Genomic DNA, 115343 nt, shown 5'->3' with positions numbered 1-115343 from the left:
ATCGGGATGGTTCACCGCGTCTTCTTCGGAATTCCATCAATTCGTTGTTTACATCCTTTCCGAACTTAGGCGGCTCATCGGATATGAGAAGGGCGGGGGAGAGGAGCCTCTGTATCGTGGCTGCCGCCAATCGCCCCGGCTCATCATTATCCAGGTGCAGAACAAGTCGATTTACTTGGGGAAAGCACTGCAAGTAATGCGTTAGGGCAGACGGGGGAGTAGAGTCCTCCCCATTTGTCCTGGGCCTGTATATTCCGGCCAGCGACAGCTTATGCGCCTGCCGCCAATCCCGGCCGGCGAGATGTTTCAGCGTACAGTAGGATAAGAGATCAATGGCGCTCTCAAACAGATGCAGTTCCGTACTGTTTTCCGAGGCCGGAATGGAAAATGAATACCGCTTGTCGCTGCCGGCAACTTCTCCCATATAACGGGTGCTTGTCGTACCGCGTATCGCCGCATAGCGCGGCGTCCCATCTTGGTCAAAACCGACGAATACCGCGTTGTGGTAGCGGCGGCTTTCATACAACCTTCCCGTTTCCAGACAGTAGTCGATCACCGAGCGGTGGATGCCCCGTTTGCTCAAATAAGCCATGACGCGATGAGAGTTTTCATACGGTTCTGGAAGCTCCAACCGCGCCGTAGATGTGCGTTGTTGGCACGATTGCGAAACCGTAAGCATGTTGCCGGGATGAACGCCTTCCATTTGCAGCACCGCATCGAGAAAAGGCATGCCGCGCACTTTGATCAGGTAATCCAGCGCCGAGCGCCCGCCAATCCCCCTTGACCACCAGTACCATTTGCCGTTGGAAATTTTCAAGCTGTCATGTGTTCGGGTGGTGTAGACATTGCGGGAGCAGCGTACCAGTTCCGCAGGCTCGTACATTTGCAAATACGTGAGCAAATCCAGTCTTTTGGCGCGTTCGATCTGTTCCTTGTTTACGTAGCTCATTGCCGCAGCTCCATTTGGAAATCCAGACAGCGTCCGATGGGTATATTGTTCATCGTGCCTTACCCCTCTTTTTGGGGTACGTATAAGCTCTGCCTTCCTTCAACTTCGTAACGCCTTTCTTTTTCATGAATGCGTCTAAATCGCCTTCATGAACTTGACTGGTCACCCCGTTTGAGTCGCGGATGTAATAATACGTGTCGCCAAATCCGTTTTTCTCTTTGGATATCAACTCCAACGATGGCACGGTTTCTCCCTCCTCGATCAAGCCGGTTCCGTAACCAAAAGGCGGCAAAATCGGACAAAAGCATCCGCCGCTTGGGACGGCATACAACATGTTCATTCCTCCGGAAATAAGAAAAGGACCCCGAAGCTGGAGTCCAATTCATCATGTGATTTTACCTTTAACGGACGGGCATATCTTCGATCTGTGAAATGCTCGCACCGATACCATGTTCTTTTCCGTAATGGTCAGCAAGAAGTTCCCTTTCAGGGGTAGGAACGACGGTGTCAGACCGTTATCGCTCACGGCCCACCACCCGCCGTTCCGGCGCTTCCGGTTCATCGTCAGGCACGCTGTCCACGGCTTCGTTTTCCCGTTTGTCCATGTTGAGCAGCGCATTCAATTCCGCAAGCCGCGCCGCTTTCGTTTGCAGTTCCTGCTCCTTCTCAAATGGAGCCGCGATTTGTTCCTTCGCCGTTTCCATTTGCTGCCGCAAGGTGGCAAGCTGCTCACGGGCATGCTCCAGCTTTACAGGCAAGTCGGACAAGGCATTGTTGATGCGGCTTATGTTGCCGCCTGCATCCGCTCCGAGCGTCACCGTATGACCCAGGGCGCCGCGCAGCGTGACCTTGTACTCCTTATGGAAGCTGTCAAAGGACAGCCACAAGGAAAAGCCAAGATAGCTTCCCGCTGCTTGCGGATCGGGCGACGTCATGCCCTTGCATGCGTCGAGCAAAGCCGCGCCCGCCGCCGCCCTCTCCGAATAGGTGTAATCCTTGACCGTCATGCCGGGGAATTTATCTGCCCCATCCGCCTCGGATGCCAGAGAACGTGTATACAAAGCAACGTCCTGTTCATAGCCGGCAATTCGTTCCTCCGTGGACTTGATTTGCTGCGGCAGCACTTTGAGCAGCCGGTCCTCCAGCGCATAGCGCTGGCTCAAGTGGTTGGCTTTGAGCAGCTTCAATTTGGATACCTGAATGTCCAGGTCCATTTTCTCTTTGATGTACGGGTTGCCGGTCGCCAGCGCCTTCACCTCGGCATAGGAGAGAGCCGTCTCGTCAATATCCTCGGCGGAACGGACAGGCGATTTGCTGGTCATGATCTGCGAAATGAAGCGCTGCTTGTTTTCGAGTGTCTGGTACAAATACGCGTCGAACGTGTTCTCCGTCACATAGCGAAAAATATGCACCTCGCTGTTCTGATTGCCTTGCCGGATAATGCGCCCGCTGCGCTGCTCCAGGTCGCGCGGACGCCAAGGGCAGTCGAGGTCGTGAAGGGCAATCAGCTTCGTTTGTACATTCGTTCCCGCGCCCATTTTGAATGTCGATCCAAGCAGTATCCGAACCTGTCCGCTGCGTACTTTGGCGAACAATTCCTTTTTCTTGATCTCGGTATTAGCGTCGTGAATAAAGGCGATTTCGTCAGCCGGGACACCTTTCTCCATCAGCTTGCGCCGCAGCTCGTCGTACACATTGAAGGTACCATCCTGTTTCGGAATGGACAAATCGCAAAACACCAACTGGGTCAACCGCGTCTCCTGATGTTCCTCCCAATACCGGAAGACATTGTCCGCGCAGGCGCTGACTTTGCTGCCTTCGTCGTCGGGAAGCAGGGGATTAGCCAGCCGCTGATCGAGCGCCAGTTTGCGTCCGTCATTGGTGATCGTCAGCATATTGTCCTCATGCGGCTCTACTTCCTTCGCCCGCACCCGCTCGGCGCGGCGGGCAAGATCCGCGACCATATCGCGCTGAAAGTCGCTCGGCGGCACGGCCACATTATGGAAGTGGGCTTTCGGCACGGGAAGCTGGAGCATGTCAGCCGTCTGGATATCGGCCACTTCTTTGAACATATTCATCAGTTCCGGCAAATTGTAAAAACGGGCAAACCGGGTTTTCGCCCGATAGCCCGTTCCTTCCGGAGCCAATTCGATGGCGGTGACGGTTTCCCCGAACGTGGACGCCCAGGCGTCGAAATGCTGCAATCCTTGCCGCTTGAGCCGCTCGTATTGCAAATAGCGCTGCATCGTATACATCTCAGTGATGGAGTTGGAGATCGGCGTACCCGTCGCAAAGATGATACCCCGGCCTCCGGTCAGTTCGTCCAGATAGCGGCATTTGGCAAACATGTCCGACGACTTCTGCGCTTCGGTTTGCGACAGTCCGGCCACATTGCGCATTTTCGTGTAAAGAAACAGGTTTTTGTACGAATCGGCTTCGTCCACGAATAGCCGGTCTACGCCCAGTTCCTCAAAGGTGACGACATCATCCTTCCGGCTGGTGTCGTTCAGCTTCTCCAGCTTGGTTTGTAGCGTCTTTTTCGTTTTTTCAAGCTGCTTGATCGCATAGCGTTCGCCTCTGGCTTCCTTGAGTTCCCGGATGCCGCTTGTAATCTCCGAAATCTGTTCGTACAGTTGCTGCCGCTGCCGCTCCGTCGAAATCGGAATTTTCTCAAACTGCGAATGGCCAATGATGATGGCATCATAATCGCCGGTGGCAATCCGCGCGCAAAACGTTTTGCGGTTTTTCGTTTCAAAGTCCTTCTTGGTCGCCACCAGAATATTCGCCGACGGATATAGCTGCAAAAACTCCGCCGCCCACTGTTCGGTCAGATGGTTCGGAACGACCAGCATGCTCTTGTTGCACAGCCCCAAATGCTTGCTCTCCATCGCCGCGGCGGTCATCGCGAAGGTTTTACCTGCACCGACACAATGCGCGAAAAGGGAGTTGCCGCCGTACAGCGCCCGGGCAACCGCATTGACCTGGTGCTGGCGGAGCCGGATTTCCGGGTTCATCCCGGTGAATCGGATATGACTGCCGTCGTACTCGCGAGGACGGATGGCATTGAACCGGTCATTGTACAGCCTTGTCAGCCGTTCACGCCGCTGCGGATCTCGCCATATCCAGTCGCGGAACGCTTCTTTCATCATCTCCTGCTTTTGCTGAGCGATGGCCGTTTCCTGCTTGTTCAGCACACGCTTTTCCACGCCGTCCTCATACACAGTGTCAAATACGCGCACGTCCCGCAAATTCAGCGTATCTTCAAGAATTTTATACGCATTAACGCGGTTGGTGCCGTACGTGACGTTCGCCTTGATATTGTTGCTGCGGTCATCGCTTTTGCCTTTGACGTTCCAGGCAGCCGTATATTCGGAATACATGACATTGATGTAGGTCTGGTACATCGGCGGCGTGTCCACCAGTTCAAACAGAAATTGCCGAATGTCTTCCGGCGGGAGCCAGGTTGCGCCCAAGCGGACATCGATTTCGGCGGCGTCCAGGTCTTTCGGCTGCACCGCTTCAAGCGCTTTGACGTTTTCGCCGTAACGTTCGGCATCGTATGCGGCAAACTGTCTGGCCACCCGCAGCTTCTCCCGCACATTGCCGGACAAGTACGCATCCGCCGTTTCGTAGATCGGCTTCCCTTCCTCATCCAAATTTTCGGGATTGGGAAAGATGACGCCGCGCAGCTCTTTTATCAATTGTTCTTCCGTCCAGCCGGTTAGCTCCGCCATATACGGCAGATCGACACGGGCTTTTGCGCCGATGGAAACGGCCAGCGCCTCCGAAGCGGTATCCACCTGTTCCACGCGGATGCGCTGCCGGATGGTGCGTTTGGTGAACATATCCGCCTTGCGCAGCAACCGCCCTTCCTCGTCGATGATTTCCAGCGAGCAAAGAAGAAAGTAAGAACTGTCGTCCGAAAAAGCAAGGCTGTTGGCGCGGCTGTTGATCAGGCCGTATTGCGCCGTAAACCGATCATACTGCGTATTCAGCTTGCGCTGTTGCTGCTCTATCATCTCATCGCTGTAGTCTTCGGTTTGATACTCGATCAGCTCGCGCACGGTGTCCCGCAGCAGAATCATTCCCTTGATGCGGCCTGACGCCGTAGCCGAAGTGTCCACGCGCCGCATCCGGCTGTTCTCCCGATAGTAGATTTGTCCATCCACCAACGCAAAGCTGAAATTGCGCACAGTCGGATCAGCAGGGAGAGAAGGGTCTTCTTCCTCCGGCTGGTCTTCCCGTTCCAGCTCCACCCATTCGGCATGGATGCCCGACAACGCTTCGCGCAGCAGCTCATCCAGATTGGCGTCCGGGAATGGCTTGCAGGACGTTTCCTGCCGGTTGCCGTACATCCGGTCGTCAAAAACCATGGTGCCGAGCACCATATCGGGATGTTCTGCGAAATAGCGATTCACCGGAACACCGTCCGCTGTCTCGGAAAGGGATAGCCATGCTTCGGTTTGCTCGCTGACGGCGACCATGCGATCCCGTTTCTGCAAAAAGATAATGTCGGCGGTTACTTCGGTTCCGGCATTGGCCAGAAACGCATTGCTCGGCAGACGCACCGCTCCGAGCAATTCGGCGCGTTCCGCAATATATTTGCGAACCGCCGGGTTCTGCTTGTCCATCGTGCCTTTGGACGTAATAAAGGCGATGATGCCGCCCGGACGCACTTTGTCCAGTGTCTTAGCGAAAAAGTAATCATGGATGAGAAACTTGTGTTTGTCGTAACGTTTATCCGCCACGCCATAACCGCCGAACGGCACGTTCCCGATGGCGAGATCAAAGAAGCTGTCCGGCAAATTCGTCTGTTCATAGCCGCTGACCGCAATCGACGCCTGCGGGTATAGCTGCCGGGCAATACGGCCGGTAATGCTGTCCAGTTCCACGCCAAACAGCCGCGAGCCTTGGAACGACTCCGGCACCAGTCCGAAGAAATTGCCGATGCCGCAGGACGGCTCCAAAATATTGCCGCTGCGAAAGCCCATCGATTCTAGACAGTCGTACATCGCCTTGATGACGGACGCAGACGTATAATGGGCATTCAGCGTTGACGCGCGAGCGGATGCATATTCCTCCGGCTCCAGCACATTTTTCAGTTCCGCATATTCGGCTGCCCATTGCGTGTTCGCTTCGTCAAATGCCTGCGGAATGCCGCCCCATCCGACATAGCGAGCCAGCACCGCCTGCTCTTCCGCTGTCGCTTGCCGCTGCTCCTGCTCCAGCTTGTTCAGCAGCCGAATCGCTTCCATGTTCCATTTGAACTTCGTTTTTGCGCCGCCATGCCCCAGCTCATCATCCGTAATCCGGTAGTTGACAGCCGGGACAGACGGACGGGCTGGCGCGGTGCGGCCGGCCGCACCATCAGAGGAAAGGGAAGTGTCTGGCTGCGATACGGTTTCTGGCCCCTCCGTCACCGGCTCTTCCGGTAAAACCGCATCTTCCGCCGTTTCCCATGCCGTTTCGCCAATCCATTCCGGCTCCTGCTCTCCGGTAATCAGATGATCGTTCAGCGGGTTTTCGCGCAGCATCCGCTCAAAATCCCGGCGATTTACCTCTTTGATGAAGAGCGGGAACTGCCGGTCTTGCAGCACCACCGTTCGCTGCGCCAGTTCAACAATTTCATATTCGTCCGCACCAATCCAGACCATACTGCCAGTATCAAAACCGTAGCGCGCTCGTTCCCGGTTCACCGGCGTTTGTTCCGGTTCCACCTGTGCGTCTCGTGGGGAAAGCCCCGACGATGCATCCGACTGAGGCACATCGTTCCTGGCCATTTCCGCCGCCTGCTGTCTCCGCTTTTCCTCCTGTTCCTCTGCAAAAGCGGGCAATCGCTCGGCTTCCTGCCGGTTCAAGTAACGACCCGCTGCCAGCAGTTCGCCGATACGTTTCTGCACGTTCATCCACGGCAGCACCACCTGCGTATCCGGGTTCATGATGGAGCCGCGGGTCAGCGTGATGCCTTTGCTGTCATAATTCATGTGAATATCCGTGCCGATCAGCGCGGGAAGACGCCCGCCGGTTCCGTATTCCCGTTTCAGGAAATCGGCGTTCTCCTGTGCGGACAGCGACTGCTGGAAATGCAGCGCGATGCGATACTTGCCGTTCTCAAAACCGCTGCCGTTTTGCAAAATGGCGTCAATGACCGCTTGCGGCATGAAAAAAGCGGAGGCTTTTGCGTCCTCCGCTTGTTCCATCCACAGCGTCTGTTGCTCGATGGACGGTTCCAACTTTCGCGTCAAGTCAAATTCGTTCAACAGTATCATGCTGGCGATATGCCCGGCGATGACGCCCCAATCGTAAAAGCTTTGCGCCGTGCGTTCCTCCGCCGTCCCTGTCCACAGATGCAAAACGTTTCGGTACGGTTCAAATCCTGCTCGTACGCCTTCATCCAGCGTCAGTTCGGTGATGCCTGACGGAAACAAACCGCGCACATACAACATGCGCTCGCGCTCGTCTTCATGGGCAAGGAAAAATGCTGCGATGTCCGACTTGCTCTCCCGCAGCGGCGCGGCTCGGAGCATGTCATTAATGAGGGCATGGTCGTGAAAAAACGGAAGACTTCGGTCCTCCGTTTCCCGGTCGTACCATTTTAATGATAAATCAGTTCCGCGAGAATCAGTTCCTCCGCCTGCTGCTTCAGGTTGTTCATGTGTCCCGTCCAGGCCAGCGGATCGCTCGCCTTGTCCGGCGCCGGGTGAGACGCGAGCAGCTCCTGCATCGTCCGGTCGATCTGCTCCCGCGCTGTCCGGTCGACTTCCGCCAGATGTTGGTTCAACTGCCCCGACAACATCAGATGGGCGTACATGCCCTTCCGCTCGGTTTTCAGGAACGTCTTGCGCATCATCCCGTACTTCCCGATGGTCGTCTCCGCTTCGCTCAGCGTCAGGTTGGGCAGCAGATAATCCCCTTGCGGCGAGTACGTCAGTTCCATGTTCATCCTTCCTTTCTTGTCGAGTAGCTTCATTGTGCGGCAAGGAATCGGGTCTTGCAAGGGTATGAAACGATTGCCCCTCATTTGCATGTTGTGCATCCCGACGCAGTGCTCGGACGGTCGATTCCACTTCCCGTAGCATCATCTCGGACACATCGCTGATCGCTGCGCCCAAGTGGGATAATGCTGGAAGCGTATTGAAATAACCAATGGAAGACAAATCCTCGGTGCTAATGTAAAGTTCGGGATTCAACTCGCAGCGGGTTAAGGCCATATAAGCGACGGCTTTTTCAGACGCTTGTTTGAACAACAATTCCACATGCGGAACGTCCAGGTCCTCAAGCAAACTGTTCTCCCGCTCTTTCATCAACTCCGCCACATAATCGGCGCTGTTGTCATCCACCGCATTCCGCGCAGCAGCGAGCAACGCGGCAGGCAGATCCGCACGCCGTTCGCTCTCGTCCGGCGCTCCGAACGCATTTTCCAGCGTTTCGATCACATGAGCCGTGTCGCTGTCCTGCAACCGCCAAAGCGACACCTGCGGCTGGCGTCTGCTTTGGGTATCCGATACGTCAAACACATGGCGCAGGCCCAGGTGGTTGCCTCGGTCTTCAATCAGGGCAATCCCTTTTGCGCCGCGTTTCACCCAGCGATCCAGCCGCTTGTTCCAGACGTCAATCGGCGCGCAGGCCGTTGCGTCCGGACGTTGGGCGTAGATCAACAGTTGATCCTGAAACGGATATTTATAGTTCCAGGCCGCCGTCCGCAAAAAATCCGCCCACCGCTCAGGCTGATTCGTTACCGTGCGAGCCGTGCCGGCAGCCAGTTCGACGATGCGCTGCAACTTGGCTGTCACGAGAGCACCTCCCTTACCGAAACGTTATTTGATTGGTGAGGCGAATGCCTTCCTCCGAATAACGGGCCGTAATCCGAATGAGTCCAATAAGTTGCAGGCGATGCAGATTTCGGCGGACAGTGGAAGGAGAGAGACCCACCTCCAAAGCCAGCTTTTTGCCGGACAACAAGACGCAGCCGTGCCGCCCGCCCGCGCGGTCCATCAGGTAGCTGTACAATAGCTTTGCTGCAGGAGGGACCTTCGCTTTGGCCAGCAGTTGATACCGGGTAAGATCATTCATAAACTTCCTCCTCGGCAGACGCTAACGCTCCGGCGACCGTTCCGACAAACGATCCGGCCGGATGTAGCAGTACAGATAGAAATTGTAGTCTCCCGCATGCGGGAAACAACGCAGGTAGTACCGATGGCGCTCTGTTTGAAAACAAAAGCCGTATACGCCGGAATGCCACGCCCCCGATAATCGGGCCTCCGGATGCGACAGGCAAAAACGGTGCATCTGGCTGCGGCTTTGAAGAAGTCCCTGCTCCGTCAATGCCCGCACAACCGCATCCAGTTCCGCCCGGAAAGCCGGCGTTTTTAGCGCTGGCAAATGCTCGAACCAGTTTGCCCAGAATGTCTCGCCGCTGCTGCCAAAATAACCGCGCAGGTGCCCGATGCAACCCCGTTCCGTATCCTTCTTTATCGAAGCGGAATAAAAATAGGCCGCATCCTCCGACACGGCCGTTTGCAGTCTTTCCAGCATATTCTTTTCCTCCCGGCTGGTATAGAAGTGTCCTCTAATGGGTTCCCCCTGTGCCATAATCGTCGTAGCTGGACAAATCGGCATGATAAAAGACGACGTCGCCGTCCAGCAGGGAGAACGTTGCCCCGTATGGATCGACGAAGCTGCGCTGAAACCCTTCCATCCGCCACTGATTGTCCAGCGGCGCGTTTTTGTATTGCAGATGCGGATGGTTCAAGTCTTGATCGCGGATCGTTTCGATGTTGAAATTGACGATGATGTACCCATCCTTCAGAAATACGGGCGCATGGTCGTCCAGCCGGTGCGTGCGGCCGTACTCGGCCAGATTGAAGCCTTTCGGCACCACGTACGGCGCGGCGGGCAAACTGTAGTCCCCCCTCCACCGCTGAACCGAAGCGTTGGCGCGTGCCGCATCGATGCCGGAGGGCACCTGCATGCTTCCGACAAACGTCCGAAGCTGAGGCGGCAGCAGCATGATATCGTAGCCGCCCACATAGGTCGGCTTCTGCGCATCCTTTACATATTGATCAATAAACGTCTGCCTGTCTCCGGGCGAACCGTTCAGCGACCAAAGCGTTGCGGCAGTGTCGGTCAACTCCTGCTTCGGCACATTGCGCAGGCGAGCGTCGAGCGTCACATACCGTTTTTCAACATCGTCGCTGGAGCCGATACGAATAAACCGCTGACTGCCTGAATGATAGTACAGATCGACTTCCTGCCTGTTCTTCCCCTTGCTGTCCACAAAATAAAACGTCGGTGTAATGAGGATGCCGTCGCCCGAACCGAACATGTTGCCTTTCGTCATGACTTCGAATTTGACATGGTAACCCGTTTTGACCGCTACGTTTTTCTTGCCGCTCTCGGGATGACTGCCTTGCCGTACCGGCAGCACGTAAGGTGGGGTATTGCCGCGCGGTGCGCCGTCAATTCCTTTCGTGCCGACCCAATAGGCATTTCCTGTCGGCGTCGCGCTGCCCTTTTGGGTGCGGAACACCGATTCCCATGCAAAATCGGCAATGTCGGTGATGCGGAAATCATAGAGGCGGCCAATCACTTCCACTGGAACCACCTGCGTAGCCACATGGTTGGACAAGTCCAGATTGGCATTCATCTGGGACGTAAAGGAGGCCGGACTATTCTCGGCAAACGTTCGGAATAACACGTCGTAATTGCCCTCGTCCACCCAAACGGGTAAATAGAAAGTCGTCTGCAACTGACCGACCGGGATGGACACCCACGTGTCCTTGGGGACGAGCGCTGTGCGATCCGCTTTGTACACATCGAACGGAAAGCGTACCTGCTTGTCCCTCACATACTTGGCATAATCCCGATTGCCATAGCCCTTGATGTCCTTGTGCGGGCCGCTTGTCGGAATCATCACGGTAAAGGGCCGGTCCAGAATGAGCGCTGATCGCCCGGCAGTCGGCTGCGTTTTCTGGTTGTGGGCCTGATCGTCCGACACCGAGGCGTAGTTCACCACCGGCGTATGCACCGTCACCGGATTAATGCCGCCGATCGGATAGCTCTTGTTTTCTCCGCCGCCAATGCCCTTAACCAGTGTATAAAAGATGGTTCCAGTGCTCGGTTGATTCGCTTTATTCGTTTTTCCGGCATCAATGACATAGCCAGAGCCGTACAGCACATCCTGACCGATCATCGGGGGAGCCGGAATCGCTCCCGGCGTCGGTGCTTTTTCCTCAACGATTCGGTTGTCCATGATTGTATTTCCGTTAAAAATGAACGAGTCGTTTTTCACCTTGATCTTGCCGATGGCGCTTTCTGCAGTTGACCTCCAGTCCTCGTTCGGTACGGAAGGCCGGCTGGAACCGCCGGAAATCGTTTGTCCGGGAAGCGTCACATTCGAATAGACCGGATCGATGATATGCGCGTTGAGCGACGCATCATGCGCGGCGGAAACGGTTGGCGGCGCATAGCCATTCGGCTCCAGCGTCACCGTTCCCGACGGAAGCGCATAATTGGAGACAATCGCCTTCTGAATGCCGTACACTTCGAGATTTTGAATCGTCCAGAAGCTGTACTTGCGTTCAATCGAATAGTTTTTGGTGACCGTCTGTGTATCTGAACGCGGAACGGTAATGGTCGTCGGATTCCCATCTGCATCGGGCGGGCCGGATTGCGTCTCCGTCCAGGTAAGGGTATATGTTTTACTCACCTGAATCGTGTACTGCTTTGTGCCGGTCGTTTCCGTGAACGTGTTGCGATACAAGTACGATTTGGCCAAAGCGTTCACATACAGGCTCTCTGAAGTCGGTATGCCTTGCAGCACATCAAATTTTTCTGCGCCGCGCGCATCCGCCTGAATGACGGCAGAAACGTTTGGCTCCATCGCTTCGTCCTGCTGGGAATCGCCCGGTTGAGGTTCTCCGCCCCCGTCGCCTTTACGCACCGTATGGTCCGATGTCGAATCCCCCGTATTGCCGTCCACATCCTTCACGACGATGGTGATTTGCACGCTCACTTTGTCGCCGGACGTGAACGGGATTTTGATCGGAATCGTTTTACTCGTTGACGTGCCGGAGAGGTTTCCGGTTTTGTCGCCCGTTTGAACGAGCCTGGCATTTCGAATATCCGTGATTTCGTATGACTGCAAATTTTTTAACGACTTGACTTCAAAAACAAAATTCCCGTCCACTTCGGTCACGTTTTGGTCGACCGTTTCCGGCGCTTCAATCCGGGACGTGACCGTTACCGAGGAGGGAATTTTGTAAATGCCGATAAAGTTGGAGCCGCCCGATCCCACCAGAATGGAACGCTCTTTGAGTTTGGGGTCGCCTTTTTCCTGAATGAACAGCTTCTCGTCGGGTTTGTTATTGTTCGTAATGTAAGATCGGATGATCTCGTACGTTTGACCGCCATATGTGACTTGCTCTTCGAACGTATGATTCGCCTCATCCCCGGTAGCGAAAACGCCTTTGTCCATTTCCTTGAGCTTGGTGCCGTCTTCCTTCTGATATATGGCTTTCACCGGATTGTTCTCCGCATATTCGGCAACCGCGTCCGTTCCGCCCAGATGCACCGTAAAGCTTCGCGTTCGCACCTTCGGATTGGTGTCCGGGTCTTCTTGCAGCCAGTCTTTCCGCGTCGGGTCCTGCTTGGGCGACAAATAGGAACGAACGATTTTATACGTTTTCCCGTTATCCTCGATCGTTTCGGGAAATTCATGATTGATCGTTTCCCCGACTTTGAACTTGCCCTTTTGAAACGTAACTTGCGGTTGCTCAATGACTTTTCCACCTACGGTTTTCGCAATGACATCGACGGGAAATTCCGCGCTTCGATAGGGCACATGAATGCCGAAATAATCGTCCAAGTCGTCCGGATGCGCCCAAGGTTCGGCCCTCTTGATCTCATCCAGCGTATAAAATGGCCCTTTGCGCACGTTGCCGTTTCCGTCGATGGACACCATGATGGCATACAAATATAAGTCGTCGTTGTCTTTGATGTCGCCCATGCCCGCGTTCCACATGCCTTCCGTGACAAGCGCCTCGCTGACTTCGTAATAGGTCGTGACAGGCTGGCCGGGGATGGGCGGATTCGGTTCTTGGCCGACTTGCCGTACTTGCTGGTCCAAAAAAGAAGCGTGTTGGCCGCTTCTCGGATCGCCGCACTGCTTGGGCGTCGAATTCGTACATAATTGGTCACGGCGCACCGTCCAACCCACGGTTCTGTATTTAATGGACGATGTTGCAGCCGTACTGGTGATCTTAAATTTGATGGTGCCATTTTCAGTTCTGACATCGGGAGGTCCCGCGAAAACAGAGGTTGGAATGGAGAAAAACAAAAATAAGCATGCCAGCAGCATGCTCAAGAATCGTTTATGCAATTTGTTCATATCTCTACTCCATCCTTTTCATCGTATGGTTGTAGAATAAACTTGCACTCGGACTTACTTTTAGCGTGGGTCCCCAGTTGCCTCCCACATTCGTAGACATCGAGATGTCGGTGTAGCCTTCGTACCAAACTCCTTTTTCAAAAGTTTGTTGATTGGGGAACCTTTCATCGTAAATTAAGTCTTTGTTTTCCTTAAACGAAACAAATTTAATTCTGAATTTGGCACGAACATAATTATCGCCAAATCCATTCCGGTAGATCATGGAAGGCTCGGGATCAAGGTATCCTTCGATCTGAATCTTGTTTTCTTTCACCCACTCCGCATACCGCCGGATATATTTCAATTCCGCATTGGAGCTTTGCACTTTCGTGGCAAATACCGCCTGCGCCCACGTATCGTCAATCGTTTTGTAATCCACGTTCAGCCAGAGTGCACCAAACGTTTTCAGTCGGCTCATCCAAATGTCCACGTTCTTCTTATTGAATTCCGGTATGGTCGAATAGAGCACCGAAGAAACCTTGCTGTCCGTAGGATGCGAGTAGGGATAGGCCATCTCATAGGCTTCATTCGGCACATCGGCAAGTATATAAGGATAATCTTGCGCATTCTTGGGCAGGTTGGTTGTGCGAATCAGGCGGCCCCATTCATCGTACTTCGCATTGGCGTCTTCTTGTGTGGAAATGAAGACGGTCGATGTCGGGCTATCCCAATTCACTTCCGCCCCCAGCGCTTCGCTGACAAAACGCAGCGGGACAAACGTCCGGCCGCCGCTGGTGATCGCCTTCGAATCGAAGGCCACTTCTTTACCATTGACGAGCGTCTTGCTTTCGCCGATCGTAAGCACAATATGCAGGTCGTCCCGCTCAATCGGTACGGTCATGGTTTTGGGCTCCCAGCCTACGTTCGCGCCCATCTTTTCCGCGATGAATCGAACCGGCACGAGCGTCCGGTTGTTTTCATCGACAAATGCTTGCGCATCGGGAAACCAGATTTTTTGTCCGTCCATGACGACGCTGACAAAGGACGGAGGGTTGCTCGCCGCGCTTGCCGTTACGGTGAACAAGCTGCAAATCATCGCGGCGACAAGTCCTGCAATTACCCATTTTCTCACGCCATTCGCTCCTCTCTTAATATGGATCATGACAAGTTTGGAAGATTTCGACTGTTAGGTTCATCATAAAGCCGATCTGACGGCGTGTCCACTTTCCGAAATCACCGCCGTCTCGTTAAGATGGCGAGTCAGGACAGCCCAGCGGCATATAGCCTTTTTGCGCGGCCGCTTTTTCGCTGGAAAACGTCTCTTCCACCGGATAAGTAAAGTCGCATGTGCTGCGATAATACACTTTCATGCTTCCTTTCCTGGCTCCGACAATCTCCGGCTTTTTGAGCACGCGGCTTCCGCCGAGCGCATAGTTGTTGTAAAACTTGCCTCCCATCGGAATGCCTTGGATAAAGGCAAGCACCCCGACGTCATCCACGGTATTGTGCCATTCCTCCTGCGAAATGGTCGGCAGCGTGAAGGTGTAAGAAAAGCCGTATCGGGAAACCGATTCGTTGTGTTTGTTGATCCGGTAGGCGAGTTCGTCTTCAATTGCGCGGACGATGGTGCTCCGGCGCACCTGCTCAAATCGCTCCGCATCCTTTAATAGCGCAATGTTCGTCTGATGCCTAACGTCGGCCCGCAAGCCTTCGTGCCAGCTCCGGCTGTCCGCATCGTAAGCGAGGACGAAATCGTCCAGCGTGAACGAAAGGCTGTTGCCCGATGAATCGGCGTAGGCATACGGCTTCTTCGCTCCCCAAACCGGTTTCCGTTCCGTGTTCCCGTCGGCTCCCGTCCACTCCTCCTCGGCATAGACGTAGAAACCGTCGTAACCAATCACCGCAATAGCCGGGATATACCGACCCAGTACGCCTTGGGCAACGGGATCGTCGGCAATGCCGAAGCTTGCGTACAGCGTCCGATAAAAAGCGGCAATCGCTTCGTCCTTGTTCAGCGCCACCCGCTTGGCCGATTCGTATTGCGTCTCCCGCTGCTGATTCGCATTGACGGTCAACATCCGCGCTGCGTCATCCACCGCGGCATCCAGCGCGGCGTTATAGCGCAGCTCGGTCAATAGCGCCTTCCGCTGCGTTTCGACTTCAATCCGGTTCACGGTCGCAAACGGCAGGAAAATGAGCGCCCCGACAATGGCCCATTCAATCAGCCTCATTGCGCACCACCCCGCCGTAAGGAATGAAGATTTTTTCGTTCGGACTGATGGCCTGGTTCAGGAAATCGAACAGGATCGTGCCGGGAGTCCGGTTCGTATTTTTAACCGTGACCGCAAATGTATCGCCGACCCGCAGTTTGTAGCGTCTCGCCGGATCGTCTTTTGCGGCCGCGCTGTTCGGGAACAGAACGGGCAGGATCTGCGCGTTGTAAAACATGTCGTAGTGCACTTCGTAGCTGCCCCGAAACGTATCCGGCCTTGTCGGGTCGTCGTAAACCGGCACGTACTTTTTGCTTCCGTGTTCCATTTGCACATCGAAGGTGTTGCCCGTTGCCGCAATCGCCTCCATAAAGTCCGTATACATGCTCGGCGACACAAAGCCCTTGTCCCGCACTGCATCCACAAACGTTGTCGTCGCTTTCAGGACGACCAGTTCCGAAATATCGTCCTGCTGGTCGAAGGCTGCGGAAATGGGGTAGAGGTAGAGCAAAAGAACGGCAATGAGCGCCGCGAAAACTTTCGAGATACTGTTCATGGCATTCTCCTTAGCGTAAAGCGAAAATGAGACGCACCAGTTGTCCGGACGCATCTCGCTGGGCGACTGCCGTATACCGGGCATTCAGGCGAATGCCGGCGGGGACGAACTGGTCCCGATCGAGCGGCGGCACGTATCGAACGCCGTCCACCACAATTTCCGCGTCTCCCGTCTCCAGCCGGGCAATGGATTGCGCTACCTCTGCGCCGGATACGGTGCCGTCGCCGGAAAGCGGTGAAACCGTCATCTGCATGTTGCGATCCAGCGACTTTCCCGACACATAGGCGGTGGCGTTCAGCGCGGCCCCGGTTTGAAAGAGTAGCAGTCCGCTTGTTACGGCCATCAGAAAGAGAAGACAGGCCACGCTCATTTCCAGCATCGTTCTGGGGGCATGTTCCATCGGCTTCCTCCTTGGAAAAACTGGGCGTCCGTCTATACCCGAAAGGACGCCCCATCAGCGTTGTGATGTCTGTAAGGACGCTTACTGCTGCCGAAACACAATGCCGCGAATGACGTTGCTGCTGTCATGCACCAGTTGCGCCCGAAATTTGCCGCTCGGATTGACGTAGTTGATATTCGCTTCATCGAGCGCATGGCTCAGTTGCCCCGGCGCTTCACCAACCACTGAGCCGTAGGTCACGCTGTCGATCGGAACACCCGTGTTGATCACCTTGCCATACCACTGACCCGCCGGATTTTTCCCGGTGACAATCTGGATGCCGAACTGGTCCTGATCGCTGAACTTGCGCAGCGCGTTGACCACCTGACTGCCCGACAACGTCGTGTTGTCGTACACCGTAAACGCCGTTTGCGACAGCTCCGTCTGGATATTGCTGAAATTGCTTTGCGCCGCCTTGGTGGAGTCTTGCGCGGAAATAAACAATACGACGGCAAGGGTAATGAGCGCGATGGCAAGAAAAATGCCTGCCGCCATCACAAGTGCTTTTTGCGCGTTGGACATGAACCGATCTCTCCTTCAAATAAAATTCGAAATAAAAAGACACTTCCCGATTGGAAAGCGCCGCAACATGTCCGTTTACTGAATGCGTTGAATCTGTTCGTAGTAAACGGACATCTGGTGCAAGCTGACGATGACGAGCGGAATGACCAGATAACCGAAAATGAGGGCCATCATCGGCGCAAACCCGATCCATTTTCCCCAGCCCGCCTTTTGCTCGATCAATTGCTCGTACTCCTGTTTGCGCTGCTCCTGCGCGTAAGCCTGTTCCGACTCCAGGTCGTCGAACGCTTCCCGGATCGGCAAACTTTGCGCCGCCAGTTCCAGCTTTTCGACCGTGCGGACGAACGGCACAAACGGCGCATCCTCTTTCAGCTGCGCCAGCGCCTGATCCGCGCCCTGTTCGAAGTGAAGCAAGCAGGTTTGCAGCGGTTCCTTGAACACGCGGGCAAACTGTTCCATCCAGATGAGCAGATGCTCGACCGACATCCGGTCCATATCCGCCAGCATGGCGATGACGGCATGCAGTTGATCCACTTCATGCTTCATCTCCATCTGCCGCATGCGCCGCTGGAACAACCGAACGCCGACCGGCATGGCGTAGCCGCCCCATCCCGCGAGAGCGGCGAGGAGCGCTTCCCACCACTTCACATACTGATTGTCCAGCTTCGTGAGCTTGACCATAATGCGCCGAGCCGCGGCGCGAAGCTGATCGTCCTGATTCGCCGTCGGCGTTTCGCTGCGGAGCAGGGCCATCACCGTTTCTTCGGTGCGGTGCTTCACCTCCTTTACGCGATCGATGATGCGGCGATCGAGCGCCGCCGCCTCGCGCGCCTTGGCTTCCTCCTCCGGCGAAAGTTGGCCGAACAGGATGCCCGGCTTTACCGGCACATACAGGATTTGATGCCGGCTTGCGGCATGAAGCGTAATAAACATCCCGAGCACTGCCAGAAAAGCCATGCCCCCCGCCACGATGCGCTGCACATAGAGCCATTCCAGCCGAAGCGGCGACGCGGTGTCTTTAAGCAGCTTGACCATGCGGTCAGCTTCCCGGGAACCGGGGGCGGGACCGAAACGATGCACAACCCAGCGCATCCACGGCCATTCGCAAACCCGTTTCTCCCATCTTTTTCGGCCGGTTGGTTTTGGACTCGCGTCCAGCTCCTGAATGTTCCGCAGCAGGACGTAGGACAGCCATACGACCGCAATCAGGCCGATTTTCACGATCCAGCCGGTCGTGCTCGCATAAAAGGCGTCCATGGCCGGAAAGTAATGGCTGGCCCAAGCTTCGATCGGCCGGGTAAACAAGAGCGGCAACAGCGCGATGGCGGTCAGTCCTTGCAACAGGAAACTGAGGCGCTCGCGGCGCAGCAGTTCCAGATTCAGTTCTGTCGCGAGCTTCCCGAGCGCCTTCAAGTACACGGAACCGGCTGCGGTTCGTTTGTCGCCGTATTCCTTCACCAGATGCGACAGCCCGGCCAAGCCCTGCAAATAGCGGTTCGGCGCGCTCTCGATATACTGCGCCAGCCGCTGCTCGGCGTCGCTTGCCGTGAGCACTTCGTATATTTCGTGTCCGTGCAGCGCCATCTCATACGGCGCGCCGTCCGCCGCTTCATAAATGGCTTCTTCCACCATGCCATGACGATGATAATGATGACGCACATCCGAGAAAAAATGCCGGAGTTGCCGAAGCAGTCGCGTCTCCAGCCGATGGACCAGGTTGTCCGAAAAGATCCCGTGGCCAACCCAAAAGCCGATGCCAATCATGCCGAGCGCGGCCGGGTCGCGCACGCCGATCGCCAGCGGAACAGCCGCCGCGAGCAGCACGCCCCATATGAGGAGCGCCGTCTTCATCGTCTCCAGCCGCAACTTCCATTCGTCGCCAAGCTGGAGAATGGTCATTCGTTTGCGAAGTTGGTGCAAATAAGCGCGTAGAATCGGTACGCGTTCGCATAGGCGATACAACTGCTGCAACACGCTATTCAGCGCTTGCTTCTTGCGGGCTTTGCCCGGTTTGCGCAACGCTTCATACCGCCGAACGGCCTCCGCGTCCGAACCGTGGCGGGATACCCATTGAAACGCCGCCACTATCACAAGGAACAATACCGTCGCGGCGCCCAGCAAAAGGGACAGCCATTCAAGCCTCATCGCTATCCCCCCAGTGAACCGCCAAAAACGCCTCGAACGCCGCCTGGTCCGGCCCGGCGAGGCATACAGCGATTTCCTTGCGGCTTCGCTCGGACAACGGATGAACGGCGACATAGCGTCCGTCGCGGTACTCGATGACGTTCCGCGCGACGTAAAGCGGGCGGTCCGTCGAGCGGCGGAAGTATTCCAGCATCGTCTCCATGAACGCCGTCATTTTTTCCTCGGTCGTCGTTTTGTGGCGGAACGTCTCCGGGTAGGCCGTCTCCTGCTCCACCGGCACACATTCGGTAATCCGTTCGATGTAGCGATGTCCGTCCGCGTCCCGCCTGAGGTGAATGTCGAAGTTGATGACGCTGACGACCTGCTGCTCGGCCACTTTTTCGTTCGTAAACACCCTTGTCTTCAGCAGCGAATTGCGCAGCGAATAGACGAGATCGCGGAACGTTTTGGCGTGATGCGTAAACAAGGTGAACAGCGAAGCGACCTGCGCCATCTGCACCATCCAGGCGGCAACCGGGTCGGTCGCCACTTCTCCCAAAATATTGACCGAGCCGTCCGTTTTTTTCTGGATGTCCAGACCGTCCTGCCCGGAGATCGTTTCCGTTTCCCGCAGGCTTAAAATGTTGCGATCCCGGTATATTTTCCGAAGCTGCAGCTCAAAGCTCATTTCCTGCACCCGAATCGGCAAGATGGCCGGAATGTAGCGCACCATCGCCATCAAGAGCGTCGTTTTGCCGCTGCCCTGCGCACCGGTGATGGCCGTAATGCGCTCGCCCATGACGAGATATCGGATCAGCCCAATGGGCAACTCCGCATTGTCGTCCTGAATCAATTGTTCCAGCGCGGCGTTTTGCACATCGAATTTGCGCACAAAAAAAGCCCACGATTCGCTGAACCGGGGGCGCAGCACGACGACGCGGGAGCCATCGGCCATTTCGTTCACCTTAAAGCCGTTCGCCTCGGACAATTGGCCGGGAAAATTATGTTTGTACACGTTCTGGCACACGCGCCTCAGTTCTTGCTCCGAGCCGAAGGACAGGAAGCTCAAATGAATGGATTTCCCTTTATAAAACAGCCACACGCTGTCATGCGACCTTGGCACTTCGCGCAGCAGCGCTTCTTCCTCCAGGCCCCACTCGCCTTCCCACATCGAGGGCGGGATGCCGGAGACGCCGCCCGATACGCCGTCGATTTTCATGTCGCGGATTTCGTCGATGACGCTAAACCCTTTGTACTGCTGGTAGATCCGCTGCACAACGATCTGGGTTTTGTCCTCGACAGACAGCCTGCGCGCTTCCTGCTTGTAAATATCGCGAATTTCGTCGGCGGTAATCCGGTACGACTCAGTCTCTTCGTCTTCCAAGCTCCGTTTGGGGCAGTCCAGTTCATATTTGCGGATCAGTTCGTCCAGCGCTTTCAAACGATGTTGTTTTTTATAGAGATAGAGCAGGATGTCAAATTGATCTTGCGATGTGAGCGCCTGCGGGTCGTCAAACGGCAGGAGGCGATTCAGGTTATTATCGTCCAAGGTATAACGCTGTTCGAGCAAATCGGAGATGACCTGCTTCATATACGCCTTGTCCCGCAAATCTCCGGACGTGCAGCCCCGCAGCGCCTTCTTCAGTTCTGCGCGCTTGTTTTTGCGGCGGCGGTATTCTTCTTCCGACAAGCCGAAGTCAATCAGGTTGCTGCTCGTCATCTCGTGCAGCGCCTCTTTCACAAACACGGTCATCGCTTCCAGCGTATAGACCGGCTTTTCGTCCGGCTGCTCCGGCAAGCGGCGGCTCATACGCAAATAGAGCAAGACGCCGATCGCAACGAGGATGCCCGCCAGAAGCAAACCGTTCAGCGCGAACATCATCGGTTATCATCCTCCTTCCCTCCGAAAAGAGGCTTGTCCAGTCCGGCGTTGTTGATGATCGCCTGCGCCAATGTCCGCACTTGTTTCATAAAAGAAGCATTTTCATGACTGCGCGGCACCTGCCGGTTGCGAAATAAAAAACGGACGGCTTCTCCTTGTTGGGTCGCGTCCAGCCAGCCCGTATTATGGACAATCGGGTACGCTGGCTCCCGCCGATGGAACTGGCGCTTGATATTCTTAACGGTCAAAGCGGAGCGAGGATCGTATTGTCCGAATACAAGCAAATGCTTCCGGTCGGGCTGAAGCTGCGCCTCCACCAGCGGAAAGACCTGCTCCAGCTTGAGCGCGTTTTGCGGCAAACAGACGACCAGCAAATCCGCCTGACGCAGCAGCGCCTGTGTCCACGCCGACAGGTTGCCGCTTCCGCCGTCCAGCAATACCAGATCGTAAGCGCGCCTTGTCAGTTCCAAAAGAGGCGCAAGCCATTCCTGTGCGGCGGAAACAAACGATGCATCCGGCTTGTTCGATCCCGGAAGGATGTCGAGTCGGTCGGCGAGCAGCGGCAGCGTGTAATCCCGCAACCTGTTCGGTTCCAGCTTGCGGTTCTGCAAGAGCCTGAGCAGCGAGTCGATGCCCGCGTCAGGCGGGGTGTCCGCTTTGCTCATCCAGCCCCGTCTCGGGTAAAAGCTGCGTTCGATGGCCGCGTATTCACTTTGCAAATGCCCAAGCAGCAAAAGGCGCGAGGAGTATTCCAATCCGAGCAGCGCCGCGGCGGCGATCAGGTTGCTCGTCGTACCGGCCTGTCCCGAAACCGGACTCCAAAACACCACGGTAAAACCCATTCCTTCATCTCCTTTCATGCGACTTTACCGGGTTCACGCACGCTTTCGCGCACGCGCCCATGCACGCCGGGCCGTTTTGGCATCGCAATCAAACAACTGTTGCAGCATGTCCAGCACGTTCCGGCGATACGCCCCGGACAGCCGCCTGATGTCAATGCGGCCATGATGCTGGTTGTCCAGTTCGACCGACATATCCCGTTCGTCCAGCGGAAAGCGGAATATCGCTTCCTCCCAGCGTACAGCCTGCTGCGGCAGCAGCGAATCGAAATAGGTCTCAGGCATGGCGATCTGCAGAGTGGGAGCAATCAGTTTGTAAAACGTGAGCGGCTGGCCTTCCGCTTCGTGAAGGCACAGCCGCTGCATCAACTCCGCGTTTTTATGCATGCCGAGCCGGCTCCAATTGCTGCACCAAACCCGCTTGTCATAGCCCGGCAACTCTCGTCCCTTCACAAGTTCGGTGTGATCGGTGTCGAGCAGCATGACATCGTAGGCCGCTTCGCCTTCGGCTTGAAGCAGGGAGCGTTCCAATTGCGCTGGCGTGATGAGCCCGGTCGCCACATCGATGCCTTCAAACTCCCGCAGCGAATCGCCGAATTCCCCTCGCGGCAAATAGCCTTGCATGGACTGGGCAAGGGTGGAATCCACGATCAGCACCTTTCGCTCCATCGCCGTGAGCAGCTTGCCCAGCACAAGGAGCAAGTGGCTTTTGTCCGGCGCGCCGAAAAACACGACTTTTTTCATAACGGCCTCCTTCACTGATTAAAAATTTGCTCCAATTTATCCACTTTTGCAGGCTCTCCAGACGACGAAGCTGGCGCCGGTTCTGTTGAAACAGATGATGTAGACTCCGCTGACGTTTCCGGCCGATTCTCACTCGTCGTTGTCGGAACGGAAGAGGTGGGCAGCGGCTGCGCAGCTGGCGGTTCCTGATCGACCGTAGCCGTTGCGCCTGCCGGCGGCGGCGATGGGGTCGCCTCATGCATGGCATTGCCTTGCTGCGTGACAATCCGTTCGTTTTGCAGTTGCTGCTGAACCGTTACGCTGCCGCTCGTTACGCGCAGTTTGTCCGACTCGCTCATCGCCTTCAGATTGTCATCCAGTGTCGTTCGCAGTTGGCGGGCAAGCTCGGTTGTCGCTTTTTCTAGCAGGTTCGGATCATGATCCATCAAGTCGAGCACCTTCGGATTGGCGGGATAATTGACTACTGCCGATTCCTGCAAGCCCGGCTCGATGTAGGGCAGGGCATACAGCCGCGCGCCTTGCAAGTAGGCATCGATGATCGCGCTTGAAGTCCGTAATAGATCCAGCTCGTTCATTTCCAGCCAGATGACATTGCCGGACAACTCCCGCGCCTTCTTCTTCGCCAGCAAGACAAAATCCTCGCCAGTCGGGAAGTTGATTCGCACGTCGATGTACTGTCCCTTTTGCAGATTGGAGGGAAGCTGAATGACTTGAAACTCCTGCACCCGCAAATCCTTTGGGATTGGCGCGCCCTCGTACAGCATGGAAGGCATCAACGGCGTGCCTGGCTCTAATTCGATTTTGGCGCTTTTGCCAATGACCGCGTTCTGATCAGTAATCATTCCTTGCGGCACCAGATTCGCAGGCAGCGGAACAGACTTGAGGTCTTCCGCCTTCACGATGCCGCCGGCCGGAACAGCGTGCGCCACAGTCCAAACGCTTCTGCGCGATTGTTCCTCTATCGTTTTCAATTCTTCGATTTGCCTTTCATAATGTTCCTTCATTTGCTGTTGTTTCTGCTCTTGCTCTGATTGCTTAATCAGAGAATAAATGGCCGCAGCAGCCAGTAAACAAACGCTTACGGCAATCGCCGCGATGATAAGCGCCTTGCGGTGCCGATACGTCCACGACATCGCTCACGTCTCCTTTCAAACCAAAATTGAAGTGCTGTCGATTGACTTTACCGGGCTTCGTCACGTTGCTTCGGCTTTTGCTGAGTTCCAATCTGATGCTGCTCCAATTTTTCTTGCGCCCATGCAGGCATATGCTCCGGTTTTATCAGACCCATAAAATCCTCCCGATTCCAGCGAGCCTCTTCTCCGGTATACAGATTGATCACGTAGACGGCGCGACCTCGGGAATTGGCAGAGGTGCCAAAACCGCTTAGCGCCAGCACAAGCTGGTTAACAGCGGTGCGGTATTCAGGTCGCAACCGTTCCGGCCGGATGACAACAACCTGGTGGTCAATGCGCATCTCTTCGCGAATCGGCTGGCATTGGACTTGGGTAAGGGGAGAACGGGCACCTTGACACTGGCCCTTTCTTCTTTGAGATCCTCCAGTTCCCATTGCACGCGGGAAACAAAGTCATGCATGGCCTCAAGATAATCCGCGCCGGCCGCAATCGCGTAAAATTGCTCGACACCCAAAGAATTGTTTCGGGTGCAGGTACAAACCATGTACGGCCGTTCGGCATTGGTTTCGTCTACACCAAGCAGCACTTCCACCTTCCCGATGGAGATGGCCTGAACGACTTCATAGTTGTCCACCATTCGCTTTATTTCTTCCATTGTCCGTCCTCATTTCCTGGAAAATTGCTGTCATTCCTCGTTCCCCGGTTTTGCTTTGATAGGCCGACATTACGAGAGTTCTTGTTTCGCGTGCGCGGTTGTTCGATCTCATCCTCCAGAACTTCGAAGCGGTTGAAACCCGGCTTTTCTTGCATCAGGCGCTCATATTGACGACGCCTCCCTTTCGTGAAATACATCATGAATCGCCTCCCCAAAAATGGGTATAAAAAAGCTCTCCGTCTAGGGGAGAGTGCCTGCCGAACTGGATTCAGGTTAACGTTCCAGTTCCCGTTGCCGTTTTTTATACCAGCTTTCCAGCAGTTGTACGATCAGATCTTCCTTTTGCTTTTCGGTAAAGTCCCTCGGGAAGAAACGGTCGATCCGCTCGCGCCGAATGGTCATTTTTTCTTTCTGGTTCGGCTTCTCCTCCGTGAGAATCGAGAAGATGACATCCACGTTAAGCCGCCCGTCCTGGCTCAGTTTTTTCATGCGCTGCGCCTGCGCCAGCGAAGGCGTGCAGTCTTCGGACTGCATCGTTTCGTACAGGGCATGCTGTTCTTCTTCGGCCAAGTAAGAAATCTCTACGGCCGGATTGAAGGCGATTCGTTTATCATCCACCATTTCGAGAATGGAGGGGGTCAGTTCGGTAAGGCGGATATAGCGCTGGATTTGATTACGGCTTTCGCCTGCCTGATCTGCCAAAATTTCAACTGAATATTTTCCTCGTAAATCCTGCCCAACTTGGGTAGAATTTTCTTTACTCGGTCTGCCCGCCTGTCTCTTCATCGCCTCCAACTTCATCTTATAGGCAAATGCTTTCTCGCTTGGCGCAATATTTTCCCGTTGCAGGTTGCTGTCCACCATGATGATCGTCGCCTGATCGTCGTCCAGTTCGCGAACGATGCAGGGCAGCGTTTCTTTGCCTGCCAGTTCGCTCGCTTTTTTGCGCCGATGCCCGGCTACCATTTCGTAGCCGCCATCACCTTTCGGACGTACCAGTCCGGGAACGAGAACGCCGTATTGCTTCACGCTATCCGCCATTTCCAACATCGCTTCGTCCGCCTTCACCTTGAACGGATGGCCGGGAAAATCGCTGATTGCAGATAAAGGGATGTCCAACACTTTTTCCCGCTTTTCATCGGCGCGGCTCTCCTCGGTGGAGAATAAATCAGCGACTGTGGTCAGTTTGATGCTGGCGCGCATGTCGTCTTTCGCTGCCAATGCTCTGCACCTCCTTCGTAAAGGCGGCATAAGCCTCCGCAGCTTTCCCATCCGGATCATGGACGTAGATGCTTTTCCCCTTGGCGCTTGTTTCCGCCGCGCGAACGGATAAGGGAATTTCGGTGTTGAACACGCGCAGCTTGTCGCCGTAGTCGCGCCGAAGAATAAAGGAAATGTCTTTGGCAAATTTCGTCCGGCTGTCGACCATCGTGAGCAGCACGCCGTTCAAAACCAGCTTCGGATTGATTTGCCTGCGCACACGGGCAATGGTCTGCAAGAGCTGTGTCATTCCCTTGGCGGGCAAATAGTGTGCTTGAACGGGGATAATGACGCTGTCTGCTGCCGCCAACGCATTGATGGTCAACATGCCCAAACTCGGCATGCAATCGATCAGCACGTAGTCGTAATCGGCTTTAACCGAATCGATGTACGAACGCAAAATCGTTTCTCTGCTCATCGTATTGACGAGCGATACCTCAACAGCGGACAATTCAATATTGCCTGGCATCAGGTCAACGCCTTCATGGTGATGCAAAATACCTTCCCGCGCTTTATAGGATTCTTCCAGCATCGTCTTCGCCAGCAATGTCGCCAAAGATACCGACAAATTATCCGGCTCGTGGAAACCTAACGAATCCGTCAGGTTGCCTTGCGCGTCCGCATCAACCAGTAAAACCTTTTTCCCCTCGGCTGCCAAACCGATCCCCAGATTGACCGCCGTTGTGGTCTTGCCAACGCCGCCTTTCTGATTGGCGAGGGCGATCACCTTGGTCATCCTACACTTCTCCTTTCACGCAAAAAAGCCGGTTGCGCTGATATTTCAGGACAACCGGCTTTTTGAGAGTATCTATATAAAAAGAGAACGCCGTATAAAGAGCGTTCTCTTGAACTAATATCTCAATCCATATCGTTAACTTCTGTTGTTATTTTTGATTTTTTGGAGTCTGTAAAAACATCTTGGAGAGCAATTTCAAATCGGAAATAAATCGATTTTCCCTCGTTTGCTAAAGTCAATTTCTGTACTTTTACGGTTTGCTTTTCGAAGTACCATCCCAATAACTTTGCTGAATCTAATGAAATCCGGCCCTTTTAAATTTGCATAGAAAGTATACGCCATCTTAGTCTCATCGTCCCAAGCATTCCACAAATCTGCACTCAGAACCATGTTTTCTGAATATAATGGTAAAATCGTCGACAAATAAAATTTAATTCTATCAATTGAAGCATTTTTCAATTGATGGAATAGCATTTCATATATATGCTTTTCGCCTTCCAAACAACTTAATAAAATGTACGACTGATTTATTTCAGGAAAAACAGTCACAGCAAGCCGATGCATAATTCCCTTAACAGTGTGTTTAATTTTTTTTCCATCTAAATCATAATCAAGAGCTATATAAGAGTAAACAGCAAATTTAATCTGCTCAGGTATTTTAATGACGCAGGTTTCGATACCTCCATACGTTTTCGATAGTATTTGTTCATCGAAATGAGCTTTCACTGGTTCGAATTCCTTCATTTTCAATTGAAGCATTCTATAAAAGCCCACCATCGTAGGAGCTTTAAATGCAACAGGTTGTTTCACAAACATCGATCTAAAAATATCTATCGACATCCGTTGCTTGTAATACTCGAAGATAAAGGCCTTATATGCATATATGAATTTCATTTTCTCATTCGTTTCTTCAAAATCCGGCGCTCCTTTTTCTATGGCTGCGAATACAGTATTATCATGTAAATCGCAAAAACAAGTTTCAGTAGTCGCATCGTTTGCACTTGTTCTACTTACCTCAACAATTACTTCTGATTTTCCGTTCAACATTGGAACTATGAGAGGTTTCTTTTTGGAATCTAACATGTAGACATGTCGTCCTTCGCCCGCAAGCAAAGTAATAATTTTATTGTTCTGTAAAGCATGTGCACCCTTGATTCTCCCTTTGCATTGCGCTTGTTCAGGATGCATACAAATTTTTTTCATAGACTTTCTCATCAGTTCCATTAATTGAACCTCGGGCGGCTTTTGGGATTTTTTCTCAGAAGAAATCTTCTTATTTTTGCAACATAAACCGTATTTTTTGCCACTTCCACAGGGACAATTTTCATTATTCCATATTCGTATCTGTTTAAATATATTCAATGCAACCGTCCCTTCATCAACTAATTCCCTTCCATCATGCTTTATAAAATAACAACCTAATTTTAACATAAACCCAAGCCTTATTAAGAATGCCCTCCAAATTGAGTGAGCCGGACAATAGAGGTATTACTTTTGTCAACGGTTTTTCCCCAATTGAAAAATATCTATATAAAAAGAGAACATCCACTAAGGACGCTCTCTTAAACACTCAAACTTTTGAAATTATTAGCTTGGCACAACCATCTCACATGTCTACACACCCGACGTCCAAATCCAGGTCCAAAACGACCGAAACCTCGATTTTGTCTTTGAGCAACTTATTTTTGAAGTCGTTGCCGTCTGCCGTGAAAGTCATAAAACGCGCAAAGTGTTGAAAACAAAGGATTTCTACGTATCGATTCGTTGCATTCCTATTACGCACTCCACATGCACCGTATGCGGGAACATATCGACCGGTGTGACCTCGACCGTCCGGTATCCGCCGTCCTCAAGGATGCGTAGGTCGCGGGCCAGGGTCGCGGGGTTGCACGATACGTACACCACTCGCTCCGGCTTCATTTCGAGGATCGTGTCGAGGAGTCGCGGGTCGCAGCCTTTGCGGGGCGGATCGACGACGATAACGTCGGCTTCGATGCCCTGCTCCTTCCAGCGCGGGATAACATCCTCCGAGGCGCCAACCTCGAATTTCACGTTGGTCATCCCGTTCAGTAGTGCATTGCTGCGCGCATCCTCAATCGCCTCTTTGACAATCTCGACCCCGTACACCTGGTCTGCATGCTGAGCCAAAAACAGCGAAATCGTGCCGATGCCGCAATAGGCGTCAATGACCGTTTCCTTGCCGGTCAACCCGGCGTACTCCACCGTTTTGTTATACAGAACCTCCGTTTGGACCGGATTCACCTGATAAAAAGAACGCGCCGAGATGGCAAACTGTACCTTGCCAATATAGTCATAAATCACGTCTCGCCCCCAGAGGACACGCGTTTCGTCTCCGAAGATGACATTGGTCTGCTTCGTGTTCACGTTTTGGCAGATGCTGACAACCTGCGGGATTTGCTCCCGGATGAGGCCGATCCAGGTGTCGGCATGTGGGATGTCCCGCCCGTTGGTGACGAGGACCAGCATCATCTCACCCGTGCGGAACGCCTTCTTCACGACGACATGGCGCAGCAAGCCGCGCCCGGTCTCCTCGTTGTAGGCGGTGACGCCAAGCTGGCGGCCGATCGCTTTGACGCGGGAAAGGACATCGTCGTTATGTTCGTGCTGAATCAGGCACGTTTCCATATCGATGATGCGGTGACTGCCCCGCGCGTAAAAGCCGCCGACCAGGCCGCCTTCGGTGACGCCGATCGGGACCTGAGCCTTGTTGCGGTAGCGCCAAGGCTCGTTCATGCCAAGCGTCGGGCGGACGACAATACCTTGCTCCGGCACGGTGTTGCCATCGGCGCTACCAGCGGCTCCATCCGTACCGAAGCCGCTTGAAACTAAGCCTTCGGCAGCAGCCAAGCCCTCGCCAGGTGCGGCCTGCACCGCTTTGGTTGCGTCTCCGCCCGCCGCAATGGCTCTCCCGTGCATACTGCCGGCCGAATCGGCCGCCCCGGAAGGCGCGGTTACCGACTGTGCCGCTGTGGGCACCACGCCTGACTCGGCCGGCTGCGCCGCCCTCGCTACGCGCAGCCGGCCAATCCGCTCCAGCGCGTCGACGACATGCTGCCGCTTCCATGCCAGCTGCGCTTCGTAGCTCAAGTGCTGCAGCTGGCACCCGCCGCACTGGTCGTAGATCGGACAGGGCGCCGGCACGCGGTCCGGACTAGCCTGCACGACGTCAAGCAATTTGGCATAGCCGTACTGCTTTTTCGTCTTCAGCACCCTGACCCGGGCTTTCTCCCCCGGCAGCGCCCCGGCCACGAACAGCGTGTAGCCTTCGGCCCGTCCCACGCCCTCCCCGTCGTGATTCATCCCGATGATGTCGATGACGAGTTCATCGTTTTTCGCGACAGGAAGCCCGGGAAGTTCAGCTACGGCTGCGGCTTTCCGTATATGCTTCTCCCCGCTGCCAGCCGCTTGTCCCCTACTTCCAGGGGGGCGCTCGCTTCCGGAGCGCCGCCCGCCTTTCCCGGTACCTCCGCCTGCTCTACCGCCGGAACCGGCATTGAAGCTTTTTCGTTGCTTAGTCATGGAACTGCTCCTTCACCTTTTGCCAAAAATTTATTCGAAAAGCTCGAAGGCTTCTTTTACCTCGAAACTTGTTGGTTTGTCTATGCGCTCACTATCATCATCATAACCCAAGCCCGGCCAATTGTATCCAAACTTTAAGTCCATGTGCGATCCGCTCCTCCCCGTTTGGTTACGAGCCAGTAGATGCTACCCCCAAAAAAACCGGCTCAACCTAGAAATCAGCGTACGACAGCCAACTGCCTACCGCATGACCGACCACCGCTGGCCTTCAAAATAACGGCGTTTTAAGTACTTATTATCCGGAGTCCTAGCGTGTTCACCTACATTAACGACATTTTATGTACTTATTTTCCTATGAATGGTCCAGAAAACAGGCATTTTCTTGCAACGTGGGAAAATAGCGGCATAAATTGCCTCTACTTCTCTCAAATGAACGGATTTAGCCGGAATAACGTACATTTTTGTCCTTATTTTTGGGGGCTGGAGAGTTTCTGGTAGCAACCTTTTTTTGTACAGTCAATATGCAGTCAATGTGCAGTCAACCTACAGTCAATATACAGCGAGCGGGCGGTCAGTATGCATTCCCAGCGTGCGGTCAGCTTACAGTTCACGTGCAGTCAGTTATGCAGTCACTACAGCCAGTACGCAGCAAGCGTACAGTCCACATACAGCCAACGTGCAGTCAGCATACGGTTGCCTGCAACTAGCACACAAACCGTCAACTCGCGGCCAGCATACAATCAGCCCCCAGCCAGCACACAACTCGTTAACATGCCGCCAGCGTACGGCTCGTCAACATGCGCTCAGCGCACAAATCCCCCGCCATCCCGGCGGGGGAGCCTACGCCATATTAGTGCTTCTCCTAAGCACTAAGCAAATATCCGCAAATGCTGCGGCAAAACCTCGAACACGCCCGGCAGCTCGCCGCCCAGCTCCCCGTCGAGGTTAAGCTGCACGCGGGCCGGCGAGGTGACCTCCATCCGCCGCGTCTTGAAGTACAGCACGTGCGGATCGCTGAAATGATCGCCGCGCAGCGCCATCGTCACCAGGCGGATGAATTCCGCCAGGTTGCATTTCTTGAGGGCGATGACGTCCAGCAGCCCGTCGTCGATGCGCGCATCCGGCGCCAGCTTCTCGAAGCCGCCGACCGAGTTGCTGTTGGCGATCAGGAACAGCATGAATTCGCCTTCGATGACCTCGTAGCCCTCAGCATGAAAAATCAGCTCCGTCGGCGACAGGCTGGCCATCTTTTCAATGCCCTTCATATAATAAGCGAGCTGGCCGATCAGCGTCTTCAACCGGCTGGGGACCTCGTAAGTCAGTTCGGTCAGCTTCCCGCCGCCGGCGATGTTGATAAAGTGACGGCCGTTGACCTTGCCGATGTCGATCGGCCTCGTCTTATTCTCGATGACCAGGTCGCAATAATCCTCCCAGCGCCTCGGTATTCCCATGGCCCGGGCGAAATCGTTGGTCGTTCCCAGCGGAAAAATGCCGAGCGGCGGCAGATTGCTTTTCCCGGCCATGCCGTTCACGACCTCGTTCAGCGTACCGTCGCCGCCGGCCGCTATGACGATATCGTATCCGCGTTCGACCGCCTCGGCAGCTTCGCGCGTAGCGTCCCCCGCCCCTGTCGTCGCGTGGCAGGACGTTTCGATGCCGTGGCGATCCAAACGCTCCAGCACATCCGGCAAAATGCGCCGCATTTCTTCCCTTCCCGAGGTGGGATTATAAATCAACCTAGCTCTTTTCATCCCTAACGCCACCTGATTTTCATATTGTCAATGATCCCATTATATGCAAAATGTGCTGCAACATCCAGCGGGACAGGAGCGGATGCGGCAGCAGGGCGTCCCCCGAATAACGGTACGATAACCCGTTTAACCGCGAAGGAATCATCGTCTTGGTAAAATACCCGGCGCTTAAAAACAAAGGGGCCACGATGACGTCATACCCTTGCTCCTCCGACCAAAAGCCGACTTTGCGCCGCACGCTGTCCGGATTTAACAGAGCATAGTCGGCGGCCGCCAGCCCGCTGATTTGCCCTACCCGGGCGGCCAGCGAGGAAATCCCCCGCTCCCATCGTTTCAGAAATGCCTCATGGATGCTGCCATGGCCCACAAGCAGCAGCACCTCGCGATCCGGACTTTCCGACAGCTCCTTCACCTTGTCCCAGACCATCTCGGCAACCAGCGGATCATCATCTATAGGATCGCCAAAAATCACGCGCCCGGATACCCGAAACCTTTCCAGATCGGTTTCCTTTTCCGGCGTATCCTTTACGCCCAGCGCATACGCGATCTCATCGATATGCGTGCTGCCCGAAGATACAAATAAAGGAATGACAATCAAATCTGTCACTCCTTGCGCTTCCAGCTCGTTTATCCCGTCCTGAATTAGGCGGCCCTCGACGATTTCCAGGAACGCCGACACCACGGGAAGTTCCGCGGGCAAACCAGCCGCCGCTTCCGCGACAGCCTCGTCCACCAGGGCTATCCAATGATCGTCGGGAGAGCCGTGGCTGATCACCAGCACCCCCGGTTTTGATGCAGTCGAATCCCTATGCGGCGGAGCCTGAAGCGGCTGGGTCTCTGCCGGACGCCCCATGTCCGCCGTCCGAATTTTTTCCTTCATCGGCTTAGCGCCCCAAACGGTCCAGCGTCATCTTGTATCCGTCGTTGCCGTAATTCAGGCAGCGCTTGACGCGGGAGATCGTCGCTGTGCTGGCACCGGTTTCCGCCTCGATCTGGTTGTATGTGCTGCCTTTGCCAAGCATCCGCGCAACTTCCAGCCGCTGGGCCATCGATTGGATTTCATTTATCGTGCACAAATCGTCAAAAAAAACGTAGCATTCCTCAATGTCTTTTAACGTTAAAATAGCCTCAAATAATTGATCGATCGTTTTGTCATTCAACTTCTTCAGCTGCACTGAATAATCATCCCCTACCGTTACTTAACCACACCCCCATTGTACCCGAGCGGAGTCCCCCTTTTCAAGCATTAACGGTTTCACGCATTACAGAAAGAACGCCCAAAATCCGCGAACACCCACCGGAACCGGGACATTCGTCCATACGCCCCGCGCCCGGGTCTCATAAAGTATAGTATTACAAACGCCTATATCCCCAAAAAAGGGCGTTCCGATAAAATATCAAAAAAGGACAGTGATACCATGCGACATCATCATGCTTACCGGCAAAGCGCGGCGCCCACGGCATTTCCGTATACCGACTATTACCCTGGAGTAAATCCTTACGAATCGGTCCCGTCCGATTCTACGGCGCTCACGCCCTATACTCCGCCGTCCATCGAACCGTTTGATGGCGCTTCGGGCGCGGCGGCGGGCGGTTCCCCAGGATCGGCCGGCAGCCTTTCTATCCCCAATCTGGGCGATCTGAAAGGCATCGTCGACAAGCTTGGCGGCGTTGACGGGATACTGACCACTGTGGGCAAAGTGCAAAAGGTGATGGAAACCGTCCAACAATTCGCCCCGATGGCCAAAATGATTGCCAGCCTCCTTCCGTTCGGCAAAAAGAAACAAAGCGGCGGATCCGGAGGACGGATGGACGAATACCGGCCCCGCCGCCGTAAAAAAAGCCGCAGCGGCCCGCAGAGACGCCGCGGCGGGAGCCGGGGGCGCAGCGGCAAAACGGGCAAACGCCGCCGTTAATCCGGCGGTGCTTGGCTTGCGATGCTGCCCGCCATTACTTAAACCAGCCCCGCTTGCCGAACCAGAGAATCATCAACCCGCCGAGTGCCAGCATCACGGTTAAGACAGCAAAATAACCGTATTTCCAAGACAGCTCGGGCATATAGGCAAAATTCATCCCGTAGATACCGGCGATCAGCGTCAGCGGCATAAACACCGTCGTAATGACGGTCAACGTTTTCATGATCCCGTTCATCCGGTTCGAATTCAGCGAAATGTAGGAGTCGCGCAAATCGGCGGTCATTTCCCGGTCGGCCTCAATCATTTCGGACAGCTTCAGCAAATGATCGTGAATGTCCGCATAATAGGCGCGCGGCTCCTTATCGCCCTGCACATGCTGCGAATTTAAGATGCGGTACATCAGGTCGCGCATCGGCACGATCGTCCGCCGCAGCTTCAGCAGCCGGCTGCGCAGGTCGAACACCTGGTTCATCAGCAGTTCCACCGACTCGCGGCTCCCCATTTTCTCCAGTTCGTCCAGCTCGTCCTCGATCGCATACACGCAAGGGAAATACTGATCCACCAGACTGTCGACCACCATATACGCCGCGGAATAAGGCCCGTGCACCCAAACCTTCCGGTCATGGGCCCGCTTCAGCATGTTTTTCCATGCCTCGTCCATTTCCCGCAGCCTGTGCTGATGGAACGACACCAGATACCTGTCCCCAATAAACAGATTCACTTCCACCGTGCCCAAGGTGTCCGGGTCCAGAGCATGCAGCACCAGAAACTGATAATCCTCGTAATAGTCCATTTTGGGACGCTGCAATACATGCAGGCAGTCCTCAATCGCCAGCGGATGAAACCGGAAAAAAGAACCCAGCAGTTCGGCCTCCTCCGGCGACGGTTCGTTAAAATCGGCCCAGATCCATACGTACTCCTCGTCACGCGAGCGCTCCAGCGGAATGTCCGGAACGACTTTATGGTCGTGCGTCATCCCCATTACTCTGATCAAGCCGACCCTTCCCCCTTTCTTCATGCCGCTCGATATCATGATTTCAGCGTACGCGAAAACGCCGCTTCGCGCAATTATTCCCCGGCGCCTTATTTGGCTTTTTGGGCTCCGAACTTGCTGCGAATCCATGCCGTAAGGAACAGGAGCAGGCCGAAAACGAAAAACGTGAAGTCAAGAAAAATATGGCTTCCCGCCATATAGCGCTCAAAATCGATATTGCTGGGCGGGGTCCAAAAGCTCATGACCAAAATCAAAAATCCGAGCGGCAGGGCGAGCGCCCGATAATCCTTCAGTCCGATCCACTGGGCCATTCCCAAAGTCGCGCCATATTGGTAGATGGCCAATTGGATAAATGTCCCGGGAAGCCATACGGCCAACAGCAAGGCATCGATATGCTGAAAAAATTCGCCGACGGCGATGTACCGGACGACTTCGACGAACGGATAATTGAGCGAAATGGCGTGTTGCCCGAACAGAAAGACCGCAACGAGGCCGGACACCACAAGCGTCACCATCAGCAGGAACCAGGCCGCCAAGCCGTAAAGCGCCGCCTTCCGGCGGTTCGACAACAGCGGCAAATAGAGCCCTAAAACGATATACGCCCCGAACCAGGAGAACGGAACGACCGCCCCCTTCAGGGACGGAGCCAGGCCATTCCCGAGAATCGGAAACACATTCGAAACGTCCCATTCGGGAATGGTAAGCACGACGAGCAGCGCGAAAACGAGAACCGTAATCGGAAGAAACAGCTGCGCCAATCTTCCCAGCGTTTCCACTCCTGCCCTGACCGTGTAGGATATAAGAACCATGATGCCGCCTGCGGAAACGAGCGGGGGCGTGATTTCCAAAAAAACGGAGGAAATAAAGTCGCCGTAAATCCGCAAAATAACGCTGGTCAGGTAAGCCAGGTAAAATACGACGACCAATCCCGCCGCTTTGCCCAGATATTTGCCGAGCAGACGCTGGCTGTATTCAATGATTGTCTCCTCCGGAAACATGCGGCCCAGACGGAACATGGCGAGCAGGAAGAATAAGCCGGCCAGATGGGCCCAAACGGGCGACAGCCATAAATCCCGGCCCGCGGCTTCGCCCGTGACTTTCGGAATGAGCAGCAGGCCGTCATACGCCAGCAAAGAATATATAAGAAACGCTAATTGTCCCGCGGTAATCTTTCCTTTCTCTGCCATAAGACGACACCTCATCCTCCTATTAAGCCGGCAAGCGGCCGGTATAACCAGTCGATCAGCATGAGCGGTCCCGGAAGCCTCGGAAATATGACCAGCAGCAAGGCTGAAATCCAGCCGATAGCCGCTACGGCGATAAGCGCCGCACGTTCCCGGGCGCTGCCTTTGTTCAGACGCAGCCATTCGAACCTGACGATCAATACGACAGCCAGCGATATTGCCGCAATTTTTAGCCACATCATCGTTTAGGCCGCTCCTTTTCCGGTAAGCTGGCGGGGAACCTGTTCATGCCGATGCGGCGTACGCTCACATCGACCGCCACCTGAACTTCCATCCCGGGAAAGAACTGCTCCCAGTTGGCCTGAAGTTCCTTCCATGCTCGGGGGCTCTTGCGGTTGATCGCTTGTCCGAAATTAAAAATATCGGTCCGCATCCGCTGGGACTCCTTGACTGTTTGCTCCACCGTCTCCCGAATATGATCGGCCATCGCAGCTTCAATCTCGTGAATATGCTTCGGCTCCGACACGACCAGACGGGTTGTATTTTGAACAATGCTCAGTTCCGAGCTGATGCGGATTCCCATTTGCCACTCCCCTTCCTTACGGGAAGGGACCAAACGCGTATCCGAGGCGATCACCATAAGCGATATGCGCGAGGGCGACGTCCCCTCGAGTTCTATCGTTTCCACATCCCGCTTCAATTGGTTGTTCACCCATTTCGTACCCGGAAATAAGTCCCCCGTCAACGTTCCGACCATACGGCCCCGGTTAAATACCGCATAACCCTTTATATGGGTATCGCCTGTCCCGCCTCCTCCTTGTTCCGGGACATCGATGTAAGGCAGGATCGCCGTTTCCTCTTCCCCGTTTAAGCGCTGAACCAGCTTGTTTAGCGTCAACGGCTTGTTAAAGGCGCGGACGGCTTCGCCCTCCAGCAAGTCGGCTTTGGTCTGTTCGAGCAAATAGGGCGAGTTGAAAAAGTCCCGGACCTTGCCCCGGGTGATGAAAGGCAGCACCCGCAGACGGACTTCATTGTCGCGCAGCAGGTAATCCAGCTGTTCGCGAAACCCGTCTTTCGCCAGCGCTTCCCCGAAAATCAGCACCTCCAACTGCCCCCAATAAATCGTTCGCGGCAGCATCGTTTGGAGTTTATTAACCGCATCCCCCACCGTTTCCCCGGCTGCGGAGCGGATCAAGGTTTGCCCGCCGCCTTGCTGCTTTCCGCCTGAAGACTTGCCGCCGCTTTCCTCTTGCTTCGGCGCGGCGATTTCCAAGGTCAGCTCGACGGCGCCGTCTTCCGTCCGGTCAAAACCTGCGCTCGTTACGATCGCCAGTCCGTTTACTTCCTCTCCGTCCCAGCAGCCGGTTAAGGAGAGAAACGCAGCGCAGGCCGCAAAAGGCAGCAGCCGTTGAATCACCAACCCGATCGCGGATCTCCGTTTACGATTTCGCATATGGTTTCAATTTTCGCCACCTTTTCCCGGATTGGGCCGCTGTTTTGGCGCGAGGCGCGCGCGGTTGTCTTTCCCCGAAAAGCTCGGACGTGCAAGCATCTTCCACCACGGAACCCGGATCGCCGAGTCCTTGATGTCGCTGGCCACGAACGGTGCGATCGGGGACAAATAAGGAAGCCCGTAAGACCGCAATGTACACAAATGGATGGCTATGCCGATCAAGCCGTACATGACGCCAAGGATTCCGAGCATTCCCCCGGCCACAATGAGCAGAAGCCGCAGCAGGCGGACGGAGAATTCCAGCGAGTAATGAGGGGCCGTAAATCCGGCGATGCCCGTAAAGGCGATGATGATGACGATCGGCGCGGACACGAGACCGGCGGACACCGCCGCTTCGCCCACAACAAGCGCGCCGACGATCGTCACCGCCGAACCGATTTGCCGCGGGAGACGCAGCCCGGCCTCGCGCAGCACCTCGAACGCCAGCTGCATCATCAACACTTCCACGATGGTCGGAAACGGGATCTCCTCGCGGGAGGAGGCGATGCTCATCAAGAGTTTGCTCGGGATCATCTCCTGATGAAAATTCAGCAGCGCCACGTACACCGCAGGCAGCGTCAACGAAATAAACAGCGTGCAATATCGCAAAATACGGAGCGCGCTGGAGTACAGCGAGCGGTTGTAATAGTCGTCCGCCGCCTGCAGCAGCGTAACGAGCGTAACGGGTACGATCAGCACGTTGGGCGTACCGTCGACCAGAATGACGATTCGGCCGTCCAGCAAGCCGGCCGCGGCGATATCGACCCGTTCCGTAAACTGCTGTTGGGGAAATGGCGAATAGGGGGTGTCCTCCGTCAGCTCTTCGATATAACCGGTTTCCAGCACGCTGTCCATATCTATGCGTTTAAGGCGGTTCTCCACCTCCCGGATTAAGGCCGGCTGGACAATGCCTTCCAAGTAAGCGACATAAACCTCGGTTTCGGTATAGCGGCCGAACTGGAACGATTTTAATTTCAGGTTCACGCTTTGGATTTTTCGCCGCAGGAGCGACAAATTGGTGGAAATCGATTCGGTGAATCCTTCGCGCGGGCCCCGGAGCGACGGCTCGGTCTGCGGTTCTTCCACCGACCGTTTTTCCCATTTGGCGATCTTGAGCAGCAACGCCCGGTCGCAGTCCTCAAGCAGCAGCAAAGGATAGCCTTTGATCAGCTGTCTGGCGCATTCGTAGGCGTCTGCGATCTCCTTGATCGACCCGACCGGCAGAACCCGGTTTTTGATCGCTTGCAAATCCGTTGATTCCGCGCCGGCCATCCCCATGAGCGGCTTCAAGACGTTGTTGTCCATTTCCAGCCGGTCTGACATGTCGGGAATATAGACGAACTGCGCTTTAAGCTCCCCACCGACCAGGAAGGAGCGGAATGCAATATCATCCGCAGCGCCTAAGATTTTTTTGATCGCCTCGACATTCCGGTCAAGCGACGGAACTAGGGCCGTAACATCGGATGGGGAGTTTTCGCTGGATGTTTTTGGCGGGAGCGAAGACCGTTTTTTCATAGCTGGCCACCTTACCTATCCTGTAAAGTCAATTCGGTTATATTTACATATGTTTCCTCCTTTCCCTTATTTTCACCAAAAAGTCCGGTTTCATTTCCCGGCATTTCTGTTTTTTAAACCGGCATGAATCCGCTCCTTCCCTTTCATCTCTATGACAAAAACCGCCAAAGCAATTCGCTCTGGCGGTTCTTTGAAAACATAAGGACAAAAAAGGTCGTTATTCCGGCGGTATCCCCCATTGAAAGAGAAATAGAGGGAATTTTTGTCGCTTTTTGTTTGAATCGCAAGGAAATACCCGCGATCTGCACCATTCACAGGAAAAATAAGCACAAAAAATTCCGCTAATGGGGATGAACAACCTCAAATCCGAATAATAAGATCATAAAATTCCGCTATTTTTTAAGGGCGACGGTTAGTCGATCCAGCAGCCGGCCGTTAAGCGCGGATTTTTAGGTTGAAGCCTTTTTTACCATTAAAACAGCAACAAATAAATGCCGCCGGCCATCACGGCCACGATCGGAATCGTGATCACCCAAGCGACGACGATCCGCCCGGCCATCGACCAGCGTACGGCGGAGAACCGCTTCGCCGAACCGACGCCCAAAATCGCCGATGTGATGGCGTGCGTCGTACTTACCGGCAGATGAAACAGCGTAGCCCCGAAAATCACGGATGCGGCGGACATATCCGCGGCGAAACCGTTAATCGGTTCGATCTTGAAAATTTTCGTGCCCATCGTTTTGATGATTTTCCAGCCGCCGATTGAGGTGCCCAGCGCCATCGCCGTCGCCGCGGCGATTTTAACCCACAGCGGCACTTCCATGTGGTCCTGGAACTCCGCCGTAACCAGGGCAAAGGTGATGATCCCCATCGCCTTCTGCGCGTCGTTGGTGCCGTGCGTGAAGCTTTGCAGCGCCGCCGTAATGATTTGCATTGAGCGGAAGCCTTTATTTACCGTATGCGGGCTGCGATAGGCAAAAATCCACTTCAAAATCAGCATAACGATATAACCGATCGCAAAAGCGATCAGCGGGGAAAAAACCAGCCCTTCGACAATCGTCCGAAAACCGTTCCAGTTCAGCTTGTCCGGCCCCCCGCCGACATACACCGCGCCGGCCAAAGCGCCGATCAGAGCGTGGGAAGAAGAAGAAGGGATGCCGAACCACCACGTAATCAAGTTCCATATAATCGCCGCCAGCAGCGTCGCAATCAGGATCTCAAGGCCGTTGTCCAGCGATGCCGGGTCCGCCACGCTGCCCCCGATCGTTTTGGCGACGCCGGTGAACATGATCGCTCCAAGGAAGTTCATGACCGCCGCCAGCATAATCGCCGTGCGCGGCTTAAGCGCCCGGGTGGATACCGAAGTCGCAATCGCATTTGCCGTGTCGTGGAAACCGTTGATAAAGTCAAATCCGAGCGCCAGTATGATAACGATGATAATGATCAGTAAACTCGTATCCATATCTTTTCTTTTTGCACAGATCGTTTATCTATATGTGTAACCCGCGCAATTCCAACCTCCCGAATATCAAGTGTTAAGCGAAGTGCTCAAGAATTACGCATGATTATGGATTCCAGCATGTTGGCTACTTTCTCGCAGGCATCCGTCGTCGTTTCCAGACGTTCGTAAATTTCCTTCTTCTTGATCAGTTCGATCGGGTCCGTCACCTTCAGGAACAGCTCCTTGATGCAAATCCGCAGCAGCTCGTCCCCCTGATTCTCAAGGTCGTTCAAGCGGATCGTGTATTCGCGGATCGCGAGAAGTTTTTTCTGGGAAAGCAAATGGACCGCTTTTTGGATCTCATATGCCGAATTGCGCAGAATTTCCGCAAAGCGGGCGATGTATTCGTCCGGCTGGGAGAGGTGGTACATGAAGAAACGGGAAGTCGACGCCTCCAAACCGTCTATGACATCGTCCAGCGCCGTGATGAGGTTCATGATGTCGTCGCGTTCGATCGGGGTGATAAACGTTTTGTTCAACTCGACGATAATGGTATGTGTGTATTCATCGCATTTGGATTCGAATTCCTTCATCTTTTTGGCGAACTGTTCCACGTCCTTGAACTCCGCTACCTGCTGGGCGAAATAATCCGCCGAATGCACGATCGTGTCCGCCATGTTCTCTAACGTCTGGAAAAAGATATCCTTCTTCTTCACTCGCATCAGTATCCCCTTTTCTCTGCATGAGGTATTTCTTTCGGACTGCGCTTTACACAGTTATTACACAGCCTTGATTATCTTAACACAATCGGTCGAAAGATGGTTAATAATGTCGCAAACATTTCATGTTCTTTAGCTTAAAGTTGCCTGAATAAACCAGAATTATCCTCTATTCGCCACAAAAATACAGACTTCCCCAGTTCGCCCCCCGCTATTCCACGGCAATATGACTGTCGAAATCCGGCGAATCGGGCACGATATGAATGAAAGAATTGCCAGGAACAAATGGCAGCTCTTGATTGTCCACGATAAAGCGAATGATGTCGCCTTGTTTATGTATCCACTCTGCGCGAATCATTTTGCCTTTTTCAAAAACGATCGCGTCTCCGCCCAGTTCCAAATTCACGTCCAGGCGTCCCACATCGTCCAGCACCCGGTGTTCGGCCCCCAGCACCACGACATTGGCGGCCGTCAGCTGTTCGCCGGTCTCCAGATCCGTGTGCGGCTTACCGTTAATGAAACGTTTATATCGTCCGCTCGCCGCGTCATATTCGTAACCCACCCGGTAATTGTCCAGTTGAAACTTGATCTCTACCCGGCTTGCTTCCTGCCACGACACGGGTCCTTCCCTTTCCCGGTAAAAAGTATATCCCGGCACGTTCGCATCTTCGGTGGCGAATCCTCGTTTCTCCGCCCCTTCGAGCAATTTTTCCGGACTGGAGTACAGGTTGTGCGGCGCCTTCCGGGACTTGTCCCGCCAAAAGTAAGCTCCCGCGTTCGTGATCTCATCGAGATCCTCTTTATGCTGCCGCTGCAAAATGGCGAACGCATCGTTGCTCGCTCCCGCGTGGACCAAAACGCCGTGATAGCTTTCCCCCAAATCGATCATGTACGGGCGAATGCTGCGAACCGGGCCGATTTTGGCGCTGTCCGCCTTGCTTTGATAAATCGCCACCATGCGGGTTACCCCGCCTTCGGCCAGTACTTCATACACCAAGTCGGCGTCCATCAGGCCCGACTGGGGGCGCGCAGCCGGCGCATTGTTGACCATGACCGCCAGCGGGCGGCGGGTTACCGGCGCTTCCGCCGGCAAACCGGTAAGCGGAGCCGTGTAAGCGGGTACCTCAGGTTGGGGCGGCTCCGTCTCCTCCGGTGCTGCTTCGGGGGGAGCGATAACCTCCCGGGTGACCGCCTCCTTCGCTCCTCCGCAGCCGGAGATCAGCAGCAGGAAAACCGACAAGATCAGTAGTATTCCGAATTTAGACCGTAATAAGTTCATCGTACCTCCGTCATCCCATGCGTTTTTTTACATTATACGTCGAAATAAACCGCTTTGGAAACGCAAAGACTCACATCTTGATTTAAAAAAACAAAGCGCAGCAACCGAAAAGAATCGGTTCTGCGCTTCTTCATGATATTTTGCAGCCTGGTCAACGGGCTTCGTCCCCGGCGCCGAATTTCCAGCAGTTGAGGCTTAAGCTGCCGTACCGGTAATCCTGAAACAGCTTGACGGCCCGCCGCTCGTCATCGGCGGCGCCCATCGCATAAAGCAGCGGCACAAAATGCTCCTTGCCGTAGGGAGGAATGGCGCTGCGGACATGGGGAGCCTTTTTGCCGTAATCGAACAGCAGCCGCAAATTCCAGTCCTGAAGCTGCTCACCGATCCAAGCGTCGAATTCGACAGCCCAAGGAAACGGCTCGCTCTCCTCGTCTCCGATTAGGCGCAAATTATGCACCAAGCCGCCGCTGCCGATAATGAGAACGTTTTGCCGCCGGAGTCCGGCCAGCATTTTGCCGATGGCATACTGTTCCTCCGGTGAGCGCTTGGAATCGACGGACAAGGCCACGACCGGGATGTTTCCTTCCGGGAATATCGCCCGCAGCACAACCCATGCCCCGTGATCCAGCCCTCTTCCTTCGGATAGCCGATACGGCAGATTGTGGGCATGAAACATGGCGCCGATCGCTTCGCTAAGCTCCGGATCGCCCGGGGCAGGGTATTGAATCCGGTACATTTCCTCGGGAAAACCGTAAAAATCATGCAGCGTTTCATGCCTGCGGTCCGCCGTCAGCCATTGGACGGGAGAATCCCAATGTGCGGAGAAAATAACAACGGCTCTGGGCGGTTTCAGCGTTCTTTGTCCCAGTTGCCGGAGAAAACCCGTGTACGCGTTTTGCTCGATTGCCAGCGTCGGCGATCCGTGTGCGATAAACAATGCAGGTTGAGTCATCACTCTCAAACCTCCCTGCGCCAAATTGGTGGTATCCTATATTCATTGTATCCCTACAGGAAGTTATTTACCAGTTCGGCATGATTTTATCGCCCGATCGCCGCGCTTAACGCCCCCTCACACGCGCTGCTCCTAGATCATCCAATGCTGCCAGTCCGTCTGAATCGCCTCCAGACTGTCAAGCCACTCCCTCGTCTTGCCGATGAGCCGGGCTTGATGCTCCCCGGAGGAATACGTATGGTCGGCCTGAAAAATAATCTCTTTGTCGCAGCGCCCTTCGGAACGCATCCAAAACACCTTTTGATACAGAAAAGCGTAATCGACCGGGATCGTATCGTCCGAGGTGCCGTGCACCACCAGCACGTCCCCGGGAAACTTGAGCGCTTCCTGGTATGGCTGCGACGAACCCAGCGAATCGAAAAACCGCGGCGTCAAGTCATAGCCAAGGTAATCGGCGGACCCGTGCTTGACGGCCTTGTCGTATACCTCACGCCCGGTAATCTTTACGATATCGTTAAAAGGATATCCGACGGAAGACCATAGGACGAGATTTTTGATGCGGCGGTCCCTTACGGCGGCAAGCAGCGCTACGGTTCCGCCCAGGCTGTGTCCGATCAACGTGACCCGCTGCGGATCGATATCAAAGGATTCGAGGCCGTAATCCAACACCGAGCGGGTTTGGGCGATCAGGGAATCGACGTCCTGTTCCCCGTAGCTCCCGCTGCTTTCGCCGCAGCCGACGCAATCAAACCGAAGCACGAGAAATCCGGCCGCCGCCAGTTCCCTGGCCGCTTTGACAAACAGCCGGTCCACACCGATCCGGTTGCCGACAAAGCCGTGGCAAATCAAGACCAGCGGAGCCCGCCGGCAGCGCCCTTCCCGTTTGTTTTCCGACGGATAATGGATATTCGCCGCAATTTCCTCTTTCCCATACTTGATCGCAATCTGTCTTTCCATACAACCGCCTCCCGCCCGTGAATATCCGGAAATACTTATATCCATTTAATTCCGATAAGTTTAATGTGTTTTATAAAACTTATCTTATCACCGGCCGGAAAGCGTGTCAATCAAGCTCGCTGGTTATTCATAAGATTGCCTAAAATAGGCATGGGTTTGTACTCGTCCTTCCCACTCCTTCATGAATTGCCGATTGCCTAGGCGCTCCCCGTCGCCGCAATCGTCCCCGCAAAGAAAATCCGCGTTTTCATCCGAGTCAACCTCGTTCGAAACGACTTCTTCCAGACTGCCCCGGGAGTTTTCGTTAAGCAAATACCTCCGGGTCTGCTCCGAATCATATTTTCCCACTGTATCTGCCTCCCGCAATAAATTAGTTGATAAGGCGCGAAACTCCGGCGACTCCAGCGTCCTTATATCCGTAAAAGATGACTTTTTGAACCGCCTCTTTTAAAGTAGTGTGTGGAGGGAGCCGGCGATTTTATACCTCGTTCACCAAATGTCCATCATTCCTGGTCCGCCCTACTCCCTCCTGTGGGCCCTTGCGGAGCGGACAAATTTTGCAGTATACTACGAAAGAAAATTAGTAATTTTTTGGCAGAATGTCGTTTGTTCGAGAGTGACTTGTACGGACCTGGGAGGAGAGATACTTTCATGTACATCCATGAAATGATCGGAGAGACGAAGAAATTAAGGCAGCAGATGACAGCCGAGAACGACAATTATTTCGGGGAAATGGTGATGTATTTCCGCTCCGGAGCCAGTTCGCTGACTGAAGCCAAAGGGGAGGAGATTTTGCTTAGCCTGGCGCGGCAAATTGTCAAAAATCAGGACAAAGGCGTGTCCGCCATGGATCTGTTTGGCGATGATCCCAAGGCTTATTGCGCCCAGCTGGCGGACGATGTCCTGACGGGCGCGCCCCGCAGCCTGAAGGATAAAATCATCTATTATACGATGATTCCCTGGGTCGCTCTAACCTGGGTTTTCTTTATTTATATGATCACCGGCTTTTTCAGCAAATGGTTTGGCGGAGAGCTGGAATACACGCTGATCAGCAGTTCGTCGCTGCTCATCATCGCCGGGTTGGCGATCGTGTTGGTGGAACTGGTCACCCGCTTTCTCGGCCCCGGCCGCAAACGGGCCGCAGAGTCCCACGAACCCGCAGAATCTGCGGAATCCCCGGAGCCTTCGGGTCCCCGCCGGTTTGATTTAAAGGCGCTGGGCATCTACATCGGCGGCGCGGCGCTGCTCATCGCTTTGGGAACGCTGCTGAACCGGATTATGCCGGCCTTTACCGTGTCCCCTTGGGACAGCCTGATCATTTTTGCGATCGGCCTGGCCGGGCAAATCGTTTTGCTGCGGGTGCGCTCCAAAGCATGATGGGAAAGGGGCCATAAACAGCCCTAAGCTGCTTATGGCCCCATCTCATATTTACTCGTTGTTACTTGATTCCTCGGAGGATTGTACAGGTGTCGGAGCCTTCACTTTATCGATGACGATAATTCCGTCATACTGCTCCTTCGGGATGAAACGCATCACATTCGGCAGCACCTGTTCCGTGGTCATGCCGTCCTCGGATGCGTAGATCGGCCGGAACATCCAGGCACTCTGCGCATTCTTCACTTTATGCTTGCTTAGATCAATAAAGGAATTCGCGTAACCGCTTTGCATGATCAGGTGCTCCAGGCTCCCTTTTGTCGCCGGCCGGATGGTAAAAGGCTTGCCCGAAGTAATCGTTACCGATGAACCGCGATTCATGTAGAGCCCGATCACATACATTTTATCCCCGAGCTTCCGGTGCATCAGTTCGCCCATGCTCGTAAAACTGTTCGTCCACTTGCCGTCTTGCTTGACCCGCATTTTCGAGGTATTTTTGGCCAGGTGGTCATTGTGGGCCCACAAAATCACCTTTTTCCCCGGATACAACGTCTGCATCACCCATTCCAGATTTTCCGTCATCAACTCATCCCGGGAAGAATACATATCCTTCACATCCTTCAATCCGCTCTCCAGAAAGGCGACATGGTCGCGTAAGGATTTCAGGATGATAGCGTCAAAATGCGGCTGGCTGGGATAAAAAACTTGCAACTTGGCATTTAATTCGTCACGGTGCTGCTCAACATACTTGATCGTCTCTTGATATTGAGGCACATATTTGTCTACCACGGCCTGCATTTCCTTTTTATAAGCCGGATCCTTGCTGAAAGGAGCGTCCGGGAACTTATTAAGAACCTCATAAACATCCGGAATCGCCTGATATTCCATTTGCACGAAGGCCTTTCCCTTCTCGGAGTCCAGCTTGCCGATCGCCGCCCCTATAAACTGGGTCAAAAAGTAGGCCGTAAATTGATTGTCATATCCCGCCAAGTACAGCGGATCGTCGCCCTTTCCCTGCTCCTTGATATAATCGAACAGCTCCAGCGTTTCCTGGGAATGCCAGATTGGAAAAAGCGAAGCGCCCATCATCTCCTCCGGGGTAAGGGAATCCCGGTTTTCGTATACGGACGCCGCGTCTCCCATCCCGGATTCAAAAGCGATCACGTCAAAATCCATCTCTTCATGCAAAAATTTGATCAGCCTGGTTTTGATGCTGCTGTATTCGGCCACCCGGTGAAAATTTTCCCCGAGGCTGACGACGGTTTTGTCCTTTAACAGCGGCTTTAAAAAGGCCAGATCGCTATAATCCTCGGACTCCAGCGACGTCAGCTGATGGGCGTTTTGCCGCAGCCATTCCTTCTGGCTTCCGGAGGCCGCCGCAGCGCTTGCGGACACCGGCAGAAAGGTGCAGGCCGTAATGGTTAATGATAACAACGCTCCGGCCAGTTTATATAATCCTTTTTTCATATAAACCATATCTCCTAAATTAGCTCGGTTATATTTCCATTCTCTTGCTCAACAAATAAATTGTGGCGTAGAACATCAATCCCGCAAACGCCGCTTCAAACAAGAACTGGGCAATGCTCAGGAACTGGATGCCGCCCGCTGCCATCGTAAGCGTGTCATTTGTGCTCCCGCGGAAAACCCCAAAGCTTAAAACGGAAGAGTCGCCGTTCCCGAACAACAAGCTTTCCAGCCAGCTCATCACGTTGATGATCACGAAAAAGGAGACGATGCCGATCCAGGTTCCCGCTTTTCCCCGTATGCTGACGCTTGCGCCGATGGTGATCGCCGTGAAAACGGTCAATACCAGCACGCTATATCCCCACGCCGCCGCCAAGATGATCCCGAGCCAATCTTTCACGCTTGCCAGCCCTAAAGACAGATCGTACGGAATCCCCTTAAAATGGAGATATAACAAAGCGTGGATGAACGCAACCGCTACGAACACAGCCGCCATAATCAGGCCGAGCAGCAGCGATGACAGTACGGTCCAGGCCGGGTGGACCGGCAGCAGTCTGCGGTTGTACGCCTTGATATTGGCTTCAAAGGTTTTGCATACGAGCACCAGCATGATAATGCCCGCCGACACGTACAAAATGATGTTGAAAGCTATAATCAGCCCGTCGTCCCATCCCTTGACATTGCCGACGATCGACAACGCGGCCTGCACAATCACCAAAATCGCCGCCATCCCCAAAAAGGTATTGGCATTTCGTTTCAAGTCGTATTTCAGCAGTTTCATCATTCCGCAAACACCTCTTTAAACATGTCGTCTACGCTCTTGCCATACTTCATCCGCAAGCCTTCAACCTCTTCCTGCATGACGATTTCCCCTTCGCGGATGAAGACGACTTCATCGAAAATCCGCTCGATGTCCCGCACCAAATGCGTGGAAACGATCAAACTGCTGTCCTCGCTGTAAAACTCCACGATCGCATCCAAAATTTTAGCCCGCGCTACCGGGTCTACGCCTCCAATCGGTTCATCCAGCAAATACAGCTTGGCGTTCCGCGACAGCGTCAGCGTAAGCTGCAGCCGCTCATTCATCCCTTTGGACAGCGAACTGATCTTATCCCCTTCATTCAGCTGCATAAACTTCAGCATCGTCCGGGCCTTTTCCTCGTCAAAATCGGCGTAGAAATCCCGGTAAAACCCTACCGCGTCGCGCACCTTCATCCACGACTCCGTCAGCGGCCGATCCGGCATAAAGGAGACGAGCGACTTGGTCTTCAACCCTACCGGCGTACCGTCTACCATTACTTGGCCGTTAGAAACCGGAATCAAACCGGCGACGATCTTCATCAGCGTGCTTTTGCCGCTGCCGTTCGGACCGAGCAGGCCCACGATTTTACCCTTGCCGATGCCCAAAGATATGCCGCGCAGCGCCTTTTTGCCGCCGTAAGACTTGGACACGCCCTTCAGCTTCAGTAGTTCATCCATCCGATTTGTCTGACCTGTCTGACCTGTCTTATCTTTCTGATCTGTCTGATCTACCCAATCAATCTGATCCATTCGATCCTTCCGGCTCATCTGATCCTTCTGATCCATTCGATCCATCGTCCTCCCTCCTATCGCCGTTCTTCGCCTTGTACGGCTTCTGCGACAATCGCCGCGATATCCTGATTGCTGAAGCCGAGCTCCTGCATCCCGCCGATGAAGCGGTCAAGCAATTCGCCGGCCATTTCTTTTTTGATCGTCATAATTTTCGATTCCTCGCTGGTCACATATCTTCCGAGTCCGCGTTTCGTTTCCACGACGGCTTCACGCTCCAATTCCTGAAAAGTCCGCTGCACGGTATTCGGGTTGATTTGCAGTTCGGCTGCCAATTCTCGCACGGAGGGGATTTTGTCCCCGGCCTTCAACTTGCCGGTAACAATCTCCTTTTTCAAATAGTTCATGATTTGCAAATAAATCGGCAGATTGTTGTCGAATTCGATGCCCACGTTCGGGTCAGCTCCTTTCCGCCATTATGCCCTCGGCGGCGTCTTAATTTGATGGGGCGGCATTCCGTGGATTCCGTGGATTCCGTGGATTCCGTGGATTCCGTGGATTAAGCTCAAGCCCGCCGGCTTCGGGAATTTCGCTCCCCGCATTGGTTGCAGCACATGATCACTCCCTTAATGTATCAGTGTTATAGTTAAATAGTACACTAGTGAATTGGGATTGTAAAGCCCTTTTTCGAATGCGTGTTCAAAAAGCTGGGTTTTCAGGACCGAAGCTTATGCTTCCGAAGTGCGCTTTTTCAAAACGCTTTAGTTGGATGAAGCTAGGAACTGAGTAGCGGAGCTAAACGTTTTCGTAGCAAACGGCTTCGGAAATATAGGCTTGGTTTGGGTACGTGAGCAACTGAAATGTTTCCGGAGAAAAAATGCGTCGTAAGCATATGCTTGACCCGGCTAAATTCAAGATTCGACGTCGAATCTTCTTCATGAACGGCTTCGTCATGGAAAGATGACTTTTTGAACAACCTCTAAAAAAATAAAAAAACCTTCCCCGACTATTTGTCAGAGAAGGCTGGATGCCACATTATAAAGGCCGATCGCCTTATTTTTCGCTGCTCCATCACCTAGCGTTGCATTAACTTTGCTTAAGATTTCCCGGAACTACTACTGGCCCGGACTGCTGGCCGGAACTGCTGGCCGGAACTGTTACCTGGAAATCTAACGGTTGGATCAGCGGCTATTTACCAAAAAAAGCTCTTTTCAAAATTCTAGCGGTTGTGACAGCCGTTATTTGCCTGAATCTAAGCAAAAAGGGCCGGATTCAAGTGAAATAAGCCCCGTGGCAACCGTTACAATTTAAAATCAACTTTTTTGGAGCAAATAGCGCCTGTAGCATCCGTTAGAGTATCAGTGCAACTGGAAAATGTATCTTGTCAGATCAGATTTAATGCAACGATAGTGCCGCCTCATTGGATTTATCTAATAGAATCGAAAATTGGGTAGAAAGACAGTACCCTGATTGGATATTTCCAATAGATTGGGCCAGGCAGGGTACAAAACAGGCGACTTAAGCGAAATCTATTGGATATTTCCAACGAGCGCTCAAAATGGCGGTAGATTCCCGTCATTCTATTGGATTTTTCCAATCAAGGGGGAGTTTAATTTGCAAGAAACCATCAAATCAGCAAATTAAACAGGTTCAAGTCCCGGTTGAGCTCGGTATAGGCGATGCCTTTCGAGGCCATTCTGCCGATCAGCGCTTCGTAATCCGCCTTGTCGCTCAGCTCGATGCCGACCAGGGCCGGGCCGTTTTCCTTGTTGTGCTTTTTCGTATATTCGAACCGGGTGATGTCGTCGTTCGGGCCCAGCACCTGCTCCAGGAACTCGCGCAGGGCGCCGGCGCGCTGCGGGAAGTTGATCAGGAAATAATGCTTCAGCCCCTCGTAGATCAACGAGCGCTCCTTCATTTCCTGCATCCGGTCGATGTCGTTGTTCCCGCCGCTGATGATGCAGACGACGTTTTTGCCGCGGATTTGGTCGCGGTACATGTCGAGTGCGGATACCGGCAGCGCGCCTGCCGGCTCCACAACGATAGCGCTGTCGTTGTACAGCTCCAAAATCGTCGTGCACGCCTTGCCCTCCGGCACCTGAACGATATCGTCGAGGATCTTCGCGCAGATTTCGTAATTCAAATCGCCCACGCGTTTGACCGCCGCACCGTCCACGAACTTGTCGATCGCTTCCAGCGTCACCACTTGCTTCTGTTTTAGCGCTTCCGTCATCGAAGCCGCGCCCGCAGGTTCGACCCCGATCACTTTCGTCTGCGGGCTGACCGTTTTCAAATACGTGCCCACGCCCGACACCAAGCCCCCGCCGCCGATCGTCACAAACACATAGTCGGCCGGCACATTGAGGCTCTCCATGATCTCCATGCCGATCGTCCCGTTGCCGGCGACGATTTTCGGGTCATCAAACGGGTGGATGAACGTCATTCCGCCCTCGGTGCACGCTTTCATCGCTTCTTCATAAGCGTCGTCGTACGTGTCGCCGGTCAGCACAACCTCGACATGGTCGCCGCCAAAGCGTTTTACCTGCTTAACTTTCTGGTTTGGCGTCGTGCTTGGCATAAAAATTTTGCCCCGGATTCCCAGCGCGTTGCAGGAAAAAGCCACGCCCTGCGCATGGTTGCCGGCGCTCGCGCAAACGATCCCCCGCTGCAAATCCTCCGGCTGGAGGCTGCGGATCATATTGTAGGCCCCGCGGATTTTAAAAGAACGCACGACCTGGAGATCTTCTCTTTTTAAATATACGTTGCAGCCGTATCTTAACGATAACGTTGCATCCAGCTGCAGCGGAGTCCGCACCACAACCTCGCTCAGCACATGATGCGCTTTGACGATATCTTCCATACCTACCGTTTGGCGTTCCGCCTGCTTCATCGCTTTCTCCTCACTTTGGCTCGATTTCTCTCATTCTTATAAAAGTACACCCAAAACCGCTTTCCGTTCAAGTCATTTTCCGATGTAAAAGTGGAAATCCCCGCCAACGAGCAAACTGCAAAAAAGCCTCCCCGGCAGATCCGGCGTATGAGCCGGCAGGCCGGAGAGGCTTAGAGTGGGCGGATCAGTCTTTTTTCGGAATCAAACGGTCATCGGTATGTCCCTTGGAGTTTTTCTCCTGAGCAAGCTCTTTAAGCTCCCACTCCATCGTCCCGTACACCGGATCGGACGGGAATTCCCCGCCCTTCCGCAAGTACTCCTCGCGCCCCAGCTCGTCCCGGTATACGCCGCTCACTTCCACTTCTTCACGCGATACCGGAAGCATTTCCTTCATTTTGTCGCTCATGATGATGCCGCCTCCCGCAATCAGAGAATGACAGGGACTATAATCCCCATTCTCCCTTAACATGCGCGAAAAAAGAGCGGATTATCCTCGCGCGCCCCGTAAGGCGGATCCTCTTCCAATACCGCCGCTATACGAGGGCCTTGGCGGCGATATCCGTACGGTTGTGCTTGCCCTCGAACGTGATCCGCTCCGCAGCTTGATAAGCCTTGTCCCGCGCTTCGGCGATCGATTGGCCAAGTCCGACGACGCCCAGAACGCGGCCGCCGTTCGTGACCCATTCCCCGGCTTCGTTGCGGGCCGTTCCGGCATGGAACACGAGGGCCTCCCGCACCTCATCCAAGCCTGCAATCGGCAGGCCTTTCGGATAGGAAGCCGGATAACCGCCAGAAGCCAGCACAACGCACACGGCCGCTTCATCGCTCCACTCGATTTCCGCCTGATCCAAGGTGCCGTTCACCGCCGCCAGAAAAATATCGAGCAGATCGCTTTTCAGCCGCGGCAGCACGACCTGGGTTTCCGGATCGCCGAAGCGGGCGTTGAATTCGATCGTCTTCGGCTTGCCGTCCGGCGTAATCATCAGCCCGGCGAACAACACGCCGCGGAACGGCCGGCCCTCGGCCACCATCGCCTTGGCCGTCGGTTTGATGATCGTTTCGACCGCTTCTTCAATGATGCCGGAGGCGATGTGCGGCAGCGGGGAATAGGTGCCCATGCCGCCCGTGTTCGGCCCTTTGTCGCCGTCGTAAACCTGCTTGTGATCCTGCGCCGCCGCCATCGGCCGCACCGTTTCCCCGTCCACGAACGACAGGATCGACATTTCCTGGCCTTCAAGGTATTCCTCGATGACAACCTGGCTGCCGGACTCGCCGAACACCTTCTCGACCATAATATCCTTTAAAGCGGCTTCCGCCTGTTCGCTGGTGAAAGCGACCGTCACGCCTTTGCCTGCCGCCAGCCCGTCCGCCTTGATGACGATCGGCACCGGCCGGCTGCGCAAATACGCCAATGCCGGCTCATAGCTGTCGAACTTCTCGTAAGCCGCTGTCGGAATGCCGTATTTTTTCAGCAAATCCTTCATAAACGTTTTGCTGCCTTCGATATGCGCGGCGTTTTTGCGCGGACCGAACACCGGAATATTCTTAGCCTCGAACACGTCGACAATGCCATCGGCCAGCGGATCGTCAGGCCCGACCACGACCAAGCCGACGCCCTTCTCCTCGGCAAACGCGGCCAGCCTGTCGAATTCATGCACCTGAATCGGAACGAGTTCGGCCACCTGGCCGATCCCGGCGTTGCCCGGGGCGCAATAAAGCTTGCCGGCTTTGGGGCTTTTCGCCAAACTCCAGCAAATCGCATGCTCGCGCCCGCCCCCGCCAATCACCAATATATCCATTTGTGATCTCCTCCTTGATAGCCCGCAAGCGGACCGTAATGACGCTAATCACTCATTTCCCCCGCGTATAATCCGAAAAACGGCAGGCCGCCGCACGCCGCAGCGGTCTGCCGTTTGGAGCCGAGGCTTAATGTTTGAAATGGCGGACGCCGGTAAATACCATGGCGATGCCGTACTCGTTCGCGACCTTGATCGACTCCTCGTCCTTAACCGAGCCGCCAGGCTGAATAACCGCCGTAATGCCGGCCTTGGCCGCCGCTTCCAGCGTATCGCCCATCGGGAAAAACGCATCCGAGGCCAACACGCTGCCTTTCGACTTTTCTCCGGCCTGCTCAATGGCGATTTTCGCCGCACCGACGCGGTTCATCTGACCGGCGCCGACGCCGATCGTCATATCGTCCTTGGCCAGTACGATCGCATTGGATTTCACATGCTTAACTACTTTCCAGCCGAACAGCAGCTGCTTGAGTTCTTCCTCGGTTGGCTTGCGGTCGGTGACGACCTGCAGATCGGATTCCTTCAGCACATGAACATCGCTCTCCTGAACGACCATGCCGCCGTCGATCGAAGTCACGACAAACTGGCTGCTGCGTTTGCTGCCGAGCTCCAGGCCGCCGAGCTTCAAGAGGCGGATGTTTTTCTTTTTCGTCAAAATGTCCAGCGCTTCCTCGGTAAAACCCGGCGCCAAAATGATCTCCAGGAAAATCTCCTTAAGCAGCGCCGCCGTATCGGCATCGATGATGCGGTTGGCGGCGACGATGCCGCCGAAGATCGACACCGGATCAGCCTCATACGCTTTTTGATAGGCCTCCAAAATGCTGGAGCCTACGCCTACCCCGCAAGGGTTCATATGCTTCACCGCAACGACAGCCGGCTCCTCGAATTCTTTCACGATTTGCAGCGCCGCGTTGGCGTCATTGATGTTGTTGTAGGACAATTCCTTGCCGTGCAGTTGCTCCGCATTGGTCAACGTATCCGCCGCGGCCAGCGGTTTGCGGTAGAACGCCGCTTGTTGGTGCGGATTTTCGCCGTAGCGCAAATCCTGGATTTTCTCATAGGTCACGGTGTAGCGTTCCGGCAGCGGATCGCCGGTCACCTTCGACAAATAATCGGAAATCAGGGCATCGTAAGCCGCCGTATGGCGGAAAACTTTGGCCGCAAGCCGTTTGCGCGTGTCCAGCGTCGTATCCCCGCCCGCGCGGATTTCCGCAAGAACCGTGCCGTAATCGGCCGCATCGACGACCACGCTGACGAAGGCGTGGTTTTTGGCCGCCGAACGCAGCATGGTCGGCCCGCCGATGTCGATATTTTCAATCGCATCCTCATAACTCACGTCCGGCTTGGCGATCGTCTCCTGGAACGGATACAGGTTAACAACGACCAGGTCGATGTAATCCAGACCCAGCTCCTTCATTTGGGCCTGATGCTCTTCGCTGTCGCGGATCGCCAGCAGCCCGCTGTGGACGGCCGGGTGCAGCGTTTTAACGCGTCCGTCCAAAATTTCCGGAAAACCGGTCACATCGGAAATGCCGATCACCGGCACTCCTTCCTTCGACAGCAGGTTTTTTGTTCCCCCCGTCGAAATGATCTCCACGCCCAACTGCGACAGCTCGCGGCAAAAATCCACGATCCCCGTTTTATCCGACACGCTTACCAGCGCTCTTTTGATACTCAAAATCGGCCCCTCCTTTTAATTTGGCGAATCATGCCCGATATTTCTCGGGAAATATCGAAACCCCTGCGCACTTTATGTCCTATAAAAGTATGCCCTATTGTTCCTCATCCGACAGAACCGTCACTTTCCGGCCGTTCACCTTAATACGGCTTTTGGCAAACCACGACACGACTTGCGGGTATAACTGCTGTTCCGCGGCATGGATTCTGGCCTCCAGCGACTCCAGGGTATCCGAGGCGAGAATCTCCACCGGTTCTTGGGCGATGACAGCGCCCGTATCCATTCCCCCGTCGACCAAATGCACCGTTATCCCAGTCACTTTAACGCCGTAGTCCCACGCTTGCCCGATCGCGTTTTTGCCCGGAAAAGCCGGAAGCAGCGAAGGATGGATGTTGATCATTTTCCCGGCGTAAGGCTCCACCAGCACCGGGGTCAACAGCCGCATATACCCGGCCAAAACGACCAGGTCGATCTGCCGCTTGTCCAGCTCCGCGGCAACTTCCGCCTCATAATCTTCCCGCCGCGCATAGTCCTTAGGTTGAAAAAGAAAACAGTCGACCCCGGCCTTGCGGGCCCGTTCAACGACGGGCGCCTGCGGTTTGTCGCACACCAGCAGCACGATGTCTGCGCCAAGCGTTCCCGCCCGGGAAGCATCCAGCAAATTTTGAAAATTGCTGCCCTGCCCGGAGGCGAACACTGCGATCCGAAAACCCGCCGCCATTACACGTCCGCCCCCGCAAACGTCACTTCCCGGCGGCCTGCGGTCACTTTGCCGATGACGTACGGGCTTTCGCCGGCCTCGCCCAGCGTTTGCAGGGCTGCCTCCGCCTGATCGGCGGCAACGATGATGACCAGCCCGATCCCCATGTTGAAGGTGGTGAACATGTCGCGGCTGCTGACGCTGCCCTTTTGCTGCAAAAGCTCAAAGATCGGCAAAATCGGCCACGAGCCGGATTCGATCTCCACATTTACGCCTTCCGGCAGCACGCGCGGGATATTTTCGATAAATCCGCCGCCCGTAATGTGCGCCATGCCTTTGACGTCGACCCGCTCGAGCAGGGAAAGCACCGGCTTCACGTACAGCTTGGTCGGCGTCAGCAGCACCTCGCCAAGCTTCTGCCCGCCCAGCTCCGGCAGCGTATCCTGCAGGCTGTATCCGGCCTCCTCCAGCAGCAGCTTGCGCACCAGCGAAAAACCGTTGCTGTGCACGCCGCTGGAAGCGAGGCCGATCACCGTATCGCCGGGAGCGATGGTGCTGCCGTTGACGATTTTGCGCTTGTCGACGACGCCGACGGTGAAGCCGGCGATGTCGTATTCGCCTTCGCCGTACATGCCCGGCATTTCGGCGGTTTCGCCGCCGATCAGCGCGCAGCCGGACTGGCTGCAGCCTTCGGCGATCCCGGCGACGATCGCCTCGATTTTCTCAGGAACGACCTTGTCGCAGGCGAGGTAATCTAGGAAAAACAGCGGCTCCGCGCCCTGCACGACGATGTCGTTGACGCACATCGCTACCGCGTCGATGCCGATCGTATCGTGCTTATCCATCGCAAACGCGATTTTCAGCTTGGTGCCCACGCCGTCCGTCCCGGAGACCAGAACCGGCTCCTCATATTTGTCTTTGTTCAATCCGAACAAAGCCCCGAAGCCGCCCAGATCCGTCATCACTTCCGGACGAAACGTTCGCTTGACGTGTTTTTTCATCCGCTCCACGGCTTCATTCCCGGCCGCAATATCGACGCCGGCGTTTTTGTATGCTTCTGACACGAGAAGGACACACTCCTTAGGTTTATTTTTTGGAGGACATGCGTTTCTTTGTAACCGCAAAATCAACTAGACTACATCCAGACTAAACCAAGCTAACGGTTGCCACAGCCGCTATTTGAGCCATTTACGCTGATTTCGGATTCTAACGGTTGCCATCGTGCTTATTTCGCTTAACTCCGGCTACTTATGCCCAAATCAAGACAAATAACGGCGCTGACAACCGTTAGAATTACGGCAGGCGATAGTACCGATTCGAAAACCTCGTTGCAGGAAAGCTCGAAAGGGCCACCGCAATCGCTATCCGAGCAGCTCAATCGCCAGCACGTTCAGCTAAATCACCGCGGGAGTAGTAAAGGGCCACCGCGAGTAGCTCATATCCCTCGCCGCTGTCTGCTCTTATTGGAAAAATCCAATAGATTGACAGACATCGAACTTAATTTTGAGCCTTCATTGGAAAAATCCAATAGATTTCGCTCAAAAGTCCATTTTCCGTCATACCGAGGCCAATCTATTGGAAATATCCAATCAAGCTACCATATTTACTATTCATTTTCCATTCTATTGGATATTTCCAATCAGAGGACTCATCATGAGCATATCCCGCAAATCTCATTGAATTATCCAATGTGGCCCACCTAAGCAGCACAATCAACTCTGATCGACGTACCCACCTTAAGCTTATGCTGTTTCGAAAATATTTTATCATGTGAAATAATTGTTGCGACCCTATCAATGGTTGGGCGGCCTAAAGCCAGTGCTAACGGATCCAGTCGACACAGACCGGAACACAACTTCGCCCTAACCGCCAACCGCTGCGTTATACGCCACATGAAGTTTTACCAGCCCTCATAGACTGTGAGCAACCGGCAAGACGCCCGCTTAGCACGTACACCCGTATTTCTCTTCCCCGTCAAAATCCGTCCGCGTCGGGTAATCATTGTCAAAGCAGGCCATGCAGAGGCCGCCTTTATAATCCCCGGAGTTGCCGCCGCCTACCGCCCGGATCAAGCCCTCAGGGCTCAAAAACTCCAGTGTGTCCGCACCGATCTCCCGGCAAATTTCGTCAACGGATTTGTACGAAGCGATCAACTCGCCGCGGTCCGGGGTGTCGATCCCGTAGAAGCACGGGTTTTTGAACGGCGGCGAAGTGATCCGCACATGCACCTCCGTCGCCCCGGCCTCGCGCAGCAGACCCACGATCCGCCGTGAGGTCGTGCCGCGGACGATCGAATCGTCGATCATCACCACGCGTTTGCCTTCCACGACCCGGCGCACCGCGCTCAGCTTCATCTTCACGCCCTGCTCGCGCAGCTCCTGGCTTGGCTGGATGAACGTCCGGCCGGTGTATTTGTTTTTGATCAGACCAAGCTCGTAAGGGATGCCGGTCTGCTCCGCGTAGCCGATGGCAGCGGAGATGCTGGAGTCGGGCACGCCGGTCACGACGTCCGCGTCGACAAAAGACTCCTGCGCCATCACTTGCCCCATCCGCTTGCGGCTCGCGTGCAGATTCGAGCCGTTCATGTCGCTGTCCGGACGCGCGAAGTAGATGTATTCCATCGCGCACAACGCCTTGCGCTGCGGCTCGGTATAACGGTCTTCGTGCAGACCGTTGCCGTCCAGCACCAGCATTTCGCCCGGCTGGATTTCGCGGATCGTCTCCGCGCCGATCACCTCGAACGCGCACGTCTCGGACGAGAACAGATACGCGTCGCCGAGCCGGCCCATCGTCAGCGGCCGCAGCCCGTTGGGATCGCTGGCGGCGATCAGCTTGTCGTTCGTCAGCAGCAGGAAGGCGAAGCCGCCGACCAGTTGCCCCAGCGCGTCCTTCGCCGCTTCGACAAAATCCTTCGGCGACCGCGCGATCAGATGCGCGATCACCTCCGTGTCGCTTGTCGTCTGAAAGATCGAGCCGCTTTGCTCCAGCTCGCGGCGGATTTTCGGCGCGTTCACGATATTGCCGTTCGTCGCCACCGCCAAATCCCCGTCGCGGTATTTGAAAATCAGCGGCTGCGCGTTCGTCAGCCGGCTGTCCCCGCTCGTCGAATACCGTACATGCCCGATCGAGCGGTCTCCGGCCAGCGAAGCGAGCTTGTCCCGGTCAAACACTTCCTTGACAAGCCCCATGCCGCGGTGGTAATTGAACTCCGATCCGTCCGTCACGCACATCCCGGCGCTTTCTTCGCCCCGGTGCTGCAGCGCATGCAGGCCGTAATAAGAAAGGGAAGCGGCTTCGGGATGACCGAACACGCCGAACACGCCGCACTCCTCCCGCAACGTGTCGAACGGATCCGCATGTCCCGCGCCTTCGTTGTAATATGCTCCTGTCCAAAGTCCGCGCGGCATTATTTCATCAGACATGGAATGACATCCTCCCAGACGCGTTTCAACTGCTCGACCGGCTTGTTCAGCACGGAAGCCCCGTCCACTGCAATGGCCAGCCCGGCGCCCCCGGCAGCCGCGCCCGCTACGGAACCGATCCGCGCAACCGGCACGCCGCGCTCCGCGATGAGCCGCTCCAGCGCATCCGCTTTATCCGGCGATGCCGACAGCAAAATCCGTGACTGCGACTCGCTGAACAGCAAAACATCCGCACGCAGCCCGCCGCTTGCCACATCGACGTTCGCGCCCAAACCGCCGCTGATGCACGATTCCGCCAGCGCTGCGGCCAGCCCGCCTTCGGACAGATCGTGAGCCGAACGTACCAGCCCGCCTTGAATCGCTTCAAGCACAGCGCCCAGCAGCTTTTTCTCGACTGCCAGATCCAGCTGCGGCGGACGCCCCTCAACGACGCCATGCACGACCGCTTGGAACTCGCTGCCGCCAAGCTCCGCCTTCGTTTCGCCGAGCAGGAAAATCACGTCTCCCTCGGACTTGAAGCCCTGGGTCGTAATATGGTCCACATCGTGCACGAGTCCCACCATGCCGACGACCGGCGTCGGGTAAATCGCGCCTTTGGCGTTTTCGTTGTACAAGCTGACGTTCCCGCCGATGACCGGCGTATCCAGCTCGCGGCAAGCTTCCGCCATGCCGTCTACGGCCCGCTCCATCTGCCAGAAAATATCCGGCTTCTCCGGGCTGCCGAAATTCAGGTTGTCCGTAATCGCCAGCGGCTCGGCTCCGGAGCACACGATGTTGCGCGCCGCTTCGCTGACCGCGATGCGTCCGCCCACCTCCGGATCGAGGTACACGAACCGGCCGTTGCAGTCGGTCGTCATCGCCAGCGCCTTGCGCGTCCCGTGGACCGTCACGACCGCCGCGTCCGAGCCCGGACGAACCGCCGTGCCGGTGCGCACCATGTAGTCGTACTGATCATAGACCCAGGCTTTGCTTGCGACCGAAGGCGAAGACAACACTTGCTCAAGCGCCCCGCCCAGATCGCGGACCTCTTCATACCGCAGCGTATCCACCGTGGCGTTCTGCTCATAATAAGCCGGCACCGCCGAAGGCTTGTCATAAATCGGACATTCGTCCACGAGCGCCTTCACCGGCATATCGCCAACCAGCTCACCGTGATGGAACAGCTTCAGCCGCCCGTCGTCCGTCACCTTGCCGACCTTCGCGCAGATCACGCCCCAGCGCTCAAAAATCTCCCGCGCCTGCGCCTCATCCTTCGGCTCAACGACGAACAGCATCCGTTCCTGCGATTCCGACAGCATCATTTCGTAAGCGGTCATGCCCTCTTCGCGCTGCGGCACCTGATCGAGATACAGCTCCAGACCGTTGCCGGCCTTGCTCGCCATCTCCGCGCTGGAGCATGTCAGCCCGGCCGCGCCCATATCCTGAATCCCCAGCACGATGCCGGTGTCGATCAGTTCGAGGCAGGCTTCCATGACCAGCTTTTCCATAAACGGATCGCCGACCTGTACCGCCGTCCGCTTCGCTTCCGACTCCTCCGTCAGCTCCTCCGACGCAAACGTCGCGCCGTGGATGCCGTCACGTCCCGTTGGCGGGCCAACGTAAAACACCGGGTTGCCCACGCCCTTGGCGACGCCGCGCTGGATTTTATCGTGATCGATCAGCCCAACGCACATCGCGTTGACAAGCGGGTTCCCTTCATAGCTTTCGTCAAACACTACTTCCCCGCCGACCGTCGGGATGCCGATGCAGTTGCCGTACCCGGCGATCCCGGACACGACATGCTCGAACAAATATTTCACGCGCTCGCTTTCCAGCTTGCCGAAACGCAGAGAGTTAAGCAGCGCAACCGGTCTTGCCCCCATCGAAAAAATATCGCGGATAATCCCGCCCACGCCCGTTGCGGCCCCCTGATAAGGTTCAACCGCGGAAGGGTGGTTATGGCTTTCGATTTTAAACACAACCGCCTGGTTGTCGCCGATATCGACGATTCCCGCGCCCTCGCCCGGCCCCATCAGGACACGCGGTCCGCTGGTGGGAAAACGGCGCAGCAGCGGCTTCGAATTTTTGTAGGCGCAGTGCTCGGACCACATGACGCTGAACACGCCGATTTCCGTATAGTTCGGCTTACGGCCGAGAAAACCGCAGATCAGCTCGTATTCGCCATCCGAAACGCCCATCTGTTTGTAAATTTTCTGCTCCGCAATTTGCTCTGCATTCGGTTCCTTAGCTGACACTTGCTGACTCATGCCGATCCCTCCAAGCCTTCAAAATGGATGTAAACATTTTTTTGCCGTCCGTAGAGCCGAGCAGGGCGTTCACCGCACGCTCCGGATGCGGCATCATGCCGACCACGTTGCCGCGTTCATTGGAAATACCGGCGATATCGTCCACCGACCCGTTCGGGTTATTCACATACCGGAAAATAATCTGGTTGTTTTGCCGCAGCCGGGCTAAGGTTTCTTCATCACAATAATAATTGCCTTCGCCGTGGGCGATCGGAATCGTAATCTCTTCGCCCGGCGCGTACAGCGACGTAAACGGATTTGCGTTGTTTTCGACCCTCAGCACCGTATCATGGCAGCGGAATTTCAGCGACATGTTGCGGCGCAGCGTCCCCGGCAGCAGCCCGGCTTCCGTCAAAATCTGAAATCCGTTGCAGATGCCGAGAACATATTTGCCTTCCTCCGCGGCTTTGGCCACCTCGGACATCACGGGCGCGAACCGGGAAATCGCCCCGCAGCGCAAGTAATCGCCATAGGAAAAGCCCCCGGGAACCAGGATGCAGTCGTACGCGGAAAGATCCGCCGCCGTATGCCACACGTAATCGACGGGTTCGCCCAAAGCTTCCTCCACCGCTTTATAACAGTCGATATCACAGTTGGAACCGGGAAATACGAGTACCGCGAATTTCATCGATTCAGCCCTCCAATTCAAAACGGTAATCTTCAACCACCGTATTGGCCAGCAGCTTCTCGCACATTGCCTTGACGCGGGCTTCCGCCTCAAAGCGGTCGTTCGTGTCCAGCGTAAGCTCCATATATTTGCCGATGCGGACGCTCTCCACTTCCTTGAAGCCCATCGAATGAAGCGCTCCCTGCACCGCTACTCCTTGCGGATCCAGTACGCTTTGCTTGATCGTGACATAAACGTTCGCTTTAATCATGTTCCTCGTATTCCTCCTATTGTTTGGACTTATGCAGCTGTTTGGACTTAATCGCCCCGCCGCTTGCGTTTCTTTTCCGCCTGCCTGTTCCCTACTCTAACTCGTACCCGGTCAGCCGCCGGTAAATATCGCGGTAACGCCGGGTCGTCTCCTCAACCACATGCCCCGGCAGCGGATCGGGCCGGCTGTTCTTGTCCCAATCCGAACCGGCCAGGTAAGCGCGCACCGGCTCTTTGTCCATGCTGTCGATCTCGATATCCAGCGCGTATTTTTCCTTGGCCCAAAAACGCGACGCATCCGGCGTGAAAATCTCGTCGATCAAAATCAGCCTGCCGTCCACCAGCCCGAATTCCAGCTTGCAGTCGGCGAGCATGATGCCGCGCTCCTCGCAGTAGTCCCGAGCGAAAGCGTAAAGCTCCAGGCTGCGGCTGCGCAGCTGCTCCGCCAAATCCGCGCCGACCTTGTCCGCCATCTCCGCAAAGGAGATGTCCTCGTCATGGCCGACGTCGTTTTTCGCCGCCGGCGTAAAAATCGGCTCCGCCAGCTTGGCGTTTTTGCGCAGGCCCTCCGGCAGCTTGATGCCGTTGATCTCGCCGCTCTGCTCGTACTGCCGCCAGCCGCCGCCGGTGACGTAACCGCGCACCACGCATTCGATATCGATGCGTTCGGCTTTACGGGTGACCATCACGCGGTTTTTCAGCAGCGGCTTGTGCGCTTCGGGAACGACGTCCCCCAAAAGCTCCACATCCGCATGAATCACGTGATTCTCCAGCAGATGCTGCGTCTTGCCGAACCAGAACGCGCTCAGGCGGTTCAGCACATTGCCTTTGTCCGGCACCGCCGGCTCAAGCACATAGTCGAAAGCGGAAATACGGTCGGTCACGACGATCAAATAATGCTCGCCAAGGTCGTACAGCTCCCGCACTTTGCCTTTATACAGCAGCGGGGCGTTCACCAAATCCGCCGCCGTGGAAATTGCCGGTGATGACATGTCGCCGTCCTCCTCAAATTACGCTTATTGATTGCAATAACGGTATAAAAAGCAGCTATCCTCCGCGATTCAGCAAAATTCGCAATATAGCGGTAAAATGGGGCGCTATTTTCTTCTGCTCCGGCTGCAAACGTCCATTTTGACCACATTCCCCGAAAATAACGCCTTTTTGTACCGCTATTTGACGGTGCTGCCGCAAAACCGGATAAATAGGGGTATTTTTTTACCACTATCATCCGAGATGCGCCCTTCCTACTCAGCCAAACCCAGCTTGCGGAAAATCGTATCCACATGCTTCAAATGCCAAGCCGGGTTAAACGCGTCGTCGATCTCTTCCTTGCTCAGCACGGCGGTAATTTCCGGCGTCTCTTCGATGATGTCGCGGAACTGCCGCTGCGTTTCCCAAGCCTGCATCGCCCGCGGCTGCACCGTGTCGTACGCCTGCTCGCGGCTGAAGCCTTTGTCGATCAGCTTCGTCATGACGCGGCCGGAGAACGGCACGCCAAACGTGCGGCCCATGTTGCGCTTCATATTTTCCGGGAACACCGTCAAGTTTTTCACGATATTTCCGAAGCGGTTCAACATGTAGTTCAGCAGCATCGTCGCGTCGGGCAAAATCACCCGCTCCACCGAAGAATGCGAAATATCGCGTTCATGCCACAGGGTCACGTTTTCGTAGGCCGACACCATGTGCCCGCGGATCACGCGCGACAGGCCGGAAATGTTCTCGCAGCCGATCGGATTGCGCTTGTGCGGCATCGCCGACGAGCCTTTTTGCCCTTTGGCGAAAGCTTCCTCCACCTCGCGGAATTCGCTTTTTTGCAGGGCGCGGATTTCCGTGGCGAATTTGTCGAGCGACGTGGCGATCAGCGCCAGCGTGGCCATATACTCGGCGTGGCGGTCGCGCTGCAGCGTTTGCGTGGAGACCGGCGCGGCCGTTGTGCCCAGCTTCTCGCACACAAACTGCTCCACGAACGGATCGATGTTCGCGTACGTACCTACCGCACCGGAGATTTTGCCGAACTGCACTCCGTCCGCGGCCCGGCGGAAGCGCTCCAGATTCCGCTTCATCTCTTCATGCCAGAGCGCCATCTTCAGCCCGAACGTCGTCGGCTCGGCATGCACGCCATGCGTCCGGCCCATCATCGGCGTGTCTTTGTAGGCGAGCGCTTTTTCCCGCAAAATATCGATAAAGTTCAAAATATCCCGCTCAAGAATTTCGTTGGCCTGCTTCAGCAAATACCCCAGCGCCGTGTCCACCACGTCCGTCGAAGTGAGGCCATAGTGCACCCATTTCCGTTCCGGGCCCAAGCTTTCCGAAACCGCCCGGGTAAAGGCGATCACGTCATGGCGCGTCTCCTGCTCGATTTCGTAGATCCGGTCGATGTCGAACGAGGCGTTTTGGCGCAGCAAAGCCACGTCCTCCTTCGGGATGACGCCCAGCTCGGCCCAAGCCTCGCAGGCGCACAGCTCGACTTCCAGCCAAGCCTTGAATTTGTTTTCCTCCGTCCAGATCGCTCTCATTTCCGGTCTGCTGTAGCGTTCGATCATTAGCGTTCATTCCTCCAAATGTTGGTTTGCTCTATCCAACGGAGTCCGTCCTCCACATCCCGGCAGAGCAGATTGATATGCCCCATTTTCCGCTTCGGCGCGGCTCCGTTCTTTCCATATAAGTGTACTTTGGGAATGACCGGGAATCCAGCTTGCCGTCCGGCCGTTTTCCCTTCCTCCGGGGCGGAGCCCAGCAGAGGCCGCCCGGCCGGCAAACCGCCTTCCCGCGCCGCCGGTTCCTTCCCGCTTCCGCCGTCCGGCCAAGCGCCTTGCACCATCGCCTCGCGCACGGCCTCCAAATGCTCGCCGAGCACGTTCACCATCACAACCGGCGAGAGCAATTCCGCTTTGCCGAGCGGCAAATTGCAGATGGCCCGGACGTGCTGCTCGAACTGCGAGGTCGTGCAGGCCTCCATCGTGTAATGGCCGGAATTGTGCGGCCGCGGCGCCAACTCGTTGACGAACAACTCGCCGCCCGCGGTCAAAAACATCTCCACGGCCAGCAGCCCCACCGCTTCCATGCCTTCCGCGATGCGCGCGGCCAGCCTTTCGGCCTCCCGCTGCACCCGTTCTTCCACGCGGGCCGGCACGATCGATAGATGCAAAATATTATCGACATGGATATTTTCCGCCACCGGGAACGTTTGAATTTCCCCGTGCGGACTGCGCGCCGCGATCACCGACAGCTCCTTCACAAACGGGATGAATTGCTCCAGCACAAGCTCGGTGCCGGCCTTACTCAGCTCGGCGTAGGCCGGGGCGATTTCCGCTTCCGAGCGGATCACCCATTGCCCTTTGCCGTCATAACCGCCGGTCGCGGTCTTCAGCACGGCCGGAAGGCCGAGGCGCTTAACCGCCGCCCGCAGGTCCTCTTCGCTGCCGATCTCCGCATACGGAGCCACTTTCACGCCCGCCGCCTCGACCGCGCGCTTTTCGCGCAGCCGGTGCTGGGTCGTGTACAGCAGCTTGCTTCCCTGCGGCACGTACGACAGCTCCTCAAGCAGCGCGGCCACGCCCGCGTCCACGTTCTCGAACTCGTACGTGATTACGTCCGAGCGCTCGGCCAGCCGGCGGGCGGCCTCTTGGTCGTCGTAGCCGGCGACGATTTGCCCGGCCACCTGGCCGCACGGCGCATCCGGCGTCGGATCCAGCGTCACGAAGCGGTAGCCGAGATTGCTGCCGGCCAGCGCCATCATCCGCCCGAGCTGCCCGCCGCCGAGCACGCCGATCGTCGCGCCCGGAGCGATCACCTTCGCTTCGTTACTCATTCCGCCGCCTCCAATTCCGCGCCGCTCGCCAGCACCTCTTCGCGAATCCGGTCGCGGCGCTCCTGCACACGGCGCATCAGTTCGGGATCGAACGCGCCGAGGATCTGCGCGGCCAGCAGCCCGGCGTTGATCGCGCCGGCTTTGCCGATCGCCACCGTCCCGACCGGAATGCCGCCCGGCATCTGCACGATCGACAGCAGCGAATCGAGGCCGTTCAACGCGGCCGACTTCACCGGCACGCCGATGACCGGCAGCGCCGTTTTCGCCGCCACCATGCCCGGCAAATGGGCGGCGCCCCCGGCGCCGGCGATGATCACCTTAAGCCCGCGCCCCGCGGCCTGCTCGGCAAACTCGAACATCAAGTCCGGGGTACGGTGCGCGGAGACGATTTTTTTCTCGTACGGAATTTGCAACTCCTCCAATACGCCGCAAGCATGGGCCATCGTTTCCCAATCCGATTTGCTGCCCATAATCACTGCAACCTGTGCTGTCATCCCTCATCCCACTTTCTATCATTATTATATGGTTCCAAAAAGGCCGGATACTTAAAAAGGTCCGCACCTCTGAAAATAACGAAGTATTTTCCAGAAATTCGCGGACCATGAGAGAATACGGCGGACTAAGCCGGAAGGTAAGGTGTCTGTCGGTTGCCGTTTAAGGGCCAACCACCCTGGCGGCCGGCGGCTCGCTCAGGGCGCCGGCCGCTCCCAGGATCGGGCTGAACAAAAGCCCGCCCGGGGAACGGGAGAGCCCGGTGCATAAGCCCAGGCTCTTGAGAAAAACGTCTATCGACGTCCATTCTGAGGAGACAGACCGCGACTAACGGAAGTTTTCTTCCGATACCAGGATATTATTCCGCTAAGTTTTAGCGCTCCGATATCTAAAAAAGCTTTCCGTGCTTAAGCCGCCTTACCTTCATCACGTATTCGCTCGTAGTCCGAAAATTTACGGTTCTCGGGTAGAAACTTCCGGGCCCTATCCCCGGTATTATACGAGTTTAAGAGGTAACCCTCACTTTATTATGTTCGGCGGAGAACCGCCTTTGCTCTACTAGTTTACCAATGGCGGACACGACATGTCAACTCAAACCCGAACATTAATGGAATGTAAAATCCGAATGTTCGTTTTTGGAATGTCTCTCCTCTAATCCCTGTACCTTATCACCCGAGCCCTGTTGTCACGATACGGCCTGCGAAATTCCACCAAGTGCAAAAGTACAGGCGATTTCCGTTCAATTCCGCCAATACCGCCTGATCGAGTGTAAAAGTGCATTTGCAAGATGATATATAATCTTATTCCGCGGCAGCGCCTGTTGAATAAGCACAAAAAACGGCGTTATTCCAGCGACATCCATTCATTTAAGAGAAATAAAGGAAATTTATGTCGCTATTTTCTCGAAGTGTAATGAAATTCCTGCGTTCTGAACCATTCAGAGGAAAATAAGTACATAAAATTCCGCTAATGGGATGAACATGCTGGTGCGCCGGATAATAAGCACATAAATTACCGCTATTTTACACTAGCATTGCATTAAATCTGACAAGATACATTTTCTAGCCGCACCAATATTCTAACGGTTGCCACAAGCGTTATTTGTTCCAAAAACGTTGATTTCAAATTGTAACGGATGCCGTAGCGCTTATTTCACTGAAATCCGGCTTAGTTTGCTTAGATTCAGGCAAATAACGGCGATCACAACCGTTGCTAGAGTTTTGAAAAAGGCTTTGTTCGCAAATTAGCCGCTGCTGCAACCGTTAGATTTCCGGCGGGCGCACTATCGGCTTGAAAACATGATCACTTCCCCAGAAAATCCGGATCCCAGGTAATCTGAATCCCAGAAAATCTGGCATGTAAGGGCTGCCAGTTGTCTAGATTGAAAGTTAATGCAACGCTAGTGGCTATTTTATGCAATTGCTGCTTTAGACGGCAAGTACTACTGTTTTACGGCAATTTCCCCTATTTTAAAGCCGACGCTATCACCACCCGGTCGTTCCATCAACATTAAAAAAGCTGCAAAAGCAGCGGCGAACTCTATCCGTTCATCTGCTCCTGCAGCTCGATATACAGCACTTGCAAAAACTTTTTGATGTTGACCTTCACCTTACCACCGCCGCCGCTGGTCTCCCGGCCCTCTTCGATTTCCTTCATCTTCAGCCGCACGTCTTCGAAATCGAAATATAGCGGGGCGTAGTACTCAAACCGGGGGTTGCCGTAGTCGGTCAAACCGAGCGAAGCCAGATTGGTCAGCCCCGCCGCCAGCGCGCGGCGCAGCCGCTGCTCGATCGCTTTGACCTCCTTGGCGATCTCCTCCGGCTTCGCCTTGTACGTTGCCGCCGCCTGGCGGTACAGCTCCTTCAGCGGCGGCATGTTTGCGCCGGCTCCGCGTTCGATCAGCAGCTCCATGATCGCGATCATGTCGCGGCTGCCGCTTTCCCCGATCAGCCCCATATTCATCAGGATCGGCTGGATCGCTTCGCGTACGGCCCGTTTCCCGGCCGTAACGTGGGGCGCGGGGCGAAGCCCTTCCAGCTTTTTCAGGCTGGAGCGGATTTCCTCCAAATAATGCCCCATGGCGTAACGTTCGTTCACTTTTCGCAGCACGGTTTCCACCTCGATCCGGTTGATCGGCTTGCGGATAAAAAACTCGATGCCGCTCCGGTACGCCCGCCCGACCATATCCTGATTCTCTATCTGCGAGATCATCACGAATTTGGCGCTGCAGCCCTGGGCGCGCAGTGAATCGATCGCCTCGATGCCGTCCTGATCGGGCATCAAAAGATCCATCAGCACGATGTCCGGGGCCTCGCTCAAGATTTGTCGCACACCTTCCTGCCCGCTGCCTGCCGTTCCCGCCACTTCGCCGAGCCCGCCGTCTTCAATGATATGCTGCAGCATTCTTCTCGCGCTAATATCATCGTCTACGATACAGAAAGAAAGCGCCATGCTTGACCCCTCCCAAAAGTTTTGTGAGCACGCTCCGCAAGTCTAATTCGCAAACTAACAAAACTTACATCGGAAGCGCAGGCTTACGCAGCTTTTCCGTCGGAATGCGGACCTGAAACATCGCGCCCCCCAAAACGGAAGATGCTCCGACCTCAACCTCCCCCGCAAACATGCTTACGATATCGCGCACATGGGACAGCCCGATGCCCGTGGCCGCCACACCCTCCTGGTCAAACTTGGTCGTAAAACCCGGCTCGAACAGCAAATCGCGGTCGCGCTCCGCCACGCCGCCGCCGCTGTCGGCTACGATAAACACCGTATAACTCCCATGCTCGCCCACTTCCAAATGGATCATGCCATTCTCCCCGATCGCCTCCACCGCGTTGGCGGTCAAATTGTTCATCAGCGTCAGCAGCGGAACGTAGCTTGCGGTCACATAATCGGTGCGGATATCGTACGAAAAAGAAATCGTTTTGCCCAACATTTCGGCATACTTGCCGTTGCTTTTCAGCGTAAAATGAACGAGCGCGGACAGCGGCATATCCCCCGGCGCTTCCCGGTCGGTCAGCTTGACCAACCCGGCCAAAATCCGCTGCGAATCCTTTTTGACCTCATGGATCTGCTGCGTGATGCGCAGCACCTGCTGCCTGTGCTCCTGCCGCCCCTCCTCGCTCAAGCGCCGGTACAGCTCGTAACTGCTCAGGGTAACGTCCTCCAGCGTGCCGATCGATTTTTTCAGGTAAAAAACTTCCCCATACAACCCCGAACTGAAGGCGAGCATCTGCTCGATCCGGCGGTTTTGCTCCTTCTGGATGATCCGCATCCGGCTGACCGCGATGCTGCTGTAGATGCCCGTCACGAAATACGTTCTCAGCATGGCGATCGCCATCAGAAACGTCCACTCGTTCAGCTTGAACGCGGCCGTGCCCGTGACCAGCAGCCGGGTCAGCAGCTCCGCTTCATTGGACAGCAGATCGATAACCGCCGTCACCGCGCCCAGCATCAGCGGGTAAAGCCGATCCACCCTCGCCCTGATGAACTGCATTCCGCAGGCAAACACAATGTAATAGACGCCCGCCGAGCAATGCCGGCCCAGACTGTCCAACGCCGTCCATCCGCCGGCCATCACTTGGTCCAATCCCGTCCGGAACAGCAGCACGACAGCGCCGGTAACGACGCCGGTCCATACGTAAGGCAGCTTCCTCATCAGCAGCAAAAACAGCAGAAAAGCGCTGCTGCCCAGCCCGATCCTGAAAATATCGCCGTCAAACGGGTTGATTTTCAGTTCCCCGGCCACCGCCGTCCCAACCGCAACAAGGCCGATCTGTACGTATTTTGATTTGAAAAGAGCCGTCCCCATGCCCCTCTCACCTGGCTCCCGCAAATAGATATTGCCCATTATACTACCATATTTCGGGGACGGCGCCTATACCTTCCATGCCACGCCGTGTAAGGGTTAAGTTTATGCGTGCCGGGCCTCCAACCGTCTGGAAACGAGGGACAGCAAAAAGTTGACCGTAAAATAAATCAGCGCGACCAGCAGCAGGATCGGGATCGTATAGGCGTAGCCGTGCCCGATCACGATGCCGGCGTTGTGCATCAGCTCCGGCAGGGAGATGACGACCGCGAGCGACGTGTCTTTCAGCAACGAAATGAACTGGCTGACGAGCGGCGGAACCATGCGCCGCAAGCCCTGCGGCAGCACGATGTGCCACAGCGTCTGCAGCGAGCTTAAGCCCGACGAGCGGGCCGCTTCGATTTGCCCTTTATCGATCGAGGCCAGCCCCCCGCGCACGATCTCGGCGATCATCGCCGCTTCGAAGATCGTCAGCCCCGTGATCGTGGCGCTTACCAGCCCCAGCTTGATGCCGATCTCCGGCAGGGCGAACCGCATAAAAAAGATGATCAACAGCAGCGGCAAATTGCGGATCAGCTCCACGGCGACCAGCAAAACCGGCGACAGCACCGGCAGCCGCATATAACGAATGACGCCGACGATGCAGCCGAACAGGAAGCTGAGCGCAATTGAAGCCACCGCCACCAGCAGCGTAAAATACAATCCTTCCAGCAAAAATTGCAGATTCTCCGCGGAATACGCCCCGGCAAAGTCCATCCGGACCCCCTCCTTTCAGCCGCCAATCCCTAATATTTGCGCTCCAGCTTGCGCTCCCACACCCGCACCCCGTAGCTGAGCGGCAAGGTGAGCGCCAAATAAAACAAAGCCACAAAAACATAGGTATCAAACGTTTGGAACGTATCGGTATTGACGATGTCGGCGAAATACATCAGATCCAGGCCGGCGACGATCGTCAGGACGGACGAGTTTTTGATCAGGTTGATAAACTGATTGCCCAGCGGCGGGATGACCAGCCGGATCGCCTGCGGCAGTACGATGTGGACCATCGTCTGCGCGTAGCTGAGCCCCGAAGAACGGGCCGCCTCCGTCTGCCCCCGCGGGATCGACATAATGCCGGCGCGGATGGCCTCGGCAATGAAGGACGAGGTGTAAACCGCCAGCCCGATCGTCCCGGCGGTAAAACCGTCCAGCGGCAATCCCAACGCAGCCGGACCGTAATAAAAAATATATACGACAAGCAGCAGCGGAATATTGCGGATAAATTCGACGTACCCCGTACCAAACCAGCGCAGCGCGCGAATGGACCCGATCCGGAATACGGCGATCAGCGTCCCCAGCGCAAAACTTCCGACGAGCGCAAGCAAGCTGGAAACGACCGTCCCGCGAAATCCTTCCATAAAGGTGCCGAAATAGTCGGTTAAAATTGAAAAGTCCATGCCCGAATCACCTTCCCCTGACCGGCAAAAACGCTCTCAACTCACAGCGCCCCGGCGCAACGTTGACAGCCGCAGCCCGCATACAGCATACCGCATTATTGCGACGGCTTTTTGCCGATCCATTTTTCGTACAGCTTGTCGTATTCCCCGCTCTCATGCAGCTCCTTCAGCGTATCGTTGACGGCCTGCACGATATCGGCGTTGCCTTTCTGCACCGCGATGCCGTAAGGTTCGTCGGTGAACGGCTCGCCGACCACCTCGTAATTGGCATCCTGGGCGGCCATGCCGTACAGGATGGAGTCGTCCGTCGTCAACGTGTCGCCTTGGCCGGCTTTAAGCGCGTTGAACGCGTCCTGATAGTTGTCGAACTCCAGCACTTTGACGCCCGGTACTTTGTCCCGGATATTTTTTACCGAGGTGGAGCCTTTCGTGCCCAGCACGGTCGTAGCGGCCGTGACGTCCTCGATCCCCTTGATCGGGCTTCCTTTCTTCACCAGCAGCGATTGGCCGGCCTGGAAGTATACGTCGGAGAAATCGACCTCCTTCTTGCGTTCCTCCGTAATCGTCATCGTCGCGACGATCATATCGATCTCGCCGTTGTTCAGCATCGGAATCCGCGTCTTGGAGGTCACCTCCTTCAGCTCGAGCGCATTTTCATCGCCGAGGATATGTTTGGCGATCTCCTTGGACATATCGATGTCGAAGCCCTCGACATTGCCGGTGGCCGGGTCCTTCAAGCCGAACAGCTTGGTATCGAACTTCACGCCGACCACAAGCTTTCCGCGCTCCTTGATTTTGTCCAGCGCCCCGGAGCCGCCCTCCGTCGCCGCGGCATTGCCGCCGTTGCCTCCAGTGCCGGCGGTTGCGCCGCCCCCGCTCGCGTTATTGCCGCCGCAGCCCGCGAGCACGAACAAAGCGCATACGATCGCGATCCCGGCCAATTTCCATCTCTTCTTTTTTGCCATTGTAATAACCCCCTCGTTTTTAATGACTTAACAAACGACTAAGAAACGTTCGCGTCCGCTCTTCGCGCGGATTGGAAAAAAACTGCTCAGGCTGGGCCTCCTCCAGGATTTGCCCTTGATCCATAAAAATAATCCGGTCCGCGACTTCCCGGGCGAATCCCATTTCGTGCGTAACCACCACCATCGTCATCCCTTCGCGGGCCAGCGCGCGCATCACGTCCAGCACCTCCCCGACCATCTCGGGGTCGAGCGCCGACGTCGGCTCGTCGAACAGCATGATTTTCGGCTTCATCGCCAGCCCCCGCGCGATGGCGACCCGCTGCTGCTGCCCGCCCGACAGCTGGGACGGATAGGCGTACGCCTTATCGGCGATGCCGACCTTTTCCAAATAAAACATCGCCGTTTGCTCGGCTTCGGCCTTGGAGTTGCGCAGCACCTTGATCGGAGCCAGCGTAATGTTGTCGATTACTTTTTTGTGCGGATACAGGTTGAAATGCTGAAAAACCATGCCGATATCGCGCCGGACCTTGTTGATGTCCGTTTTACGGTCGTTCACCGGCACGCCGTTCACCGTCAGTTCGCCGCTCGTGATCGTTTCCAGCCGGTTGATGCAGCGCAGCATCGTGCTTTTGCCGGAGCCGGACGGGCCGACGACAACTACGACTTCGCCCTCCTGAACATGGAGATTAATCCCCTTCAGAACATGGAAACTCCCGTAATGTTTATCCACCTCGTGAAACTGGATCAATCGCAGCCCTCCTTTGTTGTGCAGATCGTTATTACGACACTGCGCGGGTTCTATGTAAGTAATCGTAACATTTGACTTCAACCTTACTTTAGAGACTATAAAAAACTACATGATCCTACGAAAAATGAATTTAGCGGCTTAAAATTAATTTTATTAAAGCGTTTTCTTGGTAACTTGTCTCCCCCGCTTATTGGACAGGCGTCACATTACCTCACACCGACTTTCCGGCCCTCCCGAGTAAAAATCCGCACAAAAAAGAAGGCCGCCCGCCAGGTCATTCATCGACCCAAAGGACTGCCTTCTTGCCTATTGTTTATCCGCTTATTTTACGACCAGCACCGGGATTTGCGCATGCTGGACGACGTTATGGCTGACGCTGCCGAGCACAAACTCGCGAATGCCGCCCAGCCCGCGGCTGCCGATGACGATCAGATCGGCTCCGTTTTTGCCCGCGTATTCGAGGATCGTCTCCGCCGCCGGGCCTTGCACGAGCTCCATCTTAGCGCTCAACCCGGCTTCTTTTATCCGCTTTTCCGCCTCATCCGCCGTTTTCGACGCCAGATTGAAATAATCCTGATTCATCGAAGCCGGAACCGGCGCAAATCCCTCGGCCACGTAAAACCGCGGGAAATCGTAAACATGGAGCACCACAAGCTCCGTATCCGCCGACAGCTTGACCAATTCGATCGCCTTGTCCAACGCTTTGTTCGCCGCCTTCGACCCGTCATACGCAGCAACGATTTTGTTAAACAACATGCGTGACACCTCTCTTTTGTTATAATGTGAGTTCAAAAAGTCAGGTTTTCAGCACCGAGAAACCACCTCTTATATTAGGAAATACCCGTAGAGTACGGCGTTAAGCAGAAGCAGCAGCGGAACGCCGATCCGAAAGCTGAGATGCTTCGTCTTGTGCCGCTTGGCATTCATCGCCAGCAGCACGCCGAGCGCCCCTCCGATCGCGGCCAGCAGAAACAAGGTTTTCTCGGGAATCCGTTCCCGCCTCTGCTTCGCGCGCTTTTTATCGTCGGACATCACCAAGTAGGCCACAACATTGATAAACAAAAACCAAAACAGCAAAACCGCTCGCGTATGCGCCGCCTCCCTCCTATTTTCCCCGCCGCTTGAGAACATTTGTCTTAAGTCCATTATAACTTTATAGCCCGTATAAGCAAAAACACTTTTGGACAAGACATACACTCAAAGCTGACAGAGCTCGTATAGGAGCGGAAGCGCTTGGCCGCTTTTACAATCCGGCATCATGCGCCTTCAAAATAGCGGCCATTTATGTACTTATACCCGGAGCGTTGGCATGTTCATCTCCAGTAGCGACATTTTTTGTACTTATTTTCCTAGGAAGGGTTCAGCCGCGGGCATTTTCTGGCGACTTGGGAAAATAGCGGCATAAAATGCCTCTATTTCTCTCAACTTGACGGATATCGCCGGAATAACGGCCTTTTTTGTCCTTATGTTTCCTTATGTTTTTCGGTGGTATTTTATAGGGCGCAGGCAGCCTCGTTTTTGTAACCGGGTGAAGCGGCTATCAATATCCGGAATTGGCATTGGATCAAAGGAGAAAGTTTTCCCGGTTTTCGAGGCGACTTCATGGAGTGATCCGGCGGCAGTTGTAGAAAAGTAATGGCCGCACCCGAGCGTACCTGCTTCCGGCTCCAGCTTTCCCCCCCATTGTTGAATGGAATAGTATAGTTGCAAAAAGTACAGTTACTCACCCGGAAATGCTGCCGCAGCGCTTGGATAAGTGTAAAACCTGCAATTACTCCGCCATCTTTCGAAGAATAAGGCTAATAACGAGGAAATAAATATACGAAATGCAATTAAACGAATGATTGGGCAAGTGGATGCAAGGTTAGTTGCAGGTTTTCAGACTGTGACTCCTGGAGCTAGATTCGCTATCCGGAGGCTTTTCACGATTATCCCGTTTGACCAGGTGACTTGGCTTCCTGAACCATAGGGATGATCGTGCAAAGTGGTTTGGAGAGACAACACCATCTATGTCATCATTTATTTTGTCAAGCACTGATTTTGGTCTTGAGCCCGAATTTTGTGTTCAAATTTTAAAAAATGGACTTTCTCAACAGTCTGAGGTTTTGCAATTAATGGCCGGCGCCAAGCCGGTAATCTTTAAAAAAAAAGCTCCCCGTCAAGGGAGCCGCCATCGTTTCAATCAAGTTTCGTTTTTTGCAATTTCGTTCAGATTAGGGGGATAATCCGCCTGTTTTTTCGGCTTGGCGGCGACGGTCTTCTCCAAAATGCTCGATTTGTTCTGCCGGTTTTCAGTATCCCGCGCTTTATGATGCGGCACCCTCATCACCTCCAGTACGTAGCGTCCCGTAGAGGCGGCCGTTTTATGCGGCAATCCTTACGAATTGTTCTTTTTCTCCATCGCCGCCTTCAGCAGTTCGCCCAAATTGGAACCGATCGATTCCGGTTTGGAGTATTGCTTGACGAGCTTCTGCTGTTCGCGTTTGTTCATGTGCTTGTTGTCCTTGCCTTTGCCCAGCACCTCGGTAATGCCGCAAGACAGGCACTGCACGTACATCCCGGCTTTGCCTTCTTTCAGCTCCATCTTCTTGTGGCACTGCGGACAGCGGCGGTTTGAAAGCCGCTTTTCCCCGGACCGGCGGTAGCCGCAGTCCTCGGCCGGACACACGAGCAGCAAGCCGCGTTTGGTTTTTTTCTCCAGCAGCCTCGTTCCGCAATCGGGGCAATGACTGTTTGACACATTATGCGGCTTGTAGGTCGCACCGCTGTTCTTCACGCCTTGCACAAGCCCCACCGCCATCTCCCGAATGCCTTGCAGGAACGGTTCCGGCTTGCCTTTGCCGCGGGCGATGCGTTCCAGCTCCGCCTCCCAGCGGGCGGTTAACTCCGGCGTGCGCAGGTCCGAAGGCGCCAGCTCGATCAGCTGCTTGCCTTTGCCGGTCGGGTGCAGGAAATTGCCCTGCCGCTCGATCGTGTCGGAGCTGACCAGCTTTTCGATGATATCGGCCCGCGTCGCCGGCGTTCCCAGGCCATGCTTCTCCATTTGCGTCAGCAGGGCCGCTTCGGTGTAGCGCTTCGGCGGCTGGGTCCGGCCGGGCGTAACCCGGCAGCGTGCTACCGTTACCGTCTCGCCCTGGCTCAGCTCCGGCAGCGCGGCGCCGCTCTCCTCTTCGCGGTCGTCTTCGTCCTCGTCGATGGCTTCGCCGTCATATACGGCCCGCCAGCCGCTGTCTTTGATCGTTGTCCCCTTCGCGTGAAGCGTCTCCCCGCCTACCTCCACCGTTACGCTGACCTGGTCGAAGCGGGCCGGCGGATAAAACAAGCTGATGAACCGCCGCACGATCAAATCGTAAAGCTTCCGTTCCTCTGCGTTCAGCGCGTTCAGCAGCACGGTCTGTTCGGTCGGGATAATGGCATGGTGGTCGGTGACCTTGCTGTCGTCGACGATGCGCTTGCCAAGCGGCAAAGCCTTGCGAAGAAGCGGGCGGGCCAGCGGCGCGTAAGGGCCGACGGCGACGCTGGTCAGCCGCTCCTTCAGCGTATCCGCCATATCCGCGGTCAAATACCGCGAATCGGTCCGCGGATACGTAACCAGCTTGTGCTGCTCATACAGGCGCTGCAGCACGTTCGACGTCTGCTTCGCCGAGAAGCCGAGCAGCCGGTTGGCGTCCCGCTGCAGCTCGGTTAAGTCATAGGCCAGCGGATGCGGCACCGCTTTTTCGTTTTTTACGAGCTTGACGATTTTACCGGTCCGCCCTTCAAGCTTGCTTTTCAAGGAAGTCAGCTGATCCGCAGCGAAAATACGCGAATCCCCGCCCGCTCCACGCCACACCGCTTCAAACTTGCCGAAATCGGCGTGCAGGACGCTGTACTCCTCCGAGCGGAAGCGGGTGATTTCGTTTTCCCGCTGCATGATCATCCCGAGCGTCGGCGTTTGCACGCGTCCAGCGGACAGCGGGGCACCGAATTTGCAGGTCAGGGCCCGCGTCACGTTCAGCCCTACCATCCAGTCGGCTTCGGCCCGGCAGCGCGCCGATTGGTACAACCGCTCGTATTCGCTGCCCGGCTTAAGCGAAGCAAAACCTTCCTTGATCGCCTTATCCGTCTGCGAGGAGATCCACAGCCGCTTAAACGGCTTGTTCCACTTCACCATATCCATAATCCAGCGGGCCAGCAGTTCGCCTTCCCGAGCCGCATCGGTCGCCACAACCAGCTCGCCGACATCCTGACGGCGCATGAGCTGCTGCACCGCCTTAAACTGGTGGCTGCTTTCCCGCAGCACCTTCAGCTTCATTTTGCCCGGCAGGATCGGCAAATCCTCCAAGGACCAAGTCCCGTATTTCCCGTCGTAATCCTCCGGTTCGGCCAAACCGACCAAATGGCCCAGCGCCCAGGTCACCACGTATTTCGGTCCTTCAAAATGGCTCTTATGCTTATCGCGGCTGCCGATCACCCGGGCGATTTCCCGCGCGACCGACGGTTTTTCCGCCAATACCAACGTTTTCATGAGTTCTTAAGAAACACTCCTTTCCTCGCTACATTATACCATTTGCTAATTTCCCCGGCACAAAGCGCATAGCCTGAAGCAAACGGCCCGGGCCGGCCGGACCGCCGAGTTGACGGGACATTGCGGAAGCCGGCGCCTTCCCTAACCTCGCGCCCTGCGGCTAAAACCTCTCCCTTTCGTCAGGCCGCTCAGGAATTCGTGGGCCCGACAAATGCACCGAACCTGGAATCGAACCGGGTCGGCATAAACTCCAGGACCTCATAGACAGCGACCTTCTCCTTATAAAAAGGATCGCCCTCGATGATGGCTTCGATTTCCTCACGGGATCCCGCATTGGCTAAAATTACTCCGCCATCTCTCGGTACTCGTCTTCCGGAAACGATGAATACCCCTTTTTCATATTGCCGCTCCAGATAAGCCGCATGTTCCGGCAGCAAAGAATCCACCGTTTCAAGCGGCTTCGTGTATGTAAGAATGATGACAAACATCTCATTTCCCCCTATTGTTTCTTTTCCAGTTCAATAATTTAAAAACTTCCCCTAATCCAAAATGAGTTCGAAGAAACACTCCTTTCCTCGCTACATTATAACATTCGCCCAGCATCCGCGATACCAAGGGGCGGTCCGGCAAGCTTGCGAGTCCGTCTCCGGACATAAAACGCCAGTTGAAATCCCTCTTTTTTTTACTCTTGGTTCCACTGTTCGCCCCAACGCCCCATTTCGTGAAAAACAGCCCGGAAAGATTGGCCTTTTTCCGTTAATGAATACTCGACCGTAACAGGTACCGTGAACACCACCTGGCGCTGTATGATTCCATGGGACTCCAAATGCTTCAAAGTGTCGGACAAGGCCTTTGCATTGACATTCCCGAGGCTGCGTTTTAACTGGTTAAACCGTTTCTTGCCATGGACAAGTTCGGCCAGCACCGGTAAAGACCATTTGCCGGAAAGAATCTTCAACACACCGTCAATCAAGGATGAACAAGCTTCCGTTGAATTCGTTGCAGACACTTCGATCACCGCTTTCTGAAAATGTATCGCTTCCTGAAATGGATTGTTCGCCAATTATAGCATTTTATCAAGGTAAAAAAAGTGAGCAGGTTTAAACTTTGATACTTAGTAGAAAAAAATTGCCTTCTTGTGGCTCCAGGCTGCAATTGTTACGCTTGAAACGAGCCTTATTTACAATACGAGGAGGATTGCACGATGAAAGAGCGTTACGTACCGCTGTTTGAGCCGTTTACCCTTAAAAACGGCCTCCGTATAAAAAATAGAGTTGTCATGCCTCCCATGGCGCATTCCGGTTCCCTTCCCGGCGGATTTATCTCGGATGAAGAATTGAGCTATTACGCTCGCCGGGTGAAGGACGTCGGAATGGCGATCACGTCGGCAACCACCGTCCTTGCGGGTGCCGGCTATCCCGGCATGCCGGGAGCCGAGTCCGATGAACATATTCCCGGGCTGCAGCGGCTTGCGCAGACTCTCAAAGCCGATGGAGCCAAGGCGATTCTGCAGCTTTTTCACATCGGGGCGAGAGGGAGCAGAAATACGGTAAGCGCCAGCGCAGTAGCGCCTGACGCTCCGGGCGCGCCGGTTCCGCGGGAATTATCCGAGGAGGAGATCCATGCCATTATAAAAGCATTCGGAGACGCCGCAAGACGGGCCATTGCCGCCGGTTTTGACGGGGTCGAAATTATGGGCGCCAACGGTTATCTGATTCATCAGTTTTTCTCGCCTTATTATAACCGGCGAAACGATAAATGGGGCGGGACCTTGGAGAAACGCATGTCCTTTCCGCTCGCGATCATTAAAGAGGTTACACGCATCGCGAGAACCTATGGGGATCCGTCATTTGTCGTCGGCTACAAGTTCTCTCCCGAAGAGCGGGAGACGCCCGGAATTACCATGGCGGATACCATGAAGTTCGTGGATGTGCTGGCGGATCAGGATTTGGATTATTTGAACGTATCTTTGGTCCGGTTCTGGTCTGTTCCCCGCAGAGGAACGGAAGACAAGCGGCCAAGAATAGAAATCATCAAATCGATAACCGGCGACCGCATACCGCTATTGGGGGCAGGGGAGCTGCGAACCCCGGAAGACGCCGCCGCCGCTCGGCAAACCGGGGTAGAATTCATCGGCATAGGCCGCGCCCTCTTAATGGATCCCGACTGGCTGGAAAAAGCAAGGCTCGGCAAGGAAGAGGAAATCCGGACGGAGCTGTCCCGGCATGACCAAGAGAAACTCAAGATTCCGGGAGGCTTATGGAGCCAGATAACCCGATACATTGATTTTATAGATTGAAATTCAGGCGGAAATTCGGGGGGGCGGCTCCTTCACAGCAGTTTTTCCGCCAGAAAAGCAAGCCTAAGACGCAGCGAATCATCTGGATCACGAAGGTTGCAGCGGGTCAATTGCTCGAATTTAGCCAGGCGGTAGGCCACGGTATTCCGATGAACGAACAGGCGCTTGGCGGTTTCTCCGATCTGTCCCTGCGTCTCCAGGAAGACGCGGGCCGTATCCATTAAATCTTGCCGTTCCCGGTCGTCCGTCTCCAGAATGGCTTGAAACGTTTCCTGATAAAAATCGGTCAAGGCCACATCCGGAACCATTTTCAGCAGCTCGAACACCTCTTTGGTGCGGTAATATTGAATAAACCGGGTTTGCCGGGACTGGTAGCCCGTATGCAGGGCGCTGACCGCTTCTTTGTAAGCGTTGGGCAGCCCAGTCGCCTGTTCCGCCTGATTGCCGATCCCAAACGAAAAAGAAAGCCCCTCCTCCCGCTCCAGTTCCTCCTGGAACTGGATCAGGCAGGGGACGAGCGGGAGCTCTCCCGCCCCGGCATCCCAGCCCCGCTGCAGCACGATCACAAACATCTCCTTGCTGTTGAACAATAGGGCGGGAAGCTCGTGGACGTCCAGTTTCGTTTTGAGCAATTCATAAAGATGATCCCGGCGCTGGTAGGGGGCATTCCCCCCCTCCGCCCCGTTCCTGCCCGGGTCATCCAGCTTGCCGGCCGCGCACATATAACTGGCGGCATCCCGAAGTCCGTAGCGTTTTCCCAGCGACAGGATCTCCTGCCGCGAATTGAACGTCCCCGCGATCAGTTCTTCAAAAAACTCGTCCTTGTAGCGCCGGAACCGCTCTTTCAAAGCCTGTTGTTTGACGAGTTCAAAGCCGATGACATTCGCCGCCTGCTCAATGGCCAGCCGCGGCAGCGGAGACTCCGCCAGACCCGCGTTCACCAATACCAAGTATGCGGAATGATAAGGCAGTTCGATCGCATGCATGATGACCTCGCAGCGCTCCCCGTCCCCGCCGGGCAGCAGACAAAATTCCGCAACCTTGCCGCCGCAGCTCCGCATTCCGGCCGCCGCAGCCTGAATCTGTTCCTGCAGGCGGGCGGTGCCCGCCGCGCCGCTCCTTCCGGCGGAACCGCCGATCACCCTTCCCCGTTGATCCACCAGCATCCCCTCCCCGCCGACCAGACCGGACAGGGCTTGAATAATCGCATCGTGCCCCCCTCCCTTCATGATCAACGCGGAGAAGTCGCGGTGCATGCGCAGCGCATAGCGCAATTCGTCATTGTGTTTCTCCAGAATAAAATTGAGGGACTCCTGCAGCAATTCCCCCAAGGAAGGCGACAGCGCCAATTCGATCAGCGGGAAGCGCAGTTCATCCGCCAGCGCCAGAACGGACTCGGGAATTTCCGCCAAAAAACGCTTCGTCTTAATACCCAGGCCGGCGCTCCCCGTAAACGCAGCATTGAAGTGGTCGTGTATACCTCGGAGGAACCGACGCGCTTCGGGCTTGGCTGTCTGGGCAGCCGGGCCCTGGCCGGCGAATTGACGCTGGAGGAGGCCTATTCGCTGACCGATAAGGACGGCAAATCGCTCCCGCAAGTGTTGGAAGAACTGGGATACGATCTTTCCCGCTTCGCCGAAATTCCCGTGCCTAAAGGCAAGGTGCACGGAGCGGTCGAGCTGCATATCGAGCAAGGCGCGGTGCTGGAATCGCTGAATCTGCCGGTAGGCATCGTGCACACCATCTCCGCTCCGACCAATTTTCGCGTGACCGTGACCGGCCAGCAGCGCCATGCGGGCAGCACCCCGATGCATCTGCGGCATGACGCTTTCCTGGCATGCTGCGAAATTTCCCTGGAGTTGGAACGGCTGGCCATCCAATCCGCCAGTCCCGATACGGTCGCCACCGTAGGGAAAGCGGAAGTGCTGCCCGGCGCTTCCAACGTCATCTCCGGCGACGTACGGTTCACGATCGATATCCGCGCGACAGCGAATATGAAAGCAAGCGCCGCCTCGTTGAACAATTGCGGCAATTCATCGGCACAGTCGAGACCAGGCGCGGCGTAACGGTTTCGCTGGAAAAAATCAACGACGACCTGCCCACCCGTTCGGACACAAAGATCGTCGCCCTGCTGGAATCGGCCTGCCGGCAAAAACGGATTCCCTACCACAGAATGGTCAGCGGAGCCTTCCACGACTCCATGCTGGTCGGCAGATTCGCCCCGATCGCCATGATCTTCGTGCCCAGCAAAGACGGCATCAGCCACAGCCCCGAAGAATACACCGATTGCCGTGATATTGCGCGCGGAACGGATATTTTGGCGGAAACGCTGCTCCGGTTGGCTCAAGATTAAGGCGGGGAGTTTTCACCTGTCCCATTTCAACCCGCTAATCATGAACGAAACGAAACAACCCTCCCTCGGCGTTTAACCCGGGGCGTGGGGGTTGTTTCGTTTCTGGCGAATCGCTAGCCCAGCGTACGAAAACCGCCAGAAAAATCGCTCTGGCGGTCCTTTGCTGTTTTTGACAAAAAAATCAGGCGTGTATCTTCATCCTAAAAAATAAGAGCCAAAAATGCCGTTAATCCAGCGATATCAGCTCATTTAAAAGAAATAGAGGAAATTTATGCCGCTATTTTCTCGAGCCGTAAGGAAATACCCTCATTCTTGACCATTCATAGAAAAATAAGTACATAAAATTCCGCTAATTGGGATGAACATGCTAGGAATCTGGATAATAAGTACATGAATTTCCGTTATTTTTTACCGTCCCTAAACCCAGTTTCCGCAAACAAAACAAACGATCGCCGATCCCCACTCCCTATCCCGCCGCCCTTCGGGCTTTGTCCCCCTTGAAAGCCTGCAATTCGGCCGGCGTTTGCCGCCTCTCAAGTCAAACCGGACTTTTTGTATTCAAAGGGCGTTTTCCCCATCACTTCCTTAAAGGCTTTCCGAAAGGACTTTACGTTGGGAAATCCCGTTTCGTAGGATATTTCCGTAAGCGACTTATTCGTGGTTTCCAATAAATCAATGGCTTTCTCCAAACAAAGGATCTGCTTGTATTCGGTAAATGTCTGGCCGGTGTATTTATGAAACATCCGCGACAAATAAGCCTCGGAATAGCCGCAGATGCGCGCGGTTTCGGCCAAACTGATGTTTTCGGCATAATGCTCTTTCATGTAGTCCATAATGGCCTTGATTTTTTGCTGCTTTTCGCTGAATATTTCCGGCGGAGTATCCGCGGCTTGGCCAAAATGACGAACCAGCCAATATTTAAGCTCAATGATCCGGCTTTGTTCAAGGATATAATCGTATTTGCCCGGGGAAAAATGCAGCTCATAGATATCCATAAGCAGCTCCCTTAATTTGGAAAGCGCGGTTGGTTCATCTTGTCCTTCTTGCGTGTTTAATTGAATGCTTACTTGTTCATGGGCGAAAAAGGTTTCCGGAAATTGCAGCACCAATACCCGGTTCTCCGTGATGCTCTGCGTGGAATGCGGGACATTGCTGTTGATGAACAGCACGTCATTTTCCGCTAAAACCGTGATTTTCCCTTCATGCCACACCTTTAAATTTCCGCTTAAACAGCAGATCAGCTCCATGTTGCTGTGGAAGTGCATAGGAATGACTCTTTCCGTATCTCTGGCCTGAAAAATAAACAGGTTGATCATTTTTTTTCTGTCGATTTCGATATGTTCGTATATCTTCTTCATCGGACACCTCATCTGCCGGCCATGAGCAATCGGTTAGTTAGTTACTACTATACTGATCGTAAATTGCCCGGACAAGCCACAATTCATCCCATAGGCCTAAGATAATAAAGAAGGCCGCTCGATCCCGCAAGCGGAAAGTGAGCGCCCTTCTTTGGCCCTTTATTTATGATTTCAAGTACACCGTCATTAACGGTCCGTTATGGCCATCGTCCTGCTGTCCGACGTGAATTTCTACCCTCGCCACGGCTTCCGGTCCGTCCGGGACAATGACTGGACTAAGCGGCGATAGACCGGCGGCCCGAATGGTTTCTTGATCGAATTCAAGCAGCAGTTGCCCCTGCTTTACCTTCGCGCCGGTACTCACATGTGCCGTAAATCCGTTGCCCTTTAACGACACCGTATCTATACCGACATGGATGAGCACCTGCACGCCGCTCCTATGCTCGACGATCACCGCGTGCTTGCTTTTGTCCATAAGATGGGCTATTTTTCCCTCGAACGGAGCGTATACCTTGCCTTCCGCCGGCTCAATCGCCGCTCCTCCCCCCATGTGCCCCTGGGCAAAAGCAGGGTCGGGAACCTCTTTCAGTTCCACCGCCTTGCCGGGAATGGGGGATGCGATCTCCAGCGAATCCAATGCTTTCTTATTTCGGCCCCAATGGAACAATTGAATCTCTCCTTAATCTACGCATTGTTGCAACCGATAAATGCTGACTTTTCCTTCATTGCAGCCAGCCTCGAGCCGAACGGCGCGCTGCTGGGCATCTTCCGTGAAATAACGCAGGGAAAATACTTCTTCCCCCTCGTTCACAAAGATCTCCAGGCTTGAGCTTTCTATAAATAGCCGCATTTCCGCGAGGGTATGAGTTAATTCCGCTTTCCTGTACTCTCTCTGCCTGGTCGCCCAGTTGGTTCTCCAGACGGTCAGACTGTTTTGTTCCCGATCATAGTCAATTTGCACAGCGCCCCTGATCATCATTCGGAAATTTTCGTTGAGCTTGGAAAAATTAATGATAAGTTCCGCTTGCAAAGCAGGCAGCTGCCATACTCCATTGTTGCCGATATTCCCCTGCATGCCGTCCTGTCTTAACCCTTGCAATTCCCGGATTGGCTTCTGGTAAAGCCTGCCGTCCGCCAGCACGATTTCCCGGGGAAGGGTCAGCGTGTGGATCCAGCCTTCCTGAACGGTCGGAACGGCCTTCTCCGTTTCCTCGTCCATAGAGCTCATCCAGCCGAACAGGATGATTCGATCGCCAACCTTAAACGACTGCGGTGCATAAAAATCAAATCCGCGATCGAGCTCTTGAAAATCGGCCAGCTCACCGTGGAATTTGCCTGTCTCCGCTATTTTCCCGACAATATATCCCGATTGATTAGGATTTCTAAAGTTTTCTCCTTGTTCCGGCAATCCCTGAGGACAAAACACAAATACATCATTTTCGGGAAATTGCAGGACATCCGGGCATTCCCACATGTAGCCAAACTTATGATCATGTTCCAAAAACGAGCCTTGGCAGGTCCAAGCGCTCAAGTCCGCGGATTTGTAGACCAGCGCGTCACCCCTTAAATCGTCCGTTTGTGCGCCGACAATGAGCCGCCAGCTTCCGCTTTGATCTCTCCATATTTTAGGGTCCCGAACATGTCTCGTATAGCCGGAGGGATGTTCAAACAACGGGCCGATTTTGCGAAAATACTCGCCGTCTTCGGAAACGGCCGCGCACTGATAACTTTCCTTCACCCCGTCGTCCCGGATTACATTTCCCGTGTAAAAGAGGTACAGCTTGCCATCATGAACAACACTCCCGCCGGAATAAATGCCGTCCTTGTCATACCATTCTGAAGGCTCCAGCGCGGCGTTTTTCCTGCGCCAATTCACCAGGTCGTCCGAAACCATATGGCCCCAGCATTTATTTTTATGTTCGGTACCGTGCGGATTCCACTGATAAAACACATGATATTGACCGTTGAAAAAAGCAAGCCCATTCGGGTCGTTTAACAACCCGTGAGGCGGGGTGATATGATATTTCAAGTCATAAGCATCGCTTCTATTCATGTTCCTCCTCCGGATAAAACAAAACTAAAACTCAAGGAAATGTCCTGCGAGCTTGCCCCGATATAAACTTCAAACTCACCCGGCTCGCTCTTGCACTCCATGTTGCTTCCGTAAAATTTAAGCAGCTCTTCGCGGATCGTAAATTGAACCGTCCCGGTCTCGCCGCTGCGCAGGAAGATCTTTTGGAAGTCTTTCAATACCTTCACCGGCCTTGCCACGCTGGCGAACTTATCGCGAATGTACAATTGGACCGTTTCTTTGCCGTCATACATCCCGGTGTTGGAGACAGCGACGCTGATCTCGATCGACTCATTTCTTCTCATTTCCTTCCGGCTCACGGACAAAAGGCTGTATGTGAACGTGGTATAAGATTTACCGTAACCAAACGGATACAGCGGCTCGTTCGCTTCATCGATATATCGGGACGCAAACCGGTATGAGCCGTTTTCCGGCAAATTTGGCCGGCCCGTATTAAGCTCATTGTAATAAACGGGAATCTGCCCGACGCTGCGGGGAAACGTCATCGCCAGTTTCCCGGACGGATTGGCTTGGCCGTACAATAAGTTAGCCAGCGCTTCCCCGCCCATCGTCCCCGGATACCAGGCCTGGATCAAGGCATCGGCTGTCTCGGCAACTTCGGTAAGAATCAAAGGTCTGCCGCTATAGACGATTACGGCGAGCGGCTTGCCCAGCCCGCTTAATTCGCGAAACAGTTTCAACTGCGGTTCGGGAAGCGCCGGGTTCGTGCGCGAGCCGCCTTCCCCGCTCTGATAAATGCTTTCTCCCAAGGCGAGAACGATGACGTCCGCTTCGTTTGCATTCCGGATCGCTTCCTGCAGCAATTCCTCCTCCCCGGCCGTTTCGGCCGGCAGCTTGTCCGCATATTTGCCAAGGGCTTCCCGTTCATCAAGGGGGACCATGTACGCCCCGCGGCAGACCGAAAGCCGGGCGGGATCGGCATGCTTTAGCAGCCCCGTTTTCAAGTTGACGGTATCCGCCTCGTCCCCTTTAATCGCCCATATGCCCAAGGTGGAGTTTTCTTCCGCGTAAGGACCGATTACCGCGATCTTAGTTTGAGGCGACAGCGGCAACAGCTCATGTTCATTTTTCAGCAAGACGACGGATTCTTCCGCCAAAGACAGCGCAGCCTCTTTATGCTCATCCGACAGAATGCTGCTGCTCCCCCGCCGCACGGTTTCCTGCAAACCGCGGAACGGGTCCTCGAACAACCCCAGGTCGTTTTTCAGTTTTAAAACACGGTATACAGCCTCATTCAAAAGCTCCAGCAAATGCTCATTGCCGGAAATGACCTGCTCCAGCTGATTGGCGTATACCGCCGTCTTCATATCCACATCGACGCCGGCCAGCAGGGCCAGCCTGGCGGCGGCAGCTTCATCTTCGGCGTAACCGTGCATGATCAGCTCTTCGATCGCGGCGTAATCCGAGATCAGCACACCGTCAAAATTCATCTCCCGCCGGAGCACGTCGCGATTAAGCCATTCGTTCCCGGTCGCCGGAACGCCGTTCAAGGTGTTGAAAGCGGTCATCACCAGCTTGGCCCCGGCTTCGATGGCGGCTTGATAACCCGGCAAATAATATTCCCTGAGCGTATGCTCGGACATATCCACCGCATTGTACTCCCGCCCGGCGACAGGCGCCCCGTAAGCGGCAAAATGCTTGACGCAGGCGGCGATTTTATCGGCCGGGATGGCGCCGCTCCGCGCATTCCTTCCCTGAATTCCCGCCACCGTGCTTTCCGCATATTTCCGCGCCAGTAAAGTATCCTCGCCGGGCGATTCCATCACCCGCCCCCAGCGGGGGTCTCTGACGATATCCACCATCGGCGAAAAGGTCACGTGAAGGCCCTCTTCGTAGCACTCCCGGGCCGCGATCGCAGCGGCGCGCTCGATTTGCTCAAAGTTCCAGCTGCACGCTTGAGCCAGCGGAATCGGGAAAATGGTCCGGTATCCGTAGATAATATCCGCCATAAACAGCAGCGGAATTTGGTGAGCCGAATGTTCCAAATACTTCGTTTGCAGCCGGATCATTTTTTCCGGATCGGTGACGTTCAAGATGGAGCCGGTATTGTAAACATTGTAACTTGGATTTAGCCCTAATTTTTTCAGCGGCCCCGTCACGACCGTATCGATATCGCCTTCAAAAAAGTCGCCGGTCAGTTGGACCAACTGGCCGATTTTCTCTTGAACCGAAAGGCAGTCCAGTTTTTCGCGCAGTAATTTGTCATCCATTGTTTCTCTCCACAGAAGTTTTATTTGTTGTCCGTTCTCTCTTTAAACCCAAAGAACCAAGTGAGGCCAAAGGCCACCGCAAAGCCGATGATGCAGACGGCGATATACGGAATGATTTGATTGTTCAGATACAATAACATCCCCGGGATGGCCGTAATCGACATGCCTGTCGCCTGGACGTTGAATATCCGGGCGAAAAATCCGCCGGCCGCTCCGCCGATCAACGCCATCAGGAACGGCTTGCCGTAGCGGATATTCACCCCGAAGATAGCCGGTTCCGTAATCCCCAATAACGCGGATAAGGAGGATGGATAGGCGATGGATTTGGTTTTTAAACTTTTGGCTTTCAGACCGACAGCCAACGCTGCCCCAGCCTGCGCGCAAATCGACGCCGAGCTGATCGGGTTAACGATATTCCAGCCGCTGTCCACCAGCATCTGGATTTCTATCAAATTCAAAGCGTGGTGCAGTCCGGTAATGACAATAAGCTGATTGATGCCGCCGTAAATCAAGCCGCCGATGCCAAACGGCAATTTCAAAATCGCCGTAACCCCCGCCAATATAAGCACCTCAACCTCGTGAAAAATAGGGCCGATCACGAACAAGCCCAGCACTAAACTGACCAGCAAGGTTAAAAACGGCGTTAAAATCAGATCCAGGGCTTCGGGGACCCATTTTCTGATTCTCTTTTCCAACAGCGCCCCCACGACCCCCAGAATGAAGGCCGGAAGTACCGAACCTTGATAACCGGCGACTTTAATGAATCCAAAAAATACCATCGGCTCCTTAACATGCTGGGCGACATCCCAGGACGTTGGCAGCGAAGGGCTGACCAGCATTAATCCGAGCAATATCCCCAACAACGGGGACCCGCCGAACACCCTGAATGCCGACCAGCAGACCAGCACCGGTAAAAAGGCGAAGGCGGTATCGGTCAATATTTGCGTAATCAGCAAGAAATCCGCCGAAATATTCTCGGGGGTAAGGCCAAATAATTGAAGCAGCGCCGGCTGCGTGACCAGCCCTCTAACCCCCATGAACAACCCTGTAGCTACCAATGCCGGGATAATCGGGACGAATACGTCGCCGAAAATCCGGAGCATTCTTTTGAAAAAGTTATCATCCTGGGCCGAGGCCTTTTCCTTCAGCTCTGCTTTGGAGGTGGCGGATACATTCTGTCCGATCATCGCTTCACAATACCGGTGCCGAAAATAATCTGATATTGCCCGGATGTAAAAAACACACCCTTGGCCTTGTCGATATTTTCAATGAACTCATCGTCGATAATATCCCTGTCTTTGACGATCAGGCGCAGCCGTGTGGCGCAATGGGCCATGGAAATAATATTGTCTTCTCCTCCAAGCCCTTTAATCACGTCCTGGGCGATTTTAACGTATTCTTTGTCGGAACTCATCAGGCTCTCCCTTTCCTCTCAACTGGTTGTAGTATTGACCGGTTTGCTTCTCAAGCATATCATGATCGCGCTTACAAACAGCGGGATTATTTTACTTCATTAAGGTCAAATTTTGACCATTTTTGCTGCGGTGCATGCACCGTTCCGTATAGCAGCCGAGGTTTAACCACCTTCCGGAAAGACTGTTAAAATCGTCCGTATATCTTAGGCTTCCGTGAAGCCAAACTACTAAAATCCAAACGGTGGACAGCAAAACGATTGGAAAATGAAAAGAAACCTGCTATACTCAATTTAATACTTGGTACTAATACTTGATACCAATACTTGATACTAATACCACAAAACCACAAAACCACATCTCGAAGGAGTGATTCGTTTGTCAATCGTATCGAAAGCCCGCATCACCGCGTTTGGTTCGTATGTTCCCGACCGGATCCTAACCAATGAAGACCTGGAGCGGATGGTGGACACCAGCGATGAATGGATCGTGCAACGCACGGGCATCAAGGAGCGCCATATCGCCGCCGACGATGTTTTTACCTCGCACTTGTGCATTCGCGCCGCCGAACGGCTGCGGGAAACTTACGGTGCATCCCTGGACGATGTCGATTTCATCATCGCCGCCACAACGACGCCCGATTATTCGTTTCCGACGGTATCCTGCCGGGTCCAGAAGCATTTCGGCATGGAAGGCGCCGGGGCGATCGACCTCAACGCGACCTGCGCCGGCTTCACCTACGCCCTGCATATGGCCAATGGCTTGATCAGTTCGGGGCTGCATAAAAAAATCCTTGTCGTCGCCGGAGAAACGATGTCCAAAATTACCGACTACAGCGACCGCACAACCTGCATTTTGTTCGGAGACGGCGCCGGCGCCGCCCTCGTGGAATACGACCCGGAGCAGCCCGGATTCGAGGCGTACGTCATGGGCACGAACGGAGCCGGCGGCATCCACGTTTACCGCTCCGGGCTGGCTGACGAGATGGACGGAGTGGCGCTTGCGGGGAACGGGAAACTCGTGCAAAACGGCCGCGAAGTGTTCAAGTGGGCGGTGCGCACCGTTTCCGCCGGGATCGAACAGATCCTGGAGCAGGCCGGCCTCGAACGCGGCGATATCGACTGGTTCGTTCCGCACAGCGCCAACCTGCGCATGGTCGAGTCGATCTGCGAGAAAGCCTCGCTCCCGCTTAGCAAAACGCTGCAAAGCGTACAGGACATGGGCAATACGTCCTCTGCGTCCATCCCGCTCGCACTGCAGGCCGGCCTCGATGCGGGCCGGTTGAAACACGGCGACCGTATGCTCCTGTACGGCTTTGGCGGCGGCTTGACTCATGCCGGTCTGATTTTGCGCTGGGGCGTTCCCAACCTGCGTTCCTAAATTATAAAATTTCAGAGCGTATGGAGCGGAGCTCTAAAACGGCCTGCGTTTTTGTGGTGGTCCTGGGAATAACGGTAAAAAAAGTCCTTATTTTCACCTAAGAAGGGAGTACAGCAGAAATAGGGGAATTTTTTACCTCTATTTCAGAAAAATGAGGGCAAACATCCACCTTTTCCCGAATAAAATCCTAAATAACGGAAAAATTTTCCTTTAATTTGCGTTAGAGGAAGGATATCTCAAAATAACGACATAAATTACCTCTATTTTCGTCAGAGGTTCAGTTTGAACCTAAGAGGACCGCCCGGAAATCCGGACGGTCCTTGATCGTCTCTTTGACACTCTTTAGACTAGAAAAACTTCTCCTTTACAAACGGGCTGGTCTTTAAAATTGAGCAATCTTCTTAGACGTCTCATGCCATCTTCTACGTAACTGAAGGAGCTTGGATCGGCGGAATTAAAAAACTCCAATCCAACGGTAAAACCGATGCAGTAGTCGTGCCAGTTGGAATAATGCTCCCGGGTCAGCCTCACGGCCTTCTCCACGTAAGCGCCCGCTTCAGCATCCGTTAACCAGCCCACCCCTACTCCGCCCAAACTATGCATTGCCACGATGGCAAAGTCATATGCCCCCACTCCGCCGGACGGCATGCGCCGCAAGTAATAATTGGCTACGGCCAGCCTGTGCTTCACATGAGGATTCGTCTCGGCTTCGATTTTTCGGATACGCTCCGTTTCGGCCTGCAGGCACAGCCCCCGGTATATTTGTTCAAATTTATAGCGTATCCCTTTTGAAAGCCGCCATTCCAAACTTTCCTTCAGTTGATCCGAGTTTTCCACTCCATACTGAGCTAAGGTTCTCTTGATGAACAGTTTGCCTGCGTACCTCTTCTCAGGATTGTTAATATAGTAATCCGCCACTCCCCCTACGGAGACGATCGACAGCATAGTATTCGCGGTCGACTTCCATTCTTTTTTGGGAATTATAGCCGTAGCCGTCACGGTATTCCTCCGTTCCTTCGTTTATTTATACATCAAGTAACGCTTGCTTCGGAACAGCAACACGATAAACCGCAAATATAATAAACATAAAACAATAGCGTACAAAACGCGTTTGTCAGCTTCAGCCGAACCGCGCTTCCGGGAGGAACGTTTTTCAGCTCTTCCTTCGCCGTTACCAAAGGCGGTTCGGCCGGAACGATCTCCCGCTTCACGTATTCCGGGAAGGAAACCTCCATATTGGAGTACCAGGCAATCGGTAATAATATATGCAGCAAAATGATGAAGAAAACAATCCCTTTTCTCAGCCATAAAAAGATGGCCAGCTTCTTTAAAAACCCCGGCAGCGAATGCTTGCCCCACTCTTGTTTCAACTGCCGCATTTGCTTTCGGCGGCCCTTGCCGAACCGCGGCAGCCCGCTTATGTATGCATCGATTTTGGCCAGGCCTACAACTGCCTCGATATCCCTCGAATTATTCCGCAACATCCGGTCGTACACCTCGCGGGCGGAACCCATTTGCTCCAGCCGGAGATAGCACCGCCCCAACAACGACAGAACTTCCGCATCATCGGGCCTTGCGGGCCTGATCCGTTCAAGCTCTTCCCGCGCTTCATCCGGGCGTCCCATGTTCAGCAGTACGGAGACGCGGACAATGATCACTTCCGCATCGCCGGCGAATTGGCTAACCCACAGGTCGCAGGCCGACAAAGCCCGCTCCAATTCACCGGTCCGGCGGTAAAACTCGATTTGCAGGCGGAGGATTTCCGCGTCGCGGTCATAAATATCAAGCGCCCGTTCCAACGCTTCACGCGCGCTATCCGGCTCATTCGCCAGCATCGCCGTCACGAAATCTTCGCGGGCATGCAGATAAGCTTCAACATCGATCCCATCCGCTTCGCTCAGGCTGGAGTATCCCAATGTAGCGGCAGGTGAACTCCTAAAGGCATATTCGCAAACCTTAGGGCATCTCTCCCCGAAGCCGGAAGGATCGTGAATAAACCTCTCCTCCAACCCGAAGGCATCTTCCAGCAGCCCCCACACCGCTTCGGGCAAAAAATAGTGCTCATTCAAATAATCAAGCACCCGGGCACCCAACAAGCCCTGGTTCCCCGGCTGCCAAAGAACGTCGCCGCTTAGCAGCTCCACCCACAAGGCAACATTGCAGCGGGAAGCGAAATTCAGGTATAAGCCGTCCAGCTCTTCTATAAATTCAGCGACAAGCTCCGGGGACGATTTCGCGAGTGGCGGCTGCTCCCGCTCTCCCAAACCTCTCAAACACCTGAAATTCTAAAGGCTGTAAAGTCCGCTCCTCTTCCCAAACTTCGTCTTCCTCTTCCGCAGCTTCCGCTTCCCTTTCCGCCGTATCTTCATCGTCCGGGAAAATTCCCTTTTGTTTGGCCAGCTTCATCGCCTCGTCGAAAGCTTCCCTTAGCCGCTGATATCCCTCCGGGTGGTATTTTTTTAGCATTCGGGCATACGCCTTGCGAATTTGCGGTTGATCCTGCGTCGGATCGATCTCAAGGATTTTCCATATGTTCAAACCGTCATTTCACCACCGGGCACCTTAATTTTCACCTGTCTTTAGGGACAGCAACTTATTATTATCGACGGAGCTTCTCCCCGGTTTAACAGTAGTCCGTTATTTTCATAATGAAAACTTTCAACAATTTCAAAATCGCCCGCGCTAATCCGATACAATGTATATATAAAACGAAATACGAGGTATATGATTATGGCAAAAATCGGTATCGACCTGGGAACATCGAATTCCCTTGCAGCTTATTGGACGGAGCATGGTCCGGTCATTATTCCCAACTCGCTCGGCAAGCGTTTGACGCCTTCCGTGGTCAGCTTGGACGACAACAACGAAGTTTTGGTAGGTCAAATCGCCAAAGAGCGCATGATCACGCATCCCCATCTCACGGCCTCCACATTCAAACGTTATATGGGAACCGACAAAACGTATCAGCTTGGGGAGCACCCCTTTTCTCCCGAGGATTTGTCCTCTTTTATATTGCGCGCTTTAAAAGAAGACGCCGAAGCCTATTTGGGCGAAGCGGTGGAAGAGGCCGTGATCAGCGTGCCCGCTTATTTTAACGATGCGCAGCGGAAAGCGACTTTGCGCGCGGCGGCTTTGGCCGGATTGCATGTGGAGCGGCTCATCAGCGAGCCTACCGCAGCGGCGATTTCTTACGGCTTGCACCAGCAGGAATCGGATACAAGGTTCCTCGTTTTCGACCTGGGCGGCGGAACGTTTGACGTATCCGTGCTGGAGCTGTTTGAAGGCGTGATGCAAGTGCAGTCGATCGCCGGAGACAATTATCTTGGCGGCGAGGATTTTACCGGACTGCTGCTATCCCATTTTGTGGAGACCCACGGGATTGATTACGCCAACCTGCCGACCAAAGAAAAGACGGCGCTCATCAAACAGGCGGAGCTGTGCAAGCTCGTTCTAGGCAATGAAAATGCGGGGGAGATGGTGTTCATGCGCGAAGGCCAAACCTTGCAGCTCACCGTGAACCGCAGCCAATTCGAACAGCTCGCCGCGCAGCTGCTCCTACGCCTGCGGAACCCGATTGAACGGGCGCTTCGCGATGCGTCGCTGACGCCGCAGGACCTCGACGCCGTCATCCTGATCGGGGGAGCGACCCGGATGCCGATTATCAAATCGATCGTCAGCAAAATGTTCGGAAGACTTCCCTTTTCACAGATCAATCCGGACGAAGCGGTCGCTTTGGGCGCCGCCATCCAGGTGGCCTTGAAAGACCGCGACGCCAGCCTGCAGGAAATGATCCTGACCGACGTCTGCCCGTTTACGCTGGGAACCGATATAGCGGTGGAAATTAAAGACGATGTTTACGAGAGCGGACATTTCCTTCCCATCATCGAGCGCAATACACCGATTCCCGTCAGCAAGGTGGATCGTCTGTGCACCATTCGGGATAATCAAACGCGTATGAACGTCGGCATTTATCAAGGGGAAAGCCGCAAGGTAGAGAACAACGTGCACCTGGGCGATCTCGTGATCGAGGTCCCTGCCGCGCCAAAAGAGAAAGAGAAGATCGACGTTCGCTACACCTACGACATCAATGGGGTGCTTGAGGTAGAAGTCACGGTAATAAGCACCGGCGAGAAAAAAACGATGATTATCGAAAAAAATCCGGGCCAAACTTCCCCGGAACAGATCAAAGCCCGGCTCGAAGAGCTGAAGCATCTGAAAATCCATCCGCGCGACCGCAGCGAAAACCGCCTGCTGCTCGCCCGCGGCGAACGGCTGTATGAGGAGTCCCTAAACGACAAACGCGAGTACATCGCCAGTCTGATCTTTGAATTCGAGCGGGCGCTCGCCTCGCAGAACGAACAGGAAATCAAGAAGAAAGCCGCCATCTTCAAGCAGAAGCTTGACTCGCTGGAAAGGTGGACCGAGTTTTAATGACCATTTGGGAAAGGCTCGGCATCGGCCGCACGGAAGATATCAAACTTATCAAGCGGGCGTACGCCAAGCAATTGAAAAAGCATCATCCCGAGGACGACCCCGAGGGGTACCAGGCTTTACGGGAAGCGTTTGACGCCGCCGTATCCTACGCCAAGAAGCATGCCCTGCGAATAGCCGGGGAAGCGGCGGCAAGCGCGGAAACTGCGGATGCCCGGACGGATCAAGCCAGGCCGGCGGAAGCCGGGCTGCCGCGGCGGGAAACTCCGGCAACGGAGCAAACGGCCGCTCCTCCCCGGATCCGGCTTTGGCCGCCGTCTGAATACGAAGAAGCCGATGCGCCTGGCGATGCGCCGGAGCCTGTGCTCCCTCCGCCCCGGCTGCACCAGGAACTCCCGGGGAACCCGCACCCCGTGCCGGACGGGCCGCTAACGGTCGAAGATTTTATCGCCAGCGCCGCCGTATTGTACGATGATTTTCCGTCGCGGATATCGACCGCGAAATGGCTGGAACTGCTCGATTCCGACATCATGTGGAATATGGAGGCCAAGCAGGTGATCGGCAGACGATTGCTGGAGCTTCTGCAAACGCGCAGGTTTCTGCCTCCCGAGGTGTGGAGGCTGCTCGAAAACAGCTTCGGCTGGGCGGAAAACTTGCGGGAAGCGGCGCAGTATGAGCGCGGCTACTTCGCCGATTCGTTCCTGAGCTATTACATCCGGCAGCTTCAAGAGCCGGGACTGCGCTATGAATTCCTGCTCCGGGCGGAAGGCATCGATATCGACCGCTTTTTATTTCTTCGCGATGAAGGGCGGCACGCCCTGGCGAGAAACGAGTTAAAAACGGCGTTGAAATTTCTGAAGCAGGCGCATGACATTTTTGCGGATGATCCCGATTTGCTGCGTCTGCTTGGAGAACGATATCTGCGCATAGATGACACGCAAAAGGCGCTGGCCTATTTTGACCGCCTGATCGAGTTGGTCCCGGACGAGATCGACGGCTATCTGTACCGTATCCGAATTTGGCGGTTAACAAACCAGCCGGAGCGGATGATTGAAGAATGCCGGTTTATTCTGTCCCGCTGGCCAAACCATAACGAAGCCCTCATTTTGCAAGGAATCGCTCATCAAATGCTCGGAGACCGCGGCAGCGCTGCGGAATCCTTCCGGCAGGCCGTGCAAATCAACGACTTGGACGGGCGGGCGGCGGACCGGTTGACCGAAGCGAGCATATCCGGTTCCCGCAACAACTCATGGAGATTTTATTTAAACCGCCACGTACTGCTATATTTGTCCGTTTCGGTCCTGACCGCCTTGTCGCTGCTAGGCTGCTTGCTGTATTATTGGGCCGCGGCTCATGCCGGCACGCCGGTCATCATGAACGGATTGCCGGATGCGGAAACGCTGGACGGAAAACGTTATGTGCAACTCGAGGTCAGCAATATCAGAGATTTAAATCTGGGGATGTATGCCCGCAGCGACGAGGATTATGCTTTCCAGAACGAAGATTATGCCTACGTCCATTACATGGACTATGGCGATCCGGAATACACTGTATACCTTGGGGAATTTCTCGGCAAGCCTTTGATCCTTGCGGTGGGTTTAGCGGCAAAAGCGCCGGATGATGCGGCGTTGGAGAACCTGAAGGGTTACGTTCGTGAACTGGAGCCCGAGCTGCAAGCCGCGGTGCTGAAAATGCTGCTATGGAAACCGTCCTTCGATGACGATTCCCTGGGGGCGCTGCTCGAAAGCTACCGTTTCGACCTCGGGAGCGCTTCGCTGTCCGGTGCGGAAGCTTTGCCGGAATTCCAGCCATTTTATTTGGAAGTCGCCGGCCCGCAGACAGCTTCCCCCGTTATCGCACCAAACCTGATGCTTTTCGGTTTTCTGGCGGTGTTGTGGATTTACAGTGTATACCGGCTTGCTTTCGAATACCGGAAAATCCGCGGAATTCGCCGGATGCGCCAATCCTGAACCTGAAAGGACTTATGCTCATGTTGGGAAAAGCCCGTTTGAATCAAACTATTTTTTACCATTTTATGACGTACCCGTTGTTCGCCGCCGGACCGGAGCCATACCGTCAGCTCTGCGGCTGCCATGAACTGGACGTTTGCCCAAGGGCCCGGCTGAAGGAATGGCTGTCGTTTCTCGGGATTCACGATAAAGCCGGTTTTGAGACCAAGCTCAGGTGGCTGTTTTATGAAGGACACCGCTGTGAATTCAACGAATTGTCGCAGCGGATATCCACCATGTCGGCGGCGGTCCGCAGGCAGCTTTTGGCGAGCTTCCGGGAGGACGGCGAAACGGAGCATAAGCTGAAGTGCGTAAACCAGTGGATGCACATCCACCCTCCGGCCAACATTGCGGCCTTTGATTTCGCCCTGCTGACGGCGCTGTCCAGAGCGGGCGCTCGGAGGCGCTGGCTAAAGGAATCCGAGGCCAACGGGGACTGCCTTGAAGCCGCCAAAATGGCTCAAACCAATTACACCGGCTGGTCCGATTTTTTTGCCGCGTGTATCGCGGGAGCCTGCTTTTATTTCCCTCAACGGAACGGGGACTCACTGCAGCTTGCTTACGCCCGCAGCCTGTTGAACATTTCCGGGGCAATTCCCTCCATTGACTGGAATCACCCTTTAAAATAATCCGAAGCCCGTCCTTAACGCGATCAACTCCTTGCGGAGGGCCGGCTTCTTGGCCTTATTTATAAATATCGGGATGCCTTTCTCGGAGCCACGCCTTGCGAGCGGCCAACCTTTCCAGAAATGCCTGGTATTTATTTTGTACGTTCCGGATAAATTCGTCCTTCTCCGCCAAGCCTTCGTTCGGATTTTCGGGAAATATGCCGTAGCGTACGATGTTGCCGGTCAACTGTTTAATCATCGTCCGTTTTTCCTCATAGAATTCGATCCCTTCGGGGGATTTCAGCTTGCTTTCGCCGCTAGATGCCCGATAAGCCGCTTGCGCCAAAGGGTACATATCCGCAATGTCGTTCATTACACTTTCCGAGGTTGCGGTTTCCCCCTTCTGCAGACGCAAGTTGATTGCCGTCCAATTCTCATCCAATTGCTGCAGAGCGTCCAAGTAGGTGCGTACCCAATCTTTTTCAAAAACGCTTAGATTCCTTTGATAACCGTCGTTAGGATTCAAGGGAAACAGTTTTTTAGCCTGTACAAAATAATCGTACGCCTCATCCAACTGCCCTAACCGCATCGCTTCTTCTCCTTTGCGGACCAATGAATCCGCGGCGCGGATGACCTCCTCGGACCGTTTCTTTTTTTTCAAGGCCTCTGCATTATGCGGGTTTATTTCCAACGCTCTGTCGTACAAAGTTAAAGCGGAATCAAAAGCGCTTGCCGCAAGCTCGGCATCCCCCTCCTCAATTAGCGCCCGCTGCCTGTGGCCAAATGAATCCCACCGGTATTGCATATATACCGTCACTGCGATACCTGTTAAAGCGATGATTAAAACCAGCAGTTCCTTCAATATTTCGGCGATTTTCCTTAACATCCGGTAGAAACTCCTCTCCTTCTCCAGACTTAGCATCCGGTTCGTTCGCCCGGGCGCCGCCTTACGCCTTATATATAGAATATTTCGGCCGTTGCGGCGGAAATTTCACCACTTCCGTATTGACAGAAAAAATGGATGTTGCTATGATTTTTTCAGATCATTTGGTGATAATGATTATCATTATCTTTTTTGATTAGAAAATGTTGCTGTTGGATAAGAGGGAGGCTCATATGTACAAGAAAAAGAAGATATTTTCGATCACCGCGTGCGCTTTTGCGTTAACGATCCTATTAACCGCTTGCGGCGGCGCCAATCAGGCGGCCGGAAATACGAACGCCGCCGGGCAAAATACAGGTGGAAAAGCCGCTGCCGAGACCCGTACTTACGATACGGTCAAGGGACCGGTCGAAATTCCGGTGAAGCCGCAGCGGATCGTGACCGACTACTACGCCGGGGAGCTGTTGGCCGTGGGCGGCAACGTGGTGGGCGCCGAACCGGACGCCTTCAACAATCCGTTCCTCAAGGACCTGCTGGCGAATACCGAGGATGTCGGGGCAAACCCCGTCAATTTGGAAAAAACGCTCGAGCTTGCGCCCGATTTAATCGTGGTGATGTACGACAAAAATTACGATGAGCTGTCCAAAATCGCGCCGACGCTGTACCTTCCTTACGGTACGACCACGGACATCTACAACACCGTGGAAACGTTCGGCGACATCGTAGGCGAACCCGAGAAAGCCAAAGCTTTCCTGGCCGACTATGACCAAAAGGCCGCCGAAGGCCGGGAAAAGCTGAAAGGCGTCGTTAAAGAGGACGACACGTTTGGGATCTATGAGCTGACCAACAAAGGCGAGCTGTGGATTTTCGGGGACAACGCCGGGCGCGGAGGCCAAGCGCTGTATAACGCTCTGCAGCTCAAAGGGCCGGAAAAGTGGGATCCGAAGGAATCTACCTTCCAGCTGTCGCTGGAGGCGCTGCCGGAATATGCCGCCGATTACATGTTCCTGACGACTTATGACCCGGACAAAACCGGCGAAGCGCTGAACAACCTGAAAGCCTCCCCGGTTTGGAAAAACATCGACGCGATCAAAAACAACAAAGTCTTTTACAATGACTTCGACACGTTTTACCGCTACGACCCGATCGCCGTCAAGGAACAAATCGGCCTGTTCGTCGATATGATTATCGCCAGCAACCAAGGAAAATCGAGTAGGAGAGGGTGACTAACCCCCGTCCTCTCACACCACCGTACATGCGGGTCCGCATACGGCGGTTCCAAAAGGTTAACAAAGCTCCAGGTAACGAGAAAGCAAACTCTTCAGCCCTTTCACTTCCCAGTAGGAAGTCGGAAGGGCGTTATTTGTGTTTCGAGACATTTCCCATGCACCCCGGCGGGAGTTTGCCATAACATAGCAGGCCCATTCTGGGACTCCGAGTGCCCGAAGTTCACGAATTCGGGTGCGTACCCGCTTCCATTGTTTCCATAGGCACATTCGAAGTCTTCTTCGAATCCACTGGTCGAATCTTTCACAGTGGCTCTTCGCCGATGCGATTCGGAAATATCCAATCCATCCCATGAGGTAACGGTTCAGTCTAGATATACGTTCCTCCATGGAGACTGATTGGGTACGGTTTGTCAACTCCCGGATCTTCTCTTTAAATCGAGAGATTGTCTTGGGAGCCAATCGAATCGTCGCCTGTTTATTCGACAGGAAACTAAAGCCAAGAAACTTCCGGTTCCATGGCCTGTCCACTGCACTTTTGTCCCGATTCACTTTCAGTTTCAACTTTCCTTCCACAAATCGTGTGACCGATTCCATGACTCGTTCACCTGCTCGCCTGCTCGCTACAAAGATGTTGCAGTCGTCCGCGTAACGAACAAACCGCAGCCCCCTCTTTGTCAGTTCTTTATCCAAATCATCGAGTAAGATGTTTGCCAGAAGCGGACTTAGCGGACCGCCTTGCGGAGTTCCCTCGTCCGTCTTCTGGCAGATGCCACCTTCCATCATTCCGGCTTCCAAGTAGGCCCGAATCAGCTTCAAGACTCGCTTGTCTGTCACTCTCCTTGCCACTCTTGCCATGAGAATGTCGTGGTTCACCCGGTCAAAGAACTTTTCCAAATCCATATCTACGACCCATCGCAGACCGCTTTGGATATATCGCTGGGCTTGCTTCACGGCATCGTGTGCTCTCTTCCCCGGTCTAAAGCCGTAGCTGTACCAAGAGAAGGGGGCATCGAAAATCGGGTTCATCACTTGCAGAAGTGCTTGTTGGAGGAAGCGGTCCATCACGGTCGGGATACCGAGCAGCCTTACACCGCCTCCGGGTTTGGGGATTTTCACCCGTCTGACAGGTATCGGTCTGTACGTTCCCGTTAGGAGTTCATCTTTCACCGTTTCCCAGCGTGTGTTCAGGTAAGCCTGTAGCCCCGCTACCGTTACTCGGTCTACACCGGGGGCACCTCCGTTTTGTACCACTCGCTTATAGGCGAGCCTGAGGTTCTCCCCTTCGAGCATTCGCTCCAACAAGTCGTTACTTGCCTCGTGAGAGGAAGGATCGATTTGTGCCGATGAAGAACTCGGCGCTCCAACATACCCTGACGGCTTCACCGCTTCTCTTTGTTGGCAGCTCCCTTTTGGGATATTCGGCTGTCTTTGCTCTTCACGCGAACGCATCGGTTTCCTCTCTCCTTTCGGTTCGGCCCTTCCGCTTTCCGGCGTCCCGTACTTGCGTACTATGGCCTCTGCTGACTCCTGCGGGTTCAGCGCAGCCTCTCGGTTGCGGTTACGAAGTGACTTCGCATTTTTTTTTTCTCCCGCAGGCCTCCCCAGATAAGAACGTCATCTTTCCGCCCACGACCACTGGAGTTTACAGGAGTGATCCTTGGCGGCTTTGGATTTCGCTGTGTTATGGCAGCTCATCCGGTTCATCCTGCCTCAAATCCAGTTTGTGTACCTTGGCCCGTGCTTTTGCCTCCGGCTTCCTTCAGATTCCACCTCGCGATGGACACCCTTGCCCTTGGCTAGCGGTAGGCGCTCGCCAGCCCCCGCTCGGGACTTTCACCCTATAGATGACGCCCATGCTGGGCGTACATAAAAAGCGGGGGGACGCCCAAGTGGCCTTCCCCCGCTCCGCATTATGTCAAGTCCCACGTCTCAGCCCCGGGCAGCTTGGCGTCAGCGCTTTGCTCCCGGGGTTGCTGCCACCTCCATAGAAAGCCTGATTCCGCCACGGAATCCGTCTATTAGAATGCAACGCAACGCCGAGGATACCACCGTCATGAATTCTCCCTTGCCTTCGATCCTTCGACTTGCCTTCGGTCATCCGGCTGGCCTTGCGCTCAGCCAATCTCTCCCGGTCAGCCCGCTTTTCTCCCGTCCCCCGCCGCCGATAAAGACTTGGGGCTTTTGCGCTCGGGATTCGTGGTCTCTTTTCCGTACCTGATAAAAATCCACACCCCGCATAGGATCAGCGCCCCCGCCGAAAGCTGCAGCGCTGACAGGCTTTCCTTCAACAGCAGCCAGGCGAGCAGCGAAGCGAATACCGGTTCGCCGAGCACAGCCATCGATACGGCCGAGGCGCTGAGATATTTCATCAGCCAGTTGAACAGATAATGCCCAAACAAAGTGGGGACTATGGCGAGCAGCAAAAAAATCCCCCATTCCCGCGGAGCATATCCGGTAAACGGCAGCCCGCAGATGGCGTTATACACCGCCAGCGAAGTTGCCGCGACAGCAAACACCAGAAAATTGTAGACAAAAGCGCTGATATGCTTCAAGAGCTGCTTGCCGGCCAGCATGTGGATGGCGACGGCGATCGTCCCGAGCAGGGACAGCAAATCGCCGGCCGCCGCTTGCCCGGACAGCGAAAAATCCCCGGAACCGATGGCGATTGAACCGATGAGCGCCATGCCGATGCCGACCATCATCGCCTTGTTGATTTTTGCGCCAAACAGGAAAAAAGAACCGACCATGACCAGGATCGGCTCCAACGTCAAGATAACGGTAGAACTGGCGACGGTGGTCAACCGGAGCGACTGCATCCACAGCAAAAAATGCAGCCCCAGCATACAGCCGGAAAACAGCAGCTGCGCCCATTGCTTGGCGCTTAGCCGGAATATTTCCCCGCGGTATTTCCACAGCAACGGGAGCATCAGCAAATTGGTCAAATACAAGCGGTACATCGCAATCACCGACACGTCAACGCTTGACCAGCGGACAAAAATCGAAGAGAAAGAAATGGCGATGATTCCGATGATGTAGAGGATTTCGTATTTCGCCGACAATTTGGCATTCGAATTCATACTGGCAGTTCCCTGCTTCCATGATTAGTCTAAATCCGTTCATAATGCGAATCGCAAACCCCTATATTATAGCGAAACGGCGAAATATCCTCAATCAAATTTGGCAACGAAAAACGACGATATTCCGGTCCGGCTTTCCCCGGCAGACAGATCAGGGTACAATGAAATGGATTAGCTATCTCCCGTTTAAAAGGAGCCTTACATATGCCGATAACAAGAGAGTTGTTGACGGACGCCGACTTTCAGGAAGCCCTTGACCGGAAGCAGCGCGTCAGGGTTTTCCGGGACGACCATCTCGTCGAAAACAACACGCACATTATTCGCTTTACCGAAGAGACGATCATTACCCAATCCGGTGTCAGCGACATTACCTACCACCCGCGCCGGGATTGCCAGTTTTTCGAGATTCGCAAATAAAGGAGGTTATTCAAGATGAATCCGTCGCCTTTGATCCAACCGATCGTATCCAAACAGTGGGGCCTTGCCCGCATGTACGAACCCGACCTCGTCATTGTCGATTGCCGCTTTGAGCTCGGCCATCCGCAGGCGGGGCGCGAAGCTTACGCCGCCGCCCATATTCCCGGTGCCGTCTTTCTCGATCTCGAGGAAGATCTCTCGGCACCGGCAGGCGCGCACGGCGGGCGGCATCCGCTGCCTGCCCCGGAAGCGCTCGCGCAGCGGCTGGGCCGGGCGGGGATCGGCAATGCCTCCCGGGTCGTCGCGTACGACGACCAAGGGGGCTTGAACGCCGCCCGGTTGTGGTGGCTGCTGCGCTGGTTGGGCCATGACGAAGTCTACGTCATGGACGAGGGATTTGCCGCCTGGCAGGCCGGCGGCTACCCGGTCACCGATGAGCGGCGGACCGTCGTTCCCGCCGCCTTCGCCCCTACCCTCCGGCCGGACATGCTGGCCGGCGTGGAGGACGTTCGCCGGGCGCTCGGCGATCCCGGCACCGTGCTCGTCGACTCGCGCGCCGCCGACCGCTACGCCGGCCGCACCGAGCCGCTGGACGCCAAGGCCGGGCATATCCCCGGCGCGATCAACCGCTTCTGGAAGGAGCTGCTCGACGAGCGCGGAGCCTGGAAAAGCGGCGAACAGCTCAAAGATCAGCTCGCTCCGGTAACCGATGCGCTGGATGCCGGACGCGAGGTTATCGTGTACTGCGGCTCCGGCGTCAGCGCCTGCCCCAACGTGCTGGCCTTGCACAAGCTCGGCTATCCGCAGGTGAAGCTGTACGCGGGAAGCTGGAGCGATTGGATTAGCTATGAGGAGAATCCGATTGCGACGGGAGAAGAGGCTTAAGATTTTAAAAGGGAAGAAGCCCGCGTCTTCACACGGGCCTCTCCCCTTTTAAATTTGATCCATACGCCGGAGCCGTCTCAACGATACACCAGCCCGCCGTCCGTCAGAATGGCCTGGCCGGTAATATAGTCGGCATCGTCCGAGGCAAGGAAGGACACCAGATTGGCTACGTCCTCCGGTGTCTGGTAGCGTCCTAGGGCAATCGCGCTGGAGAACTTCTCGAAGGCTTCGCCCGGCTTCAGGTTGTCGTTGTATTTGACCATCTCTTCATCGATGCGATCCCACATCTTAGTTTTAGCAACACCGGGGCAGTACGCATTTACCGTAATCTGGTGCTTGGCCAATTCTTTGGCCGCCGCATGGGTGAAAGCCTTGACCGCATGCTTGGTCGCGGAATAGGTGCTCAGCATTTCGTAAGCTTCATGTCCGGCGATGCTGCAGGCGTTGATTACCTTGCCTTTGGATTGCTGTTTGATAAACTGTTCCGCTGCAGCCTGCGTTCCGAAAACGACGCCGTTTACATTGATCGAAAACAGCTTGTTCAACTGCTTCTCGTCGATTTCCAGAAACGGCGAAACCGCGTCAATCCCCGCATTGTTTACGAATACATCCAAACGTCCGAACCGCTCCACCGCCTTGCTTACCAGGTTGAACTGGTCCTCGCGCTTGGACACGTCTCCAGCGACGGCCAGAACTTCATAACCGTCTGCTTCGAATTCTTTCAGTGCGCTTTGCAACAGTTCTTCATTGATATCGTGGAGTACGATTTTGAAGCCATCCTTTGCCAGACGCCGTGCAATTCCTTTGCCCAAGCCGCCCGCCGATCCGGTTACGACTGCTACCTTCGACATGGTTACCCCTCCTTAAATAATGGATATCACCCTTTAATTGTAAATCTATTGTGAAAAAGGGGTCAAGACAATTATTATTAAAATGGCTGGTGTCATTGGAAGTGGCCTGCTACCGCTGCTCCGTCCATCGCTAAGGCTTGGAGACGGCGGCAGGTTGCCCGTCAAGCAGGGAAGTTCGCGGCCCGTCTTTCCCGCCATGCTCTCGCCAGGTATGCCCCAACGTAAAGAATTAGGAGGATTTGTATGAATATTGTGATTCGGGAACTCTCGACGGCAGATGAAGATGCCTGGCAAGATATCGACGACAGTTTTACCGTAGATTCCACCCTCAGCTTGTCCCTGACTGGCAGGCAAATCGATTTCACAGTGAACAAAATCCCCGGCTATACAAAAAGTTATTCGGATCCGCAATTTAAAGACGCGGAGGAAGAAAACTACTCGGACTACATCGGTAACCCCGATCAAATCGTGTATTTGGCTTGCTTGGATAATCAGGCAGTCGGCCGTCTCGTATTGAAACGGAACTGGAACAACTATGCTCTTATCGAAGACATAGCCGTAGACAAAAACTATAGAGGGTACGGAATCGGCCGCAAACTGATCGAACAGGCCAAGCGGTGGGCGCATAACGGCGGAATGCCCGGAATCATGCTGGAAACCCAGAGCAACAATGTGAAGGCATGCGAATTTTACCGGAGCTGCGGCTTTGTTATAGGCGGGTTTGATTTTCATCTATATCGGGGCATTCATAAAAACAGCGATGAAACTGCGATATTTTGGTATCTGATTTTTGAATGAACATGGACGGCCGGCACGTTTCCACGGTCTGACGCAGGCGCTCTGATTGGAAATATCCAATAGAATTGGAAAGCGCAAAACCCGCCTTCAGCAGCCAAGCTTGGGGTGGGTGCTTCCTTTCCTCCGGTCCGTTACCCCAGCCGTACTTTCGTTTTATGGCTAATGGCAACCATGCTTGCCTGGGGCTGAATTGAAACCCGGTTGGATATCAGGTACGGTGAGTAAGACCATTGGCAAGGATCATATTTTTGGACCGGTTCCCCGGTGGAGTAAGTTCTAAGCTGTACGACGGGGGAATCATAGATCCACAGCTCATCCAATTCTTCATTGACATAGATTCCGTCCACGTCTTGTATGCCCTGATCAAGCAGCACCTCCATCCCTTCCGAACCGCTCCGGGCTCTGACAATACGCGAAGAGGTATGATCGGCATATTGAGCGAAAATCACACGATCTTGCGAATCCAGGCAAAGCGCGCAGCATACGTGGTTCTGCAGCATCGGAATGTCTTCCGGACGTTTCCTTCGGCCTCGTCCAATCGAGCTGTGTCCCTTGTTCATTCATGGCCCGGATTTGCCGGATCATCTCCTCTTCATACGCCTTGGCCGATTCGTATGCCGGGTCAAGCAGCATCTTCCAGGTTTCCGCATCTGCGTAGTCCATCTCCGCGATTTCGGCGACCAAGGCATCCAACTCGGCACACGTGACCGGCAGATTCCGATTTGTTTGCGGCCTGCTTTGGCCCGACATCCATTTATTTGCTTTTTTGAAGATATCTCTCAAATGTTGCATTGAACCGGCGATATAGCTGCCCGCTCCCCACTCTCCCATGCCGTGCATTAAGTAAGAGACGGGATGTCCTGCTTCGCCGAGGTCGACAATAATCGGATCGCCGGTCAGCAGCGTATGGCCGATAACGATCCATTCCTCCTGCCAGGCTCCTTCCTCGTTTGAAATCAATGAACGGCCTGCCGGATCCACGCGGTAGCCTACCTGCTGGTTCTCCAATTCCTCAGGTGCAAAAATGGCAAAATCAAGCCATTCCTCGGATCAGTGACCTTTAGCACATTGAGCGCCGCCGCTGCAAAGTATACTGGCGATAGAATTCCGGCGGGTTATTCGGTTATAGATAACTACCATGTAAGCAGAGGCAAGAGCCCGCGTATGAACGCAGGCTCTTGCCTTCCCCCGGCCGGCTCGGCTTATCCCAACAACAACACCGACATTTAAAGCGAGAGCAGCTGTTCCAGGCCTTCTTTTAGCGGCGGTTGGGCTTTTCGGGCCGCTCCGGCCAGTTTTTTCACGCTCCCGAAGATCAGGATTGGCCAAATGTTGGGCGAAAAAGAACATGTCCTGCTCACCCGGCTGCACGGGCGGATCGGAGAGAATCTTGGTTTGGATAAACTGTTCCAGCGACTTTTGCAATTGGCTCCGTTTGGGCTCATTAAACAACTGGCGGTTCAGCGTTAGTTTCGATCTTTCCCGTTCAAACTCAAATACAATTTCAAACTTGTAATCAAAAAAACGGGAACCAAGCTCCTCCGAGCGGAACAGACCGTCTACAAGCCCGCACAAGGCAGGAAAAAACTCCTCGGTCAGCAGTTCGTCGCTCAACTCCGTAATATAAGCGCCCGCTTCAATTTTGTAGGAACTGTCGCTCCAGGAGAACGGCTCATAGACATCGATGTGAATTTCCCCCGCTTCCCGGGTATGCTTGCCTTTTCTCCAGGCTACTTGAAGGTAATCCATGATTCCTGCCTGCAGCCTGCTTTGATTGCTAGGTTCATTGATCCGCTTGCTTTCTTTGGCGTATATCGCGGTGACTTCTTTCCACACCTCATTCAAAAAAGCTTCCACAGCCTGGTTCATTGTCGGTCCTCCTGTTTCTCTGAAGCGATGACGATTACTCGCAAATCATACAGCTAGCTTTCTATCAATATACCCAATCATTCGTTTTAAGTGCATTTTGCAGCTATTTCAACGATAGGGCCAAGGGACAGGATCTGCTCTTTATTCCAGCCTCCCCCGGATCGGAGCGAACTTCGTTTCCACAAAGGATACATTGATTTCACTGCGGATTTCAATCCCCTGTTCAAAAAGCTCGACTTCGACGCTCAGCGCAAACGGCGTTTCAATCCGCCGAATCGTCAGGAGCAGCGTTTCCGCGTTTCGCCAGGTAAAAGAAGCGGCGACCCGTTCCTCCGGCCCGGACAGGGATGACCGCCCGATCCCCCATTCGCCCCGGCCCAATTCAAGGGCATGCTCCCCTTGCTTGTTTTTGAGCTGCAGGCTGGCCTTCTTTTCGTAAAAATCCATACGAAAGCTCGCCAGACCCAACTCGTTCTCTTCGAGGCTGTAGCTTTGCCCGTTCAGCCGGTTTTCGGCGTCCGGGCGGCATTCCATCCGCGGCGGTTCAAGACGAAGCTCCCGCAGCCGGCGCTCCAACTCCCCGGACGAACCGTCCGGGACGGCCGGGACCGGCCCAAAGGCGCCTAGCAAATGATCCCATACCCCGTTCAGCACGCCCTGAAGATCGTTTGTGCCCGCTGTCATCGCAATCACCGCGTCCCGCTCTGGCAAAACGATGCAGAATTGGCCGAACGCCCCGTCCCCCCGATATACGCCGTGACGGCAGCGCCAAAACTGATAGCCATACCCTTGCGCCCAGTCGCTGTCCCCGCCGTCCCCGTTGGAAATCTGTTTCGAGACCGCCGCTTCAATCCAGCTTTCTTCCACTAGCCGCCTGCCGTACCACAACCCTTTTTGCAAGTACAATTGGCCGAACTTGGCGATGTCCTCGGTCGTAATCTTCAAGCCATAGCCCCCGGTATGGATGCCGCGCGGACAGGTTTCCCAGGTTGGATGTTCAATGCCAAGCGGTTCAAACAACCGGGGCCGCAAAAACTCAAGCAGCGTTTGACCGGACGCCTGCTGCAAAATCGCCGACAACATATAAGTGGCACCGGTGTTGTACAAGAAAAACGTTCCGGGCTCATGCTCCACCGGCTGCTTTAAAAAAGCCTTGACCCAGTTGCCGTCCTCCGCTTCGTGCAGCGCTTCCGTCGTATCGGCGGCATGGCCCGTGCCCATCATCAGCAAATGACGGATTTGCATCGCGGCCAGATTGGGCGAAATCTCGTCAGGCAGATCATCCGGAAAAAAGGAGATCACCGGGTCGTCCAGCTTCAGCAGACCTTCCTGCACCGCCATGCCGATCGCGGTTGAGGTGAAGCTTTTGCTCAGTGAAAACAGCATATGAGGAAGCTCCGGGCGGTAGGGCTCCCACCAGCCTTCGGCCGCCACATGCCCGTGGCGCACCAGCATAAAGCTGTGCAGCTCAATTGATTGCGCTTCCATTTCATCCAGAAAATCGATGACATTGCGAGCCGAAATTCCCAGCTCCTCCAAACTTTTTCTCGGCAGTGTTTTCCCCAAGGTGTTCATGTTTCCATCTCCCCTATTTGGAAATTTTGGAACTTGAATCGAACTGATTCAATTATAGATAAAAAATGGCGGCTTATGTTACGATTAATTCATACTTTTTCATTTTATTATGGACCTGCACCGCTACTGTTGGATAAAGAAAACATAATACATAATCAGGAGATTAAACCATGCGCAAAAAAATTGTAGCTATCGATATGGACGATACGATCTGCCATCTCGTACCCAAAGCGATACACTATCATAATTTGCAGTACCCTGACCGGCCGCTGACCATGGAGAAGATGACCAGCTTTGACATGACGAAAATCTGGCATCCCGATTGCAATGAGGACATTTTTTTCGGACGGCCGGGTTTGTACGAGGAACTTGAAATTTTTGACGAGCATACGGTTGAAGAAGTGCGGAAAATCGCCTCCGAGCATGACGTGATTATCGTCACGGCCGCCAGGCCGTCCGCGGTTCCGGAAAAATGGAACTGGCTGCAGCGCCATATGCCCTTTATTCCGTATGAGAACTTTTTTATCGCCAGACGCAAATCCCTGGTCAATTTCGACCTGCTGATCGATGACGGACCGCATAATCTGCTCCCCGCCAAGGAAGCCGGCAAATTAACGATCGGCATTCCCCGCCCCTGGAATACGCCGATTCAGGACCTCTTCCTGATGAAGGATTCCTGGGATGGCATGAGCAAGCTGGTCAACCGCCTGCTGGCCGAAGGTTCTTGAAAATGACCTTTCGGCCTTGCTTCTTTTATATCGATTTCCTATTAAGCATATAACAATCAAATATTTCTCTTCTTCGGGTTTTGGCGGTATGCTGAATGCAGCGGGAGCGTAAAAAGCTCGCAACGCCGGGAATTAAGCCGGAAATAAAGGAGGCACGCCAAAATGTCCGTTTACGACTTTCAAGCCGCGTTGATCGACGGAACGCTAATTGATTTATCCGCTTATCGCGGAAAGATTCTCCTGATCGTCAACCTGGCCAGCAAATGCAGCTTCTCGCGCCAATTCGCCGGCCTGCAGAAGCTTTACGAAACCTGGCGGGATCAGGGCTTCGAAATTCTCGGATTCCCCTGCAACCAGTTCAACGGCAAAGAACCCGGGAACAACGGCGAAGTGCGGGAAACGTGCCGGCGGGAGTTCGGTGTAACATTCCCCTTGTTTGAGAAAATCGACGTCCGCGGCGAGGCGGCGCACCCGCTTTTTCAATATTTAACGGAGCAGGCGCCTTTTCAAGGATTTGCTCCGGACAGCGCGGACGGCCGATGGATGAGCGATTTTTTGCAGCAAAAATATCCGGACATTTATGCCGGCAACGGAGTGAAGTGGAATTTCTCAAAGTTTCTGATCGGCCGTGACGGTCAAGTGCTGCAAAGATTCGAACCCACGGTGCAGCCGGAAGACATCCACCCTTTCCTTGAGCGGCTTATCGGATAATTTCGGCTGCTCTCTTGACAAAATCGCCCGCCTCCTTTATTTTTGTTGTACATACAAAATAGGTTTGCAGCAGCGCCCAGAAAAGGAGGAACCCCCATGCCGAAGGAACCAAGCGCCGTCCCAGAACCAGTCACTGAACAAGACGGAACGTTTTTACATACCTGTATGTACTTCACCACCAACCGTTTAAGCCGGGCGATAACGCGCCTCGCCGACGATGCGTTTGCCACGACGGGCTTGACCCCGGCCTACGGTTATCTGGTCCGGCTCGTCATCGCCAATCCCGGCATCACCCAAAAGGAGCTTTCCGAGAAGCTGTACATTACTCCCTCTACGCTGACCCGTTTTATCGACAAGCTTGCGGGAAAGCAGTTGGTGGAGCGCAAGGTTCAGGGAAAAACCGTTCTTGTGTATCCGACGGAAAAAGGCATAGCCATGAAGGATTCGCTCCTCGAAGCTTCCAAAAAGCTGAAAGCATCTTATGAGGCTATACTCGGCAAAGAGTTGGCCGAATGGCTGACCCGGCAGCAGGAATCCGCAAGCGAACTGATTGAACGGTAAACAATGAGTTTATAAGGCATTGCCTGCCGAAGAGTCGGTTTTTTGCGGAAAAAGCCAAACTGGGGTTTTCTGTTTATTTAATTTGTATGTACAAACAAAATACAACAAGAGGGAGAACCATACGATGAGCGAAACAAAAGAACAAGACCGCATCAAACTCAAATCAAAGGTTTATTACGGATGGATTATCGTCCTGCTGACCTTTGCCACTTTGCTCGTATCGGCGGGCATCCGCTCGCTGCCCAGCGTTTTGCTCGTTCCGTTCGAACATGAATTCGGCTGGAGCCGCGGCAGCATTTCCAGCGTCATTTCGGTAGGTATTTTTCTTTACGGGCTGGTCGGCCCTTTCTCGGCTGCACTGCTGCTGAAATTCGGCTTCCGCAAAGTCATCGTATGTTCACTTGCCGTTTTGGGACTTAGCCTGGCCGTGACTCCTTTTATCCGCTCCTTATGGCAATTCGAGCTGCTGTGGGGGCTTGTCTCCGGGCTGGCGACAGGCATGATGGCCAATGTGCTGGGCGTGACGGTCAGCAATCAGTGGTTCGTGAAGCGCAAAGGGCTTGTCGTCGGCCTGCTGACGGCCAGCGCCGCTACCGGGCAACTGCTGTTTCTGCCGCTGTTCGCCAAATTGACGTCCGACTTCGGCTGGAGATACGCCGTTTATACCGCCGTAGCCAGCATCGTAATCGTGCTTGCGGCCGTGGCCGTGTGGATGCGGAATCATCCGTATGACGTGGGCGCCGCGCCGTATGGTTCAAGCGAACTGGTGAAGCCGGCCCCTTTTCGCGGGAATATTTTTCTCGCGCCGCTGCAAAATTTACGGTTGGCCATGGGGAACGCGACGTTTTGGCTGCTTGCCGGCACGTTCTTTTTTTGCGGCTTGTCCACGAACGGACTCATCGGCACGCATCTGATCGCCGCCTGCGGGGATCACGGAATATTGGAGGTAGCGGCCGCTGGACTGCTTGCCATGATGGGGGTGTTCGATTTGTTCGGCACCACGATTTCCGGCTGGTTGTCCGACCGCTTCGACAGCCGCAAGCTGCTGTTCTGCTATTACGGGCTGCGGGGATTGTCCCTGCTGTTCCTGCCCTTTGCCCTCAATAGCGCCTCGCCTTACATGCTTGTGGTCTTCTCCGTTTTTTACGGCCTGGACTGGATCGCGACCGTTCCGCCAACCGTCAAACTTGCGGGCGAAGCGTTCGGGAAAGAGAAATCCGGGATGATTTTCGGCTGGGTCGTCGTCGCCCACCAGCTCGGCGCTTCGGCGGCGGCTTTCGGCGCAGGCGCCCTGCGCGACTGGCTCGGCAGCTACTCGCAGGCTTTCGTCATCGCCGGCTTCTTATGTTTCGTCGCCTCGGTGATGGCGGTGCAAATCCGCAAAAACAAAAGCGGCGGCGCCCGGGCGGCGGCTTAACCCGCCGTAAGAAAAACTTCTATAGAGTAAGTGAGTTTGCGGTGGTAGCCACTACCTAGCGATAGCGGTAATTTTTACCGCTATTTTGATATTCTCCCCCTTATCAGCGGAATAGAGGAAATTTTTGGTCTTATTTTGATAAAAACCTTGGGTAGAACCCCAAACTGCCCCCATTTTCCAATAATAAAGGTAAAAAGTTCCTCTATTTTGAATAAGCACCCTGCTTTAGCAAAAATAGTGCCCTTTTTTACCGCTATTTCCGTAGACAAGGTACGCCTACTCCCAAATAAACTAACTCCCTTGACCATTCAAGGGAGTTTAACCGGTTTCCCATACTTCACCAGCACATGCCACATGAGCTTAAGCTCCTGCAGTACTTCGGCATAAGTGCCGCGGTCGCTCCAAGCCGCAGGATCGCGCTTTAAATCCATGGCCGCCTCGCCGACCATGCGGACATCCACGAGCCCTTGTCCTGCAATACGCCTTGCCAGGGAAGGCATCGCCGGTCCCCGAAAATCGCTGGGCACCTCCTCTACCGGAAGCGCAAAGCCTTGATGCCAATATAGCTTAATCGAATACCGGCGGCACAGTTGTTCCAGCGTTTCTCCCACCGGGGCATTTTTGAACGAAGGGTCGGCCACCAGCGCCTCGACGTCTTTTTCCAATGAAATGTCGCCGTGTACCTGGGCTTCGATATAATGGTTCAAGTTGCGCTGAAGCTCCCTCCCCGCCGGGTCGGGAAACGGCTGATCCAACCGGGCCAGCAAATGCTCGAAAAATTTCCGCGGTGTCAGGTCCTTTTCGCCAAGCGCGGAATCCCTCAGAAAAATCTCCTTCAGCAGAGCCGCCAAAATCATATCGAACTCCGCCAACGTCCCTTTTTCCCTCGGGTCATCGTGGGAATCCATATAAGTAAAGGTAGCCCGGCGGGTAACTTCCGGCGCCAGCAGGAAATAACACGACCCGAACCGCGGCGCCGGCCCGTCCGGATGCAGCATCAGGTTCAGGGCGCCGTATTTGGGCCGTTCGCCTGGCACGGTGCTTTCCGACGGATAGGCGCCTCCGAACAGCCGTTGCTCCCATTGATCCCGCGCCCCGCCGGGGTAGGCCGTCACGCTGCCGCTGGAAAGCAGCGTTTCGAACTGGCTTTTGTACAAACCCTGCTGAAGCATCGCCTCCGCAACGCTGCGCATCATCGGGTCCGGTCTGTCCGGATGAAAATGCATGGCGATCCGCGTGTGGGCCTTCAGTTTATCTATGGCCGCCTCGCAAGTGCCGGAAGCAATATTCGCCATTTGCAAAATCTCCCGAATCTCTTGCCGAGCCTCCTCCTTGTATTTTACCGCGTAATCCGTAACATGCTCTAAGGCCAATCTTTGCGAATGGGTTAAATTCATAGACAGATACCTGCTCTTTCCTCGTTGAACTCTTCTACAAACCATTAATTTAAATTAGTATATGCCCAATCTTTGGGAGACGATGTGATATTATCGCCAGCCAATTAAAATAGTTTGGTATCTTATTGAAAAATCAATGTGATGCAAAGGGGCGATACAGGAATGATTCGTATTGGATTGATCGAGATTATGATCCGCAAGTTAAAGCGCATGCCGCCATTCCGGAAGCCTTCAAACTATTCATTACTCCACTCACCTGTTCAGTTAGTGAAACCACCCATACCTTCCGCCCGAACGCTCGGCGTTTAAAAGCATCGTTCATCCGTTGATCCGGGCATTTGTGCAGGCGGCGATGATCGCAAAATAATACTGTAATTCATGGTTCCTTTATCTATGCGATGGGCTGTTGTATGATAGAATAATTATGTTTGACGATTATGATTAGAGAAAGGGACGTCTTGGATTGGCACAGTTATTTTTCAAATACGGGGCAATGAACAGCGGCAAATCGATTGAAATTTTGAAGGTTGCCCACAATTACGAAGAACAGAACAAACCCGTGCTTATTTTCACTTCAGGCATCGACAACCGCGATGAGGTCGGTTTCGTCTCGTCGCGGATCGGCTTGCGCCGGGAAGCCATCCCAATCTACGAGGATACCGATATTTTCGAAATCGTCCGAACCCATATCCCCAAGCTGTACTGCGTGCTGGTGGACGAATGCCAGTTCCTGAGCGAGGGCAGCATTAAGCAATTGGTCCGGATCGTCGACGAGCTGGATATCCCGGTGATGGCGTTCGGGCTGAAAAACGACTTCCAAAACCAGCTCTTTGAAGGAAGCCGGCTACTGCTCA

Annotated in this window: 105 protein-coding genes, 1 pseudogene and 1 riboswitch (2 of these 107 only partly in view); of the genes and pseudogenes, 19 read left to right on the top strand and 87 right to left on the bottom strand. The window is 54.5% G+C overall.

Features of this window, described 5'->3' with window-relative positions:
* The 4 genes from NYE74_RS28840 to NYE74_RS28825 all read right to left on the bottom strand — a co-directional run.
* A protein-coding gene (locus tag NYE74_RS28840; RefSeq protein ID WP_124331899.1) for a DUF3991 and TOPRIM domain-containing protein crosses the window boundary here: on the bottom strand, nucleotides 1–949 show its 5' portion. The gene continues 2 nt to the left of window position 1, outside the view; 949 of the gene's 951 nt are visible here — the first part of the coding sequence; its start codon is at nucleotides 947–949; only part of the stop codon is in view: it crosses the left edge, with 1 base visible at nucleotide 1.
* Nucleotides 950–998: 49 nt separating this feature from the next.
* Complete coding sequence (locus NYE74_RS28835; RefSeq protein ID WP_036623505.1) at nucleotides 999–1283, bottom strand: hypothetical protein; 285 nt, start codon at nucleotides 1281–1283, stop codon at nucleotides 999–1001.
* A gap of 181 nt (nucleotides 1284–1464) precedes the next feature.
* Nucleotides 1465–3963, bottom strand: a complete 2499-nt coding sequence (locus NYE74_RS28830; RefSeq protein ID WP_341005540.1) for a DEAD/DEAH box helicase family protein — start codon at nucleotides 3961–3963, stop codon at nucleotides 1465–1467.
* A 3581-nt stretch (nucleotides 3964–7544) separates the two neighbouring features.
* On the bottom strand, nucleotides 7545–7886 hold the full coding sequence (locus NYE74_RS28825; protein WP_227872724.1) for a TnpV protein: 342 nt from the start codon (nucleotides 7884–7886) through the stop codon (nucleotides 7545–7547).
* A 298-nt stretch (nucleotides 7887–8184) separates the two neighbouring features.
* Here NYE74_RS28825 and NYE74_RS28820 point away from each other — a divergent pair, with 298 nt between their 5' ends.
* Nucleotides 8185–8781: a hypothetical protein gene (locus NYE74_RS28820; RefSeq protein ID WP_174719587.1), complete on the top strand. Its 597-nt coding sequence runs from the start codon at nucleotides 8185–8187 to the stop codon at nucleotides 8779–8781.
* Here NYE74_RS28820 and NYE74_RS28815 read toward each other — a convergent pair.
* From NYE74_RS28815 to NYE74_RS28710, 22 genes are all read right to left on the bottom strand, one after another.
* Nucleotides 8756–9022, bottom strand: a complete 267-nt coding sequence (locus NYE74_RS28815; RefSeq protein WP_124331901.1) for a helix-turn-helix domain-containing protein — start codon at nucleotides 9020–9022, stop codon at nucleotides 8756–8758. The genes NYE74_RS28820 and NYE74_RS28815 overlap by 26 nt on opposite strands.
* Before the next feature lie 21 nt (nucleotides 9023–9043).
* Nucleotides 9044–9484, bottom strand: a complete 441-nt coding sequence (locus NYE74_RS28810; RefSeq protein ID WP_080835134.1) for a hypothetical protein — start codon at nucleotides 9482–9484, stop codon at nucleotides 9044–9046.
* 34 nt (nucleotides 9485–9518) lie between these two features.
* Entirely contained in the window at nucleotides 9519–13337 is a 3819-nt protein-coding gene (locus tag NYE74_RS28805) for a DUF5704 domain-containing protein (protein WP_227872725.1), read from the bottom strand.
* Nucleotides 13338–13341: 4 nt separating this feature from the next.
* A complete protein-coding gene (locus tag NYE74_RS28800) occupies nucleotides 13342–14448 on the bottom strand; it encodes a copper amine oxidase N-terminal domain-containing protein (RefSeq protein ID WP_227872726.1) in 1107 nt (368 codons plus the stop codon).
* Between the two features lie 115 nt (nucleotides 14449–14563).
* On the bottom strand, nucleotides 14564–15547 hold the full coding sequence (locus tag NYE74_RS28795; protein WP_124331903.1) for a hypothetical protein: 984 nt from the start codon (nucleotides 15545–15547) through the stop codon (nucleotides 14564–14566).
* Nucleotides 15534–16082: a hypothetical protein gene (locus NYE74_RS28790; RefSeq protein WP_124331904.1), complete on the bottom strand. Its 549-nt coding sequence runs from the start codon at nucleotides 16080–16082 to the stop codon at nucleotides 15534–15536. Before NYE74_RS28790 ends, NYE74_RS28795 begins: the two co-directional genes overlap by 14 nt.
* A gap of 10 nt (nucleotides 16083–16092) precedes the next feature.
* The gene (locus NYE74_RS28785; protein WP_110843994.1) at nucleotides 16093–16482 is read right to left on the bottom strand and encodes a hypothetical protein; all 390 of its coding nucleotides are present in this window, start codon (nucleotides 16480–16482) and stop codon (nucleotides 16093–16095) included.
* 81 nt (nucleotides 16483–16563) lie between these two features.
* Entirely contained in the window at nucleotides 16564–17043 is a 480-nt protein-coding gene (locus tag NYE74_RS28780) for a hypothetical protein (protein ID WP_027093301.1), read from the bottom strand.
* A 75-nt stretch (nucleotides 17044–17118) separates the two neighbouring features.
* Nucleotides 17119–19188: a hypothetical protein gene (locus tag NYE74_RS28775; RefSeq protein WP_341005388.1), complete on the bottom strand. Its 2070-nt coding sequence runs from the start codon at nucleotides 19186–19188 to the stop codon at nucleotides 17119–17121.
* On the bottom strand, nucleotides 19178–21049 hold the full coding sequence (locus NYE74_RS28770) for an ATPase, T2SS/T4P/T4SS family (RefSeq protein ID WP_341005387.1): 1872 nt from the start codon (nucleotides 21047–21049) through the stop codon (nucleotides 19178–19180). The genes NYE74_RS28775 and NYE74_RS28770 overlap by 11 nt, the downstream gene beginning before the upstream one ends.
* Nucleotides 21046–21891 (bottom strand): hypothetical protein, encoded by an 846-nt coding sequence (locus NYE74_RS28765; RefSeq protein WP_283858640.1) that lies wholly within the window; start codon nucleotides 21889–21891, stop codon nucleotides 21046–21048. Before NYE74_RS28765 ends, NYE74_RS28770 begins: the two co-directional genes overlap by 4 nt.
* Before the next feature lie 33 nt (nucleotides 21892–21924).
* Nucleotides 21925–22632, bottom strand: a complete 708-nt coding sequence (locus NYE74_RS28760) for a hypothetical protein (RefSeq protein ID WP_036623518.1) — start codon at nucleotides 22630–22632, stop codon at nucleotides 21925–21927.
* An 11-nt stretch (nucleotides 22633–22643) separates the two neighbouring features.
* Nucleotides 22644–23765, bottom strand: a complete 1122-nt coding sequence (locus NYE74_RS28755) for an SAF domain-containing protein (RefSeq protein WP_036623520.1) — start codon at nucleotides 23763–23765, stop codon at nucleotides 22644–22646.
* A gap of 250 nt (nucleotides 23766–24015) precedes the next feature.
* On the bottom strand, nucleotides 24016–24420 hold the full coding sequence (locus NYE74_RS28750; RefSeq protein WP_341005386.1) for a hypothetical protein: 405 nt from the start codon (nucleotides 24418–24420) through the stop codon (nucleotides 24016–24018).
* The gene (locus NYE74_RS28745) at nucleotides 24408–24620 is read right to left on the bottom strand and encodes a hypothetical protein (RefSeq protein ID WP_036623523.1); all 213 of its coding nucleotides are present in this window, start codon (nucleotides 24618–24620) and stop codon (nucleotides 24408–24410) included. The genes NYE74_RS28750 and NYE74_RS28745 overlap by 13 nt, the downstream gene beginning before the upstream one ends.
* A 73-nt stretch (nucleotides 24621–24693) precedes the next feature.
* A complete protein-coding gene (locus tag NYE74_RS28740) occupies nucleotides 24694–25641 on the bottom strand; it encodes a ParB/RepB/Spo0J family partition protein (protein ID WP_425325241.1) in 948 nt (315 codons plus the stop codon).
* The gene (locus tag NYE74_RS28735) at nucleotides 25589–26416 is read right to left on the bottom strand and encodes a ParA family protein (RefSeq protein WP_036623525.1); all 828 of its coding nucleotides are present in this window, start codon (nucleotides 26414–26416) and stop codon (nucleotides 25589–25591) included. Before NYE74_RS28735 ends, NYE74_RS28740 begins: the two co-directional genes overlap by 53 nt.
* A 195-nt stretch (nucleotides 26417–26611) precedes the next feature.
* The gene (locus tag NYE74_RS28730) at nucleotides 26612–27847 is read right to left on the bottom strand and encodes an SEC-C metal-binding domain-containing protein (protein WP_341005385.1); all 1236 of its coding nucleotides are present in this window, start codon (nucleotides 27845–27847) and stop codon (nucleotides 26612–26614) included.
* A gap of 318 nt (nucleotides 27848–28165) precedes the next feature.
* Nucleotides 28166–29956, bottom strand: a complete 1791-nt coding sequence (gene rlmD / locus NYE74_RS28725) for a 23S rRNA (uracil(1939)-C(5))-methyltransferase RlmD (protein WP_341005384.1) — start codon at nucleotides 29954–29956, stop codon at nucleotides 28166–28168.
* 869 nt (nucleotides 29957–30825) lie between these two features.
* Nucleotides 30826–31707: a diacylglycerol kinase gene (locus NYE74_RS28720; protein WP_036625792.1), complete on the bottom strand. Its 882-nt coding sequence runs from the start codon at nucleotides 31705–31707 to the stop codon at nucleotides 30826–30828.
* 19 nt (nucleotides 31708–31726) lie between these two features.
* On the bottom strand, nucleotides 31727–32587 hold the full coding sequence (locus NYE74_RS28715; protein ID WP_227872727.1) for a sirohydrochlorin chelatase: 861 nt from the start codon (nucleotides 32585–32587) through the stop codon (nucleotides 31727–31729).
* A gap of 4 nt (nucleotides 32588–32591) precedes the next feature.
* A complete protein-coding gene (locus tag NYE74_RS28710; protein ID WP_036625794.1) occupies nucleotides 32592–32882 on the bottom strand; it encodes a YerC/YecD family TrpR-related protein in 291 nt (96 codons plus the stop codon).
* A 243-nt stretch (nucleotides 32883–33125) separates the two neighbouring features.
* On the opposite strand from NYE74_RS28710, the gene NYE74_RS28705 reads away from it, so the two are divergent.
* Nucleotides 33126–33623, top strand: coding sequence for a hypothetical protein (locus tag NYE74_RS28705; protein WP_036625797.1), 498 nt, complete (start codon nucleotides 33126–33128; stop codon nucleotides 33621–33623).
* Nucleotides 33624–33657: 34 nt separating this feature from the next.
* On the opposite strand, the gene corA is transcribed toward NYE74_RS28705, so the two are convergent.
* The 12 genes from corA to NYE74_RS28645 all read right to left on the bottom strand — a co-directional run bounded on the left by corA (nucleotide 33658) and on the right by NYE74_RS28645 (nucleotide 44504).
* On the bottom strand, nucleotides 33658–34617 hold the full coding sequence (gene corA / locus NYE74_RS28700; RefSeq protein ID WP_036625798.1) for a magnesium/cobalt transporter CorA: 960 nt from the start codon (nucleotides 34615–34617) through the stop codon (nucleotides 33658–33660).
* An 89-nt stretch (nucleotides 34618–34706) separates the two neighbouring features.
* On the bottom strand, nucleotides 34707–35804 hold the full coding sequence (locus tag NYE74_RS28695; protein ID WP_036628764.1) for a GerAB/ArcD/ProY family transporter: 1098 nt from the start codon (nucleotides 35802–35804) through the stop codon (nucleotides 34707–34709).
* A gap of 11 nt (nucleotides 35805–35815) precedes the next feature.
* Entirely contained in the window at nucleotides 35816–36043 is a 228-nt protein-coding gene (locus NYE74_RS28690; protein ID WP_124331916.1) for a hypothetical protein, read from the bottom strand.
* Nucleotides 36040–37254 (bottom strand): Ger(x)C family spore germination protein, encoded by a 1215-nt coding sequence (locus NYE74_RS28685; protein ID WP_155620802.1) that lies wholly within the window; start codon nucleotides 37252–37254, stop codon nucleotides 36040–36042. The genes NYE74_RS28690 and NYE74_RS28685 overlap by 4 nt, the downstream gene beginning before the upstream one ends.
* Before the next feature lie 6 nt (nucleotides 37255–37260).
* On the bottom strand, nucleotides 37261–38808 hold the full coding sequence (locus tag NYE74_RS28680; protein ID WP_124331918.1) for a spore germination protein: 1548 nt from the start codon (nucleotides 38806–38808) through the stop codon (nucleotides 37261–37263).
* Nucleotides 38809–38898: 90 nt separating this feature from the next.
* Nucleotides 38899–39138 (bottom strand): hypothetical protein, encoded by a 240-nt coding sequence (locus NYE74_RS28675; RefSeq protein ID WP_036625807.1) that lies wholly within the window; start codon nucleotides 39136–39138, stop codon nucleotides 38899–38901.
* Nucleotides 39139–39280: 142 nt separating this feature from the next.
* On the bottom strand, nucleotides 39281–40270 hold the full coding sequence (locus NYE74_RS28670; protein WP_036625809.1) for an inorganic phosphate transporter: 990 nt from the start codon (nucleotides 40268–40270) through the stop codon (nucleotides 39281–39283).
* Between the two features lie 86 nt (nucleotides 40271–40356).
* The gene (locus NYE74_RS28665) at nucleotides 40357–40971 is read right to left on the bottom strand and encodes a DUF47 domain-containing protein (protein WP_036625812.1); all 615 of its coding nucleotides are present in this window, start codon (nucleotides 40969–40971) and stop codon (nucleotides 40357–40359) included.
* A 208-nt stretch (nucleotides 40972–41179) separates the two neighbouring features.
* A complete protein-coding gene (locus NYE74_RS28660) occupies nucleotides 41180–42247 on the bottom strand; it encodes a DUF3048 domain-containing protein (RefSeq protein WP_036625814.1) in 1068 nt (355 codons plus the stop codon).
* A 151-nt stretch (nucleotides 42248–42398) separates the two neighbouring features.
* Nucleotides 42399–43199 carry a dioxygenase family protein gene (locus NYE74_RS28655; RefSeq protein ID WP_036625816.1) on the bottom strand — a complete coding sequence of 267 codons (801 nt, stop codon included), beginning with the start codon at nucleotides 43197–43199 and terminating at the stop codon, nucleotides 42399–42401.
* A 132-nt stretch (nucleotides 43200–43331) separates the two neighbouring features.
* On the bottom strand, nucleotides 43332–44156 hold the full coding sequence (locus tag NYE74_RS28650; protein ID WP_036625818.1) for an alpha/beta hydrolase family protein: 825 nt from the start codon (nucleotides 44154–44156) through the stop codon (nucleotides 43332–43334).
* A gap of 123 nt (nucleotides 44157–44279) precedes the next feature.
* Complete coding sequence (locus tag NYE74_RS28645) at nucleotides 44280–44504, bottom strand: hypothetical protein (protein ID WP_036625820.1); 225 nt, start codon at nucleotides 44502–44504, stop codon at nucleotides 44280–44282.
* Nucleotides 44505–44807: 303 nt separating this feature from the next.
* Between NYE74_RS28645 and NYE74_RS28640 the strand changes: the two genes are divergently transcribed.
* On the top strand, nucleotides 44808–45533 hold the full coding sequence (locus NYE74_RS28640) for a DUF1129 family protein (protein ID WP_124331919.1): 726 nt from the start codon (nucleotides 44808–44810) through the stop codon (nucleotides 45531–45533).
* A gap of 51 nt (nucleotides 45534–45584) precedes the next feature.
* Here the strand turns inward: NYE74_RS28640 and NYE74_RS28635 are convergent, their stop codons facing one another.
* From NYE74_RS28635 to NYE74_RS28490, 30 genes are all read right to left on the bottom strand, one after another.
* Complete coding sequence (locus NYE74_RS28635) at nucleotides 45585–46997, bottom strand: erythromycin esterase family protein (protein ID WP_155620805.1); 1413 nt, start codon at nucleotides 46995–46997, stop codon at nucleotides 45585–45587.
* A 28-nt stretch (nucleotides 46998–47025) separates the two neighbouring features.
* Nucleotides 47026–47778 (bottom strand): hypothetical protein, encoded by a 753-nt coding sequence (locus tag NYE74_RS28630; RefSeq protein ID WP_155620806.1) that lies wholly within the window; start codon nucleotides 47776–47778, stop codon nucleotides 47026–47028.
* Complete coding sequence (locus NYE74_RS28625) at nucleotides 47775–48473, bottom strand: ABC transporter ATP-binding protein (RefSeq protein WP_036628765.1); 699 nt, start codon at nucleotides 48471–48473, stop codon at nucleotides 47775–47777. The genes NYE74_RS28630 and NYE74_RS28625 overlap by 4 nt, the downstream gene beginning before the upstream one ends.
* Nucleotides 48474–48601: 128 nt before the next feature.
* Nucleotides 48602–48976: a GntR family transcriptional regulator gene (locus tag NYE74_RS28620; protein WP_036625828.1), complete on the bottom strand. Its 375-nt coding sequence runs from the start codon at nucleotides 48974–48976 to the stop codon at nucleotides 48602–48604.
* Nucleotides 48977–50151: 1175 nt separating this feature from the next.
* On the bottom strand, nucleotides 50152–51414 hold the full coding sequence (gene ilvA / locus NYE74_RS28615; RefSeq protein ID WP_124331921.1) for a threonine ammonia-lyase IlvA: 1263 nt from the start codon (nucleotides 51412–51414) through the stop codon (nucleotides 50152–50154).
* A gap of 184 nt (nucleotides 51415–51598) precedes the next feature.
* Nucleotides 51599–51820, bottom strand: coding sequence for a hypothetical protein (locus NYE74_RS28610; RefSeq protein ID WP_036625832.1), 222 nt, complete (start codon nucleotides 51818–51820; stop codon nucleotides 51599–51601).
* A gap of 127 nt (nucleotides 51821–51947) precedes the next feature.
* A complete protein-coding gene (gene purD / locus NYE74_RS28605; RefSeq protein ID WP_155620807.1) occupies nucleotides 51948–53213 on the bottom strand; it encodes a phosphoribosylamine--glycine ligase in 1266 nt (421 codons plus the stop codon).
* A gap of 127 nt (nucleotides 53214–53340) precedes the next feature.
* Entirely contained in the window at nucleotides 53341–54888 is a 1548-nt protein-coding gene (gene purH, locus NYE74_RS28600; protein WP_326044057.1) for a bifunctional phosphoribosylaminoimidazolecarboxamide formyltransferase/IMP cyclohydrolase, read from the bottom strand.
* A 94-nt stretch (nucleotides 54889–54982) separates the two neighbouring features.
* Nucleotides 54983–55609 (bottom strand): phosphoribosylglycinamide formyltransferase, encoded by a 627-nt coding sequence (gene purN / locus NYE74_RS28595; RefSeq protein WP_036625839.1) that lies wholly within the window; start codon nucleotides 55607–55609, stop codon nucleotides 54983–54985.
* Nucleotides 55609–56652, bottom strand: a complete 1044-nt coding sequence (gene purM / locus NYE74_RS28590; RefSeq protein ID WP_036625842.1) for a phosphoribosylformylglycinamidine cyclo-ligase — start codon at nucleotides 56650–56652, stop codon at nucleotides 55609–55611. The genes purN and purM overlap by 1 nt, the downstream gene beginning before the upstream one ends.
* Nucleotides 56653–57531: 879 nt before the next feature.
* Nucleotides 57532–59010: an amidophosphoribosyltransferase gene (gene purF, locus NYE74_RS28585; RefSeq protein WP_341005383.1), complete on the bottom strand. Its 1479-nt coding sequence runs from the start codon at nucleotides 59008–59010 to the stop codon at nucleotides 57532–57534.
* Nucleotides 58995–61256 (bottom strand): phosphoribosylformylglycinamidine synthase subunit PurL, encoded by a 2262-nt coding sequence (purL, locus tag NYE74_RS28580; protein WP_341005382.1) that lies wholly within the window; start codon nucleotides 61254–61256, stop codon nucleotides 58995–58997. Before purL ends, purF begins: the two co-directional genes overlap by 16 nt.
* The gene (gene purQ / locus NYE74_RS28575; protein WP_341005381.1) at nucleotides 61234–61923 is read right to left on the bottom strand and encodes a phosphoribosylformylglycinamidine synthase subunit PurQ; all 690 of its coding nucleotides are present in this window, start codon (nucleotides 61921–61923) and stop codon (nucleotides 61234–61236) included. Before purQ ends, purL begins: the two co-directional genes overlap by 23 nt.
* 4 nt (nucleotides 61924–61927) lie before the next feature.
* Entirely contained in the window at nucleotides 61928–62173 is a 246-nt protein-coding gene (purS, locus tag NYE74_RS28570; RefSeq protein WP_036625850.1) for a phosphoribosylformylglycinamidine synthase subunit PurS, read from the bottom strand.
* Nucleotides 62174–62264: 91 nt separating this feature from the next.
* Nucleotides 62265–63164: a phosphoribosylaminoimidazolesuccinocarboxamide synthase gene (locus NYE74_RS28565; RefSeq protein ID WP_036625852.1), complete on the bottom strand. Its 900-nt coding sequence runs from the start codon at nucleotides 63162–63164 to the stop codon at nucleotides 62265–62267.
* 252 nt (nucleotides 63165–63416) lie between these two features.
* Nucleotides 63417–64715, bottom strand: a complete 1299-nt coding sequence (gene purB, locus NYE74_RS28560) for an adenylosuccinate lyase (RefSeq protein ID WP_036625854.1) — start codon at nucleotides 64713–64715, stop codon at nucleotides 63417–63419.
* Nucleotides 64715–65983 carry a 5-(carboxyamino)imidazole ribonucleotide synthase gene (gene purK / locus NYE74_RS28555; RefSeq protein ID WP_036625856.1) on the bottom strand — a complete coding sequence of 423 codons (1269 nt, stop codon included), beginning with the start codon at nucleotides 65981–65983 and terminating at the stop codon, nucleotides 64715–64717. The genes purB and purK overlap by 1 nt, the downstream gene beginning before the upstream one ends.
* On the bottom strand, nucleotides 65980–66477 hold the full coding sequence (gene purE, locus NYE74_RS28550) for a 5-(carboxyamino)imidazole ribonucleotide mutase (protein ID WP_036625858.1): 498 nt from the start codon (nucleotides 66475–66477) through the stop codon (nucleotides 65980–65982). Before purE ends, purK begins: the two co-directional genes overlap by 4 nt.
* A gap of 419 nt (nucleotides 66478–66896) precedes the next feature.
* A riboswitch (purine riboswitch) is annotated at nucleotides 66897–66998 on the bottom strand.
* 1016 nt (nucleotides 66999–68014) lie between these two features.
* Nucleotides 68015–68926, bottom strand: coding sequence for a response regulator (locus NYE74_RS28545; RefSeq protein WP_036625861.1), 912 nt, complete (start codon nucleotides 68924–68926; stop codon nucleotides 68015–68017).
* A gap of 64 nt (nucleotides 68927–68990) precedes the next feature.
* Nucleotides 68991–70286 carry a sensor histidine kinase gene (locus NYE74_RS28540; protein WP_341005380.1) on the bottom strand — a complete coding sequence of 432 codons (1296 nt, stop codon included), beginning with the start codon at nucleotides 70284–70286 and terminating at the stop codon, nucleotides 68991–68993.
* A gap of 102 nt (nucleotides 70287–70388) precedes the next feature.
* Nucleotides 70389–71039, bottom strand: coding sequence for an amino acid ABC transporter permease (locus NYE74_RS28535; protein ID WP_036625865.1), 651 nt, complete (start codon nucleotides 71037–71039; stop codon nucleotides 70389–70391).
* A gap of 29 nt (nucleotides 71040–71068) precedes the next feature.
* Complete coding sequence (locus tag NYE74_RS28530) at nucleotides 71069–71719, bottom strand: amino acid ABC transporter permease (protein ID WP_124331928.1); 651 nt, start codon at nucleotides 71717–71719, stop codon at nucleotides 71069–71071.
* A 95-nt stretch (nucleotides 71720–71814) separates the two neighbouring features.
* Nucleotides 71815–72684, bottom strand: a complete 870-nt coding sequence (locus NYE74_RS28525; protein ID WP_124331929.1) for a glutamate ABC transporter substrate-binding protein — start codon at nucleotides 72682–72684, stop codon at nucleotides 71815–71817.
* A gap of 19 nt (nucleotides 72685–72703) precedes the next feature.
* Complete coding sequence (locus NYE74_RS28520; RefSeq protein ID WP_124331930.1) at nucleotides 72704–73432, bottom strand: amino acid ABC transporter ATP-binding protein; 729 nt, start codon at nucleotides 73430–73432, stop codon at nucleotides 72704–72706.
* Nucleotides 73433–73753: 321 nt separating this feature from the next.
* The gene (locus NYE74_RS28515) at nucleotides 73754–74188 is read right to left on the bottom strand and encodes a universal stress protein (RefSeq protein WP_124331931.1); all 435 of its coding nucleotides are present in this window, start codon (nucleotides 74186–74188) and stop codon (nucleotides 73754–73756) included.
* A gap of 69 nt (nucleotides 74189–74257) precedes the next feature.
* Entirely contained in the window at nucleotides 74258–74563 is a 306-nt protein-coding gene (locus NYE74_RS28510) for a DUF1294 domain-containing protein (protein WP_124331962.1), read from the bottom strand.
* A 1051-nt stretch (nucleotides 74564–75614) separates the two neighbouring features.
* A complete protein-coding gene (locus tag NYE74_RS28505) occupies nucleotides 75615–75752 on the bottom strand; it encodes a hypothetical protein (RefSeq protein WP_164815205.1) in 138 nt (45 codons plus the stop codon).
* 57 nt (nucleotides 75753–75809) lie between these two features.
* A complete protein-coding gene (locus tag NYE74_RS28500; protein WP_036625876.1) occupies nucleotides 75810–77939 on the bottom strand; it encodes a DNA topoisomerase III in 2130 nt (709 codons plus the stop codon).
* 188 nt (nucleotides 77940–78127) lie between these two features.
* Nucleotides 78128–78427, bottom strand: a complete 300-nt coding sequence (locus tag NYE74_RS28495; RefSeq protein WP_036625878.1) for a YciI family protein — start codon at nucleotides 78425–78427, stop codon at nucleotides 78128–78130.
* Nucleotides 78428–78621: 194 nt separating this feature from the next.
* Nucleotides 78622–78948 carry a winged helix-turn-helix transcriptional regulator gene (locus NYE74_RS28490; protein WP_036628767.1) on the bottom strand — a complete coding sequence of 109 codons (327 nt, stop codon included), beginning with the start codon at nucleotides 78946–78948 and terminating at the stop codon, nucleotides 78622–78624.
* A 195-nt stretch (nucleotides 78949–79143) separates the two neighbouring features.
* Here NYE74_RS28490 and NYE74_RS28485 point away from each other — a divergent pair, with 195 nt between their 5' ends.
* The gene (locus NYE74_RS28485; protein ID WP_036625881.1) at nucleotides 79144–80238 is read left to right on the top strand and encodes an NADH-dependent flavin oxidoreductase; all 1095 of its coding nucleotides are present in this window, start codon (nucleotides 79144–79146) and stop codon (nucleotides 80236–80238) included.
* A gap of 32 nt (nucleotides 80239–80270) precedes the next feature.
* On the opposite strand, the gene NYE74_RS28480 is transcribed toward NYE74_RS28485, so the two are convergent.
* Nucleotides 80271–81650 (bottom strand): helix-turn-helix domain-containing protein, encoded by a 1380-nt coding sequence (locus tag NYE74_RS28480; protein WP_341005379.1) that lies wholly within the window; start codon nucleotides 81648–81650, stop codon nucleotides 80271–80273.
* A 54-nt stretch (nucleotides 81651–81704) separates the two neighbouring features.
* On the opposite strand from NYE74_RS28480, the gene NYE74_RS28475 reads away from it, so the two are divergent.
* A complete protein-coding gene (locus NYE74_RS28475) occupies nucleotides 81705–82304 on the top strand; it encodes a peptidase dimerization domain-containing protein (protein WP_270619117.1) in 600 nt (199 codons plus the stop codon).
* The gene (locus NYE74_RS28470) at nucleotides 82262–82591 is read left to right on the top strand and encodes a M20/M25/M40 family metallo-hydrolase (RefSeq protein ID WP_227872729.1); all 330 of its coding nucleotides are present in this window, start codon (nucleotides 82262–82264) and stop codon (nucleotides 82589–82591) included. Before NYE74_RS28475 ends, NYE74_RS28470 begins: the two co-directional genes overlap by 43 nt.
* A gap of 533 nt (nucleotides 82592–83124) precedes the next feature.
* On the opposite strand, the gene NYE74_RS28465 is transcribed toward NYE74_RS28470, so the two are convergent.
* The 5 genes and pseudogenes from NYE74_RS28465 to NYE74_RS28445 form a co-directional block, all read right to left on the bottom strand.
* Nucleotides 83125–83949: an AraC family transcriptional regulator gene (locus NYE74_RS28465; RefSeq protein WP_036625884.1), complete on the bottom strand. Its 825-nt coding sequence runs from the start codon at nucleotides 83947–83949 to the stop codon at nucleotides 83125–83127.
* A gap of 163 nt (nucleotides 83950–84112) precedes the next feature.
* Entirely contained in the window at nucleotides 84113–84616 is a 504-nt protein-coding gene (locus NYE74_RS28460) for a PTS sugar transporter subunit IIA (protein ID WP_270619118.1), read from the bottom strand.
* Between the two features lie 12 nt (nucleotides 84617–84628).
* Nucleotides 84629–86002, bottom strand: coding sequence for a glycoside hydrolase family 32 protein (locus NYE74_RS28455; RefSeq protein ID WP_341005378.1), 1374 nt, complete (start codon nucleotides 86000–86002; stop codon nucleotides 84629–84631).
* A complete protein-coding gene (gene bglX / locus NYE74_RS28450) occupies nucleotides 85999–88251 on the bottom strand; it encodes a beta-glucosidase BglX (protein ID WP_445323426.1) in 2253 nt (750 codons plus the stop codon). The genes NYE74_RS28455 and bglX overlap by 4 nt, the downstream gene beginning before the upstream one ends.
* A gap of 20 nt (nucleotides 88252–88271) precedes the next feature.
* A pseudogene (locus NYE74_RS28445) lies at nucleotides 88272–89665 on the bottom strand (PTS transporter subunit EIIC).
* 382 nt (nucleotides 89666–90047) lie between these two features.
* Here NYE74_RS28445 and NYE74_RS28440 point away from each other — a divergent pair.
* Nucleotides 90048–91043: a ketoacyl-ACP synthase III gene (locus NYE74_RS28440; protein ID WP_036628772.1), complete on the top strand. Its 996-nt coding sequence runs from the start codon at nucleotides 90048–90050 to the stop codon at nucleotides 91041–91043.
* A gap of 342 nt (nucleotides 91044–91385) precedes the next feature.
* On the opposite strand, the gene NYE74_RS28435 is transcribed toward NYE74_RS28440, so the two are convergent.
* From NYE74_RS28435 to NYE74_RS33420, 3 genes are read right to left on the bottom strand one after another with little or no spacing between them, the layout of a single operon-like run.
* Nucleotides 91386–92042, bottom strand: a complete 657-nt coding sequence (locus tag NYE74_RS28435; RefSeq protein WP_341005377.1) for a DUF1266 domain-containing protein — start codon at nucleotides 92040–92042, stop codon at nucleotides 91386–91388.
* Nucleotides 92043–92074: 32 nt separating this feature from the next.
* Entirely contained in the window at nucleotides 92075–93307 is a 1233-nt protein-coding gene (locus tag NYE74_RS28430) for a tetratricopeptide repeat protein (protein ID WP_341005376.1), read from the bottom strand.
* On the bottom strand, nucleotides 93252–93581 hold the full coding sequence (locus NYE74_RS33420; protein WP_036625906.1) for a J domain-containing protein: 330 nt from the start codon (nucleotides 93579–93581) through the stop codon (nucleotides 93252–93254). Before NYE74_RS33420 ends, NYE74_RS28430 begins: the two co-directional genes overlap by 56 nt.
* A 192-nt stretch (nucleotides 93582–93773) precedes the next feature.
* On the opposite strand from NYE74_RS33420, the gene NYE74_RS28420 reads away from it, so the two are divergent.
* From NYE74_RS28420 to NYE74_RS28410, 3 genes are read left to right on the top strand one after another with little or no spacing between them, the layout of a single operon-like run.
* Nucleotides 93774–95474 (top strand): molecular chaperone HscC, encoded by a 1701-nt coding sequence (locus NYE74_RS28420; RefSeq protein WP_124333576.1) that lies wholly within the window; start codon nucleotides 93774–93776, stop codon nucleotides 95472–95474.
* The gene (locus tag NYE74_RS28415; RefSeq protein WP_036625910.1) at nucleotides 95474–97444 is read left to right on the top strand and encodes a J domain-containing protein; all 1971 of its coding nucleotides are present in this window, start codon (nucleotides 95474–95476) and stop codon (nucleotides 97442–97444) included. The genes NYE74_RS28420 and NYE74_RS28415 overlap by 1 nt, the downstream gene beginning before the upstream one ends.
* A 38-nt stretch (nucleotides 97445–97482) precedes the next feature.
* Entirely contained in the window at nucleotides 97483–98112 is a 630-nt protein-coding gene (locus NYE74_RS28410) for a DUF1266 domain-containing protein (RefSeq protein ID WP_341005375.1), read from the top strand.
* 55 nt (nucleotides 98113–98167) lie between these two features.
* Here the strand turns inward: NYE74_RS28410 and NYE74_RS28405 are convergent, their stop codons facing one another.
* Entirely contained in the window at nucleotides 98168–98977 is an 810-nt protein-coding gene (locus tag NYE74_RS28405) for a hypothetical protein (RefSeq protein ID WP_341005374.1), read from the bottom strand.
* 230 nt (nucleotides 98978–99207) lie between these two features.
* Between NYE74_RS28405 and NYE74_RS28400 the strand changes: the two genes are divergently transcribed.
* Nucleotides 99208–100200, top strand: a complete 993-nt coding sequence (locus NYE74_RS28400) for an iron-hydroxamate ABC transporter substrate-binding protein (RefSeq protein ID WP_341005373.1) — start codon at nucleotides 99208–99210, stop codon at nucleotides 100198–100200.
* A 60-nt stretch (nucleotides 100201–100260) separates the two neighbouring features.
* Here the strand turns inward: NYE74_RS28400 and ltrA are convergent, their stop codons facing one another.
* Nucleotides 100261–101652 (bottom strand): group II intron reverse transcriptase/maturase, encoded by a 1392-nt coding sequence (gene ltrA, locus NYE74_RS28395; protein ID WP_036621729.1) that lies wholly within the window; start codon nucleotides 101650–101652, stop codon nucleotides 100261–100263.
* Between the two features lie 683 nt (nucleotides 101653–102335).
* Nucleotides 102336–103280 (bottom strand): DMT family transporter, encoded by a 945-nt coding sequence (locus NYE74_RS28390; protein ID WP_036625918.1) that lies wholly within the window; start codon nucleotides 103278–103280, stop codon nucleotides 102336–102338.
* A 204-nt stretch (nucleotides 103281–103484) separates the two neighbouring features.
* Between NYE74_RS28390 and NYE74_RS28385 the strand changes: the two genes are divergently transcribed.
* Together NYE74_RS28385 and NYE74_RS28380 are read left to right on the top strand one after the other, a co-directional pair.
* Nucleotides 103485–103697: a hypothetical protein gene (locus NYE74_RS28385; RefSeq protein WP_036625920.1), complete on the top strand. Its 213-nt coding sequence runs from the start codon at nucleotides 103485–103487 to the stop codon at nucleotides 103695–103697.
* Nucleotides 103698–103712: 15 nt separating this feature from the next.
* The gene (locus tag NYE74_RS28380) at nucleotides 103713–104582 is read left to right on the top strand and encodes a sulfurtransferase (RefSeq protein WP_155621525.1); all 870 of its coding nucleotides are present in this window, start codon (nucleotides 103713–103715) and stop codon (nucleotides 104580–104582) included.
* A 77-nt stretch (nucleotides 104583–104659) separates the two neighbouring features.
* On the opposite strand, the gene NYE74_RS28375 is transcribed toward NYE74_RS28380, so the two are convergent.
* The gene (locus NYE74_RS28375) at nucleotides 104660–105433 is read right to left on the bottom strand and encodes an acetoin reductase (protein WP_036625921.1); all 774 of its coding nucleotides are present in this window, start codon (nucleotides 105431–105433) and stop codon (nucleotides 104660–104662) included.
* A 243-nt stretch (nucleotides 105434–105676) separates the two neighbouring features.
* On the opposite strand from NYE74_RS28375, the gene NYE74_RS28370 reads away from it, so the two are divergent.
* Complete coding sequence (locus tag NYE74_RS28370; RefSeq protein ID WP_036625922.1) at nucleotides 105677–106231, top strand: GNAT family N-acetyltransferase; 555 nt, start codon at nucleotides 105677–105679, stop codon at nucleotides 106229–106231.
* Between the two features lie 131 nt (nucleotides 106232–106362).
* Here NYE74_RS28370 and NYE74_RS28365 read toward each other — a convergent pair whose 3' ends face one another.
* The 4 genes from NYE74_RS28365 to NYE74_RS28350 form a co-directional block, all read right to left on the bottom strand.
* Nucleotides 106363–106611 carry a hypothetical protein gene (locus tag NYE74_RS28365; RefSeq protein WP_036625923.1) on the bottom strand — a complete coding sequence of 83 codons (249 nt, stop codon included), beginning with the start codon at nucleotides 106609–106611 and terminating at the stop codon, nucleotides 106363–106365.
* Nucleotides 106595–107191, bottom strand: a complete 597-nt coding sequence (locus tag NYE74_RS28360) for a hypothetical protein (RefSeq protein ID WP_124333574.1) — start codon at nucleotides 107189–107191, stop codon at nucleotides 106595–106597. Before NYE74_RS28360 ends, NYE74_RS28365 begins: the two co-directional genes overlap by 17 nt.
* A 90-nt stretch (nucleotides 107192–107281) precedes the next feature.
* On the bottom strand, nucleotides 107282–108100 hold the full coding sequence (locus NYE74_RS28355) for a DUF6138 family protein (protein ID WP_221928476.1): 819 nt from the start codon (nucleotides 108098–108100) through the stop codon (nucleotides 107282–107284).
* Between the two features lie 141 nt (nucleotides 108101–108241).
* Entirely contained in the window at nucleotides 108242–109675 is a 1434-nt protein-coding gene (locus tag NYE74_RS28350; protein ID WP_124333573.1) for a serine hydrolase domain-containing protein, read from the bottom strand.
* A 170-nt stretch (nucleotides 109676–109845) separates the two neighbouring features.
* Between NYE74_RS28350 and NYE74_RS28345 the strand changes: the two genes are divergently transcribed.
* From NYE74_RS28345 to NYE74_RS28330, 4 genes are all read left to right on the top strand, one after another.
* Complete coding sequence (locus tag NYE74_RS28345) at nucleotides 109846–110403, top strand: 5' nucleotidase, NT5C type (protein ID WP_036625925.1); 558 nt, start codon at nucleotides 109846–109848, stop codon at nucleotides 110401–110403.
* 162 nt (nucleotides 110404–110565) lie between these two features.
* Nucleotides 110566–111114, top strand: a complete 549-nt coding sequence (locus tag NYE74_RS28340) for a glutathione peroxidase (protein WP_036625926.1) — start codon at nucleotides 110566–110568, stop codon at nucleotides 111112–111114.
* Nucleotides 111115–111210: 96 nt separating this feature from the next.
* Nucleotides 111211–111675 (top strand): MarR family winged helix-turn-helix transcriptional regulator, encoded by a 465-nt coding sequence (locus tag NYE74_RS28335; RefSeq protein ID WP_051985689.1) that lies wholly within the window; start codon nucleotides 111211–111213, stop codon nucleotides 111673–111675.
* A 124-nt stretch (nucleotides 111676–111799) separates the two neighbouring features.
* Nucleotides 111800–113092, top strand: coding sequence for an MFS transporter (locus NYE74_RS28330; RefSeq protein WP_124333572.1), 1293 nt, complete (start codon nucleotides 111800–111802; stop codon nucleotides 113090–113092).
* An 80-nt stretch (nucleotides 113093–113172) separates the two neighbouring features.
* On the opposite strand, the gene NYE74_RS28325 is transcribed toward NYE74_RS28330, so the two are convergent.
* A complete protein-coding gene (locus NYE74_RS28325) occupies nucleotides 113173–113361 on the bottom strand; it encodes a hypothetical protein (protein WP_124333571.1) in 189 nt (62 codons plus the stop codon).
* 39 nt (nucleotides 113362–113400) lie between these two features.
* Nucleotides 113401–114489: a DUF3626 domain-containing protein gene (locus NYE74_RS28320; protein ID WP_036625928.1), complete on the bottom strand. Its 1089-nt coding sequence runs from the start codon at nucleotides 114487–114489 to the stop codon at nucleotides 113401–113403.
* A gap of 463 nt (nucleotides 114490–114952) precedes the next feature.
* On the opposite strand from NYE74_RS28320, the gene NYE74_RS28315 reads away from it, so the two are divergent.
* Nucleotides 114953–115343, top strand: the 5' portion of a protein-coding gene (locus NYE74_RS28315) for a thymidine kinase (protein WP_036625929.1). Its footprint extends 179 nt past the window's final position; 391 of the gene's 570 nt are visible here — the first part of the coding sequence; it begins with the start codon at nucleotides 114953–114955; its stop codon lies off the right edge, out of view.

The organism is Paenibacillus sp. FSL P4-0127, from assembly GCF_038007325.1.
GTDB lineage: Bacteria > Bacillota > Bacilli > Paenibacillales > Paenibacillaceae > Fontibacillus > Fontibacillus macerans.
Note: the sequence above shows the minus strand (reverse complement) of the source record. Positions and strands in the feature narration are given on the sequence as shown.

What these genes read in the sequence shown, in the direction of transcription:
- NYE74_RS28835 (WP_036623505.1), bottom strand. Translation starts at nt 1,283, where the DNA reads ATGTTGTATGCCGTCCCAAGCGGCGGATGCTTTTGTCCGATTTTGCCG.
- NYE74_RS28830 (WP_341005540.1), bottom strand. Translation starts at nt 3,963, where the DNA reads ATGAACCCGGAAATCCGGCTCCGCCAGCACCAGGTCAATGCGGTTGCC.
- NYE74_RS28825 (WP_227872724.1), bottom strand. Translation starts at nt 7,886, where the DNA reads ATGGAACTGACGTACTCGCCGCAAGGGGATTATCTGCTGCCCAACCTG.
- NYE74_RS28815 (WP_124331901.1), bottom strand. Translation starts at nt 9,022, where the DNA reads ATGAATGATCTTACCCGGTATCAACTGCTGGCCAAAGCGAAGGTCCCT.
- NYE74_RS28810 (WP_080835134.1), bottom strand. Translation starts at nt 9,484, where the DNA reads ATGCTGGAAAGACTGCAAACGGCCGTGTCGGAGGATGCGGCCTATTTT.
- NYE74_RS28805 (WP_227872725.1), bottom strand. Translation starts at nt 13,337, where the DNA reads ATGAACAAATTGCATAAACGATTCTTGAGCATGCTGCTGGCATGCTTA.
- NYE74_RS28795 (WP_124331903.1), bottom strand. Translation starts at nt 15,547, where the DNA reads ATGAGGCTGATTGAATGGGCCATTGTCGGGGCGCTCATTTTCCTGCCG.
- NYE74_RS28790 (WP_124331904.1), bottom strand. Translation starts at nt 16,082, where the DNA reads ATGAACAGTATCTCGAAAGTTTTCGCGGCGCTCATTGCCGTTCTTTTG.
- NYE74_RS28785 (WP_110843994.1), bottom strand. Translation starts at nt 16,482, where the DNA reads ATGGAACATGCCCCCAGAACGATGCTGGAAATGAGCGTGGCCTGTCTT.
- NYE74_RS28780 (WP_027093301.1), bottom strand. Translation starts at nt 17,043, where the DNA reads ATGTCCAACGCGCAAAAAGCACTTGTGATGGCGGCAGGCATTTTTCTT.
- NYE74_RS28775 (WP_341005388.1), bottom strand. Translation starts at nt 19,188, where the DNA reads ATGAGGCTTGAATGGCTGTCCCTTTTGCTGGGCGCCGCGACGGTATTG.
- NYE74_RS28770 (WP_341005387.1), bottom strand. Translation starts at nt 21,049, where the DNA reads ATGATGTTCGCGCTGAACGGTTTGCTTCTGGCGGGCATCCTCGTTGCG.
- NYE74_RS28765 (WP_283858640.1), bottom strand. Translation starts at nt 21,891, where the DNA reads ATGGGTTTTACCGTGGTGTTTTGGAGTCCGGTTTCGGGACAGGCCGGT.
- NYE74_RS28760 (WP_036623518.1), bottom strand. Translation starts at nt 22,632, where the DNA reads ATGAAAAAAGTCGTGTTTTTCGGCGCGCCGGACAAAAGCCACTTGCTC.
- NYE74_RS28755 (WP_036623520.1), bottom strand. Translation starts at nt 23,765, where the DNA reads ATGTCGTGGACGTATCGGCACCGCAAGGCGCTTATCATCGCGGCGATT.
- NYE74_RS28750 (WP_341005386.1), bottom strand. Translation starts at nt 24,420, where the DNA reads ATGGAAGAAATAAAGCGAATGGTGGACAACTATGAAGTCGTTCAGGCC.
- NYE74_RS28745 (WP_036623523.1), bottom strand. Translation starts at nt 24,620, where the DNA reads ATGATGTATTTCACGAAAGGGAGGCGTCGTCAATATGAGCGCCTGATG.
- NYE74_RS28735 (WP_036623525.1), bottom strand. Translation starts at nt 26,416, where the DNA reads ATGACCAAGGTGATCGCCCTCGCCAATCAGAAAGGCGGCGTTGGCAAG.
- NYE74_RS28730 (WP_341005385.1), bottom strand. Translation starts at nt 27,847, where the DNA reads ATGTTAAAATTAGGTTGTTATTTTATAAAGCATGATGGAAGGGAATTA.
- rlmD (WP_341005384.1), bottom strand. Translation starts at nt 29,956, where the DNA reads ATGACTAAGCAACGAAAAAGCTTCAATGCCGGTTCCGGCGGTAGAGCA.
- NYE74_RS28720 (WP_036625792.1), bottom strand. Translation starts at nt 31,707, where the DNA reads ATGAAAAGAGCTAGGTTGATTTATAATCCCACCTCGGGAAGGGAAGAA.
- NYE74_RS28715 (WP_227872727.1), bottom strand. Translation starts at nt 32,587, where the DNA reads ATGAAGGAAAAAATTCGGACGGCGGACATGGGGCGTCCGGCAGAGACC.
- NYE74_RS28705 (WP_036625797.1), top strand. Translation starts at nt 33,126, where the DNA reads ATGCGACATCATCATGCTTACCGGCAAAGCGCGGCGCCCACGGCATTT.
- NYE74_RS28695 (WP_036628764.1), bottom strand. Translation starts at nt 35,804, where the DNA reads ATGGCAGAGAAAGGAAAGATTACCGCGGGACAATTAGCGTTTCTTATA.
- NYE74_RS28690 (WP_124331916.1), bottom strand. Translation starts at nt 36,043, where the DNA reads ATGATGTGGCTAAAAATTGCGGCAATATCGCTGGCTGTCGTATTGATC.
- NYE74_RS28685 (WP_155620802.1), bottom strand. Translation starts at nt 37,254, where the DNA reads ATGCGAAATCGTAAACGGAGATCCGCGATCGGGTTGGTGATTCAACGG.
- NYE74_RS28680 (WP_124331918.1), bottom strand. Translation starts at nt 38,808, where the DNA reads ATGAAAAAACGGTCTTCGCTCCCGCCAAAAACATCCAGCGAAAACTCC.
- NYE74_RS28670 (WP_036625809.1), bottom strand. Translation starts at nt 40,270, where the DNA reads ATGGATACGAGTTTACTGATCATTATCATCGTTATCATACTGGCGCTC.
- NYE74_RS28665 (WP_036625812.1), bottom strand. Translation starts at nt 40,971, where the DNA reads ATGCGAGTGAAGAAGAAGGATATCTTTTTCCAGACGTTAGAGAACATG.
- NYE74_RS28660 (WP_036625814.1), bottom strand. Translation starts at nt 42,247, where the DNA reads ATGAACTTATTACGGTCTAAATTCGGAATACTACTGATCTTGTCGGTT.
- NYE74_RS28655 (WP_036625816.1), bottom strand. Translation starts at nt 43,199, where the DNA reads ATGACTCAACCTGCATTGTTTATCGCACACGGATCGCCGACGCTGGCA.
- NYE74_RS28650 (WP_036625818.1), bottom strand. Translation starts at nt 44,156, where the DNA reads ATGGAAAGACAGATTGCGATCAAGTATGGGAAAGAGGAAATTGCGGCG.
- NYE74_RS28640 (WP_124331919.1), top strand. Translation starts at nt 44,808, where the DNA reads ATGTACATCCATGAAATGATCGGAGAGACGAAGAAATTAAGGCAGCAG.
- NYE74_RS28635 (WP_155620805.1), bottom strand. Translation starts at nt 46,997, where the DNA reads ATGAAAAAAGGATTATATAAACTGGCCGGAGCGTTGTTATCATTAACC.
- NYE74_RS28630 (WP_155620806.1), bottom strand. Translation starts at nt 47,778, where the DNA reads ATGATGAAACTGCTGAAATACGACTTGAAACGAAATGCCAATACCTTT.
- NYE74_RS28625 (WP_036628765.1), bottom strand. Translation starts at nt 48,473, where the DNA reads ATGGATGAACTACTGAAGCTGAAGGGCGTGTCCAAGTCTTACGGCGGC.
- ilvA (WP_124331921.1), bottom strand. Translation starts at nt 51,414, where the DNA reads ATGAAGCAGGCGGAACGCCAAACGGTAGGTATGGAAGATATCGTCAAA.
- NYE74_RS28610 (WP_036625832.1), bottom strand. Translation starts at nt 51,820, where the DNA reads ATGAGCGACAAAATGAAGGAAATGCTTCCGGTATCGCGTGAAGAAGTG.
- purD (WP_155620807.1), bottom strand. Translation starts at nt 53,213, where the DNA reads ATGGATATATTGGTGATTGGCGGGGGCGGGCGCGAGCATGCGATTTGC.
- purN (WP_036625839.1), bottom strand. Translation starts at nt 55,609, where the DNA reads ATGGCGGCGGGTTTTCGGATCGCAGTGTTCGCCTCCGGGCAGGGCAGC.
- purF (WP_341005383.1), bottom strand. Translation starts at nt 59,010, where the DNA reads ATGTCTGATGAAATAATGCCGCGCGGACTTTGGACAGGAGCATATTAC.
- purL (WP_341005382.1), bottom strand. Translation starts at nt 61,256, where the DNA reads ATGAGTCAGCAAGTGTCAGCTAAGGAACCGAATGCAGAGCAAATTGCG.
- purQ (WP_341005381.1), bottom strand. Translation starts at nt 61,923, where the DNA reads ATGAAATTCGCGGTACTCGTATTTCCCGGTTCCAACTGTGATATCGAC.
- purS (WP_036625850.1), bottom strand. Translation starts at nt 62,173, where the DNA reads ATGATTAAAGCGAACGTTTATGTCACGATCAAGCAAAGCGTACTGGAT.
- NYE74_RS28565 (WP_036625852.1), bottom strand. Translation starts at nt 63,164, where the DNA reads ATGTCATCACCGGCAATTTCCACGGCGGCGGATTTGGTGAACGCCCCG.
- purB (WP_036625854.1), bottom strand. Translation starts at nt 64,715, where the DNA reads ATGATCGAACGCTACAGCAGACCGGAAATGAGAGCGATCTGGACGGAG.
- purK (WP_036625856.1), bottom strand. Translation starts at nt 65,983, where the DNA reads ATGAGTAACGAAGCGAAGGTGATCGCTCCGGGCGCGACGATCGGCGTG.
- purE (WP_036625858.1), bottom strand. Translation starts at nt 66,477, where the DNA reads ATGACAGCACAGGTTGCAGTGATTATGGGCAGCAAATCGGATTGGGAA.
- NYE74_RS28545 (WP_036625861.1), bottom strand. Translation starts at nt 68,926, where the DNA reads ATGGCGCTTTCTTTCTGTATCGTAGACGATGATATTAGCGCGAGAAGA.
- NYE74_RS28540 (WP_341005380.1), bottom strand. Translation starts at nt 70,286, where the DNA reads ATGGGGACGGCTCTTTTCAAATCAAAATACGTACAGATCGGCCTTGTT.
- NYE74_RS28535 (WP_036625865.1), bottom strand. Translation starts at nt 71,039, where the DNA reads ATGGACTTTGCCGGGGCGTATTCCGCGGAGAATCTGCAATTTTTGCTG.
- NYE74_RS28530 (WP_124331928.1), bottom strand. Translation starts at nt 71,719, where the DNA reads ATGGACTTTTCAATTTTAACCGACTATTTCGGCACCTTTATGGAAGGA.
- NYE74_RS28525 (WP_124331929.1), bottom strand. Translation starts at nt 72,684, where the DNA reads ATGGCAAAAAAGAAGAGATGGAAATTGGCCGGGATCGCGATCGTATGC.
- NYE74_RS28515 (WP_124331931.1), bottom strand. Translation starts at nt 74,188, where the DNA reads ATGTTGTTTAACAAAATCGTTGCTGCGTATGACGGGTCGAAGGCGGCG.
- NYE74_RS28510 (WP_124331962.1), bottom strand. Translation starts at nt 74,563, where the DNA reads ATGTTCTCAAGCGGCGGGGAAAATAGGAGGGAGGCGGCGCATACGCGA.
- NYE74_RS28500 (WP_036625876.1), bottom strand. Translation starts at nt 77,939, where the DNA reads ATGAAAACGTTGGTATTGGCGGAAAAACCGTCGGTCGCGCGGGAAATC.
- NYE74_RS28495 (WP_036625878.1), bottom strand. Translation starts at nt 78,427, where the DNA reads ATGTTTGTCATCATTCTTACATACACGAAGCCGCTTGAAACGGTGGAT.
- NYE74_RS28485 (WP_036625881.1), top strand. Translation starts at nt 79,144, where the DNA reads ATGAAAGAGCGTTACGTACCGCTGTTTGAGCCGTTTACCCTTAAAAAC.
- NYE74_RS28465 (WP_036625884.1), bottom strand. Translation starts at nt 83,949, where the DNA reads ATGAAGAAGATATACGAACATATCGAAATCGACAGAAAAAAAATGATC.
- NYE74_RS28455 (WP_341005378.1), bottom strand. Translation starts at nt 86,002, where the DNA reads ATGAATAGAAGCGATGCTTATGACTTGAAATATCATATCACCCCGCCT.
- bglX (WP_445323426.1), bottom strand. Translation starts at nt 88,251, where the DNA reads ATGGATGACAAATTACTGCGCGAAAAACTGGACTGCCTTTCGGTTCAA.
- NYE74_RS28420 (WP_124333576.1), top strand. Translation starts at nt 93,774, where the DNA reads ATGGCAAAAATCGGTATCGACCTGGGAACATCGAATTCCCTTGCAGCT.
- NYE74_RS28415 (WP_036625910.1), top strand. Translation starts at nt 95,474, where the DNA reads ATGACCATTTGGGAAAGGCTCGGCATCGGCCGCACGGAAGATATCAAA.
- NYE74_RS28405 (WP_341005374.1), bottom strand. Translation starts at nt 98,977, where the DNA reads ATGTTAAGGAAAATCGCCGAAATATTGAAGGAACTGCTGGTTTTAATC.
- NYE74_RS28400 (WP_341005373.1), top strand. Translation starts at nt 99,208, where the DNA reads ATGTACAAGAAAAAGAAGATATTTTCGATCACCGCGTGCGCTTTTGCG.
- ltrA (WP_036621729.1), bottom strand. Translation starts at nt 101,652, where the DNA reads ATGCGTTCGCGTGAAGAGCAAAGACAGCCGAATATCCCAAAAGGGAGC.
- NYE74_RS28390 (WP_036625918.1), bottom strand. Translation starts at nt 103,280, where the DNA reads ATGAATTCGAATGCCAAATTGTCGGCGAAATACGAAATCCTCTACATC.
- NYE74_RS28385 (WP_036625920.1), top strand. Translation starts at nt 103,485, where the DNA reads ATGCCGATAACAAGAGAGTTGTTGACGGACGCCGACTTTCAGGAAGCC.
- NYE74_RS28380 (WP_155621525.1), top strand. Translation starts at nt 103,713, where the DNA reads ATGAATCCGTCGCCTTTGATCCAACCGATCGTATCCAAACAGTGGGGC.
- NYE74_RS28375 (WP_036625921.1), bottom strand. Translation starts at nt 105,433, where the DNA reads ATGTCGAAGGTAGCAGTCGTAACCGGATCGGCGGGCGGCTTGGGCAAA.
- NYE74_RS28370 (WP_036625922.1), top strand. Translation starts at nt 105,677, where the DNA reads ATGAATATTGTGATTCGGGAACTCTCGACGGCAGATGAAGATGCCTGG.
- NYE74_RS28365 (WP_036625923.1), bottom strand. Translation starts at nt 106,611, where the DNA reads ATGGAGGTGCTGCTTGATCAGGGCATACAAGACGTGGACGGAATCTAT.
- NYE74_RS28355 (WP_221928476.1), bottom strand. Translation starts at nt 108,100, where the DNA reads ATGAACCAGGCTGTGGAAGCTTTTTTGAATGAGGTGTGGAAAGAAGTC.
- NYE74_RS28350 (WP_124333573.1), bottom strand. Translation starts at nt 109,675, where the DNA reads ATGAACACCTTGGGGAAAACACTGCCGAGAAAAAGTTTGGAGGAGCTG.
- NYE74_RS28345 (WP_036625925.1), top strand. Translation starts at nt 109,846, where the DNA reads ATGCGCAAAAAAATTGTAGCTATCGATATGGACGATACGATCTGCCAT.
- NYE74_RS28340 (WP_036625926.1), top strand. Translation starts at nt 110,566, where the DNA reads ATGTCCGTTTACGACTTTCAAGCCGCGTTGATCGACGGAACGCTAATT.
- NYE74_RS28335 (WP_051985689.1), top strand. Translation starts at nt 111,211, where the DNA reads ATGCCGAAGGAACCAAGCGCCGTCCCAGAACCAGTCACTGAACAAGAC.
- NYE74_RS28330 (WP_124333572.1), top strand. Translation starts at nt 111,800, where the DNA reads ATGAGCGAAACAAAAGAACAAGACCGCATCAAACTCAAATCAAAGGTT.
- NYE74_RS28320 (WP_036625928.1), bottom strand. Translation starts at nt 114,489, where the DNA reads ATGAATTTAACCCATTCGCAAAGATTGGCCTTAGAGCATGTTACGGAT.